This window comes from Paraburkholderia sp. 32 (assembly GCF_050435345.1).
GTDB classification, from domain to species: domain Bacteria; phylum Pseudomonadota; class Gammaproteobacteria; order Burkholderiales; family Burkholderiaceae; genus Paraburkholderia; species Paraburkholderia tuberum.
The window spans coordinates 458,678-574,020 of the sequence record NZ_JBNDKD010000002.1 but is presented as its reverse complement, the minus strand read 5'-3'; the positions used below and the strand labels follow the sequence as shown (position 1 = coordinate 574,020).

At 59.3% G+C, this 115,343-nt stretch carries 95 protein-coding genes and 12 pseudogenes (2 of these 107 running past the window's edge); 56 read left to right on the top strand and 51 right to left on the bottom strand.

Features of this window, described 5'->3' with window-relative positions; translation table 11 throughout:
- The 7 genes in view from OKW26_RS18000 to OKW26_RS17970 are tightly spaced (at most 54 nt apart) and all read left to right on the top strand, a layout consistent with a single transcriptional unit that may run on beyond the window.
- Positions 1-992, top strand: the 3' portion of a protein-coding gene (locus OKW26_RS18000; RefSeq protein ID WP_429354609.1) for a GcvT family protein. The gene continues 1,477 nt to the left of window position 1, outside the view; 992 of the gene's 2,469 nt are visible here — the last part of the coding sequence; its start codon lies beyond the left edge, outside the window; the stop codon is at positions 990-992.
- Between the two features lie 17 nt (positions 993-1,009).
- Entirely contained in the window at positions 1,010-3,049 is a 2,040-nt protein-coding gene (locus tag OKW26_RS17995; RefSeq protein WP_429354608.1) for an FAD-dependent oxidoreductase, read from the top strand.
- 45 nt (positions 3,050-3,094) lie between these two features.
- Positions 3,095-3,970 (top strand): formyltetrahydrofolate deformylase, encoded by an 876-nt coding sequence (gene purU, locus OKW26_RS17990; protein WP_429354607.1) that lies wholly within the window; start codon positions 3,095-3,097, stop codon positions 3,968-3,970.
- A gap of 33 nt (positions 3,971-4,003) precedes the next feature.
- Positions 4,004-4,894, top strand: a complete 891-nt coding sequence (gene folD / locus OKW26_RS17985; RefSeq protein WP_429354606.1) for a bifunctional methylenetetrahydrofolate dehydrogenase/methenyltetrahydrofolate cyclohydrolase FolD — start codon at positions 4,004-4,006, stop codon at positions 4,892-4,894.
- Positions 4,895-4,948: 54 nt separating this feature from the next.
- Positions 4,949-5,698: an electron transfer flavoprotein subunit beta/FixA family protein gene (locus OKW26_RS17980; protein ID WP_429354605.1), complete on the top strand. Its 750-nt coding sequence runs from the start codon at positions 4,949-4,951 to the stop codon at positions 5,696-5,698.
- A gap of 14 nt (positions 5,699-5,712) precedes the next feature.
- Positions 5,713-6,660: an electron transfer flavoprotein subunit alpha/FixB family protein gene (locus OKW26_RS17975; RefSeq protein WP_429354604.1), complete on the top strand. Its 948-nt coding sequence runs from the start codon at positions 5,713-5,715 to the stop codon at positions 6,658-6,660.
- Positions 6,661-6,674: 14 nt separating this feature from the next.
- A complete protein-coding gene (locus OKW26_RS17970; RefSeq protein WP_429354603.1) occupies positions 6,675-7,796 on the top strand; it encodes an aminomethyltransferase family protein in 1,122 nt (373 codons plus the stop codon).
- A gap of 321 nt (positions 7,797-8,117) precedes the next feature.
- Here the strand turns inward: OKW26_RS17970 and OKW26_RS17965 are convergent, their stop codons facing one another.
- The 4 genes from OKW26_RS17965 to OKW26_RS17950 all read right to left on the bottom strand — a co-directional run bounded on the left by OKW26_RS17965 (position 8,118) and on the right by OKW26_RS17950 (position 12,111).
- The gene (locus OKW26_RS17965; RefSeq protein ID WP_429354602.1) at positions 8,118-8,600 is read right to left on the bottom strand and encodes a hypothetical protein; all 483 of its coding nucleotides are present in this window, start codon (positions 8,598-8,600) and stop codon (positions 8,118-8,120) included.
- Positions 8,601-8,704: 104 nt separating this feature from the next.
- Positions 8,705-9,244, bottom strand: a complete 540-nt coding sequence (locus OKW26_RS17960; protein ID WP_429354601.1) for a TetR/AcrR family transcriptional regulator — start codon at positions 9,242-9,244, stop codon at positions 8,705-8,707.
- A 646-nt stretch (positions 9,245-9,890) separates the two neighbouring features.
- The gene (locus OKW26_RS17955; protein WP_429354600.1) at positions 9,891-11,111 is read right to left on the bottom strand and encodes an aromatic ring-hydroxylating oxygenase subunit alpha; all 1,221 of its coding nucleotides are present in this window, start codon (positions 11,109-11,111) and stop codon (positions 9,891-9,893) included.
- A gap of 58 nt (positions 11,112-11,169) precedes the next feature.
- Entirely contained in the window at positions 11,170-12,111 is a 942-nt protein-coding gene (locus OKW26_RS17950) for a PDR/VanB family oxidoreductase (RefSeq protein ID WP_429354599.1), read from the bottom strand.
- A 439-nt stretch (positions 12,112-12,550) separates the two neighbouring features.
- On the opposite strand from OKW26_RS17950, the gene OKW26_RS17945 reads away from it, so the two are divergent.
- The 3 genes from OKW26_RS17945 (at position 12,551) to OKW26_RS17935 (ending at position 15,141) form a co-directional block, all read left to right on the top strand.
- Complete coding sequence (locus OKW26_RS17945) at positions 12,551-14,224, top strand: electron transfer flavoprotein-ubiquinone oxidoreductase (protein ID WP_429354598.1); 1,674 nt, start codon at positions 12,551-12,553, stop codon at positions 14,222-14,224.
- Positions 14,225-14,560: 336 nt separating this feature from the next.
- Positions 14,561-14,845, top strand: a complete 285-nt coding sequence (locus tag OKW26_RS17940; protein ID WP_429354597.1) for a CopG family ribbon-helix-helix protein — start codon at positions 14,561-14,563, stop codon at positions 14,843-14,845.
- On the top strand, positions 14,833-15,141 hold the full coding sequence (locus OKW26_RS17935) for a type II toxin-antitoxin system RelE/ParE family toxin (protein WP_187639667.1): 309 nt from the start codon (positions 14,833-14,835) through the stop codon (positions 15,139-15,141). The genes OKW26_RS17940 and OKW26_RS17935 overlap by 13 nt, the downstream gene beginning before the upstream one ends.
- 316 nt (positions 15,142-15,457) lie before the next feature.
- Here the strand turns inward: OKW26_RS17935 and OKW26_RS17930 are convergent, their stop codons facing one another.
- The 3 genes from OKW26_RS17930 to OKW26_RS17920 form a co-directional block, all read right to left on the bottom strand.
- Entirely contained in the window at positions 15,458-16,663 is a 1,206-nt protein-coding gene (locus OKW26_RS17930; RefSeq protein ID WP_429353388.1) for an IS110 family transposase, read from the bottom strand.
- Positions 16,664-16,737: 74 nt separating this feature from the next.
- Entirely contained in the window at positions 16,738-17,190 is a 453-nt protein-coding gene (locus tag OKW26_RS17925; RefSeq protein ID WP_429354596.1) for a hypothetical protein, read from the bottom strand.
- Between the two features lie 56 nt (positions 17,191-17,246).
- Positions 17,247-17,624 carry a hypothetical protein gene (locus OKW26_RS17920; protein WP_429354595.1) on the bottom strand — a complete coding sequence of 126 codons (378 nt, stop codon included), beginning with the start codon at positions 17,622-17,624 and terminating at the stop codon, positions 17,247-17,249.
- Positions 17,625-17,843: 219 nt separating this feature from the next.
- Here OKW26_RS17920 and OKW26_RS17915 point away from each other — a divergent pair, with 219 nt between their 5' ends.
- Entirely contained in the window at positions 17,844-18,431 is a 588-nt protein-coding gene (locus OKW26_RS17915; RefSeq protein WP_429354594.1) for a DUF7713 domain-containing protein, read from the top strand.
- Between the two features lie 27 nt (positions 18,432-18,458).
- Here OKW26_RS17915 and OKW26_RS17910 read toward each other — a convergent pair whose 3' ends face one another.
- Together OKW26_RS17910 and OKW26_RS17905 are read right to left on the bottom strand one after the other, a co-directional pair.
- Complete coding sequence (locus tag OKW26_RS17910; protein ID WP_165576812.1) at positions 18,459-18,803, bottom strand: helix-turn-helix domain-containing protein; 345 nt, start codon at positions 18,801-18,803, stop codon at positions 18,459-18,461.
- Positions 18,800-19,093 carry a toxin-antitoxin system TumE family protein gene (locus tag OKW26_RS17905; protein WP_090812573.1) on the bottom strand — a complete coding sequence of 98 codons (294 nt, stop codon included), beginning with the start codon at positions 19,091-19,093 and terminating at the stop codon, positions 18,800-18,802. The genes OKW26_RS17910 and OKW26_RS17905 overlap by 4 nt, the downstream gene beginning before the upstream one ends.
- 337 nt (positions 19,094-19,430) lie before the next feature.
- Here OKW26_RS17905 and OKW26_RS17900 point away from each other — a divergent pair, with 337 nt between their 5' ends.
- Together OKW26_RS17900 and OKW26_RS17895 are read left to right on the top strand one after the other, a co-directional pair.
- A complete protein-coding gene (locus OKW26_RS17900) occupies positions 19,431-19,727 on the top strand; it encodes a hypothetical protein (RefSeq protein ID WP_429354593.1) in 297 nt (98 codons plus the stop codon).
- 173 nt (positions 19,728-19,900) lie between these two features.
- Positions 19,901-20,434, top strand: coding sequence for a hypothetical protein (locus tag OKW26_RS17895; protein WP_429354592.1), 534 nt, complete (start codon positions 19,901-19,903; stop codon positions 20,432-20,434).
- Positions 20,435-21,375: 941 nt separating this feature from the next.
- On the opposite strand, the gene OKW26_RS17890 is transcribed toward OKW26_RS17895, so the two are convergent.
- Positions 21,376-22,602 (bottom strand): tyrosine-type recombinase/integrase, encoded by a 1,227-nt coding sequence (locus OKW26_RS17890; protein WP_429354591.1) that lies wholly within the window; start codon positions 22,600-22,602, stop codon positions 21,376-21,378.
- Between the two features lie 84 nt (positions 22,603-22,686).
- On the opposite strand from OKW26_RS17890, the gene OKW26_RS17885 reads away from it, so the two are divergent.
- The gene (locus OKW26_RS17885) at positions 22,687-23,808 is read left to right on the top strand and encodes a DNA-binding protein (protein ID WP_429355250.1); all 1,122 of its coding nucleotides are present in this window, start codon (positions 22,687-22,689) and stop codon (positions 23,806-23,808) included.
- A 246-nt stretch (positions 23,809-24,054) separates the two neighbouring features.
- Here the strand turns inward: OKW26_RS17885 and OKW26_RS17880 are convergent, their stop codons facing one another.
- On the bottom strand, positions 24,055-25,227 hold the full coding sequence (locus tag OKW26_RS17880) for a hypothetical protein (protein WP_429354590.1): 1,173 nt from the start codon (positions 25,225-25,227) through the stop codon (positions 24,055-24,057).
- Between the two features lie 222 nt (positions 25,228-25,449).
- Here OKW26_RS17880 and OKW26_RS17875 point away from each other — a divergent pair.
- A protein-coding gene (locus tag OKW26_RS17875) for an IS3 family transposase (RefSeq protein ID WP_429354589.1) occupies positions 25,450-27,017 on the top strand; the annotation gives its coding sequence in 2 pieces (ribosomal slippage) (positions 25,450-25,888 and positions 25,888-27,017; 1,569 coding nt in all).
- A gap of 418 nt (positions 27,018-27,435) precedes the next feature.
- Positions 27,436-27,765, top strand: a complete 330-nt coding sequence (locus OKW26_RS17870; protein ID WP_429354588.1) for a hypothetical protein — start codon at positions 27,436-27,438, stop codon at positions 27,763-27,765.
- A 360-nt stretch (positions 27,766-28,125) separates the two neighbouring features.
- Here the strand turns inward: OKW26_RS17870 and OKW26_RS17865 are convergent, their stop codons facing one another.
- Together OKW26_RS17865 and OKW26_RS17860 are read right to left on the bottom strand one after the other, a co-directional pair.
- On the bottom strand, positions 28,126-28,686 hold the full coding sequence (locus OKW26_RS17865) for a hypothetical protein (RefSeq protein WP_429354587.1): 561 nt from the start codon (positions 28,684-28,686) through the stop codon (positions 28,126-28,128).
- Between the two features lie 163 nt (positions 28,687-28,849).
- A complete protein-coding gene (locus OKW26_RS17860; RefSeq protein ID WP_429354586.1) occupies positions 28,850-29,404 on the bottom strand; it encodes a hypothetical protein in 555 nt (184 codons plus the stop codon).
- Between the two features lie 303 nt (positions 29,405-29,707).
- Here OKW26_RS17860 and OKW26_RS17855 point away from each other — a divergent pair.
- Both OKW26_RS17855 and OKW26_RS17850 read left to right on the top strand, forming a co-directional pair.
- A pseudogene (locus OKW26_RS17855) lies at positions 29,708-30,072 on the top strand (integrase core domain-containing protein); the annotation flags it as partial.
- A gap of 853 nt (positions 30,073-30,925) precedes the next feature.
- Entirely contained in the window at positions 30,926-31,765 is an 840-nt protein-coding gene (locus tag OKW26_RS17850; protein WP_429354585.1) for a hypothetical protein, read from the top strand.
- A 208-nt stretch (positions 31,766-31,973) separates the two neighbouring features.
- Here OKW26_RS17850 and OKW26_RS17845 read toward each other — a convergent pair whose 3' ends face one another.
- Positions 31,974-32,420 (bottom strand): hypothetical protein, encoded by a 447-nt coding sequence (locus OKW26_RS17845; RefSeq protein ID WP_429354584.1) that lies wholly within the window; start codon positions 32,418-32,420, stop codon positions 31,974-31,976.
- Between the two features lie 568 nt (positions 32,421-32,988).
- Here OKW26_RS17845 and OKW26_RS17840 point away from each other — a divergent pair.
- Positions 32,989-33,981, top strand: coding sequence for an IS5 family transposase (locus tag OKW26_RS17840; RefSeq protein ID WP_090812378.1), 993 nt, complete (start codon positions 32,989-32,991; stop codon positions 33,979-33,981).
- A gap of 300 nt (positions 33,982-34,281) precedes the next feature.
- On the opposite strand, the gene OKW26_RS17835 is transcribed toward OKW26_RS17840, so the two are convergent.
- From OKW26_RS17835 to OKW26_RS17800, 8 genes are all read right to left on the bottom strand, one after another.
- Positions 34,282-35,961, bottom strand: a complete 1,680-nt coding sequence (locus OKW26_RS17835) for a hypothetical protein (RefSeq protein WP_429354583.1) — start codon at positions 35,959-35,961, stop codon at positions 34,282-34,284.
- Between the two features lie 579 nt (positions 35,962-36,540).
- Positions 36,541-37,713, bottom strand: coding sequence for a hypothetical protein (locus OKW26_RS17830; RefSeq protein WP_429354582.1), 1,173 nt, complete (start codon positions 37,711-37,713; stop codon positions 36,541-36,543).
- Between the two features lie 23 nt (positions 37,714-37,736).
- Entirely contained in the window at positions 37,737-41,435 is a 3,699-nt protein-coding gene (locus OKW26_RS17825) for an SbcC/MukB-like Walker B domain-containing protein (RefSeq protein ID WP_429354581.1), read from the bottom strand.
- The gene (locus tag OKW26_RS17820) at positions 41,432-42,175 is read right to left on the bottom strand and encodes a DUF4194 domain-containing protein (RefSeq protein WP_429354580.1); all 744 of its coding nucleotides are present in this window, start codon (positions 42,173-42,175) and stop codon (positions 41,432-41,434) included. The genes OKW26_RS17825 and OKW26_RS17820 overlap by 4 nt, the downstream gene beginning before the upstream one ends.
- A gap of 20 nt (positions 42,176-42,195) precedes the next feature.
- Positions 42,196-43,641 carry a Wadjet anti-phage system protein JetA family protein gene (locus OKW26_RS17815; RefSeq protein ID WP_429354579.1) on the bottom strand — a complete coding sequence of 482 codons (1,446 nt, stop codon included), beginning with the start codon at positions 43,639-43,641 and terminating at the stop codon, positions 42,196-42,198.
- A 247-nt stretch (positions 43,642-43,888) separates the two neighbouring features.
- Complete coding sequence (locus tag OKW26_RS17810; RefSeq protein WP_429354578.1) at positions 43,889-45,013, bottom strand: patatin-like phospholipase family protein; 1,125 nt, start codon at positions 45,011-45,013, stop codon at positions 43,889-43,891.
- A 19-nt stretch (positions 45,014-45,032) separates the two neighbouring features.
- A complete protein-coding gene (locus tag OKW26_RS17805) occupies positions 45,033-47,336 on the bottom strand; it encodes a ThiF family adenylyltransferase (protein WP_429354577.1) in 2,304 nt (767 codons plus the stop codon).
- Positions 47,337-48,473, bottom strand: coding sequence for a hypothetical protein (locus tag OKW26_RS17800; protein WP_429354576.1), 1,137 nt, complete (start codon positions 48,471-48,473; stop codon positions 47,337-47,339).
- Between the two features lie 299 nt (positions 48,474-48,772).
- On the opposite strand from OKW26_RS17800, the gene OKW26_RS17795 reads away from it, so the two are divergent.
- From OKW26_RS17795 to OKW26_RS17780, 4 genes are all read left to right on the top strand, one after another.
- Entirely contained in the window at positions 48,773-49,099 is a 327-nt protein-coding gene (locus tag OKW26_RS17795; protein ID WP_429354575.1) for a helix-turn-helix domain-containing protein, read from the top strand.
- Positions 49,096-49,932, top strand: coding sequence for an ImmA/IrrE family metallo-endopeptidase (locus OKW26_RS17790; RefSeq protein ID WP_429354574.1), 837 nt, complete (start codon positions 49,096-49,098; stop codon positions 49,930-49,932). Before OKW26_RS17795 ends, OKW26_RS17790 begins: the two co-directional genes overlap by 4 nt.
- A gap of 190 nt (positions 49,933-50,122) precedes the next feature.
- Positions 50,123-50,398, top strand: a complete 276-nt coding sequence (locus OKW26_RS17785) for a hypothetical protein (protein WP_429354573.1) — start codon at positions 50,123-50,125, stop codon at positions 50,396-50,398.
- Between the two features lie 239 nt (positions 50,399-50,637).
- Positions 50,638-51,105, top strand: coding sequence for a hypothetical protein (locus tag OKW26_RS17780; protein WP_429354572.1), 468 nt, complete (start codon positions 50,638-50,640; stop codon positions 51,103-51,105).
- Positions 51,106-51,488: 383 nt separating this feature from the next.
- Here OKW26_RS17780 and OKW26_RS17775 read toward each other — a convergent pair whose 3' ends face one another.
- A complete protein-coding gene (locus OKW26_RS17775) occupies positions 51,489-52,436 on the bottom strand; it encodes a UvrD-helicase domain-containing protein (RefSeq protein ID WP_429354571.1) in 948 nt (315 codons plus the stop codon).
- Between the two features lie 6 nt (positions 52,437-52,442).
- Here OKW26_RS17775 and OKW26_RS17770 point away from each other — a divergent pair, with 6 nt between their 5' ends.
- The 5 genes from OKW26_RS17770 (at position 52,443) to OKW26_RS17750 (ending at position 57,741) form a co-directional block, all read left to right on the top strand.
- Entirely contained in the window at positions 52,443-53,798 is a 1,356-nt protein-coding gene (locus OKW26_RS17770; protein ID WP_429354570.1) for an FAD-binding protein, read from the top strand.
- A gap of 292 nt (positions 53,799-54,090) precedes the next feature.
- Positions 54,091-54,927: an IclR family transcriptional regulator gene (locus OKW26_RS17765; RefSeq protein WP_429354569.1), complete on the top strand. Its 837-nt coding sequence runs from the start codon at positions 54,091-54,093 to the stop codon at positions 54,925-54,927.
- A 170-nt stretch (positions 54,928-55,097) separates the two neighbouring features.
- Positions 55,098-56,462 (top strand): MFS transporter, encoded by a 1,365-nt coding sequence (locus tag OKW26_RS17760; RefSeq protein WP_429354568.1) that lies wholly within the window; start codon positions 55,098-55,100, stop codon positions 56,460-56,462.
- A 30-nt stretch (positions 56,463-56,492) separates the two neighbouring features.
- A complete protein-coding gene (locus tag OKW26_RS17755; protein ID WP_429354567.1) occupies positions 56,493-57,149 on the top strand; it encodes a hypothetical protein in 657 nt (218 codons plus the stop codon).
- A gap of 109 nt (positions 57,150-57,258) precedes the next feature.
- Entirely contained in the window at positions 57,259-57,741 is a 483-nt protein-coding gene (locus OKW26_RS17750; RefSeq protein ID WP_429354566.1) for a hypothetical protein, read from the top strand.
- A 142-nt stretch (positions 57,742-57,883) separates the two neighbouring features.
- On the opposite strand, the gene OKW26_RS17745 is transcribed toward OKW26_RS17750, so the two are convergent.
- The gene (locus OKW26_RS17745; RefSeq protein WP_429354565.1) at positions 57,884-58,195 is read right to left on the bottom strand and encodes a hypothetical protein; all 312 of its coding nucleotides are present in this window, start codon (positions 58,193-58,195) and stop codon (positions 57,884-57,886) included.
- A 134-nt stretch (positions 58,196-58,329) separates the two neighbouring features.
- Between OKW26_RS17745 and OKW26_RS17740 the strand changes: the two genes are divergently transcribed.
- The 3 genes from OKW26_RS17740 to OKW26_RS17730 all read left to right on the top strand — a co-directional run bounded on the left by OKW26_RS17740 (position 58,330) and on the right by OKW26_RS17730 (position 61,456).
- The gene (locus tag OKW26_RS17740) at positions 58,330-59,595 is read left to right on the top strand and encodes an IS256 family transposase (protein WP_429354564.1); all 1,266 of its coding nucleotides are present in this window, start codon (positions 58,330-58,332) and stop codon (positions 59,593-59,595) included.
- 587 nt (positions 59,596-60,182) lie between these two features.
- Positions 60,183-60,734: a hypothetical protein gene (locus OKW26_RS17735; protein WP_429354563.1), complete on the top strand. Its 552-nt coding sequence runs from the start codon at positions 60,183-60,185 to the stop codon at positions 60,732-60,734.
- Positions 60,735-61,066: 332 nt separating this feature from the next.
- The gene (locus OKW26_RS17730) at positions 61,067-61,456 is read left to right on the top strand and encodes a hypothetical protein (RefSeq protein ID WP_429354562.1); all 390 of its coding nucleotides are present in this window, start codon (positions 61,067-61,069) and stop codon (positions 61,454-61,456) included.
- Positions 61,457-61,705: 249 nt separating this feature from the next.
- On the opposite strand, the gene OKW26_RS17725 is transcribed toward OKW26_RS17730, so the two are convergent.
- The 4 genes from OKW26_RS17725 to OKW26_RS17710 form a co-directional block, all read right to left on the bottom strand.
- Positions 61,706-62,023, bottom strand: a complete 318-nt coding sequence (locus OKW26_RS17725) for a hypothetical protein (RefSeq protein WP_429354561.1) — start codon at positions 62,021-62,023, stop codon at positions 61,706-61,708.
- Between the two features lie 489 nt (positions 62,024-62,512).
- Positions 62,513-62,941 (bottom strand): hypothetical protein, encoded by a 429-nt coding sequence (locus OKW26_RS17720; protein WP_429354560.1) that lies wholly within the window; start codon positions 62,939-62,941, stop codon positions 62,513-62,515.
- 99 nt (positions 62,942-63,040) lie between these two features.
- A complete protein-coding gene (locus OKW26_RS17715; RefSeq protein WP_429354559.1) occupies positions 63,041-63,616 on the bottom strand; it encodes a DUF7713 domain-containing protein in 576 nt (191 codons plus the stop codon).
- Between the two features lie 579 nt (positions 63,617-64,195).
- The gene (locus tag OKW26_RS17710) at positions 64,196-64,603 is read right to left on the bottom strand and encodes a DUF1016 N-terminal domain-containing protein (RefSeq protein ID WP_429354558.1); all 408 of its coding nucleotides are present in this window, start codon (positions 64,601-64,603) and stop codon (positions 64,196-64,198) included.
- On the opposite strand from OKW26_RS17710, the pseudogene OKW26_RS17705 reads away from it, so the two are divergent.
- A pseudogene (locus OKW26_RS17705) lies at positions 64,601-64,900 on the top strand (carbohydrate porin); the annotation flags it as partial. The gene OKW26_RS17710 and the pseudogene OKW26_RS17705 overlap by 3 nt on opposite strands.
- Positions 64,901-64,956: 56 nt before the next feature.
- On the opposite strand, the gene OKW26_RS17700 reads toward OKW26_RS17705, so the two are convergent.
- Entirely contained in the window at positions 64,957-65,679 is a 723-nt protein-coding gene (locus OKW26_RS17700; RefSeq protein ID WP_429354557.1) for an IS6 family transposase, read from the bottom strand.
- Positions 65,680-65,904: 225 nt separating this feature from the next.
- Here OKW26_RS17700 and OKW26_RS17695 point away from each other — a divergent pair, with 225 nt between their 5' ends.
- A complete protein-coding gene (locus tag OKW26_RS17695; protein ID WP_429354556.1) occupies positions 65,905-67,056 on the top strand; it encodes an IS110 family transposase in 1,152 nt (383 codons plus the stop codon).
- Positions 67,057-67,666: 610 nt separating this feature from the next.
- On the opposite strand, the gene OKW26_RS17690 is transcribed toward OKW26_RS17695, so the two are convergent.
- From OKW26_RS17690 to OKW26_RS17680, 3 genes are read right to left on the bottom strand one after another with little or no spacing between them, the layout of a single operon-like run.
- Positions 67,667-70,807: an efflux RND transporter permease subunit gene (locus tag OKW26_RS17690; RefSeq protein WP_429354555.1), complete on the bottom strand. Its 3,141-nt coding sequence runs from the start codon at positions 70,805-70,807 to the stop codon at positions 67,667-67,669.
- Positions 70,804-71,919, bottom strand: a complete 1,116-nt coding sequence (locus OKW26_RS17685) for an efflux RND transporter periplasmic adaptor subunit (RefSeq protein ID WP_429355249.1) — start codon at positions 71,917-71,919, stop codon at positions 70,804-70,806. The genes OKW26_RS17690 and OKW26_RS17685 overlap by 4 nt, the downstream gene beginning before the upstream one ends.
- Before the next feature lie 60 nt (positions 71,920-71,979).
- Positions 71,980-72,234 (bottom strand): DDE-type integrase/transposase/recombinase, encoded by a 255-nt coding sequence (locus tag OKW26_RS17680; protein ID WP_429355248.1) that lies wholly within the window; start codon positions 72,232-72,234, stop codon positions 71,980-71,982.
- Positions 72,235-72,843: 609 nt separating this feature from the next.
- On the opposite strand from OKW26_RS17680, the gene OKW26_RS17675 reads away from it, so the two are divergent.
- Positions 72,844-73,200, top strand: coding sequence for a response regulator transcription factor (locus OKW26_RS17675; protein WP_429354554.1), 357 nt, complete (start codon positions 72,844-72,846; stop codon positions 73,198-73,200).
- Between the two features lie 60 nt (positions 73,201-73,260).
- Here the strand turns inward: OKW26_RS17675 and OKW26_RS17670 are convergent, their stop codons facing one another.
- Positions 73,261-73,932: a response regulator transcription factor gene (locus tag OKW26_RS17670; protein WP_429354553.1), complete on the bottom strand. Its 672-nt coding sequence runs from the start codon at positions 73,930-73,932 to the stop codon at positions 73,261-73,263.
- 445 nt (positions 73,933-74,377) lie between these two features.
- On the opposite strand from OKW26_RS17670, the gene OKW26_RS17665 reads away from it, so the two are divergent.
- The 4 genes and pseudogenes from OKW26_RS17665 to OKW26_RS17650 form a co-directional block, all read left to right on the top strand.
- A complete protein-coding gene (locus OKW26_RS17665; RefSeq protein ID WP_429354552.1) occupies positions 74,378-74,878 on the top strand; it encodes a DUF3331 domain-containing protein in 501 nt (166 codons plus the stop codon).
- Between the two features lie 119 nt (positions 74,879-74,997).
- Positions 74,998-75,567 (top strand): annotated as a pseudogene (locus tag OKW26_RS17660) (IS6 family transposase); the annotation flags it as partial.
- Between the two features lie 542 nt (positions 75,568-76,109).
- Positions 76,110-77,756, top strand: a complete 1,647-nt coding sequence (ltrA, locus tag OKW26_RS17655; protein WP_429353536.1) for a group II intron reverse transcriptase/maturase — start codon at positions 76,110-76,112, stop codon at positions 77,754-77,756.
- Positions 77,757-77,849: 93 nt separating this feature from the next.
- A pseudogene (locus OKW26_RS17650) lies at positions 77,850-78,059 on the top strand (DDE-type integrase/transposase/recombinase); the annotation flags it as partial.
- A gap of 79 nt (positions 78,060-78,138) precedes the next feature.
- Here OKW26_RS17650 and OKW26_RS17645 read toward each other — a convergent pair.
- From OKW26_RS17645 to OKW26_RS17635, 3 genes and pseudogenes are all read right to left on the bottom strand, one after another.
- On the bottom strand, positions 78,139-79,113 hold the full coding sequence (locus OKW26_RS17645) for an IS5 family transposase (protein WP_429354551.1): 975 nt from the start codon (positions 79,111-79,113) through the stop codon (positions 78,139-78,141).
- A 507-nt stretch (positions 79,114-79,620) separates the two neighbouring features.
- Positions 79,621-79,749 (bottom strand): hypothetical protein, encoded by a 129-nt coding sequence (locus tag OKW26_RS17640; protein ID WP_429354550.1) that lies wholly within the window; start codon positions 79,747-79,749, stop codon positions 79,621-79,623.
- A gap of 78 nt (positions 79,750-79,827) precedes the next feature.
- A pseudogene (locus OKW26_RS17635) lies at positions 79,828-80,445 on the bottom strand (SOS response-associated peptidase family protein); the annotation flags it as partial.
- Between the two features lie 422 nt (positions 80,446-80,867).
- Between OKW26_RS17635 and OKW26_RS17630 the strand changes: the two are divergent.
- From OKW26_RS17630 to OKW26_RS17580, 11 genes are all read left to right on the top strand, one after another.
- Positions 80,868-81,068 (top strand): hypothetical protein, encoded by a 201-nt coding sequence (locus OKW26_RS17630; protein WP_429354549.1) that lies wholly within the window; start codon positions 80,868-80,870, stop codon positions 81,066-81,068.
- Positions 81,069-81,222: 154 nt separating this feature from the next.
- Positions 81,223-82,683: an efflux transporter outer membrane subunit gene (locus OKW26_RS17625; protein WP_429354548.1), complete on the top strand. Its 1,461-nt coding sequence runs from the start codon at positions 81,223-81,225 to the stop codon at positions 82,681-82,683.
- Positions 82,684-82,760: 77 nt separating this feature from the next.
- Positions 82,761-83,390, top strand: a complete 630-nt coding sequence (locus OKW26_RS17620; protein ID WP_429354547.1) for a TetR/AcrR family transcriptional regulator — start codon at positions 82,761-82,763, stop codon at positions 83,388-83,390.
- Between the two features lie 165 nt (positions 83,391-83,555).
- Positions 83,556-83,852, top strand: coding sequence for a DUF2471 family protein (locus OKW26_RS17615; RefSeq protein WP_429354546.1), 297 nt, complete (start codon positions 83,556-83,558; stop codon positions 83,850-83,852).
- A gap of 57 nt (positions 83,853-83,909) precedes the next feature.
- On the top strand, positions 83,910-84,032 hold the full coding sequence (locus tag OKW26_RS17610; protein ID WP_429354545.1) for a hypothetical protein: 123 nt from the start codon (positions 83,910-83,912) through the stop codon (positions 84,030-84,032).
- A gap of 296 nt (positions 84,033-84,328) precedes the next feature.
- On the top strand, positions 84,329-84,772 hold the full coding sequence (locus OKW26_RS17605; protein ID WP_429354544.1) for a hypothetical protein: 444 nt from the start codon (positions 84,329-84,331) through the stop codon (positions 84,770-84,772).
- A gap of 53 nt (positions 84,773-84,825) precedes the next feature.
- Positions 84,826-85,236 (top strand): IS66 family insertion sequence element accessory protein TnpA, encoded by a 411-nt coding sequence (gene tnpA, locus OKW26_RS17600; protein ID WP_429354543.1) that lies wholly within the window; start codon positions 84,826-84,828, stop codon positions 85,234-85,236.
- The gene (gene tnpB, locus OKW26_RS17595) at positions 85,230-85,577 is read left to right on the top strand and encodes an IS66 family insertion sequence element accessory protein TnpB (RefSeq protein WP_429354542.1); all 348 of its coding nucleotides are present in this window, start codon (positions 85,230-85,232) and stop codon (positions 85,575-85,577) included. The genes tnpA and tnpB overlap by 7 nt, the downstream gene beginning before the upstream one ends.
- A gap of 74 nt (positions 85,578-85,651) precedes the next feature.
- Positions 85,652-87,166 (top strand): IS66 family transposase, encoded by a 1,515-nt coding sequence (gene tnpC, locus OKW26_RS17590; RefSeq protein WP_429354541.1) that lies wholly within the window; start codon positions 85,652-85,654, stop codon positions 87,164-87,166.
- 14 nt (positions 87,167-87,180) lie between these two features.
- Positions 87,181-87,669 (top strand): hypothetical protein, encoded by a 489-nt coding sequence (locus OKW26_RS17585; protein ID WP_429354540.1) that lies wholly within the window; start codon positions 87,181-87,183, stop codon positions 87,667-87,669.
- 75 nt (positions 87,670-87,744) lie between these two features.
- The gene (locus OKW26_RS17580) at positions 87,745-88,068 is read left to right on the top strand and encodes a calcium-binding protein (protein ID WP_429354539.1); all 324 of its coding nucleotides are present in this window, start codon (positions 87,745-87,747) and stop codon (positions 88,066-88,068) included.
- A gap of 437 nt (positions 88,069-88,505) precedes the next feature.
- Here OKW26_RS17580 and OKW26_RS17575 read toward each other — a convergent pair whose 3' ends face one another.
- The 6 genes and pseudogenes from OKW26_RS17575 to OKW26_RS17550 all read right to left on the bottom strand — a co-directional run bounded on the left by OKW26_RS17575 (position 88,506) and on the right by OKW26_RS17550 (position 98,724).
- A complete protein-coding gene (locus OKW26_RS17575; protein ID WP_429354538.1) occupies positions 88,506-94,028 on the bottom strand; it encodes a trifunctional serine/threonine-protein kinase/ATP-binding protein/sensor histidine kinase in 5,523 nt (1,840 codons plus the stop codon).
- A gap of 560 nt (positions 94,029-94,588) precedes the next feature.
- Positions 94,589-95,008, bottom strand: a complete 420-nt coding sequence (locus tag OKW26_RS17570) for an AMP-binding enzyme (protein WP_429355247.1) — start codon at positions 95,006-95,008, stop codon at positions 94,589-94,591.
- Between the two features lie 135 nt (positions 95,009-95,143).
- Positions 95,144-96,263: pseudogene (locus OKW26_RS17565) on the bottom strand (AMP-binding protein); the annotation flags it as partial.
- Between the two features lie 394 nt (positions 96,264-96,657).
- Positions 96,658-97,275 (bottom strand): annotated as a pseudogene (locus OKW26_RS17560) (hydantoinase B/oxoprolinase family protein); the annotation flags it as partial.
- 57 nt (positions 97,276-97,332) lie between these two features.
- A pseudogene (locus OKW26_RS17555) lies at positions 97,333-97,512 on the bottom strand (DDE-type integrase/transposase/recombinase); the annotation flags it as partial.
- 120 nt (positions 97,513-97,632) lie between these two features.
- Complete coding sequence (locus OKW26_RS17550; RefSeq protein ID WP_429354537.1) at positions 97,633-98,724, bottom strand: group II intron reverse transcriptase; 1,092 nt, start codon at positions 98,722-98,724, stop codon at positions 97,633-97,635.
- A 41-nt stretch (positions 98,725-98,765) separates the two neighbouring features.
- Here OKW26_RS17550 and OKW26_RS17545 point away from each other — a divergent pair.
- The 3 genes and pseudogenes from OKW26_RS17545 to OKW26_RS17535 all read left to right on the top strand — a co-directional run.
- Positions 98,766-98,993: pseudogene (locus tag OKW26_RS17545) on the top strand (DUF5372 family protein); the annotation flags it as partial.
- Between the two features lie 43 nt (positions 98,994-99,036).
- Positions 99,037-99,201: a hypothetical protein gene (locus OKW26_RS17540; protein ID WP_244144848.1), complete on the top strand. Its 165-nt coding sequence runs from the start codon at positions 99,037-99,039 to the stop codon at positions 99,199-99,201.
- Positions 99,194-101,413 (top strand): recombinase family protein, encoded by a 2,220-nt coding sequence (locus OKW26_RS17535; protein WP_429354536.1) that lies wholly within the window; start codon positions 99,194-99,196, stop codon positions 101,411-101,413. Before OKW26_RS17540 ends, OKW26_RS17535 begins: the two co-directional genes overlap by 8 nt.
- Before the next feature lie 14 nt (positions 101,414-101,427).
- Here OKW26_RS17535 and OKW26_RS17530 read toward each other — a convergent pair whose 3' ends face one another.
- The 3 genes and pseudogenes from OKW26_RS17530 to OKW26_RS17520 all read right to left on the bottom strand — a co-directional run.
- On the bottom strand, positions 101,428-102,006 hold the full coding sequence (locus OKW26_RS17530; RefSeq protein WP_429354535.1) for a reverse transcriptase N-terminal domain-containing protein: 579 nt from the start codon (positions 102,004-102,006) through the stop codon (positions 101,428-101,430).
- Between the two features lie 670 nt (positions 102,007-102,676).
- The gene (locus tag OKW26_RS17525; protein WP_429354534.1) at positions 102,677-103,396 is read right to left on the bottom strand and encodes an IS6 family transposase; all 720 of its coding nucleotides are present in this window, start codon (positions 103,394-103,396) and stop codon (positions 102,677-102,679) included.
- A gap of 62 nt (positions 103,397-103,458) precedes the next feature.
- Positions 103,459-103,566 (bottom strand): annotated as a pseudogene (locus OKW26_RS17520) (LysR family transcriptional regulator); the annotation flags it as partial.
- Positions 103,567-103,608: 42 nt separating this feature from the next.
- Between OKW26_RS17520 and OKW26_RS17515 the strand changes: the two are divergent.
- Positions 103,609-103,776: a hypothetical protein gene (locus tag OKW26_RS17515; protein WP_429354533.1), complete on the top strand. Its 168-nt coding sequence runs from the start codon at positions 103,609-103,611 to the stop codon at positions 103,774-103,776.
- An 81-nt stretch (positions 103,777-103,857) separates the two neighbouring features.
- Positions 103,858-104,403 (top strand): MFS transporter, encoded by a 546-nt coding sequence (locus OKW26_RS17510; protein WP_429354532.1) that lies wholly within the window; start codon positions 103,858-103,860, stop codon positions 104,401-104,403.
- A 754-nt stretch (positions 104,404-105,157) separates the two neighbouring features.
- Here the strand turns inward: OKW26_RS17510 and OKW26_RS17505 are convergent.
- The 5 genes and pseudogenes from OKW26_RS17505 to OKW26_RS17485 all read right to left on the bottom strand — a co-directional run bounded on the left by OKW26_RS17505 (position 105,158) and on the right by OKW26_RS17485 (position 112,290).
- Positions 105,158-106,249 carry an NmrA family NAD(P)-binding protein gene (locus tag OKW26_RS17505; protein ID WP_429354531.1) on the bottom strand — a complete coding sequence of 364 codons (1,092 nt, stop codon included), beginning with the start codon at positions 106,247-106,249 and terminating at the stop codon, positions 105,158-105,160.
- Positions 106,250-106,491: 242 nt separating this feature from the next.
- Positions 106,492-107,298, bottom strand: coding sequence for an oxidoreductase (locus tag OKW26_RS17500; RefSeq protein WP_429354530.1), 807 nt, complete (start codon positions 107,296-107,298; stop codon positions 106,492-106,494).
- Positions 107,299-107,334: 36 nt separating this feature from the next.
- On the bottom strand, positions 107,335-110,475 hold the full coding sequence (locus OKW26_RS17495) for an efflux RND transporter permease subunit (RefSeq protein WP_429354529.1): 3,141 nt from the start codon (positions 110,473-110,475) through the stop codon (positions 107,335-107,337).
- Positions 110,472-111,588: pseudogene (locus tag OKW26_RS17490) on the bottom strand (efflux RND transporter periplasmic adaptor subunit). Before OKW26_RS17490 ends, OKW26_RS17495 begins: the two are co-directional and overlap by 4 nt.
- Positions 111,589-111,671: 83 nt before the next feature.
- Positions 111,672-112,290: pseudogene (locus tag OKW26_RS17485) on the bottom strand (TetR/AcrR family transcriptional regulator).
- Between the two features lie 77 nt (positions 112,291-112,367).
- On the opposite strand from OKW26_RS17485, the gene OKW26_RS17480 reads away from it, so the two are divergent.
- Entirely contained in the window at positions 112,368-113,828 is a 1,461-nt protein-coding gene (locus OKW26_RS17480) for an efflux transporter outer membrane subunit (protein WP_429354528.1), read from the top strand.
- Between the two features lie 184 nt (positions 113,829-114,012).
- Here OKW26_RS17480 and OKW26_RS17475 read toward each other — a convergent pair whose 3' ends face one another.
- A complete protein-coding gene (locus OKW26_RS17475; protein WP_429354527.1) occupies positions 114,013-114,897 on the bottom strand; it encodes a LysR substrate-binding domain-containing protein in 885 nt (294 codons plus the stop codon).
- 127 nt (positions 114,898-115,024) lie between these two features.
- Between OKW26_RS17475 and OKW26_RS17470 the strand changes: the two genes are divergently transcribed.
- A protein-coding gene (locus OKW26_RS17470) for an IS5 family transposase (protein ID WP_429354526.1) crosses the window boundary here: on the top strand, positions 115,025-115,343 show its 5' end (the start). 674 nt of this gene lie beyond the right edge of the window; the window shows 319 of its 993 coding nt (coding positions 1-319); it begins with the start codon at positions 115,025-115,027; the stop codon falls past the right edge of the window.

The following is a 115,343-nucleotide window of genomic DNA, read 5'->3' as shown; positions in this document are numbered from 1 at the left end:
GCAAGCTGCTCGTCAAGGGACGCGATTCGCTGAAGGCGCTGGAACACGGGTCCGCCAACCGTATTGACGTACCGGTGGGGCAGTCCGTCTATACGCATTGGCTGAACGACCGGGGCGGCATCGAGGCCGACATCACCATCACGCGCCTCGCCGAGCAAGAGTTTCTTGTTGTCACGGGGCACCCAAGCCAGGTCCGCGACCGCTGCTGGTTCGAAGCTCATGTGGACGCTTCGTGGAACGTTCAGATCCACGACGTCACGACAGCGTATGCGATGTTCTCGTTGAGCGGTCCGCGCTCCCGCGAGATCCTACAGCAGGTAACCGACGCCGATGTCTCCAATGCGGCATTCGCTTTCGGACAGGCGAGGTTAATGGACGTCGGACTGGCCCGCTGCTGGGTGTTGCGCCGTAGCTTCCTTGGAGAGCTGGGATACGAGTTCTATCCGACGAACGATGTCGCGAGGCACGTTTTCGGCGAACTAGTGAGCGCGGGCGAGTCGCGTGGCATGCGCCTTGGAGGGTTTCTGGCAATGAACCATTGTCGCCTCGAGAAGGGCTTTGTGCATTTCGGCCACGACATCGGCGAAGACGATACACCGCTGGAAGCGGGTCTGAGGTTCGCAGTCGCGTGGGACAAGGATGTGAACTTCATCGGGCGCAATGCGCTGGAACGCCAGCGTGACGCCGGGCCTCTCGAAGTGCGGCTGGTGAACCTCAAGGTGCGCGAAGCGAACCTTGACGATGGCCCGTATCTGTACCGTAACGAGCCTGTCTGGAAGGGCGACGAGCTGGTGGGCTATGTAACGTCCGGAGCGTGGGGTTTCCGGCTCAGCGGTTCGTTTGGCATGGCGTCCGTCAAACGTAAGGGCGGGGTCACCGCCGAGTGGCTGCGCGAGGGTGGATTCGAGGCGGAGGTAGCCGGCGTCCGTCATCCGGTAGATCTACAGTTTAGCGGCTACTACGACCCGAAAAGCGAGCGCATGCGCGGCTGACCCCTGAGGAACTCGAGATGGATGAACGATACAACGTGCTGTTTGAACCGGTGAAGATCGGCCCTGTCACGGCGAAAAACCGATTCTTTGCCGTCGCTCATAGCGCCGGAATGGGCTTTGCACAGCCCCATGCAACCGCGGCGCTTCGCGCGATGAAGGCGGAGGGCGGCTGGGCAGTTGTGTGTACCGGAGTCTGCGAGATCGATGAGACGTCGGACATGATGGGCCATCAGAACGATCGTCTTTGGGACGATCACGACGTCGCCTGTCATCGCCTGGCAACCGATGAAATCCACAAGCATGGCTCCCTCGCTGCAGTCGAACTGGCCCATCTCGGTCTCGGTGCCCGAAACCTGTACAGCCGTGTACCTGCATTGGGTCCGGGCAGTCTGAAATGTACCTCGTCATATGTGCCGACGCAGTCCATGCCCATGACAATTGCGGACATCCAGGCGTTTCGCGCCGCACATCGCCGCGCCGTCGGGCGAGCGGTGGCGGCTGGTTACGACATTGTCTATGTCTACGCCGCACACGACCGAGCACTCCCCCTCCATTTTCTGTCGGCCCGCTACAACAAACGCACGGACGAATATGGCGGCTCATTGGAGAACCGCATGCGTCTCTTGAAGGAGCTGATCGAAGATACGGTCGACGAAGTGAGGGGGCGTTGTGCCGTGGCGGTCCGCTTCGCGGTGCATGACTTCACTGGAGCGATATCCGCCAAGGAAGAAGGACGCGCGGTGATCGAGGCGCTCGGCGAGTTGCCGGATCTATGGGACGTGAATGTCAGTCCGTGGTCGTTCGACTCATCAACTGCCCGTTTCGCCGAAGAGGGCTTTCAGGACGAGTACATCGGCTTTGTTAAGGCGCTCACATCGAAGCCAGTGGTAGGCGTTGGCCGCTTTACGTCTCCTGATGCGATGGTGTCTCGCATCAGGCGCGGGCTCGTCGACTTCGTGGGTGCTGCTCGCCCCTCGATTGCCGATCCGTTCATTCCTGAAAAGGTGCGAACCGGGCGAATTGAAGAGATTCGCGAGTGCATTGGTTGTAATGTATGTGCGTCAACGGAAATGTACGGTGTGCCGATTCGCTGCACGCAGAACGCCACCATCGGCGAAGAGTGGCGCAAGGCCTGGCATCCGGAGCGGACGTCCAAGTTGCACGGTCAGCAAAGCGCGCTGATCGTAGGCGCTGGTCCTGCGGGACTTGAGGCAGCACTGACTCTGGCCCAACGGGGCGTAGAGGTGTCGATCGTTGATCGCGAGAGTCATCTCGGCGGACGGATCGAATGGGAGTCGAAGCTCCCTGGGGCGCAGACACTCGCACGGGTGCGCGATTATCGCATCTATCAGCTGGAGCGCATGAGCAATGTACAGATCTACCGGCACTCGCCGGTTGGTGTTGACGACATTCTGCAATTCGGCGCCCAGCGCATTGTGCTCGCGACGGGATCCCACTGGAGGACGGATGGCGTGGGGCCGGCGACACCGAATGGAATTACAGGGCTGGAGCATGTTCATATCCTGTCACCCGAAGCAGTTGTCGGCGGTGCTGCAATTGCGGGACCGGTTGTGGTGTACGACGACGATCACTATTACGTAGGGCATGCGGTTGCTGAGTGGTTGCGCGCCAAGGGCTATGACGTCACGCTTGTCACGCCTCTGGCCGATGTCTCCCAATGGTCGTACTACACGCTCGAGCTCAGGCGGATCGAGGAGCGTCTGGAGGATGCTGGAATTAGTTGTGTCACGAAGACGAAGGTCAAGGCGGGGCGTTCCGGCGCCTTACTCCTCGCCAGCGGAAGGAAGGAATCGAGCATTGCATGCGGCACATTCGTGCCCGTGACACTGCGCACCCCAGACCGAATGCTGATGGACGAACTGGCGGCTCGGCGCAGCGAATGGCAGAACGCGGGCGTCGAGTCTGTCGCCCTGATAGGGGACGCAATGGCGCCGGGAACGGTTGCCGCGGCGGTCTACGCGGGAGCGGCCTATGCCAGGGAGCTCGGAGAAGCGCGCCGCAGCGAGTCTTTTCTACGTGAGCGCGCGGTTCTTTAGCGCACGATACGGCACGATCCAGTTCTTGAACCTGTTGAGATAGACATGACATATACGACCAAGCTTCCAAACACCTACACACTGCGCGTGACGTGTCCGGCCACCACGGGGATCGTTGCTGCGATCAGTGGTTTCCTCGCCGAACATAACTATTACATTAACGAAATGTCGCAGTACGACGACGAGGAAGCGCAGCGCTTCTTCCTTCGCTGTGTTTTTCAGGTGAACGGTGAGATCACGGACGATGACCGTGACATGCTGGTTGGTTTCGAAATGCTGGCGGATCGCTTCACCATGGAGTGGTCGGTTCGGCGAACCGATCGTGCCCGGAGGGTCCTGTTGATGGTTTCCAAGTTTGATCACTGCCTTCGTGACCTGCTATACCGTTGGGAGGCAGGTGAGCTGAATATGGAAGTGGCCGCAATCGTATCGAATCACGAAACCCTCAAGCCGATCGCGGACAGGTACGGCCTGAGGTTCTTCTACATGCCCATAACGCCGGAGACGAAGTCGAAACAGGAAAATGCGCTGCGGGCGGTCATTTACGAAAAGAAGGTTGATCTGATCGTCCTGGCTCGCTACATGCAGATTCTGAGCGACGATATTGCCCGCGAATTGCATGGGAATTGCATCAATATTCATCATTCGTTCTTGCCCAGCTTCAAAGGCGGGTCGCCATATGCGCAGGCGCACAAACGCGGTGTCAAGCTGATCGGCGCCACGTCGCATTACGTCACCGGCGAGCTGGATGAAGGTCCAATCATCGAGCAGGACATTCGTCGCGTTGACCATCGCTACTCCGTCGCGGAGATGCAGGCGATGGGCCGGGACGTGGAATGTCAGGTGCTCTCCAGGGCATTGAAGATGCACCTGGAAGACCGTGTCTTCCTCGACGACAACAAGACGATCGTCTTCTCCTAAACACGATTTGGCCTCTAGCTATTGAGACGCGATATGTCCGCAAAAGTGATTGACGGCAAAGCCCTTTCCCGGACGATCCGGGAAAAGCTCGCTGGGCTCGTCGAAAAATTGAAACAGCAACACCAGATAACCCCTGGCCTTGCCGTCGTTCTGGTCGGGGACGATCCAGCCAGCGAGATTTATGTGCGCAACAAAGCCCGGCAGACCGTCGAGGTCGGCATGCAATCGTTCGAGCATAAATTGTTGCCGACTGTCAGCCAGAAAGAACTCCTTGACCTGATTGCAAGGCTCAACGCCGACCCGGCGGTGCACGGAATCCTGGTGCAGCTACCGCTGCCCGGTCACATCTCCGACAAGCAGGTGATCGAGAGCATTGCTCCCGCGAAAGACGTCGACGGATTTCATCCCGAGAATGTCGGGCGGATCGCGAGCGGAGAGGGCGGGATTGTTCCTTGCACCCCGATGGGTTCGATGATGCTGATACGTCACGCGCTGGGTGACATTGCCGGGATGAACGCCGTGGTTGTCGGTCGATCGAACATCGTAGGGAAGCCGATGGCGCAGTTGCTGTTGGCGCAGAACTGCACGGTTACGGTCGCACACTCCCGTACTCGGGATATTCCCGCGCTGGCGAGAACAGCGGACATCCTGGTGGCGGCCGTTGGGCGTCCTGAAATGATCAAGGGGGACTGGGTGAAACCTGGCGCCTGTGTCATCGACGTCGGGATCAACCGTGTTTTGAACATTGGCGGCGAGGGATACAGAGTTGTGGGTGATGTCGACTATCGCGAGGTGGCAGAAGTGGCCGCCTGCATCACACCGGTTCCCGGTGGCGTCGGACCGATGACAATCGCCTGCCTTCTCGCGAACACCTATCTGGCGACCTTGGCGATCCACGGCATCTCATCGGACGCAACTTTCTGAGAGCGAGCCCGTACACGATCGGGCATCTGGAATAAACAGTTATGGGATGGAACTATGAAGGTGATGGTCGCGGTCAAGCGAGTCTCGGACTCGAATGTCAAGGTACGAGTCCGTTCCGATGGACTTGGCGTTGACGTTAGCAACATCAAAATGTCGATGAACCCGTTCGACGAAATCGCGGTCGAAGGAGCGGTACGCCTGAAGGAAGCCGGCGTGGCGACCGAAGTGATCGCTGTGTCCGCGGGTGTCCTGCAGTCACAGGAGACCCTGCGCACGGCACTGGCGATCGGCGCGGACCGCGCGATCCTGATCGAATCAAATGAAGACCTGCAGCCGTTAGCGGTCGCAAAGCTGCTCAAGGCGCTGGTAAACAAGGAACAGCCTTCGTTGGTGATTTTAGGCAAGCAGGCGATCGACGACGATTCGAATCAGACTGGCCAGATGCTCGCCGCGCTGGCTAATCTGCCGCAAGCGACGTTTGCGTCGAAGGTTGTCGTGACAGACGGTAAAGCTACTGTGTCGCGCGAGGTGGACGGCGGCACGGAAACGTTGTCGCTGACGCTGCCGGCCGTGGTCACAACCGATCTGCGCCTGAACGAGCCGCGTTATGTCACGCTGCCCAACATCATGAAGGCAAAGAAGAAGCCGCTGCAAATCGTGAAGCCGGAAGACCTCGGAGTTGATATCACGCCGCGCCTGAAGACGCTGAAAGTGGTCGAGCCGCCGAAACGCGGCGCCGGTGTAAAGGTGCACGACGTGAAGACGCTGGTCGAGAAGCTGAAGACCGAAGCCAAGGTGCTGTAAGGGAGCGAAGGCAAATGACGATTCTGGTAATTGCGGAACACGATAGCGCGACGGTGAAGGCCGGGACGCTGAACACGATGGGGGCTGCCGCATTGATCTCCACTTTCCTCGACAAGGAAATTCACGTGCTGGTGGCCGGTCACAACGCGCAGGGCGCGGCCGACGCGGCTGCGAAGATCGCCGGCGTTTCGAAGGTGCTGCTCGCCGACGCGCTGCAACTGGAAGCTGGTCTTGCGGAAAACGTCGAAGCGACGGTGCTGAACATCGCAAAGAATTACACGCACATCCTCGCGCCCGCGACTGCTTACGGCAAGAACATCACGCCGCGTATCGCAGCCAAACTCGACGTCGCGCAGATCAGCGACATCACCGCAGTGGATTCTGCGGACACGTTCGAGCGCCCGATCTACGCGGGCAACGCGATCGCGACGGTGCAGTCTCAAGATTCGATCAAGGTCGTCACGGTGCGCATGACCGGTTTCGACGCGGTGGCAGCCGAGGGCGGCAGCGCTGCAATCGAGAAGATCCAAGCCGCGGCAGACAGTGGCATCTCGCGGTTCGTAAGCCGTGAAGTGACAAAGCTGGACCGCCCGGAACTGACCTCCGCGAAAATCATCGTCTCGGGTGGCCGGGGGCTGGGGGATGGCGAAAACTATACGAAGGTTCTCGAGCCGCTTGCGGACAAGCTGAACGCAGCGCTCGGCGCCTCGCGCGCGGCAGTCGATGCGGGCTTCGTGCCGAACGACTACCAGGTCGGCCAGACCGGCAAGATCGTCGCGCCGCAACTGTATGTGGCGGTCGGCATCTCGGGTGCGATTCAGCATCTGGCCGGGATGAAGGACTCGAAAGTCATCGTCGCGATCAACAAGGACCCGGAAGCGCCGATCTTCAGCGTCGCCGATTACGGACTGGTGGGGGATCTTTTTGAATTGACACCAGCGCTAGTAAATGAGCTTGGCTAACCCGCGGAGTAAAAATGCTTAAACACACACCGTATTATCACAAGTTGGTTGCGGCTGGAGCGAAGCTGCAGGATCGTGGCGGATTCGCCACGCCGAATTTCTTCTCGTCCGTCGCGGACGAGAACACGGCCGTGCGCGAGCGGGTCGGCATGTTCGATGTCTACTATCAGGTTGGCGTGGAGGTAAAAGGCAAGGATGCAGAGAAATTGCTGGAGAGAGCACTGGTCAATGACGTCAGGCGGATGCGCGACGGCGGCGTGATATACAGCTCCGTTTGCAATGAGAAGGGTGGGATCGTTGATGACTTGACCTGCTTCCGGTTTGACGGCAACAAGTTTTGGCTCTCGCCGACTCCGTCAAGGGTTTACGCAGTCGTCGAGGCGGTCAGCCGACTCATCGGTTCATTAAGTGTGACGGTAACTAACCTTGGTTACTCAAACGCCTATCTTTCGATACAGGGGCCCAACTCCCGCGAATTGTTGTCTGAGTTGACCGACGCCGACGTTTCGCGCGACGCGCTCAAGTACTTTTCGTTTAAGACGGGCAGTGTCGCTCAGGTGCCGGAGGCAATGATTTCGCGTACCGGGTACTCGGGCGAACTCGGCTACGAGCTTTTCTTCCCGGTCGAATACGCCGAGCATGTTTGGGATGCGGTCGCGGATGCAGGCACGAAATTTGACATCAGGCCCTGTGGGATGAAAACGATGCGTTCGCTGCGCATCGAGAAGTCGTATTTGCTGTATGGCCTTGATATCAATGAGAACACCGACCCCCTGTCAGCCGGATTGGGCTGGACGGTCAGGTTTGACGACCGGGATTTTGTCGGACGCTCCTCGCTCGATCTGTTAGCCTCGACGGGTGTCTCAAGTCAGCTGCGGTTGATCGACACAGGGTCGATCAATCCAATCCTACACGGTGAAAAGGTATTCCACAACGGAGAGGAGGTTGCGGTGGTGACCTCGGGTGATCCCGGTTTTCATCTCGGGAAGACCTTTGCTTTTGCATACCTTCCGACCGCGCTCGCAGTGGAAGGCACCGAGGTGGAGATCGGTCTTGCGGACGAAAGCGGGAAGGTCGCTGGCACCGTTTTGTCTCAGGCACCATATGATCCGATGCGGAGCCGGTTGACGTCGTGAGTTAGTGCGGTCCACAGTGCGAACTCAGAAAGTGTCCGTCTGACCACTCGCGATAAACTAGTTCAATTTATTTGAGCATTTGGTCTGTGCGGAACAACCAACGATTCCAGGGCGCCGCCATTGACCGGAAGATTCGCGAGTACTGTTTAGCGCAGTCTGCTCCCCATATAAGAGGACATCCGATAGCGCTTCACCTATTGCACGTTAGTCGCACGCCATAGACGCGTGCACACGCTCCGAGGTCGTGTGCCGCGCCTTCGACCAGCATGCCTACACGGCATGGACTCGTATCCAGCGCAATCAGCGCGATGCGATACATATTCAGCGGCGCGTAGGCGCGAATCGCAGGTATGTCAGAAGCTGCTCCACTGATTTATGCCCAAGGCCCGCGAGTTCCATAGTACAAAATGATAATAAAGCGTCCTCATGAGCGACTGCTGCAGCGAGTGCGCACATGGCTGTCAGCGCCCCACGATGCGCGATTTCGTGATAGATATCCCGGTAATACAAAACGTCGCTTCGGAAACAGGATATGAGCTCGGACCATGGCTGCGTCTTTAAATGCGCAGCCTTGCGCCGGCCCTCTAAAATCGCCTCGCTGGGGTCGGGCAGATAAATCTGGTGTGCAGTCAGGCACGAGCGCAGGCGGGCTTTCGTCTCATTCTCGACCTGAAGGATGATCGCGAGTTTGTATCTTTCGTCGAGGTCTTCAGCTTGCGCCAACATGGTATTGAAGAAGGCCTCGCCCTCTACTTCTCCTTGATGTAGGAAAAGAAGGTCGGCAGCTTGTTGATTCGAAAGCACGGGTAACTCCGCTATGACTCGACGATATGGCCATCGTGCCGCAGAGTACCCCTGACAAAAAATCCGTCAATCGGCTGATTTTTCGATGAGTCCGTTTTGATGCGTCAATCGACCAGCATGAGCAGCCTGCTCACGAAAGCGCGCTTCCGGATTTTACTGAACCCGGAAACGCCGAGCGCGTCTGCGAGCCACAGGCCATCAGTTGCCATGCGAATGACATCGGCAGTTGCTCGGTCGATGCCATCGTTTTTTGCTCGATTGCTCCAACGAGAGAGGGCGTCTTCGTATAGCTTCCGGACAGACGCGTCTCGGCCGAAATAGGCGACGACGAGCGCCGCCGAAGCAAGACTTTCCGCCTCCGTTGTTGGGTCAGTTTCGAATGTCGCACGGACGTACGCCCTGAGCCACCCTCCCGGCGTCCTGTCTTGTTCCGCCATTCTATCAACCGCAGCCTCGAAGTTTGCGAATGCAAACTCAAGGAGTTCGTGAACGAGTTGGTCTTTTGTCTTGAAATGGTAGAGCAGTCCACCCTTGCTCATGTTTGCAGTCGCTGCTACCTCCTCGAGCGTCAGAGCCGCCGCTCCTCGCTGCAAGACAAGAGTTTCGGCTGCGCGCAGTATTGAGTCTCGATTGTTGGGTCGCATCTGGTGGTGTCCCGTTGATTGCCGCTCGGAAGTATGCCGAATGATTCGCGGGGGATTTATATCACAAAGGCTTTTCCACATGTTCAAATAGTCGAGTCGACTGCGAACTTAACGTGCTGACTAACGCTTAAGCTTGAAACATGGCGGGCGTCGATACCCTCACGGGGCTTTCCGGTTCGCCATGTGTGAGCCACGACGACTTCGTCCAGGGGCGAGGCAGGAGGAGCGATGTTACTTTCTGATGACAACAAAGGCTGGGTACAGTTCGTGGCCGTCATCGACCGTTCAACCCGCGCACGGTGGGCTGGCGATGCAGCCGAACATCATGGTTGAACCGGTCACGGAGGCACTGCGCCTGGCGTGCTTCCGTCGCCGTCCTGAGGCCGCGGTAATCGTGCATGGCAGTATGGTATTAGCTGGTTTCGGAACGCGCTGACGACTCGCAAGGTGTGTTCGTCCAGTCGTCGCTTCCATTTTTCTTCATCGCGTCCGCACCAAAGTGATGGTGCAGTTAGTCGGACAGCGATAAGCCGCGGCTTGCCAGACTGATTATGGAAGATTATGTCGACAGCGATGGCCGCCATCGACATTCGAGCGGTTAGCCTGTACAGCGTGATCAAGCTTCAGGGTACTCACGCGGAAAATTCTAGTCTTCTCTGAGAATGTGCTCGTGATACCAGGCGCCGAACTCGGCGATTTTGCTCTCCTGCGCCGAATAGGGGCCTGGAGAGTAGGTTTGTGACTGGATTCCGGACTGATTGTTCTCGGTAATTGTCTTATCTTCAAGTATTGTTGTTTGCCACACGGCTTTGATCCGTTCGAGATCGTAGTCGGGACCTTCCTGGGCGTCGCTGGAGACCATCCATAAAACTTCGACGTCCGTTGAAAGTGGGCCTTTCGGATTAAAGCGAAATGCGATGGCGTGATCGCTGTTTGCGAGCACCACACTGATCGGGTTGAATATGCAGCCAGTCTGGGCCCCATCATATTCAGCATCCGAGATGATCAGAGGCGCGACTGGTTTTCCATCGAGCGACTCGGTCAAGTTGCCTCTGCCTATGGGGAGCCGCCCGGCCGACTGGAGGAATGGGGTGGAGGGGCCGTCAGCGAACATATCTGGCTGCCGTCCGGTCTGCTTTTCCGCTAACTCCCAAAGTGCGAAAGTCTTCATGTATTCGTCTGCCAGTCCATTGGACGATCCCGGGCCCGCGCCGAAAGCTAACATCTTCATGTCGTCGTGCACGGAGCAGTAAGTCGCGTGCGCTGGTTTGCAGTGGTAGCACTCGAAGAAATTCTCGACCACAAGTTTCCAGTTTGCCGCTGTTGGAAAGACCCGGCGCGCGGCGACCTTTGTTTGTTCAAGGTTATACCGAGCAAGCATAGGTTTAAACCGAGAAACAAACTGTTCAAACGACGGAGGCGAATCTTTTGACAGGTTGAGGAAGACAAATCCCTTGAAGATGCCAACGGCACAAGGGTTCAATCCGTGTTCCGCCATTGGAAAATCCGGCGGCATGAAACGCGCGGACTTAAGATTCCCTGCGAGATCGTAGCTCCACGCATGATAGGGGCACGTCAGCGACCTAACAGTTCCTTCTTTTTCGAGGCAAATTTTGGAGCCGCGATGACGACAGACGTTGAAGTGGGCACGTACAGATCCCTGCCGGTCACGGAGAACAATAATGCTTTCGCCGCCGAACTCGACCGTAAAATAGCTACCAGGCTCAGGGATTCTGCTTTCGTGGTCCACAAGGAGCCATTGAGTGCGTCCTAAGGACTGGACATCGTTTTTGAAAATCCCATCGTCACAATACATGTGTTGGGGTAGCGAGTATCCAGAGCGCCATTCGTCCGCAATCGCAGTCATTTCATTATCCGACATAATTCGCTTATCGTTTAGGGTGGTAAGTTTGAAGCTGCCGTTTTCACAAGTCCAAGGTGAGATGACCTTTGGCGCGGGAAACGCACGGGCACATCAGATGTTGTTCGTTTCGCTCTTCATCGGTGAGCACATCGTCAAGATGCACCACCTCACCGTTCAGAAATTTCGTCACGCAGGCCCCACAAACGCCTTCGAGGCAGCCGGTTGGGAGGAGAACACCTTTGGATTCGAGCGCTTGTATCAAGGTTTGATCCGATCTCACATTGATCGTCAGGCCGGTTCGAGCAAGTGTTAACTGAAAATCGTCCAAAGGATTCGAAGTCCAGGCGGCACCCTGGAATTTTTCCGAATAAACGGCAGCGGAAGGAAGATGATGTCGAGCCGCGGCTTCGACTGCTGCCATGAATGGCGACGGGCCACATGTGTAGATATGTTTTGCAGTTGAAGATGCGAGGAACACCTGGTCGAGAACACCGGGAACGGAATTTCGACTGACGTCAAGTTGAACTGCAAAGTTCTGCCCGAAGCACTCGACCCCGAGTTCCGCACGGAGATCGCTGAGGCCTTCCCGTCGTCCGAAGTGATGAAGCATAAACGGATCGCCTCGGCGCGTGAGTTCGTGGGCCATCGCGAGCAATGGAGTGATCCCGACCCCTCCTGAGATCAGAAGATGGGGCCCGTGATCGTCTTTCAGGCCAAATGCATTGCGGGGTTCACCGATGTCAAGTACGTCGCCCACCGAAACCTGATGCATGGATAAGGACCCCCCGCGCGAACAGGGGTCTTTTTTGACAAGTATGGAAAAACGCGCACGATCGGACGGATCGCCACAAAGGGAATATTGTCTGACCAAGCCGCTTGGCGTTGTAACGTCAATATGCGAGCCCGCCGTATAGGCTGGAAGCGGAGCCTGGGTCGTCGGTTGGAGGACGAAGAGCCGCATTTCGGCTCCAATGCTACTTGAGTGTCTAACTTCGATTTGCACGCTCAGCCTCGTAACTATACCGTCTGGACGGTATAGTTAGCTATTGTGTTCTCGCTGTCAATGGGGAAATTACCAGGATGGAGGGAGAAATCTCGGGAGTGGTGTGATCGACGTTGAGGTATCGCGGCCGCAACGACAGGCGTTTGGTCGCTGAAGCGGTGTTCCCGGCTCAGTTGCTCGAGCGCCGCTTCTTGTGGGCGGATCTGCTAGTTATGTCACAAGGATCAAGACGAATCAGACCGTTGCAGAACGCGACATGCACGTCGACTTCGTCACCATATTTTTTGCGGCGTCAGTTGTCGATCGCCGGGTAAGGCGTGGTTTTTAATCATCCATACGGTTGATTGAGGGAGAGGTCGGCAGCGGACACAATGACGTCTGCAAGCGGATTGCTTTTCGTTTGCTCGGATCATAAATCACGGCTTCTTTGCCAGGTATGATGACGCACTCCAACTTATTAGAGCAGTACGGTCCGCGCGAGTCGATCGAGTATGACGTCGTCATCGTCGGCGGCGGCCCTGCGGGCCTGTCGGCCGCCATTCGTCTGAAGCAGCGCGCTGCCGAACAAGGCGTCGAGCTTGGCGTGTGCGTGCTGGAAAAAGGCTCGGAGATCGGGGCGCATATCCTGTCGGGCGCCGTGATGGACCCGCGCGCGATCAACGAACTGATTCCGGACTGGAAGGAAAAAGGCGCGCCGCTGACGGTCGACGTGACCGAGGACCGTTTCCTGTTTCTGTCGGCAACGGGCGCGAAGAGCGTGCCGGTCTGGGCGCTGCCGGGTAACTTCAGGAACCACGGCAACTACGTGATCAGCCTCGCGAATGTCACGCGCTGGCTGGGTCAGCAGGCCGAGGCGCTGGGTGTCGAGATCTTCCCGGGCTTTCCGGCGGCCGAAGTGCTGTACAACGACGACGGCTCGGTCAAGGGCGTCGCGACCGGCAACCTCGGCATCGGCAAGGACGGCGAACCGACCGAAAACTTCCAGCTCGGCATGGAGCTGCACGCGAAGTACACGCTGTTCTGCGAAGGCGCGCGCGGCCACCTCGGCCGCCAGCTGAACGAGAAGTTCAAGCTGCGCGACGGCGTCGATCCGCAGGTGTACGGCATCGGTATCAAGGAGCTGTGGGAGATCGATCCCGCCAGGCACACGCCGGGTCTGGTGATGCATACGGCTGGCTGGCCGCTCGAAAACGACACCTACGGCGGCTCGTTCCTCTACCACATGGACAACAACCAGGTCGTGGTCGGCTTCGTGGTCGGCCTCGGCTATTCGAATCCGTATCTGTCGCCGTTCGAGGAATTCCAGCGCTACAAGACGCATCCGGCGATCCGCGCGATTCTCGAAGGCGGCAAGCGCGTGTCCTACGGCGCGCGCGCGATCACCGCGGGCGGCCTGATGTCGTTGCCGAAGCTGGTGTTCCCGGGCGGTGCGCTGGTCGGCGACGACGCGGGGTTTCTCAACGCGTCGCGCATCAAGGGTTCGCACGCCGCGATCAAGACCGGCATGCTCGCCGCCGATGCCGCGTTCGACGCCGTCCAGGCCGGCCGCCAGGCGGACGAGCTGAGCACGTACCCGGAAGCGTTCAAGACGTCGTGGCTCTACACCGAGCTGTATCGCGCGCGTAATTTCAAGCAGTGGATGAGCAAGGGTCTCTACCTCGGCACGCTGATGGTCGGTCTCGAGCAGAAGCTGCTCGGCGGCAACGTGCCGTGGACGCTGCATCATCAGCATTCCGATCACGAGATGCTGAAGCCGGCTTCGCAGTGCAAGCCGATCACGTATCCGAAACCGGACGGGCAGCTCACGTTCGACCGGTTGTCCTCGGTGTTCATCTCGAACACCAATCACGAAGAAAACCAGCCGGTGCACCTGACGCTGAAAGATCCGTCGGTGCCGGTGAACGTGAACTGGCAGACCTACGCGGGGCCGGAGTCACGCTTCTGCCCGGCGGGTGTCTACGAGTTCGTGAAGAACGAGCAAAACGAAGACCGCTTGCAGATCAATGCGCAGAACTGCGTGCACTGCAAGACCTGCGACATCAAGGACCCGACGCAGAATATCGTCTGGGTCACGCCTGAAGGTGGCGGTGGGCCGAACTATCCAGGCATGTAGTGAAGCTCCCGGGGAAAAAAGCTTCGTGGTTCTGCCGCGCCGATGGATGGTAGCGAAGCTTGGGCTGGTTGAATCGGTTTCGCCGGCGGCGGCGCCTGTCAGTCCGCTCCGCCGCCAAGCTCAGGCATAGTTTGGACGTGGTTTAGCGAGCCGATTTTCGCGCTTTCTACCCTGACTCCGACCGCATCTCCACGATGTGAATGTCCGGTTCTGACTAAGCCTCATGCGGATGCGACCCTTTTTTCTTGGTTCCCTCGCTTCAGTTTGGACGACTGCGTGCACTGGCAAACTTGAGAGAGTATGATGTAGCACAGATGTGACACATGAGAGGTCTCTATGTCTACCACCACGCTCCGCCTTCCGCCGGAACTCCGCGAGCGGATCTCGAGACTTGCTGAAGAATCGGGAACTACAGTCCACAGCTTCATGCTGGAGGCGATTGCCGAGAGGGTCACCAGCGAAGAACTGCGTCGCGAATTCCTCACTGAAGGTAACGATCGCCTCGCAAACATGCTGGAGAACGGCCTCGGGATTGAGTGGGCCGACATGCGCGACTATCTGGGCCAGCGGGCCGCAGGGCGCGATCCGGGAACACCGAAGGTCAAGCGATGGCGCGAATAGTTCTTGCGCCTGAAGTTCGCGATGATTTTGACCGGATCTTTGACTTCCTGTTTGAACACAACCCCGCGAGCGCCGCAAAACACATTGACGATATCGTTCGCGCGTTAGACATCCTTCAGACGAGTCCTCAAATTGGACGGCCTGTTAGTGGCCCCGGCGCAATGCGCGAGCTGGTCATTTCGAATGGAGCGCATGGTTATCTTGCGCTGTATCGTTTTGTGGCTGAGCTGGACGTTGTGCTGGTGGCCGCCATTCGCAGCCAGAGGGAGTTGCGGTATCGGCGTACCGGCAACTGAACGACAGGGACAGAAGGAGGCCTGGCCTCAGAAGTGGTGCCGGTAGAGCGGTAAATATGGGCGCCTGTGTGGGGCGCCCACCGATCCATGACCGCAATTGACATAAAAGAAATTAGCGAATATATGTAGTAATCCTTAATGTATGACTAACCAACGATGACTGGCGGACACGTCAACTGGGTTCGTACGTTGGGAACAAGAACCTCAGGTCGCGATGGCCAGGATCTTCAGGAGGGGCCCATCCTGGGCAAGGTGCTCTTAGAAGCTTTCACGCGTCGTCATAGTAGTCCTCGGGGGGGTGCCCCTATGTGATTCGTCAAGCATTAGGGGCGGATTTAGGTTGATATAGGGTGCCGTCCCGCAGCATGGCGAACAGCACGTCACAGCGTCGTCGGGCCAGAGCGATGAGCGCCTGATTGTGGCGCTTACCCTGCTGGACCTTGCGCGAGTAATAGTCTCTTGAGATTGGATCGCGCAGAGCTGCGAAGGCGGAGAGGAAGAGCGCTCTCTTGAGCACCTTGTTGCCCCGCCGGGATGGATGTTCGCCCCGTATCGACGAGCCCGAGCGCCGGGTGACCGGGGCGAGGCCGGCGTAGGCAGCCAGATGCGCGGCTGAGGCGAACGCCTTGTGAGCGACTTCAGTGAGGAGTCTGGCGGCAGTCCTGACGCCGACTCCCGGCATGCTGGTCAGGACCGGCCAAAGAGGGTGTGCTTGCACCAGACGCTCGACTTCGCTGGCAACCTCATCGCGCTGCTTGCGCAAGGACGCGAGTTGCTGTGCAAGACGCGGCATGACGATGGTTGCTGCCTGAGTACCGGGCACGATCACAGCCTGTTCGCGGAGCGCCTGAACGATCTCGGCCGCGAGGCTCTTGCCCATGCGAGGCGCGAGTTTGGTGAGGCGGTTGGCAAGCGTTTTCTCGCTGGTCGCGGCAAGTTCTGCGGGCGATGGATACCGCTCAAGCAGATCGAGCACGGCCGGATGGTCGAGGCGCGGCCCCAGAACGCGTTCCAGCGCTGGATGGATCTGGGTGAGCAAACCTCGAATGCGGTTGCTGGTCTGCGTGATCTGTGCCGCGAGATCGTCGTCGAAGCCGCACAGCATGGTGAGTTCGGCGAGCGGTTCGTCAACCAGTCGAAGTGAGCGCAGCGCATGTGGCATCGAGCGCGCGGCTTCAGCAATGATGGCGGCATCGCGAGCATCGGTCTTGGCTTCCCCTGCGTGCAGGTCAGCGATGCGGCGCATAGCCAGACCCGGTAGATACGCGACCAGGACTCCTTCATCACGGGCGACTGCCAGGGGCAATGCACCGACGGTGGCGGGCTGATCGACGACGAACAGGAGCTGGCCGTGCGTCTTGAGTTCGGTGATGACGGCGCGCAGCTTGGCCTCATCGTTGGGCAGTGCCTTGTTGTACAGGCGCTTTCCGGTCCGATCGAGGGCGACGGCGTGATGGTGGCCTTTGCCGACATCGACGCCGACGAATACATCGACAGAGCTATGTTGTTGGTTTTCTTGCATCGAAGGCTTTGCAGGTTGAACGGTTTGGCCTGCAACATCGGTGGCAAGTCTCGGCATCCACGTTACGGACGGCCTCAAGATATCCTGGCCGAGCCCCTATTAGCGATCACCAGCCACCCACCAGGCCCGGTGACAACACCCCCCGGATCATGACTGCGACTGGGGGCGAGAATCATGCCGGGCCTAGCTGGCCAAATCCTCGATTGTCGAGGAGTGAAGATAGTAACGGGGGCGCCTCGCGGTTTCGGCGCGTGCAGTGGCTTCGACATTTCTATGCCCATCATCTTCATGGCGTCCGTCAGCAGATCGGTCTGCAGCTTTAAATTGAGAATGTGCTCTTCGTAGTCGAACACGCCTCCCAAATCGCTGTGTATCGAGAGCACGTACCGGGCGACATGCAATGCGTGCAGAACCCTAGCTTCGTCGCTCGGCTGCCCGTCCTCTTCGAGGTCGATGGTCTTTTCAAGCCCGGGCGGCGGTGGGACGGAAACGACGTCGCTCGTCACCAGCTCGACGGCAGACGACACCAGGTGAATTTCCGGCTCGAGGAAACACCTCGCCCTCTGCGTGGCAGGTAATGCCGCTATGTTGCTGGAGCGTGCGCAGCGCGGCTTGCAGTGCATTCAGCACGAGACGATTGTCTGCTGCCTGCTGAACAGCGCGGCGAGGGGCAAGGGTCTGGCGTGTCGCGCAACTGAGGCGCCCTGAGTGCTGCCGCGACGATGTCGAACTTCGGCGTGTGGGCCAAGTCGACGATCCGATTGACGTCCTGCGGTCGGGTGTTGAGTCGTCGCGCCAGCTCCGACTGCGTCACCTCTTGCGCGATCATCTCGTTGGGCAGCAGCACCTTTGGTAACGCGCTGACGGGTCGGGTGGTCATTTCTTCTCCTACCTTCGGTTCCGATGGAGTGGGAACGGTCTGCTTGTTCTCCAAATACATCAACAGCGCGTCTGCAGCCATGACGCGCGCTTCCTCAAGCGTGCGCCTTTGGTGATCGCCTCTGGGATATCTCGGAACGACACCACGAACGAGCCGTCGTCGCGCCCAAAAACCGCGGGATACTGACCTGATTGCTTGAGCACCAGACGGCAGGAGAGGGCGCCCGTCGGCGAACAACACCGTGCCGGGAAAGGTGCGAAAATTACCGTCGAATCCATCAGGAGCCGAAGAGGAGCGTTGATGACCGGTAACACCTGTGTCCGGTGCGGAACAGTCACCCCACCGCACGACGTTGTCAGCGTTGCTTCGCCGGATGGCGGCTTCCGGTTGCTCTGTAGCCGCTGTTTTAACACTGAGATGGCGTATCTGGCGGACGTTCAAGCCTTCGAACATCCGGAGTTCACGTCCGTGCGTCTGCCCGATGCTGATGGCGTCGTACACGAGTTCCATTTCCGTAGCCTGCTGTTCGGTGACCAGCTTTCACTGGAGGCGTTCGAGCTCGCTTCGGGTGACGAGGACCGCGCAGGCTTCCGTTTCCAGCTTCTCGGTGATCCGCGGTCGGACCCGTTTGAGCTGTTGGGCGACCTGCTCCAGAAGATGAAGCGTGCCCTGGCAGTCAAACACCTGGTCGAGGATGCAGGCCATCTCGTGGTAGCCGAAACGACGGTTCGTGGACGAATCGAGTGGGACGGCAACGAGAACTACCGGCTGCCATGTGTGGTCATTGATGGCAGGCGGGTCGACTGGTCCGATTTTGGGGCGATGTTAATGGCGTTCGAAGGGTGGCAGTTCCGGATTGAACTGGTGGATCCGAGCGATGAGGCATGACCTCACGTATGGCCGTCCACGATTCGGTCACAAGGAAACCTCGGCGGTTACCGCGTCCCACGGCGCAGTCAGACGACCTTCTTCGCGCACGATAAGGCCAGCGTTCTCCAGGATCACCACGTCCTCGTAGACACGCTTGTAGTCCCGATCCAGCGCAGTTGCCAACGCCTTCACGCTTTCTGCGCCTTCGCGATGTAGGTGACGAAGCATCTCAAGGCGCTTCGGCGACAGCGCAGCCAGCATCTCCTCGAGCGACAGAAACGTCACGTGCCGCTCTTCGACATGCTCGCCTGCCTGCGCACGGTTGAATGCCGCCGCGAACCGACGACCCATATCCCGCGCGCCACCAACATGCACATTAAGTTTGTTCATGATTCACCTCGCTCACGTTCTACATCATCCAGAAAATCAGCCACCATCTGCTCGGGCGTCGAGAATGCGTACGGCTCTTCCCGGTCGCGGTAGTGCCGGTGATCGCCTTTGCCCCGTTCGTTGTCGTAGCCGATGATTCGCTGACCTGCACGACCATAAAACAGGCTGTACTTGAGGCCGTGCGGTCGTTCGCCGTCGCTCTCGGGTAATCGCCAGATGCGCATTTCGAGAATGGCTCCATCCGGGTAGATGGTTCGATCCTCGAACAGGAGTGTGGCTTTCTTCTTCATATGGCGCAGGATGCCATACGACGATTATGGCGTCAAGCGCCATAACAGGGCGCGGCTCTTCGGGGTTCCGAAATCGATGCAGCGGTCGCCACAGCGGATTGACTGAAGAAGTCCGCGAGAACGTCCGGCGCAGGATTGTGGCTTCAAGGTTAATGTGACGCTCGATGTAAACCCGCCAAAAGAAAACGCCCACGTTGTTCATGCAGGCGTTTCCGTGGCCCCGCTACCGCGCCCCCAATCAACGGTCTTCCCGTCCGTACTCCTTCGCGGCCGGCTTCCGCGCGGCTCCCATCCAGGATAGGACGCGCATAAAATCAGAGATACTTGCGAAGTGTGATTGCTGGCCAATCCATCCATCATCGTGCCGCAGCGGCGGTATGTGCTGAAGTGGACGATCGACGTGACATCGCGATCGAATGAGGGTCCGATGGTTCTGATTTTGCAACTGGCTGCTATGGAAAGAAAACTATCGCCATTGTGTAAAGGCGAGTCTCGCGAACGTCGATCCCATGTGCACGGCGCGCATGCGGCAGCGGCGACCGCGCCCGCGTTCCTCGCACTACGGCCGTTGCCGTCCGGCTACGACTTTGTGTGCACCACGACGCCGTGCCGGTCAACCGTCGGCAAAGGCTAAACTGAGCTGAATGATCTCAGAGTACGAAGGGCCCGGCTGCGTCTGGCCGGGAAACGGCTGATCGTCCGGATGCGGACGATCTCTGCAAGTGTGGTCTCGTTCATCTCTTCGACGAGAGCAGATTCCAGATTCGATGCTCTTGACTTGAACCGGAACTGTCCGAAGGACTGAGCATGTCCATGAAGCCTTCTGAATTTCACATTGGTCTCGAATTCACGTGCGGCCCGTTTTGGTGGCGCTGCACAGACACCGGTACGCGTACAGTGACCGCCATCCGGCTCGTCGAGGATGATCCAGTCTGGTACGAAGGTCCGCCGTACATGGTCAATGAAGTAGTTCTCGACGAGGCCGAACTGGAAGACGCGCATCGAAGCGAAGCCGAAAAGATTCGCGCGAGCATCGATGAGGCGCGCCTGCCAGGCCATCCCGGCTTTTCTCATGCGGCGCTATGCCGGATGATGGACGAGAAGCTCGACAGTGGTCCGTACCCGCACAAGCGTTTATTGCAGTTCGACCGCGTGCGAGCCGATGGCGAGATCCTGCATCCGTACGCCGCGCGTCGAGATGGACGAAGTGATGGTCGCTCCTGGATCATTAGGCTCTATCTACCGTTCACGAACGAATGGGCGGAGCTGGAGGAAAGCGGGTTTCGCGCGCTCACCCTGTCCACGCCGGCTGCCATCCGCAATCGAGCCAGGAAATTGTAAAAGGCGTAGTGAGATCGACTATGCCGTCTGAGCGGGCCAACGGATGAAACTACAGACGTGGCTGATCGGGCATCCGCCCAAACTTATGAATAAACTACATACAGAAAAATCGATAATTTATATTATGTCAAATGCAACTGCACATGGACGCACCGGAGATCGCCGCCGGACGTTAATGGTTTAAATTTGGTACTCATTCCTACTGTTCGCGTCCGTTTTCTCCTCCTAAACGGCGCCGATTGGCCAATTTAATCCATAATCGGCTTTCGGCTGCTATTGCGCGGACGGCGCACTCCACCTAAGCGCGGCCGTTTCCCCGACCGAGTCATTTTAGGCTTTCGGTCGTTATCGCTACGACGGCGTTTTCCAACTAGCCGCAGCCGATTGCAATTTACGCAGTCAAACACGTCGGCCATGGTTGAAGACCCGGCACTGCAATAGTCATCGCGAGCGCTTTTATCGTCGGGCCTCCGCGCCAGCCGCGCAACCGAGATGGATGACGCTCGCTACCGGTTCGGCCGTCTGCGAAATTTCAGCATGTGTCCCACGGGCGATTGCCGTTGCCTCCGATGTTTCGGCTGACGTATTCGGCAAGCAGCCTCTCGTCGTCAGGCGCCGGCGCGGAGTGAGAAGTTCGCAAATGGCAACGCCGAGTTGTTTCGATATTCGATCGAGGCTGTCGATTGACGGTTCGCCGCTAATCACGTCGAGAGAGTTCATACATTTCAAAAAGGGTCCGATCGAAGCGATCACCCAAGGCGTGATCCTCCGTCGCTCGAGTCCGGTAAAAACATCTGGTCGACGGTCGCCACGAGCCCGTTCCGTTCCACCTGTTGCTTCGTCGTCAGTCACTGGACGGCGAGATGCAGGGAGCTGTTTTGCATGCGCTCGGGCTGTCGTAATGGGCGAGCCGGACCTATAACGGAAACCCTCGTTATTAGTCAGCGCTCCGCTTGCCCTGCAGTAGGCTTCGGTTCTGCTTGCGCGGTTTCCCAGGCGACCCGATGCTTGCCGACTGTTTGGCGGTGGCGCTCATCATCTTCCGCGTGAAGATAGATGCTTGTCGTGTTCAGTGAAACGTGCCCCAGGTTGTCCCTGATTGCTCGAAGGTCGACGCCGCTGTCCGCCATACGGGAACCAGCGGTATGACGAAGCCAGTGTGCGGAGGCTCGCTCCAGCTCCGCTGCGCGGTCTGCGTATTCTGACCCGCGAGTTCGAAGCGATTCGGCCGCCCCCCTGAAAACGTGCTTGATTGCGTCGTGCACTGCCGACCGGGTCAGAGATCTCTTTTGGCCGCTCAGTGGAACCAGCAGCGGAGTACGTTCACCGGGCTGCGGCAGCGCGGGCATTCCGTTCACCTCGCGATAGCGGCTAAGCTCGCAGACAAGCTCGGCCGAGACGGGCACTAGGCGCTCCTTGTCGCCCTTCCCTAAAGTTTCAAGCCACCATTGCTCGTTCCCATCAGAATCGAAACGCCTGAAGAACTGCCCCATTTTTCCTGTCGCGACCTCCGAAATGCGCAGACCTTGAAGGTAAAAAAGCGTGAGCAGCCATCGGCTTCGGGCGTGAATGGTCCGTTGTCTCGGCGTCTCCGTGGGGAGCCGCGAGACGAATGCCTTCACGTCCTCCCATAGGGCGGCGGAAAGGTATCGCGTCACTCGGGGCTTCGTCTGCCTGCCCCCGTTTCGAAGCAGCGCAATGGGGTTCCCCCGCAGATACCCTGCGCTCACAAGCCAAGTGAACATCGTGTTGAGGATCACCATAGCCTGCCGCTGACTCGCGGCGGACAGCCCTCCGTTGAATGGGCGCCATCGCGAATCCGCACGCGCGAATTTGCTGCCAGTGATTGATACCCATTGGGCAGCGGGCTGCGGATCCAACAGAAAAGCCCGGTACCGCAACAAGTCCTCATGCGTTAGCGAGGACAGCGGCTTCCGCGCGTCGATGAGCGCCCACAGCAGCAGCCTTTCTGCCTCCTTTCGGTAACTCGCGAGCGTCGTTTTCTTGTCCGCAAAGTTCGCCAGCCACGCGCGCAGAGCATCAAGGTCGTTCGATGCCGAAATCTGCTTGTGAGTCGGGTCGGCGCGGTTCCAGCCATCGCTACCGTCCAGTTGGCTGGGTACGACCAGGGTTTCTACCGGCGCGACGCCGACGAGTGCTTTTGACACGGATGACTTCCAGGTAACGTCTCACGCGATTTTATAGGTATTTTCGAGTCGGCGGGCCGACATTATGCGGATAATGTCGTGTACATGGACCAAATGTGTTGTGAAGATAACACTATACATTGTATTATCTGTGAAATTGCCCCAAATCAGGAGAATGTTGTGGCCCTCGAAACTGACGTCGCGGAAGTTCGGCAGCGGCTGTCCGAAACACAGCAGATCTACCGCGAGGTCTGTGCACTGCTCTTCTTCCGGTATGGCGAGACACCGACTGCTAACCGGCTTTACCAGCTGGTTCGCAAAGGAAGCATGAGCGCACCGGCCAAAGCATTGCGCGACTTCTGGGCCGAGATGAGGGAAAAAACACGCGTTGATGTTGGGCAGCCGGATCTCCCGCGCGAAGTCGCCACGGCCGCCGGCGAACTGGCCGCCAACCTTTGGCGTCTGTCGATGGACGAGGCAAACGGCTCACTGGCCGCCTTTCGGCTTGACGCCGAGCGTGCGGTGCAGACTGCACAGCAACAGGTTCGTGAGGCCCAGGCGCGGAGCGACTCCGCCAGCAAGGCGCTGGACGAAGCAACTCTGACACTGAATACAGAGCGGCAACGAATCGCCGCGCTTGAGTCGCAACTGGCCGCCCAACAGGCGGCTAACGCGACGTTGCGGGAACAGCTTGCCGGCGCCCGTAGTGAGGCGAGCACCACCAATTCTGCCCTCGCCGACGCTCGTCGGGACTTTTCTGTCGAACTGGAAAAACTTCGGGAATCGGCGGCGCACAACGAACAGCGGCTTGCCGCAGCTGAGCGGCGAGCTCTTCTGGAAATCGAAACTGAGCGGACGGCTGCTTCGCGCGCCAGGAAGGAACTTCAGCAGGCGAATGAGCGCAACGGAGCATTGGAGGCCGCGCACCGGCTGGAGCGTGACGCGCTTCGTGACGAACTTGCTGGAACGAAAACGTTACTTGCTGCGTCGGAGTCGCGGCGGGGCGAGCTTGAGCAGCGGCTGGAGCAGAAAGACCGGGAACTGGCTCGCGCGATCGATACGGGAGCTGATCTGCGTCGACGGATTGAATCACTTTCCGGAAAGCTTGCGACGAGCCGGGATCACCTCCCCTCACTTGGTAGGCCGCCTCGGCGGCAGGCACAGTCTGCTCGTCCTGACGCACGAACTATCAAGTTTCCCGTAACGCCACTTCAAAGGAAGAGCTGACTGCTCGTTGCGTTGGCCGGTTCCAGTGATGCCGCCAGGCGGCCCGTTCTCTGATGAGAAGATGAAAGGAGGCGACATCCGATAGAAGTCATGGCCTTTTCCGTTCCTGAGGGGGCGCAAGCGCATGCCGCAAAACCTCTATCACCCGCTCGGAGCGGGTCATGCGGTGGCTGGCTACGCTCCATCAGTCCGCCGCGCAATGACAAAACATGGGCGGAATCTGCGGACGCCTATCTCCCCTGCTCCTCATAAATACCATTCTGCGAAGTTCTTGGGCTGAAACCCAAATTCGTGAGATTTGTTGCACGCCTCCATCAAAGCAAGGCGCCTTTGCATTTCAATCGCGCGACTAGCGATGGTCGAGCCGTACTGACCTATTGCCTGTCTCAGCAATTGCTCGTCCGGCTGTCCAGTGATTGCAGGGGAAATCACGGCTAAAACCTCGTCCGCGCTCGCTGCCCAAAGGGCCCTCGACTTCGGATAGAACGGCAGCAGCTCGACGCAGCGCTCCGCGACGCGATTTTTGGCGAGAAATTCAACAATCTCTGTCTTAAATTTTCCGCGCTCACTTGGGGACTCCGGCGCCCGCGCGAATTCGCTGTCGAACGCGTGCAGGATGCCCAAAACATCCTCATATCGGATATACCGCCAGAAGTGCCTGGAAACATGCTTAAAGGATTGTCTCGAGAAATGCGTGTCGTAGACGACCTCCATGGCAGACGCGACGACGAGGGAAGTGAGTTCCACACCCGCCGTACAGAATTCACGCAGGACATCGACCACGCTACTTACCAAAGATGCCTTCGAAAATTCTTGGAACGTATTCGAAAACACGCGCTGAAGTGGACGTGCGGTGTCGTCGAGACTGCTTAGGTCGACGGCGAAGACCCCTTGGACAATGCCATTGACGTACGATTCACGTAGCAAAATCTCCTCAATCGAAGTCCCCTTTTTACGGCGCTCGTCACAACGCGCCTCCGTTATCCCTCCATTCAACGTCTGCAGGATGGGTTCATCACATTGATACCGTAGAGATACGTAACGAGTTTCGCTCACAAAACCAATGATGCACTCACGGGCTTCGAGCCCCCAAAAGCAGCTTGAGATTTCCTCGGCCGGCAAAAGAACGACCCCGTCCCCAAGGGAAAGAACACACGCCGACTCGCCGGAAATCGTTTCATGCAATTCGACGCTCATACGGCCTGGGCCCTGAACAAGCAGGTCGAAGCTTTCTTCATCAACCTTTACCACAATCAGATTCTGTTCATCAATTACCCCACTCTTGTCGCGCGGCGAACGATTTCGGTCGATGATGCACACTGGTGCGCATGGGAACCACGGCTGCCGGAATAGCTCCACGATCTTCGGCACGGTGCTTCCTTGGCGCGCAGTAAATTCTTTGCTATGAATCGAGTTCATTTGTTTGTCCTATTGAGCTGGATAAATATTCAGAGACAGGCAATCTCCGAACTATGCGGCGACGTGATTGCGTCATCTGAATATCGTGTGTAGAACCCGTTTTTAGCCTTTCTTCTCAAATTTCTTATTTTTTTAAAAATCTATGACCGCCCGTTCCCCCCGCGTCACAATGGTTGTCGCCTGGATAAAATTGGAATCTGGGGGCGATAAAGAGAGAACAAGTTGGCGCGTTACGGAAAGACATTCAAGGACAGAGCAGTGGCGCGGTTGCTGCCGCCGGAGAGCGCATCAGTGGAAGAGGTTGCGCGAGAGATCGGTGTGGGCGCGCAGACGCTGGAGCGCTGGCGCAGTGATGCGCTGTCCAGGCCCGCTCGCGAGCGGGCATGGACAGCGGCCGCGCGTTTCGAAGCGGTGTTGAGCACGGCAGCGATGGACGAGACGGCCCGCAATGCGTGGTGCCGCGAGCATGGCGTGTATCCGCAGGAACTGGCGCAGTGGCGGCAAGCGGCCACGCAGGCGCTGGCCGAGCCCGAAGAGGCCCGTGCGAGTCCACAGCAGACGAAGCAGGACCAGCGTCGCATCAAGGAACTGGAACGCGAACTGCGGCGCAAGGAGAAAGCACTGGCCGAGGCAGCCGCATTGCTGGTTCTTTCAAAAAAACTCGGGGCGATCTTCAACACGGACAAGGGCGAGGACGAATGATCGGCCTCGAAGATCGCCAGTTCCTGGCCCGGGAAATCGATTCGGCAAGACTGGCTGGCGCACGGTTGCGCCTGGCCTGCGAGGTGGCCGGAATCGACGTGCGTACCCTGCAGCGCTGGAGGGCCCATCAGGGGCTCGTCACTGGCGACGCCAGGCCCGGCGCGATGCGCCTGCTGCCCGCGCACACCCTGAGCCCGGAGGAGCGGGAAAACGTGCTGCGCGTAGCCAGCGAGCCGCGCTTTGCCGACATGCCACCGGCGCGCATCGTGCCGATGCTGGCTGACGAAGGCGTGTATATCGCCAGCGAATCGACCTTTGCACGCGTGCTGCGCGAGCATGGGCAGATGACGCGCCGTGGTCGTGCCAGAACTCCTTCGAGCGGCCGGCCGCCGACCACGCACGTTGCAACCGCGCCGCGCCAGGTGTGGTGCTGGGACATGACCTATTTGCCGGCAACGGTCACAGGGCGATGGTTCCACCTGTACCTGATTCTGGACCTGTACAGCCGCAAGATTGTCGGCTGGGAGGTGCACGACAGCGACGCGGCCGAACACGCTGCTCATCTCGTACGTCGTACGGCGCTCTCCGAAGGCATTGCCGCCCTTGAGGCCCGGCCGGTGCTGCACGGCGATAACGGGGCGACGCTGAAGGCCACTACCGTGCTGGCGATGCTGCACTGGCTGGGCATCAAGCCGTCGTACTCGCGCCCCCGGGTCAGCGACGACAACGCCTATGCCGAGGCGCTGTTCCGAACCGCGAAGTACCGGCCGGAGTTTCCGGTCACAGGCTTCGAGGACCTGAACGCTGCTCGCACCTGGGCTGCCGGCTTCGTGCAGTGGTACAACTTCGAGCATCGTCATAGTGGCATCCGCTACGTGACGCCTGCGCAGCGTCACGCCGGTGACGATCGTGCGCTTCTCGCCGCTCGGCATGCACTGTACGAGAGGGCCCGCGAGCGCAATCCGGCCCGCTGGTCGCGCCACACGCGCAACTGGACACCGGTTGGTGCCGTGACGCTTAACCCCGAACGCGACTCAGTCGTCGAGATGGCGTCGATCAGCGCAAATAAACAGCCTCTGGCTGCATGAGTGAGGCGACAACTTGCTTGACGCGCGCCGCGTTCATGTCGGCAAGCTCTTCGAGGTGAGGTTAATAAATAGTTGGATATTTTGGCTGACGTATTGCTTTATCGGTTTCGCCCTCGTAGTCTTCTCGAAACAGGGCGCACCGCCCTGACCGTTAACCAATACTTTTTCGTCAATGCCAGTTGCACTCCCTAATCCCGATACCGGAACCACCGAGACCATCAGAGTTGGTCTTGAACATGCTGCGAGGCTTCTTGTGGACCTTTGCAGTCAAAATTCCGAATACCGCGACACCTAGGCCTAGGCAGAAGCAGCGACGTTTCTCGCATGGATACGCGACGACCATCCGTCGTTCGCGAAGCAGCTCGACGCGTCAGGCATCACCGAGCATTTTGCGCGCCGGCTTGGGAGGCTGTTATTCATGGCGGCGAGTCAACGACTCAGGGAGGGCTTCAAAGAAGCCGAACACACGTGGACCGCACAGCCTGCGGACACGGCGTTCGGCAGCGACTCCGTCCACGCAGCGTTGCGCCATGCGTTTCCGCGCTGGAGCAGCGAGGCAATTGAGGATTCAATTGACGACACGGCAATCCTGGTGAACAGCTGGAAATCGCTCTCCTTCGCTGAAAAGAAGGAAGTTGTGGAAGCCCAGTGGATAGCGTCAAGCAGGAAGTCCGGACCGGCCGTGCTGCTTGACGCTATCCAGCGCCGCATTCTTCCAGGAGTAGAATCGGAGAGGAAACGTCGTTAGCGGCGAATCGAATCATCGGAGACGCGAGATGTCTGATTTCAAACCGGATGAACGTCAGCGGCAGCTTGTAGAAAAGGCAGTCCGAAGCCATCGAAAGGCACAAGCGCGCGGGGAATATGCGCCGAGGCGACTGGTCGAGAAAATGGAGTCGCGAGGTAGGGATTGAACCCCAAAAACAAGCGGGTGACGCGAACGTAACGACCGGCACTGGGGATGAAGATACGAAGCGTCCGGGGCAAAAGTGACAGTAGCAGGTTGCCGCTATTCCGAGCGCATCCAGGCGTAGCGGAATATCGGGCCACGTAGCTAGGAATAAGCGGAGGGCGACGCCCTCCGCAGTTGAAGTCACGCTGTGAACCGTTACCTTGTCGTTTCAATGAGCCAGAAGGTCATCGCCTCAATCTGCACCGTTTCTGCATCCATGTCGACACCCATATGCGCCCGATAATCGGCCTCGTGCCTATGGCCGTCGGCGACCATCGCAGCGGCCGAGAACCACTCGTCAGTCTCCTCATCATAGGGATAGTGAGCGAAGACGACACAGTCCTCAAAAATCCAAAGCACGTTGAGCCGGCCGCCACGCAGCGGTTGCGCTTCGTTCAACGCGTCCGCATGGATGGCGACCTGTCCGTTGGCGACTAGCGCGCAAGTTACGGGCGACCCATCGGGACGTGTGCGAACCTGAGGCGTCACCGACGTTGCAGAATGCTCGACGGCCTCGGATGCGAATCCGGGAAGCGCGATTACGACGCATCGCTCGGTAGTGTCGACTGCCTGGCGGACGACATGGGAAACAGGGGCTACGTAAGCTGTCGGCGCCCCTTGAGCGTCGACATGCTGCCGGGTCGACTCAACGAACCCGGCGTTGATGCTAAATGCTAGAGTTTCGCCGTCGAGTGTACGGAATTGAAATTTTTGCATGGCGTGTCCTAGGTATTTTGCGAAGGGTGTGCGTCAAATGTGGCCTGACTGAACGTATAGCGACCGCGTAGCATCGTGCTCGCGCGTCATGACTACTTGTCACTTCTGAGAGCTCACCCTTCCGCAAAAACGAGTGAGGTTCGGTCTGCCTGCGTTACGTTGTTCAGCTGGCTAGGCTGGTCATCCTGTCGCGGATGTAACGCACAGCTTTCACGCCGTCGAGCTCGAGATATCTGAGGTGGGTCAACTCGCCTGCACCCTTGAGATGGTTGTGCAGCAGTTCGTAAACTTCGTCGTCGTCGTTTGACACTTGACCTTGCGGCAACGAAAGCAGCCACGCAGCACAATATTCGTCGAATTTTTTCGTGAGAATTGAGTTGACGAGGTCTTCGTGGAACGACCCGCATCCCCATTGCTCCCATGACTGGACCAAAGCGCTCATATACGCTGCGTTTTGATTCTGCAATTCAGCAACGAAGCGTTCGGCATCAACATGGAGCCAGAACCGCGTCGCCGGCGCATATGCTCGCTCAATGGCCTCAGTAAAATGGGCCGGCAACACCCTCAACGGATGAAGATGGAGCGGGATCGCGTGTTTTGCGAGTTCCGCCTCAGGAATCGCCTTTACGACCACCTCGGCAGTCGATGCCGTGGTCAACGCCAGGTCGGAGGGTTGCTCAAGTGTCGCGCCAGAAAAGTGGGGTTTCGCTTTTTTCATAATGGTATAAAACTCGTCGAAGTTTGACGGGGCAGTTCATCAACTTCGTTTCCGCAGTTAATCTCATGTCGTTGAATGGTGGTTAATTTAATGCATTGAATTCGAAAGAGTCAACGTATAAATTTTCCGACTTCTAATTACTAGCAGGTGAGTTTCCGTATGTTGCTGATATCGCTTAAATTTTCGTCGTTCGTATAAAACTTAATATCAAAATGGAAAAAAGTTTTGGCGCTGTATTGGTTTTAGATTTACGGCGAAAGGGAGACGACAATAACTGGGGTTGGATTAACGACCGCGCGGAAAACCGACAGCGAAATCGAGTGGCTCAGCGACAACGGTTCCTGCTACATTGCCGACGAGACGCTGACGTTCTCGCGGGCAATCGGCTTGAAGCCGGTAGAGAACGACAATTACCTTGGCCATCGTAATTGACAATCCACAAGCCGGTCACGACGCCCGTCAGAAGTCCGCAGAGCAACGGGATGGCCGAGAGTTTCGTCAAAACGATGAAGCGTGACTACGTTTCGTGGATGCCCAAGCCTGACGCCAGGACGGCGCTGCAAAACCTAGCCATCGCGTTCGACCACTACAACGAATCGCATCCGCACAGCGCCCTAAAATACCGCTCGCCACGCGAGTTTCGCCAGCGAGCAAATTCACCAACCTAAGCGTGACCACGTGTCCGGTCATGCAGGGGCGAGTCCAGTGAGTCTGTACTCAGGTCTTCTCCGCGAAAGCGGAGATTGGCGGTTCATGCGACTTCTCCGGAAATCGGAGCTTCGTCTTCTCCGCGAAAGCGGAGGTCGTAGTGTGGGGCCGACGAAACGCCGGCCCTTTTCGTTTGGCCAGCCGCCTCTTCTATGTGCCTTGGTCTTGGTTTGCGACGCGAGCGGCTTGGTCGTCGCTGTCCGGTGCAATCGACGCCAGTCATCAAAAAGTTGCGCCGATCCCTCATTTGATTCTTCCGATGCGGTAGTCGACGGATCCCCGCCCTCCAGGAGACCGTGGACCGTCTTGCCTTATAGCGCAAGCGTTGCTTCGCGCGGCATTGCCGCCCAAGTCATAAGCGAAGCGTCATGATCGAGACGCTTCTAGCATGGCACCGCATTGGGCCGATACGAGCCTGGACGACACCTTCCACATTTTGTGGCTCTTTGACGACGAAGTGCGCTTGTCGAACTATGACATCACAGATGATGTTCATGATCTATGCGCAATGCGAGAGCCATCGAAGACCACAATCCTCTAACTCAAGAGGAAGTATTGGCTTGGCAACGGGTCGCGGCCGAAGCCGGGTACTTGGGTGTATTCGATGTTCGAGACCTGCGCGAAGAGTAATGCAACTCTGACTCAAGAGGAGATAACGGTCTTCGGAAACGTTGCAGAATAAGCCGACCGCACCGGATTTTTCGATTACATTGGCCTGGACGACGGATAGCCACCCAGTCAAGTCTGGCCCCCTCCCCAACCCCGATATCAGCCATCTTTTACGCCGCGATATACGGGAGGCCGGATAAATAATTGGATATTTTTCCAAATCCATTGATTAAACGGCAAACAACATTTACGCTTCAAAACGATCTGCATTACGCGATATATTTTATTCCTGCCACGTCGATAGACATAGCGAGAAATATAAATAGTACGCGATGCGGCCCCTCCCTCATCGGTAGAAAAAATATGTCGGACGAAATTGAATATTTGACGGCTTACAACGATTACGCACCTCACGAGTTTCAGGCTACCTCTCTCAGTCAGCTCCGCAAACGTGCAAAACGGAGCATTCGCAGGACCTGCTATATCGTTCGGCCGGATTGCATCTTCACAGACCGTAGCGAATTGCGTGGTCATAGTATTGCAGTCATCCCGCTGCTGGATCGACAACGCGATAGTCTTGATACCCGTTGTCCAGATGTTCGCGTCGAAGCCCACAATGGCCCAGGTGGCCGACCCGTCAAATGCCTCATGCTTGCTGATGACGCGATTGCGTTGAACGTGCTTGTCCTGTACTACGCTGACGTCCCGCGCGAAGTTGATCTCCAGGTGCTTTGGCTGTCTGAAGATGGCGCTGTGCTATCAACGTACAGCGTCTCGGAAGATGAGCGCACGATGCTCCTGGTTGAACTAATGAACACTTTTGGTCCGTGTAAGGCAGCTCCGCAACCTTGTATCGGTCATCAGTTTAACGAGGTGGATTTTCTCACCAGAGTATTTGAGTTTCTTGACCTCACTGGGGAGACGGATTTAGGGCCCGAAACACTGCTCGTCACGAAAGGCCCATTCTCGCCAACGGCACCGTGCAAAGTGGCTCAAACAGGAAGTCGTCCGATCCTTCGCGACGCAGGCATACACATCTCGTAGACCGAGACCCTAGGCGCGCAGATAGATACCGTTGAGACGCATGCGCCTATCAATGAGTACATTGCGGCAACACGTTCGCAACCGATGTCGCCACATGGATATCGTAGAACGACCTCTACGACTGAACATCCGTTTGCCCTATTGTAGGCTGCTGCGTCCGCTGTTTTCCCGCGCCTTTTACCCAGCGTCTTGGCGCGAGAGAGCTCCTCTAGGCTCTTGCCCAGCCAAATTCTCGAATCACGAAGCCGGTCACATGTACAGCCAAGGCGGCGTCCTCCTCCGTCACATCACGAAGACCGTAGCGATGAACTTCATTGTGCTTGCCGCGAGGATGCAATCTGTTCACAATGTCCAGAGCCGAACAGAGGGTACGTGACTTGTCTGCACCGAGCACGTTCCGCACAGCGCTGATCACCTTTCCCAAATCCTTTTCCAATAGATGGGCGTCGCCCGTCTGTTGGTAAAGCCAGCGTGACGCCATAGCTGCGCAGGCGTTACGGCATTGGTCGACGACAGACGTTGGAATCTCTCGATATGCGACGTCCAATACGCGCTGAACGGCGGCCCGCACCGCCGGGATGCTCTCGGGGTGAATCTGGGTTTCATCCAGTTGCGGCAGAATTCCCAAGGCTGACTCTGCGCGCAGTATCACCATCACGTCGCCACTTACCGCACGCTCCACCTGCAGTACACGCCAAAGAGAGAAAGCTCCCGCAACTCCAATCGCGAGCTGTGCGCCCTCGCCCCGCCTTGGCAGGTTTACGAGCTCCTGACATTCCATGAAGAGATTAAGTTGCTTTACGATTCTCCCATCCGTTCTACCTTGTGCAATGTCAGTCACGAGAGACGAATGTGCATTGACAGTCCAAGGTTCCCAACTGCTCCCCCCTTGCTTTTGAAAAACGCGCCCCCTCCGTACACGGGAAACGGCGTCGAACGAGTCCTCACGAAAAATCCATGAGAACGGCACAACCTCGATGCTCGTCGGAAGCCTGTTGAGGTCATCCGGTGTTTTAAGCAAGGTGCACTGGGACAAAACGGGAGACGGGACGGCCAAGTAAGAGGCACTGTCGCGTCCCTCATAGACTAAGCCGGTATCTCGTTCAATTCCAAGTCTGGACATATCTCAAACCTAGGGAAGCGCTGATTTATTCAGCTCGGTGGTCATCGTTGGCGTAGCTGAGGACGTTATAGAAGGCAACTCACGGAACAGACTCACACTGATGAAGAGGCAGATCGGCTTCGCCGAAGCGGAAATTGCAGGCAAGAAGCGAGTGACGAGGCGCCAACGCTTCCTCGCCGAGATGGAGAAGGTCGTTCCGTGGCAGCGCTTGCTGTCGGCAATCGAGCCGCACTATCCGAAGGGCACGCGAGGCCGCCCGCCGATTGGCCTGGAGCGAATGCTGCGAATCTACTTCCTGCAACAGTGGTACGGGCTGTCGGACGAAGGACTGGAAGACGCGCTGTATGACAGCATCGCGCTGCGAGCCTTCGCCGGCATCGATCTGGCAGTTGAGAACGTGCCTGATGCGACCACGCTGTTGAAATTCCGGCGCCTGCTGATCGAACACGAACTGACACGGAAGTTGTTCGACGAGATTGGCATCTCGCTGTGCGAGCGTGGGCTGATGATGAAGGAAGGCACGCTGGTTGACGCAACGATCATTGAAGCGCCGCCGTCGACCAAGAACGCCGGGAAGAGTCGTGACCCGGAAATGCATCAGACGAAGAAGGGAAACGAATGGCACTTTGGAATGAAAGCCCACATTGGCGTCGATGCCGATTCGGGCCTGATCCACAGTGTGGTTGGCACATCGGCCAACGTGTCGGATGTATCGCAAGCGCATGCCCTGCTGCACGGACATGAAGAGCAGGCGTTCGCCGACGCGGGCTACATTGGCGTAGACAAGCGCGAGGAAATGGCGGGCAAGACCGTGAAGTGGCACGTCGCTGCCAAGCGGGGAAAGATCAAGGCGATGCAGGACGGGGCGCTGAAGAACCTGGTGATCGCGGTCGAGCGAACCAAGGCGCAGATCCGGTCGCGGGTTGAGCATCCATTCCATATCGTCAAGAACCTGTTTCACCATCGCAAGACGCGATACAAGGGCTTGGCCAAGAACACCGCGCAACTGTTCAGCCTGTTCGCTCTTGCGAATCTGGTGATTGCGCGAAATCTGTCGCGATCGGTCCATGGGAGCAATCCGTCATGCGTATAAAAAATGCGAGCAGGGAGCCTCGTTTGCGCGTCCAATTCACCGAGTTGAGCATCGATTCGCTTCGTCATCCGGAAAATTCGACGGCATCTCGTCTGCAACTTGGGCAGTTGGTCCATTGATCAGCGCTTCCCTAGGGTCGACGGCTAAACACTATACCAGGACCGATGTTCCGCTGGAACGAGTTTCAGCCTCGGAGGCTGCGCCCCGCTGTTAGGTCGCGAATGCCGCACCCGCGACACTACTTCTCGCGTAGGCAGCCCGGTGTAGTCCTGGAGGAGGACGGGTGCGCCGGTCAGCCCGTCATCTAACGGCGGCCGCCTCCTGAACCTGCCCGACCTCTGGATATTTTCTCGTTCTCTCCTCGACGTAGGCCTGAATCAACCGTTGCCCTTGCGGCAGCGGGGCATCTGCCTTCTCCACCGAACTTCCTTCGCTTTCGGCTCCGCCTTCGAAGCCGGTCGTCATGTCGTTCACGCATCTCACCACGGACGGCATCGCCAATGCGCCGTTCGGTAACCGCACGCTTTTTGCTGAACCTACCGGCCATTCGAACCAGTCTTCAGAAGAAATATCTAAGCTGGCCCAGTATCGTGGATGCAACTTATCTGCCGCACGCAAATCACTGAAGTGCTTGAATCGATATCGTACAAGCGTGCACCTGCTCTCAAAAACATACAGTACCGGAATAGATCGACGGAATCTAAAGAGTTGCGTCCATAGCGATTCACTCTCCACCCAGAACGAGAGGTTCAAGCAGAGCACAGTAGTACATTTGTCGGACCCTGCATGCAGAAAGAAGCGTTTGATGCCTGAGGGTTTTCCTAAGACACCTACGACGTCGAGCCATAGCTCCGAGAGTCGCACCACAAGAGCCTTTGTCTCATCGATTTGCTCGCGATAGCACATCGGGAGCATCGCCCTATCCACGACATGACAGGTCAGATGACTGGCCAGGTTCGCTCGAACATCTTGAATCAGGTCGTTCGATGCGTCCGAATGGAACACTTTAGCGGTGGCATCGTCCCTGTAGACCGCGCGACGCTGCACCATACGCCAAACATGCTCAGCAATTTGCTCGGCATCTTCTTCGCTGATCTCGCGCCTGTGAACCTTTACGGTCGCAACGATGATTTCCAGCGCACGCGAGAAGGACGCTTCACGGAGCAGGAGTTCTCGCACCGGAAGTCCCAGTCCATTCCAGACGTCCTCGACAATTTTCATCATCGAGAGGTGTTCAGCAACACCTTCGAAGTAGGCTACGCTCTGCCCGCGCGCTAGGAGTTCGTCCGCGACTGACGGAACATCCTCCTCTAGCCACGTGCCCAAGATGGATATATATACTTTGCTCCAGAAGTCGCATTCGTAGCCATCGTCAGAAGCAAGCAGTTCGCATCGCGCGTGGGCAAGCGCACTCGCCAATGCGTCGTTTGGACCCGGAGCCATCGCCACGACCGTCTCTACGCTGCTGAGACTCCGCGCTGTCCCGACAGAAACTTCTTTTGCCGGGACGGTATCTGCTGCTGGCAAGCAGGTGGTGATTGATGATGTCTGCACCTCTTGCACAAGACTACGCAGAACTAGAGTGAAGGTATCGCGGATGAAGTTGTCGACATAAGACCATTCGTCGTCGCTTTCGACTACGTAGAGCAGGTCGTCAATGCTTATGCATCTGTCATAGGTCTCAAAACCTGCCTGGTAGCCGTCCTCTGACAAGGTACGTGCCAGCCAGGTTTCTGCTGCCGAAAAAAGGGCAAAGCAATGCTGCAGGAGACGCATCAGTGCCGCAATATCCCCCTTGTCCCGTAACGCGTTCATCCGCCGAGGCTCCATCTTCTCAAGCGCCCAGAGAGTGACCTCCGGAGTGCAGACGAACGCATGATGACGAGCACTCGCGATACCCTCCGCCAAGAAACGAATCGCAGCGGCAAGCATCAGCTCAAGCTCGTTCAGGTTCGGTCCAGCAAGACGTTCGTTGTTCATTTTCGGCTCCTAATGTCAGATTAGATGGGGATTGCTGACATGTAGAAAACGAGTTTTATCCAACGCAGAAGGTACAGGCCCCGAAGCAAGAGTTGACGACGAAAGACGAGCATTTATGCCCGCGTTTTCATGTCAGTCCTTGCCGACGGGTGTTCGACTTGCCACCACCAAGGTTAGGGCAACGCTGAATAAGTACCTGATTTTCGCAAATGGCCACGTAGCGACAAGGCTTTGCGGGGAGCGAAAAGGACTTAATCAGCGTAGCCTTAGGAATCCGGCGACACCAAGCGCGGCAGCGAAGCTTGTCGTGAACTCATCTGGCTAGAGTAAGCGCACGGCTCGCGTCGGACGCTTCGAAGGCTTAGTCCACAGGTTGCAACGTCGTGTAACCAGCGGCGCCTTCTATCCAGCGTACCAGGCGAGATTGCTCGTCTGGACTCTTGCCCAACCAAATTCGCCGAATCACGAAACGTCGCATCTGCAGCTAGGCGGTGTGCTCCTCCGTCACATCGTGAAGACCGTAGCGGTGAGTTTCATTGTGCTTGCCGCAGGTATGCAGCCTGTTCACGAAGTCCAAGGCTAAATAGAGAGTGATTCCTCGCAGGCCGGAAAATCGGTGTGACCTGACACAACAAATGCTTCCTGATCGACGAAACGTCCTGTCCGGCTCATGAGCGGCATCAGCACGGCGTCCGAAAAGTCGCAGCCTGTAGTGATGCCACCGATTTGTCCATCCTTGTCTGCCATTTCGGGCAAATGGCCGCCCCCCAGACACAGGACTTGCGCCAGGTAATGGTATCCAGGTAGCCATGCGCCGGCTCCCGGAAACACGTCTCGTAGGCTTCTCAGGATACCCATGCCAGCAAAGTCCAGGTCGCCGAAAAAACTGACCGGAAAGTCTCTGTCGCCATACAGCCATCTAGAGAAGCGGTTACACACCGACGAGTCGTCAGATTCAGCTCGTGTTCGGAAGTAGATGGCTGAACCGCGGCGTGACCGTAAACGTCGAGCACTTCCCTTGAACCCAGACGCGAATACGAGGGCGGCACCACACCATCTAGGGTCGTTCTCGTCGGCCATTCGTTCGAAAGTCACAAGGTTTTCGACGAACACCACATGAGTAAAGTCGCGCGGGGCAGCGACCAGCAGTTGAACAGGACCTTCATAGAACTGCCCATCCTCGGCGCCCAACAATTTAAGCAACTCAACGCGGTTATCCAGCACTTTTGACCGAGCGTGAAAAACCAACGCTGAAAGCTCGCGAAGCGGTAGGCTAATCGTCGAGCCGCATAGCGCTGCCAGGCGCTTGATACAGGCCAACGCGTCGTCGTGAGACAGCCCTTGAAGTGCAGGTAGCGGATTTCGACTGAGGTACTCGATGAGCGCGTCGCGCCGACCAGCTAGCTCGGCATCCGGCACCCGGCGCAGAAAGGCTAGCAGTTGGCGATCCCACGTATCCTTGCGAGACTGGAAACTGGCCCACGATGCAAGCCCGGCGAAGTCAACAAGTTCAAGCATGGGGGTGCGCTCGAGAAATCCGGAAAATTCACGCTCCGGTGACAGGTGCAGCTTGATCCAGCCAGTACGTGCGAGCTCTTCAATTAATAGTTGATGGACTCTGATGGCCTCGCCATCATACAAGCGGAATAACTTCGGGACTGTCTTTTCGTCGAGTCGAAGCCGCACGTTCCGCTCGCCCACGGACCTGTCTGCTTTCAGAAGCAGCTTGTTGGCAATTTCGAGCAGAAACACGTGCGGTTGCGGTGAATTTGTATTCATGCGTTGGCCGGTCCCTCGGGCTGAATTCGGACAGTGGAATGCGAGCCGCTTTGGGCGACACGGGCCGACTCATAGGCTGCGCGTCCCGCCTCCCTCGCATCCTGAGCATGCGCAAGCCAGAGACGACGCATCGGCCCCTGCTTGTGTGTCTTCTCTTGCACTTCGCTTACGAACACCTCTTTGTCACCTTGCGCGGCAACAAGCTTCGAGAAAGTGAATTCCTTTTCAAATTCCGGCTTTACTGCTCCGGACTTTGAAGTCGGCATCGCAACAATCAGTTGCAGGCCGAGCGTCTGGGACAAGAACTGCAGGACGCCTCGTGAGCGAGACTCGTCCATCTTCGCAAACGCTTCGTCCGACAACATCAGCCGAAGGGCTGGCGCGCCCTTGCGATTGCGAGAAAAATGACCAAGTGCGTGAGCGAGGACCGCCGAACGAATTACGTAGAAAGGCGTTTCCAGTTCGCCCCCTGACCCTGTGCCCCACGTGGATAGTCGCGTCGTGCCAGCGCGATTATGCCGAATGATGTCGTATCGACGGTAGTTGCGATAGTCGGCCATCTCCTGCAATGCGCGCTCAGACGCACTTTGGTCGCTCGACAGCAGCATCACCCTTATACCAGCTGCGGTCTGTCGATGCTCCTCAGTCAACCGGGGCGATTCAAATATCGAGACCTTCTCTTTTTCAAGGTCGTCAACCAGGCGTTCGACTTCCTCGAAAAAGTCAAAATACCTTTTGAACTTCGGAATCCACACCCAATCGAGCTCGTACGTGTCATAGCCAAACTGGATGCCTCTAATTTCGCGACGAAGTCGTTCAAGTGTAATCTGCCCCTGCCGGATTTCGTCGCGCATCTTGAAGCAGAAGTTCGTCGTAAATACCGAGTTAAACTGGCTCTCGGCGCGCTTCAGACCGTCTACGTTTTCAGCGAGCCCAATGGCGCCCTGTCGCCGACTCTGATTTTCCGCATTCGCTAGGAGAGCAACTTGCGATTGGAGGACTGCCTCCAGTGCCTCTACTGTGCGTGGCGGGTCTTGATACAGAAAGCGCTCGTCATCAGTCCGCGCGCCTGACAGGTAGGTACTGGCGGCAGAATTCACCAAGCGGAGCTTATCCGGGAAGTTTCTCGCGGTCTCATCGGCCCGAAATCTAAGCCGGTCCGGGGCCTCAAGGTGCATTGCGCTCAAGGTGCGTGCTTCATCTATCAATTGCTGCTCAGTGGCAAGTGTGGGCGCACCCTTAACATATCGCGCTGCCCAGACCAGCGCGTTGACCACATCGCTTTGCAAGCCAGGCAGACGTTCGCGAAGTGAATGCTCATCCGTTTCGAGCTTGAGCAACGCCTCCCTGACCGACCCCTGCTTCATCATCGTCTCATCGGCCTGCGCTCGCGTCTCTTTGATCTGCCCTTCAATTTCTGCTCTCTTTGCCTCAAGCTCATCCAGAGACGAGGTATCAAGCGTCTCCAACTGGCCGGTCACATCGAGAAATCCCTGACGCGCGGTCGAAGTGGCGCGGGCTGAAGCTGAGACCATTTCCAGCTCGCCGCCTCTCAACCCTGCCTGTACCACTCGAATCGATTTACTGAGTTGACCGAGCTCCGTGAGCTCGTGGCCGATACGCGCGGATTCCGCTTCGCACCATTTCATCCTGCGCTTTCTCGACTCTTCCCCGAATGCGAGTTCATTTGCATCCAGACGACACGAGAACATGCCGTATCCGCGGCTGCCCAGGCCATCTTCCGTTAGCCCTTGCGACGTTCGCGCCAATTCTTCTTCAGAAGATACCTTCCTGACCCGCCCATATTGAGCAATGAGAAATGCCTTCGCCACAGGATGGGAGCATTCGAGTTCGTGGATGACCGCGCCGGAGTCAACCGTTCTAGTACGGCCGTCCTCGATGGCCTTGGTCCCCTGTACGACCTTCGGCGAACGACGTGGAAAACGACGCTTCACCAGCTTTGCGCACTGCGCTTCGTATCCCGCGTCAACAACAATCGCAAACCGGTCGTTGCCCATGTAGCCTTCAATCGCCTGCTGCCATTCACTACCAGGCACTTTGGGCTCGATCAGCTGAGAAAGGATATACGGTCGAGAATCGGGAACCGTCTGTTCGAGCAGGGCAATTGCCTGGTGCACATCCTGGTTTGCGGAAGAGCGTCCCCTCTGCAACAGGTCCAGTTCAACGTCTCTCTGCGTCTTCTGGTCGTCAAGCTGCGCCCGCAGAATTGATATCTCGTCGAGCGAATCGGATATTGCTGTCGCGATCGAATTGGCGTTTCGATGCAAGCTCGCGTTCAGTCGCCCGAGCATTTCATCGACTTTGACAAGATCAAGGCGACCATACATCGCATCGAAGTCGACCTCCACGATCGGCTTGGCCTGCAAAACGCCCTCGAGTCCGTCGTTCCAGATGTCTTTAAATTGCTTTGCAACCGGGCGTACGCGCTCAACCGCATCCTTCAGTTTCGGCGCCCGTGCGAGATCGGCGACAAGCAGCACACTGAGATATTCCCGTACGTCGTTCAACCGGCGGACTACCTCGATCATATGCGCCCATTCGCGCAGAAACTGTTCATGGAGCTGGTCCGCGCGCATTCTTAGCAGGACACGCTGTTGGCCCACCTCGCTCATGCGCAACTTCGCTTGAACGACCGCCAGTTGTTCTCGCAGGCGCTCCTCTTTCGCTCCGTAGTCACGCAACGCGAGCTGATCTGCATTAAACTGGGTGCGCTGGCGCTCGATATCCTTTGCGGTCCGCTCAAGACTTTGTTGCGTCGCTTCCTCTATGCCAATCGCATAGGCCATACGATTAACTACGAAGCTGCGGGCATCGGTGACCACTTGCTCGCTGGCTGAACGAAGATCGTCCAGGCGCTCGAGGTTCACCTTCAATCTTTCGGCCTCCCTTTTTAGCGAAGCCATCGACTGCATGAGCTCACGCATCTTCGACAGGTCCTTGGAGAAGTCACGCGGATCAAGAATCTCATCGCGAACTAGGTCGTTGACATTGCCTAGTTCCTTGTATGCCATCGCCCGCACAATTGCTCTGGCGGCGCGATACGCTTCCTGTTCGCTGAGTTGCACCTTGCCCATCATCGCGCCGTACAGATGGGTCAAGTAGCTTGTCTTGTCTTCATAACGTTGGACGATTTCCGGTCCCGCACGCAATTTCGATTGCAGGTGGAGGTACGTATCCTTCAGTGACGCGGTGACTGGATTGCCCGATTCGGCGTCGAGCGAAACGAGATGTGATAGCGCCAATGCGCGCCGGATGATAAAAAATACAGGGTTACGCGACAGTACCGCTTTCCCGCCTTCTTCATAGGCTTCGACACCGACCAGTGCAGTAATCGGTTGTTCAAGTTCACCCGCAGCCTCGCTGGCATCGAAGACGATCGCGACAAAACTGGTGGATTGAGGCCGAAGAAAAACCCCATCAGCGAGCTGACCCACGGCATACGCAGCCAAGGTTCGAGGCTCTTTCTGTCCCCTTCTACCCTGTGTCGACTCATCCTGCCCAACGTTAAACTGCACGAGATGGTGATGAGCCGCAGTAAGCACAGTCTGAATGGAGTCGAGCAGCGTCGACTTGCCGGATCCCGACTCGCCAGTCAGGAGCACCGTGTCAGTCATGTGCCACTCGCGGTTTTCGAGCGTGCCCCAGTTCCAGGTGATGAGCTTGGCGATTTTCAAAGCGATGCTCCGGTAAGTGGGTTGCTGACCTGCTCGTGGATCGCGATGTTGTCGCGAACGTTTTCTATATCGGGCTTCAACTCCTTGCCGTTCTCGACCCGATTCTTTTCCACAACTCCCAATGCGTCGCTTAGCGCTTCGTCGCTCACATAGCTCATAACGGGGCGAAGAATATTGAGCAACGTGTCCATGTTGCCAGCGCTGTCCGAATCGTTAAACTTGATAATGCGATGCTTGCGAAGGTCACGTAGCAGCGACACACGCTCTACCATTGATGTCGGCAATTGATGCGCCAACAGTGACACGACGGTCTGGGACAATTCCTCGAGACTGACCGTCAGGACCTGGTTTACCATCTCGCGCTTGCCTGTGAGCGCTTCCGTGTAGAGGAACCGAAGTGCAATCGAACACGCGACAAGATCTCGAGATAGGCGCGCTTTCAGACGCTTGACCCCGTCACCATCCGGCTCCGCCCCCTCGCCGGGCGGATAAAGACGAAAAAGGTTGGCGTCAACGTCATGCGTGAGAATGAAGTGCATTGATCCCGTGTACTCACGTAGCAACTGCTCACACTGAACGGCATCGTCGTAAAGGTCCGCGTCCGACCCGGAATAGTCTCGCCATAACACGCCGCTGGCGAGAAGTCGGCCCACCAGCTCGCCAAACCGGTCCGGCGTGACTGTCCCGTTACCCTCGCTCTTTAGACGCTCTTCGATATACTGCTGTACAGATATCAACATCGGTGCCTTCTCCAGGGAACTTAGGTGCCAGTCTTGGGTTGAACCTGTTCGTCAGCTGGCTGAACCTGAATTTCGAAGTTGTCTGCGATGAAATAGTCGGTCTCGAACACCGTTGGTAGCTTGCGCGCAAGCAGAAATTCACGGCCTTCTGTAGATCGAGCGGCACTTACGGCGTGCAATGCCACCATCACGTCGAGGGCTGAATCAAGCGGGAGGCTGTCGAGCGTCAGCCGGTCACCGTCGAGTTGGGGCAGCAGCTTTTCCAGGATTTGCCGCTCACTGAAGGCGAATGCTTCGGCCTCTGCTCTGCGCATCGCCGCCTCAACGCGACTTGCTTCGGAAATTTGCAGAGGTTGGACCTCCCTGCGATCAACACCGATTTCACGAGGCACCCAGCGCAGACCGGCTGCTGGCAGACGGACTTCCGAAGTACCCAGGCGATCAGCCAGGACGTCCAATAAGCGATCGCGCTCGTCCGACGCCCCATCTTTCAGCCATTGCATCGTCCGGCCCAACGGCGATTTCGCGCCATAGTCGAGCGAGAGAGCCTGGCGCAAAAGGCTGGTGAAACGCTTGACGTAGTTACCCATTTCCGCGCGAAGCATCGGCAATTTAAGGTTGCACGCGGCCTCAACCATGCCGTCCATCCGGTCGCATAGCCACAGCATCGGGCTGCGTCCCTGCACTTGCGCTTCCAGCCATCCTGCTCGTTGCAGAAGCGCGGAATCCACGCGTAACCGGTCTTCGTCTGGCAACGCACGTACCGATTCGAGGTAGTGAGCGATGTCGCCCCGGTGGCGCTCGGCAGAATCTGCTACGAGACGGACCGAGTATTCCTTTTCGAAGCGCTTCTCGATGAATTCGTTAAATTCCCCCCAAGCAAGCTTTTGCTCCAGGGCTTCGCGCGTTAGACTCTGAATGAGCGAGCGGAAGTAATCGATATCGTCCTGGAGGTCCTGTACAACCCGAGAGGAGAAGTCATAGCTATCAAGCAGCTCGTCTGGGTCGCGGTTCTGCAGAAAGGCGGCCAGCGCCTTCTTCGCGGAGCGCATGTTGCGCTGACGCGTTTTGGCACGCGAGTTGTCAAGGTTGGAGAACACCTCAGAGAATTCTTTACCCGAACGCGTCAACCTGAGCGTCGTCTTCAGGTCGATCGGATCCTTATAGTCTTCCAGCCATCCGTGTTCCTTCAGGTCGCGGACAAGCTCACTGGCGTATTGCCGCTCCTCTTCCGCAGAGACCATGTCCCTCCCTGCGAACATGCCTTTTCGCACTTCGGGCAGGGACAAGACGTTAAATACCTCGTTGACGACTATCTCACGTGTCAACGCCTCTGAGTAATCCGCGTTCGGGCCGTGTACGCGATCGTACAGATTCCGGAGAACGGCCGCGCAACACTCCCGGGTGGTCCACGTCAACGGGCGGAAAAACTGATCCCGTTTGCCCACAAAGAATTGGTTAGCCATCGTCTGTCCGCTCTTCCCAAGTCTGGCACAGCGTGTTGACTAAAACGACTCCTACTTCAGCCGCGGAGACATATCGGCCGTTTTCGTAAGGTATATCTAACGACCGGGTTGTGCAAGAGCCGGGATTGACAAATTACTCTGGTTAGTTCGCTGGACCACTAAAGGCAGATGAGGCCAAGGGCACACGGCGTCTCGCCCCTGTAAGAACGGAGTGGTGTGCGTCTGAATCAGGCGGTCTGACCGAAGGCTACTGCTTCCACAGTTCGTCATTCCATCTGGCCGTCTCGTGGCCGTGCCTTGCAATCAGATCAAACACATCTTCATCGAGGCGATTCAGACTCGTTGGCATGCTCGCCGCCTTCTGCGCCAAATCTTTGTTGAGCCATTGATGCTCGAGCAACGACCGCTCGCTTATGCGAGCCTTCCACTTTTCGAGCGCGGTCTCAGCTGCATCGCCAATCCGCAGGTATAGACCCGCGCCTGCATTTGCCTGGAAGAAGTTAGCGAGGCTCCGGACGCGCAGCGATCGCGTCTGTTCCATGGCGATGTCAGCAATGCGCCTGAAGCGACGCGGATTCAACGGGTGCGGTATGTTGGTGCGGTAGAGGGCCGCTCCCGCATCGGATACGATCAGTCGAGTAATTTGCTCGTCGCCGGAGTTCTTGAACTGCTGTTTGCCAACATCAAAAAGCGGCTCAAGTCCGAGGTTGTCGTAAATACCTCCGTCGTACAGATGCAGCCGCGCGTACGGCATCGCAAACGGCTTCTCGCCGTCGATAGCATTCCAGTGGTCACGCTTGACCCACTGAAAGTCTTTGCTCTGAATGGTGAGAGGGCCGATAAGGCCCGGAAACGCTGCCGAAACTGCAAGGGCGGATGCAAGGTTCAAATGGGAAACGGATGCGTAACCCGAATGATAGTCACCCATTCTGCCGCCCTTGAACCGAAAACGTACGCCGGTTTCACCGGTCGTTCCGTTGATAGACCAGACGGGCGCCTGCTTCAACTCCCCGATTGGCACGTCAATTTGCCAGACTTCCCTGATGGTCTGGTCAATGACGTTGGCGCGCGACAGCGCGTACCGCCAGTTTCGGGGATTTCCCAGCAAGCGGATCAGTGACGCACGCTGCAGTGAGGTTGTAGTCAACACCGTTCGCACGTCACGGAACACGTGTTCCCGATATGCAGTAGACGATGGCCATTCATACGCCGAACGACTCATGACAAGCCCGACGAAAAGGCTTCCACCTGAAACGGACGATATGTGAGTGACGTGCTCGAGTTGCCCCTGCTCCGCGCAATACTGCAGCACACCAGCATGGAATGCGGCGGCCCGTGCCCCGCCGCCCGATAGTGCAAGACCAAGCCTCATCGATTTAAATGCCCCGAAGTCAGGATTGTTTCAAGCTCGTAAGTATGGTGATATCAGATTCGCCAACGATGAGCATAACGCTAGGTAAGCCGTCATTCGCCATGACGACAGCCATGTGGTCGAGCAAGGCATAGTCGTCCGTGCTCGGTCGACTGGACATATGCTCGGGATGCGAGTGCCACTCTCCGACGTAGTCAACAATATTCGCGGTTCTGCGTCGGCATCGCCCAAGCGCTTCCTGCAAACCCTCGACACCGCGCGCGAAGCTGGTCTTTTCTTCTACGCTGTCCAAGGGGGCCGGCAATGCATCGACGAGGAAACACGTATTTCGCGGAAGATCCCAGTACCCAAGCAACACGCCACCGGTTTCGTTGGTAAGGCGTCTGCTACGCATCGTGCGCAGCTTCTTCAAAAGTCCCTCGTCCCACACGACTCGCCATCCGCCACTTTCGTGAAATAGCGATTTGGCCACAGGAACATCCGTAGCGACCAGGCTGCCGGCTGCATCGTCGAGCGACCAAACGGCCATACGTGCCTCGGGCGACGCAACACTCAACCGCAACTGCCTGGCGAGGATGGCAGCATGGAGGTTCACCAGTTCTGCTGGGATTACGGCCGAAACGTCGCGACACCCACCACCGACCCAAAGCTCGCCATGGTGGCCACAAAGATGCTGTGCTCCCCAGTCGCTTTCCAGAATGGCGCGGTAGTACTGCGGCTCCAGCGAAGAAAGTCGTAGGTTGCGTTCGCTGTCCTCGAGCAGGAGAACGGAACCGAGCCCCGAAGGCGTCAAAAACGTCGACGCAGATCGTGGAGTGCTTTCACGAGAAGAAAGGTCACGTGGCGCACCGAGAGAGGTCGTGGCATCGACCAGCAACGCCGCCGACTTCACTGCCTCTGTGACGTTGGCCGCCTTATCGGTCACCTTCGCGTGCAGTCCGGCGGTCGTGTCAATGCCGTCGGCGAAGTTGTCGCGCAGCAATCCGGCGACGGTATGCGCTTTGGACCGGCCGACTACATCGTATCGCGCCTGGTGTCTGACCGTATTGTGCGACTTCAGGGCATCGTCATCAATCAAGGTCCAGTTGCCCCACCCTGCACGCGACCACATATCAGCCAACGCACTGCCCAAGGCGCCGACACCAGCGAGCAGACCATTAAACTCTGCGCCTTGGTCTGACACGCCGGAAAACCGCCGGGCGTCCGCCTTCGTCGGAGCAAGCCGAACGTCCATCGGCTCCATCACGAAGTCACGCCACTGTTGCTGTGCAACTTCAGCCGCGCCGGCTGCTTGCGCGAGCTTCGCACTACTGTCGATGTAAGCAACGCCCCGCCGACCATCGATAAGAACTCCACAGGCAACACCCAAATCCGCAATGCCCGCTTTGACTCGAAATCCTTGAAGGTCGACTTGCTCAGTACCACTCGCTGAGGCGACTATGGGCATTCGGACAATGATGACAGTGCCTAGGCCAACGCTTTTGATTTCCAATCCGGCGTGCGGCGTGCGAGCTTCAATTGCGCGTTTCAGTTCCCCGATCATGCTCGAGCCACGCGCGGCTAGTTGGTCCTCGAAGTCCCCTAACGTGTTCGGATATTCGCTAATAGGGCGATGTTCGACTGGCGCGATGGAAATTGGCAATACCTCTGCGAAGAGATGACCTGGTTGCGCAGCCGACTTCCTGGGAGCGTACTGCCCGACTACGACCTCCACGGTGCCAGCGCCGGATTCAATTGCGCGAAGCGACAACACCTCGTCCGTCGACTGTAACCGCACGTGGAAATCCGGAGGCAAAACGACCTGCCATGGAGTGGCAAAGTACATCCGTTCTAACGGTTGATCGTTGCGATGCAACGTTCCGAGCGCAGTCTCCTTCAACCACCACGTCACGCGAGCAAGAAATCGCTGCGGCGTCCAGGCGCGCTCCACGACGCTCCACGGCTCAAAATATAGGCACAACGAGCGCGGCTCGTTGGGCACAACGTGGTTTTGATGCAGCGTCGCCGGAAAATCGGCGCGCATAGCACGGACGTCATATGGAACTTCTCTGCCCGGCCGATGTATCAGAAAAAGACGCTCGCGCGGTTGGACCCCCACGGAGTTCCGCGAGGGAACAGAGCCATCGCAGCAGTCGACTTCGATAGCCTCAGCGAATCGCTTCACCTCGCCTTCCTGCTCGCGTTCAAATGCCCGCAACGCGATCACTTCAAAAGCACTGTGCCTCTCACAGGCTGCCAGAAGACGCCGGGCCCCTTCCGTCTGAAGTTGCCCGGCGTCGATGCCTGGTAGCAGCTTGCCGAAATCAGCGAAGACGGTGCCCACTTAACCCGCCCGCGGTGCAGCAGCAGCCGTCGCAAGGCTCACGGCAGACGCCTTCGCGATATTGCAGGTGATGCCATAGGTATCAATCTGAAACTCGATCGGCTGTGGCCTGAAACCGTTGGGCTCCTCCATGGTGACAAGGAACCTTGCCCCGCCGATCTTGCGAAGATACGTTTGATAGCACTTCTTCGCCTGAATGTGCGGTGGCTGCACGTCCTCTCGAGCCGCGGGCGTGTCAGGAATCGGACAACTCGAACTGACGATGTACGCGCCAGGCCTGCCTTTCATCAGCAACTCCTTGACTCCTGGCTTCGGAACGGTCTCGAAATCGCCCTTCTCGTCGCTCAGCGCGTACGCGCTGCAGTGGTGCGGAATATTGAAAAGGTCCCACTCAAGCCGGTCCATATTGCCGTGAAACCTTGTGGTGGCGACAATATCCTCGAGCACGTTCCATGTGGAGTCGCCTACCGCGAGGTAGTCATAGCGCTGGCCACCTTTCTGGAAGCGGACGTTGAAAATCAGGGACGCCTCGTTGCGCAGATCATCGCCTTCATCGACATGCTTGATGAAGGGAGAATGACAAAAGAACTCGACGCCGTCCTCCGCAAGCGTATATTCAGGCACCAGTTGCCCGGCGTCCGTAATCAAGTGCTTACGCGACTCGAGCGTCAGGCCATTCTCTTCCAACCACCCTTTGAGCTTCTCCGGCTTGGAAAACACGCGGATGCCTTTGCCTTCGCGAAGGCGATAACGCGCTTCCTGCCGCCAGATAACGAACTCGGACGACTGATTGTCATTGGTGCCACATTCCAGAATCATCGCGGCAGGCACCCAGAGCGTATCAATCTTGATGCGCTTTTCTCCTTGATACTTCGCGGCGTGACGGAGCCAAAAGAACTCCGTGCTGTTTTCGAGGTGATCCTTGTCGCCGTGCGTGAACGCGACAACATTGAAGTAATCGCGCTCGGCCGCCTTCAGCTCATCGAGCAGGCACTTCTTCAGATTGATTTCGGGCCCCTCGCCGCTTTCCGTCTTGGAACGGTGACGGAAATCGAACAAAAGACGCTTCCCGTTTTCAAGGATGATCTGACTCGTATCGCCATTCCCTACCGGATAAAACCGTACACGCTGTGCCACTTGGAACTCCCGTCCGTGAGTGCAGCGCCGCACCGGGACACGAGCCAGTGGGAAGCTTGTTTGCGAGAACCACTACCAGAAGGCCGCTATTCGCCCAGATCCTGGATGACACGGATTGTGCGGCATGCGGCCCAATCATCAGACCCTTTTAATTCTGAGTCTTCGTGTGGATGAACCGGTCGAATCCGTAAGATACATCTAACGGGCCGCGTGTGCAACTGGTGACAACGAATCGGTTCGGATGTATCTTACTGTTGAGAATCAGAATTCCGCCAACCCAAAGCGCTGGAGATGTAGCCATGTCCCTTGGGGCAAAACTCAACACATTACGTCTGCGCAAGGCAGAGTCTTTACAAGCAACGGCGGACGCAGTCGGAATAACCAAGACACATATATGGGAGTTGGAGAAAGGCAAGAGCTCCAACCCAACAGCCGAACTGCTGGCTAGGCTGGCTGCTCACTTCGAAGTTACCGTCGACTTCCTTCTAGATGCCAAGCGAGACACGCCCTCAGAAAAGGACGAGGCTGCTGTGTTCTTCCGCGATCTACAACTTCTCTCAGACAAAGATCGAGCTACTGTCAAAGAGATGATCAGGCATTTCAAATCAAGCCAGGATGACAAATGACTAATCAGGTGACACTGGATCTGATGGAGCTTGACGGAAAGACCACGCCAGACGCTATTGCCGACGAAGTCTTCCGACAGAATCCGACAATGCAGTTCCCAGTCCCGCTTGAAGAGCTTTCTGAACTTGCCGGCATTGAATCAATCAAGGAGCTTGATAGTGATGGGTTCGCCGGGATGCTTGTTACCAACACGGAAAAATCCCGAGGTGCTATTTTCGTAAAAGCGGGCACGGACCCTCGCCGCCGTAGATTCACCGTTGGCCACGAACTAGGCCACTTCCTCCTTCCATGGCATAAGCAGGAACGCTTTGAGTGCAAGCCTGCGGACGTTGGCGTTTCATCGTCATCCGCAATGTCGACCGGAAGGATACCGACCATCGAAGTCGAGGCGAATGCGTTCGCGGCGGAGCTGCTCATGCCGCGCCGCCATTTCAAGCAGATATTGAACGCGAACGGGGAGCCGGAACTCGAACACGTCGTCGACTTGAGTTCAAAGTTTGACGTCAGCGTTGAGGCAACTATCTGGCGCTATAAGGCGCTTTCGGACTATCCGGTTGCATTCGTGTTTGCGCATAACGATATCGTGCGCTACTGGACCAAGGGACCCGAGTTTCCTTACTCGCTTTGCGTGAGAAAGGGGCATCGCTTGCCGCGGCGCGACGCGTCGAGTCCTCGAAGCCTCGAATGGGAACAGGTGCCTGCGAACCATTGGATGGAAGACAGGCAGCACCCTCCTCTACCGGAAACCATCCTGGAGCAAACGCTGCAGCAACTTGACGGATACAGTGTCACCTTGCTGTACGTTGATGAACTTCCGGAAGAAGACGAGTGAGGACCCCACAGCCTTATGCAAATCTAAAACGGAACATTCGCGATTCATCTTCGAGGTGCAGGAAATCAGCGTACTTGGTTTATAGGTCTACTTTCCGCATCTCCTGCAACTATGACCACCCCCTCAAGAGCAAATAAGTTTCGAACGCTGCAACGGTAGTATCTGCAAAATTTGTGTTTGAGATACAGACATGCAAGACGCGTTTAGAATTTCTGAGCCAGAGAAGTCTTCTATTGGCGACTTTCTTTCCTTCACTGTGTTCGACGACGAGCGCAAGCGCCCCGCTCGCATTACCGGTACTGCGCTAGCACTATTTGGCGGCGGAGACGACCGCATTGCGGTTTTTGAACGCAACGCCGAAAAGATTTGTCGCGCTGCGTATTTGATGAGCCGCAAGAATCCCGCATTGGACATTTTGATACTCGGCAGCGGCAGCTTTCCGCACGATGACATGAGTTCGGTCTAAAAATGGTGTCCATCGGGCAATTGTTGTCGATCAGCCTGCCGCCCGCGAGCCCGGAAGGAACTGCGCGAAAGGCTGCCGAGAAGGCGCGCACCGTGCTTGACTAAAAAGACTGCGGTTAGTGCGCGGGCACTGGATTGGCGCGGCCAACATGACGCTTCAGCCGCGAAACCCGTGCTAAATCGGAAGCACGAAGTTCACCGGTGTGCCCCCGCCGAGTCCGAACAGCGATATCGCGCTCATTGGAGAACTTCGTCGAGCAGCGCTTCGAAATCGAAGGTCGATTCCATGCCGGGTTGCGTGCCCTGTCGGTGAGGAAGGCTTCAGCGGTGCTACGGCCTACGTCAGGCAACGTTGGCGTGAACAACACAATCATGCACGGTGCTCTGGAGGACCTGCCATTCGGCGGCATCGGTCCGAGCGGAATGGGTGCTTATCATGGCATCGAGGGATTTCGGGCGATGAGTCACGCGGAAGGAGTGTTTGTCCAAGGGCGCTGGAGCGCGGCGCAGTTGCTCCATGCCCCTTTCTGGAAGCTAGCGAACTTCGCGCTTAATATGAACGTTACCAAGGCCGCCCAAGCGGCCCGCAGACGGAAAAACCAAGCCAGGATAGCGCAGGTCATGCTGCGCAGCTTCGCTGTGCGATGCCGCTGCAACGGCAGACGGTCGTCTTCGATTCAGCTACGCTGCGCTCATGTGTGCAGCTGAATCTCAGCGGCGCGCCGTTCCCATAGCGTCTTGAGGAGCGTTTGCTGGAAGCGCAGAAAATGCTGTTCGCCAATCAGTACTTCCGCGAAGATGCGACGGCTATCATTGAAGAGTGCTGAAAATCGAGGCGTACCCGTCCGCCAGCCCCCGCAGCACCATTGCGCACATAACTCGATCCACTGCATGAGGCGGCTTGAACGAGGGTATATTGCGTTCGCATCGGTGCGAAGCACAGGTATATTGAGCGTCCCCGCCACTCGAGATATCGCGTCACCCATATAGGCAGCGGGGTATAGAACAGCAATATTCCCGTAATTGCTTCCAGGATGTCGCGCTAGTGCTTCCCGTACCAGTGTACCCAAAAGATGCTCTGCCTGATTATCCTAGTCGCCCGCAAGTGGGTGTATATAAATCGTGCCCTGCGAAGCCCCCTCTGCTGCACGATAGTCACGCGCCTGCCCCAAGGCGTACCCCGAAGCCTCGACAATCCTGGTTCCACTGCGATAGTTCAATTCCAGCCTGACCGTTTCTACATCCTCGCGTTCGGACAGACTCTCCAACAGGTCGGGATGCGCGCCGGTAAATCCGTAGATCGACTGGTCGACATCGCCTACCGCGAAGAGACGCATGCCTGCGCAGAAGCAAAGCCCCAACACCATGCGGTGCAATGCGCGCCCTAAGTCCTGGTACTCGTCTACAACCAGGACCGGGTACTTCGCGAACAATGCGCGCTGAATCCAGGGGCATTCACGCAGCGCCCGGACGGCAAGCAAGGGCATATCATCGAAGTCGATTCTGCCCGCCCGGCGCAATTCATCTTCATACGTCTCGGCGACCGCAGCCAACTCAGGATCGCGGGTCTGCCATTCCTCGGAGTTCCGGTTGAGGATTGAGCGGCGGTACACGCTCATCTGCAGGCTCCAGTCGCGCCGACTCGCAACATTGACATTCAACCTGCGCAAGGCGCGCTCCAAAGCCGCCGATACCTCCCCTCGCGTCGCAACTTTGAAGTCAGCAGGCAATCCCAACTGGGCTACCTTCGCATAGGGCAATACGATCTGCGTAAGCGAAAACGAGTGCACCGTCCCGATGAACACGCGCCCACCAGCGGTGTCACCCAACGCGGCTAGGCGTGTTTCAAGCTCGCGTGCGCACTCGTTGTTATATGTGATGCAGGCAACGCCGCGCGGCTCCTGCACGTCTTCCGCAAGTATCCTTGCGAACTTGGTCGTCAGCGTCTTGGTCTTGCCACTGCCCGGGCCGCCAAGCACGACACAGTGGCCACGTGATTCATATGCAGCCCAAAGGCCGTCGCCACGCTGATCGAGCATACCGACGTGCAGTTGCGTGCCTTCGCTTATCACCCGGACTACTTGTCGGCGCTGCCGGGCTCCACCACGTCGGGGCGCGTGCTCGAGGCGTTGCCGTTCGACGGCCGCGAGCTCGGCGCCCAGTGTCAGCTGGCACGTCCGCCGATTCCCGAGTTCACGGTACTGGGCGGAATGATGGTCGATCGGATCGATATCGGTCATTTGCTCAAGCTCGGGCGCTCGTTCGAATCGTTCGGTCATTCGGTCCGACTCATCGGGCGCTACGCGATCGACCGGTTGGGCTATGCACGCGGCACGCGTCTCGTGATGGGCAATGCGCTCGTCGGGCGGCTGTTGCGATCGCTGCAACAGCGCGGCGTGACGATCTGGACCTCCGCGAAGGTCGAACGTCTTCTCGGCGATGAACGGCGCATCGACGGTGTGACCGTGACACGCAATGGGGAGCGCTACGATATCCAGGCGACATGTGGCGTGGTGCTCGGGACCGGCGGTTACAACGACAATCCGCAGCTACGCCACCGCTTCATTCCCACTTCGGTGGAACATACGCCGCGCGCGCGCACCGACGGCGGGCTGCAAAAGATGGCGCTGGCGCTCGGTGCGAAGATCAGCGAGATACCGGGCGCGTCCGCGTTCTGGGCGCCGGCTTCGGTGAGGAAGCGGCGGGACGAATCGACAGCGGTATTTCCCCATTTCGTGCTCGATCGTGCAAAGCCGGGCATGGTGCTCGTGAACAGGCATGGCACACGCTATCTGAATGAGAGTACGTCGTATCACCTCTTTGCGCGAAGCATGATCGACGCGACAAACGGCATTCCCGGCTTTCTGATCGCCGATCGCCGCGCGCTCGCGCGTTATGGCCTGCGCATGATTCGCCCGGGCGGCCATAGGCTGCGGCGCTTCATCGACGAGGGCTATCTCGTCGAGGCGCCTACGCTCGACGCGCTCGCCGCGCGCCTGGACATCGATGCGGCCAGCCTACGAGAAACTGTCGCGCGCATGAATGCGTTCGCGCAAAGTGGCATTGACGAAGACTTCGCGCGCGGCACGACCGCGTACGAGCGCAATCTTGGCGATCCCGGCGTCGCGCCCAATCCGACTCTCGGACCCATCGATCCTCCGCCTTTCTACCCGATTCGCCTGTATCCGGCCGATATCGGCGCGAGCACGGGAATCGCCGCAGATGCGCAAGCGCGCGTGCTTCGGGACGGTGATCCGCAACAACCGATCGACGGCCTATATGTCGCGGGCAACGACATGCAGTCGATCATGGGCGCGGCGTACCCCGTACCAGGCATCAATCTCGGTCCGGCGATCGTGTTCGCGTATCTGGCAGCGGAACACTGTGCTACACGTGCATGAAACCATCGACGGCACGTACTCGCTTCGGTCTTTGTTTAGACTGATTCAGGCGAATTGCGCCGTACGCCATCTATTCGTCCGACAAAACAAACGCCGCGCACGACCCTGTAGCCGATGACCTTCGGCGCCGACGCGCATGTTCGCGAAGAGATCGAACCCAAGTCGAACTAGGGATACCCCATCGTAAGTGGGAATAGCTTGCAAACTGGAAACTCTTTCCATAATATCGGATCCATGCTGACGAGCGAGGTGGCTCCGTAGCATATACAGAGTCGAATTCATCGAGGCTTTCATGAGCGCCGTTTTGCAACGCAGCTTCCGCATTCTCGAGGAACTATCCGCCGCACCGGAGGGTAAAACGCTCACAGAACTGGTTGGCGACCTCGGGCTACCGCTGAGTGCGACGCACCGTCTGCTGACCGACCTCATCGAAGAGGGGCTGGTACGCAAGAACGAGCGTAGCGGCGAATTCTCGCTCACGATGAAAATGCCATCGTTGGGACTGAGGTTTCTGAGCGCCGGCGGCGTCGTCGACATCGCGCAGCCGATCCTCGAACGACTCGCTGTGACGTCGGGCGAGTTGGTGCGCCTCGCGATTGTCGAGGACGAACAGTTGATCTACGTCGCCAAGGCCCAAGGCGCGAAGCAAGGGCTTCGTTACGATCCCGAAATGGGCCGTCCGGTCACGCTGTCGTGCAGCGCGGCCGGCATGATCTGGCTCGCCGGCAAATCGGAAGAAGACGTGATGCGGCTGGTCTCGCAGCAGGGCTTCGGCACGCCGGCGGAATTCGGCCCGCGCGCGCCGACCACGTTCAAGGCGCTGGTGCCGCTGATCGAGACGGCCGGCCGCAACGGTTACGCGACCACCCAGGACATGTTCCTGCCGGCCATGAGTTCGATGGCTACGACCGTGCCCGGCTCTAATGGCGAGGTGCGCGCGATCCTGATCATCGCTGGTCCGATGTCGCGTCTGACCGAAGAACGCATGCTGGCCCTCGTGCCGGCACTAAAAGCCACCTCACTGGAACTATCGGAAGCCAGCAGCGTGTCGCCGATGTTTAGACGTCCAATGGCGAAAGCTGCAACTTCAAACGGCAATCCGTCGCATTTGCGACACGACATTGCCTAAGCGCAATTGGTAGAGGCGTCCGGCAATACTTGAAGACGTCTTTCGTCGTTATACCCTCTCGTATTTATTTTATCTGTTTAGGTGTACCAAGGAATTCGGCGCCCTGTCACCAACGCCACCTTTCTGAGACATAGATCCACAAAACGCTTTATTGAAGTGAGGAGACCTCCATGCATTCATCCCCAACCGGTCGTTCGTCGATCGCGATGGCCAACCGGGCCGTCAGCGCCGCCACCCTGGGCACCGCGCTCGAATGGTTCGACTTCACGCTGTACGGCGCGGTCGCCGCGATGATTTTGCCACGGCTGTTCTTCCCGGCGCTGGACCCGACCAACGCGGTGCTGGCATCGCTGGCCACCTTCAGCGTCGGGCTGGCCGCGCGGCCGTTGGGCGCGATCATCTGCGGCCAGCTCGGCGACCGGCTCGGCCGGCGCAACCTGATGCTCGCGACCGTCTCCGTGATGGGCGTCACCTCCGTGTTGATGGGTCTGCTGCCGACGTACGCGCAAATCGGCGTGTACGCCCCGCTGCTGCTGGTGATTCTGCGGATCATCCAGGGCTTCGCGCTGGGTGGCGAGTCGACCGGCGGCCAACTGATGGCGCTCGAACACGCGCCGGCCGATCGCCGCGGCAAATACTCCGGCCTGATCGGGATGTGCGCGCCGCTCAGTCAGATAGTCGCGAATGCGGTGCTTCTGCTGCTATCCGCGACGATGAGCGCGGCCGCGTTCGAAAGCTACGGCTGGCGCATTCCGTTCGTCGCGAGCGTGGTGCTGGTGCTGGTCGGTCTCTACATCCGCATGCGGGTCAGCGAAACCCCCGCGTTCGTCGAGATGAAGCGCTCGGCGATCGCGACCAACAGCCGTCCGCTGCGCGACGCGTTTCGCCTGCACTACAAGACGATTCTGCGCATGATGCTGTTTTTCTGCGGCCCGACCGCGCTGTTCTATCTCGCAGTGGTGTTCACGCTCAGCTATCTGACCAACACGCTCGGCGTGCCGAAGCAGACCAGCTTCAGCTTGCTGATGATCGCCAACGCGTGCGCGATCGTCGGTTCGATCGTCGGTGGGCTCGCGAGCGACCGGATCGGCAGAAAGCGCGCGCTGCTGATCGCGTCGGCGGCGACGTTCGTCATCATGCTGTGCTATTTCCCGATGCTCGCGACCAGAAACTTTGCGGTGATGGCCATTGCGATGGGTCTGTTCATGGGCTTCACCCAGGTGCAGACCGGCATTCAGCCGGTCGCGTTCGCCGAGGTGTTCCCGACCAACGTGCGCTATTCCGGCTCGGCGCTCGCGTTCACCGGCGCGAGCCTGTTCGCCGGCGGCCCGATTCCGGTCGTCGCGACCTGGCTGATCAAACTGGGCAACGGTTCGCCGTGGGGACTGGTGGCGTTGTGCGGTGCGCTCAACATCCTGTCGTTCGCGATGATCGCGATCGGCCCAGAGACGGCGGGTATCGACATGAATCGTCTCGACAGCGTCGACGATCTGAGCGGCACGCACCATCATGCTGCGCGCAACGCGTCTATCTGAGCGCCCAAACATCACCTAGGAGAAGGAAGTATGAGCGAAAAGGCAAACGGCCTGCTTGCTATCTGGAGCACCGTCGCGAAGAATTTTGAAACGGACTATTTGCATTGGCTTACACGTGAACACGTATTCGAACGCGTTGGCGTCGAGGGGTTTCGTTCCGGCTGCGTCTATCGCCGCCGCGACAGCGCGCCTTCCGAATATCTAATGCTGTATGAGCTCGATGATGCATCGGTGATGTCCAGCTCGGCCTATCGGGCACGCCTCGATAATCCGACTGTCTGGACGCAACGGGTAATGCCACAGTTGCAACACTTCCGTCGAGGGGGCGGCACGGTATTCGCGCAAGCTGGGCATGCCGGCGCAGTCGGCTCTTTTGTAGCCGTGGCACGGCATCAGGAGTCTCGACCGATAGTGGCACAACAAACGCTCGATAAGGTCGCGTCCGTCGACAGAGTGAATCGCGTACGGGCCATGTCGGTCGCTTCGGAGGCGACTGCCATTTCAACACGCGAGAAGTCGATGCGCACCGGCGACGAAGGCGCATTCAGCGGGGCCCTCGTGATCGACGCGCTTGACCCTGCCGCGCTCGCGAGAGCAATTGCGACGTTTGCCGACATTCAACCGGAAATCGACCAGTTCGAAATGTACGAATTCGTGTTCTGCTTCAGCAAAACGGCTGCAGTATAGTCAGACGACGCAGGCTACAGTCGACGTGCAACGCTAAAGCCAAGGGGGAGCGGCACTCGATACCGCCCCCCTCCTCCGTCGTTTGTGCGGCCTGATAGGCAGTGAACGTGTGATTGATACTCAGTTGGCGATTTTCGACCGCGTCGAGCATCTTCATGCCGCCTCGATACTGAACGCTGACGTTGTTGATCTTGACGTTCTGCACCGGATGATCGACCAGACCTGCGATGATCATCGGGAAGCGCGGGTCCGCATCGACAACATTTACATTAGTGATTCGCACGTTCTTCAGACTGGCAAAGCCCACGTGGAGGCTGTTCGTACGGAGCTGCCCGACGGGCTGAGCTGGCTCGGCGGCCATGACCGTGCCTTCAGGCAACTCGACGCTGAGTTCGACTTGCTCCAGCCTGACCTGTCGATTCTCATTCGAATGGTGAATTCCATCGGCGGAGCGCTTTCTGCGATGAATCGCCGGCAATACTCTCACCATCTGCCAGCCGAAGTGATCACACGCCTTGAAGCCGTGGTCCGTGAGACATTTGGCGAAACCGCTTTGCGTACGGACACTCCGGTAAAACCGCCGTCTGCCTAACTACGCTTTGCGGTCGACGACCTGGAAGGCCGACAGTTACTACGGGGAAGTCTTGGGTGCGGCGCTCACGGACGCCGAGCAGCGTCTGCCAACCTTCCCCACGCCCAGATTTCTGCTCGCGCATAGACCTACCTCGAACGGCTCAGGTATCCCGTCGTTCAGGCAGATTCATACGCCGATAGTTAGTCGGTCCATTCGTGATCAACACAACACGCTCCGGATCGTGAGTGACGTCGGTATAACTCTCGTCGCGTGGCTCAAATGCATAGGGATAACGCACGCTGTATTGAGTGCCACCCTGACTTCCACGCTCGTGGGTCCACGCTTCCGCACGAATGATGACGTCGAGAACCTCATCGGCCTCCGACAGGTCGGCGTAATCGTCAAGAAACAGAACCACCCTATCCGGGTCAGCCCGTTGCAGGAGGGCAATCAATTCTCGCACCGTCATCATCTCCATCTCCCCTTAAGGAGATAAGCTCGAAAGTGGTGTACGGGGAGTTGAGGCGGGAAGTTGAAGGCGGTGGAGGTTTCAGCTGAGAATCTGATTGTCGAAGTCGGAAACCAGCAAACAACAAACCATCCACCATGAACAAGTTTACGGAAAAAGCGGTTGTCGGTCTATCGGAAGTCGGTCTGGGACTGGACGAGTTGGTGCGGCACGGAGCGCGGCAGGTGATCCAGCAGGCGATCGAAGCGGAGCTCGCAGCGCTGCTGGAGCGGTTCGAGAACGTCAAGACCATGCATGGGCAGCGCGCCGTGGTGCGCAATGGCTATTTGCCTGAGCGCGAGGTGTTGACGGCGGCCGGCCCGATTGCAGTGAAGGTTCCGAAGGTTCGCGATCGGTCAGGTTCAGGGGTGAAGTTCAATTCATCGATAGTACCGCCGTATGTGAGGAAGTCGCCCCGCGTGAGTGCCGCGCTGCCGTGGCTTTATCTGAAGGGCATTTCGACAGGCGATATGAGCGAGGCTCTGAGCGTGCTGTTGGGTGAGGACGCCAAGGGGCTGTCGGCTAATGTGGTGAGCCGCCTGAAGGCGCAGTGGGCGGACGAACATGCCAGCTGGGGCCGGCGTGATCTGTCGAAGTCGCGCTATGTTTATTGGTGGGTCGACGGCATTCACACCGGGCTGCGCAGCGAGAACTCGGACGGTCAATGCCTGCTGGTGATCATCGGCGTGAGGCCGGATGGACGCAAGGAGCGTGTGGCGATCGGTGACGGGTATCGCGAGTCGAAGGCGTCATGGCAGGAGTTGCTGCTCGACCTGAAATCGAGAGGCCTGCAGGCTGGTCCGCTGCTGGCCGTGGGCGATGGCGCGATGGGCTTCTGGGCCGCACTGGAGGAGGTGTTTCCTGCTACCCGAGGTCAGCGCTGCTGGTTCCACAAGATGGGCAACGTCCTGAACGCACTGCCGAAGTCGCAGCAAGGCAAAGCTAAAGCGGATCTGCAGGCTATCTGGATGGCCGCCACGCGCGCCGACGCGTATGCCGCATTTGATCGTTTCGTGACGGTCTACGCGGCGAAATATCCGAAGGCAACGGAAACGTTGAAGAAGGACCGGGAAAGTCTGCTGGCTTTTTACGATTTCCCGGCGGAACACTGGCAGCATCTGCGTACGACGAATGCAATCGAGTCGACGTTCGCGACGGTGCGCCACCGCACTACACGTACGCGCAACTGTGTGTCGCGACCGACCTTCCTGGGACTGGCATTCAAGCTGATCGAGGAGGCCGAGAAGACCTGGCGCCGCATCAACGGCCCCGAACAGATCAAGCTGTTGCTGGAGGGCATTGCCTTCAAGGACGGCGAACCGGTGCAAGACGATCGACCGGCTCAGCAGAAACTCGCCGCCTGACGTCGCTGGCTATCAACCGGCCATACACCAGACTTGACGATATCTCCCCCTTAAGCGTTCGGACGGCCACCCGAGATCTTTCCATCCCTGTGGAAATACCTAGTACCTGGTATCGCCCTAATAGAGCGCTCGACCCTTCTTCGGCCCACCTTCGACTGCAACCAGATTTCCCCGTCTGGCGACACTCCCGTCGGCGGCCGCGCGCGACGCCGTTTCGTGTCAGCCGCTTCCGACCGAATAGGAGCAAAACTCACTGAACTGTCTCGGCTACCGCGCCGCCCAACAGTTCGGGCGTCCCGTCTAATCGCACCCCAGATTATTTCCGCGCCTTTCAACGAGAATCTCGAACCAATATACCACCAAATCTTTTTTTCATTTTGACATTAAGTTTTATATCGACAACGAAAAACAAAACTGAATCAACAGCATGCGAAAACCCACTCAAGATAAATTACAAGCAGGACAATTTATACGTTGACTCCCGCGAATCCAATGTATTAAATTGCCGTTCATTCAATCCGTGAGATTCACATCGGCGACGAAGTCTATGGACTTACGGCTCAAACTTCGATGATTTTTATACCGCTATGAACAACCATAAATCCCATTCTTCCGACGCCGCACTGGAGCAATCCTTCGGGCCGGCGTTGGGCACTGCATCGACAACCCGACCTTTCGTAGAGCCCATTCCGGAGGCGCAACTCGCAAAAGAGGCCATCCCGCTCCACCTCCATCCGTCGCGGGTGTTGCCAAGCCATTTCACTGACGCCATTGAGCGAGCATATGCGCCGGCGTCGATTTTTTGGTTCCACGTTGACGCCGACCGGTTCGTTAATGAGCTGGAGAAACACAACTCAGCATATATGACCGCGCTCGCCTTGTCGTGGGAGAGCTGGGGATGTGGGTCGTTTCACGAAGACCTCGTCAACTCCATTCGCACGAAAAAATTCGACGAGTATTGTGCTACGTGGTTGCTTTCCTTGCCGCAAAGTCAAGTGTCAAACGACGACGACGTTTACGAACTGCTGCACAACCATCTTCGCAGCACAGGCGAATCGACGCACCTCAGGTACCTCGAGCTCGACGGCGTGAAAGCGGTTCACTATATCCGCGACAGAATGACCAGCATGGTCAGCTGAACAACGTATTGCAGGCAAAGCGAAGCTCACGCGATTTTGCGGAAGGTCGATTCTCAAGGTGACGAGCCGTCATCACGTGCGAGCACGCTGACATGCGGTCGCTATACGTTCGGTCAGGCCACTCTTGACGCTCACCTTTCGCAAAATACCTAGGACAAGTCATGCAGAAAATCGAATTGCACACTCCTGACGGTGACACTTTCCCAGTGAGCATCAACGCAGCATTCCTTGAGTCGACTCGGCAGCACGCGATCGGTCAGGGGAGCCCAACTGCTTACGTAGGTCCCGTTTCCCATGTCCTCCGAGAGCCAGTCGGCACTCACGAGCGATGCGTGGTAATCGTGCTCCCCGGACTCGCATCCGAGGCCATCGACCATTCTGCAACGTCGGTCACGCCACAGATTCGCACACGTCCCGGTGGGCCGCCCGTAGCCTGTGCGCTACTTGCCAATGGTCAGGTGGCCGTCCATGCAGACGCGCTGAACGAAGCGCAACCGCTGCATGCCGGGCGGCTCAATGTGCTTTGGATCTTTGAGGACAGCGCCGCCTTCGCTCACTATCCTTATGACGAGGAGACTGAGGAGTGGTTTTCGGCCGCTGCGATGGTCGCCGACGGACATCGGCACGAGACGGACTATGGCCCGGATACGGATGTCGACGTGAGAACAGAAACGGTGGTGATTGAGGCGATTAATTTCTGGCTCGTTGAAACGACAGGCTAATAGTTCACGACGTACTACTTTAACTGCGGAGGGCATCGTCCTCCGCTTCCTCCTACTTGCATGCGCACCAAATAGCTGCCCATACCATGGTCACTCGATTCCCGGAGACAGTCGACCAGTAATCCACCATGTTTTATGAGTCGCAAATGCAACAAGCTTTGCAGATTTAAATAAAATCTGCGACCTTTCTCCTACCCATTGAGAACCCAAAATGTCGTGCAATAGTGAATATCTGACGGCTTATAACGATTAACCGAGTTTCAGACTACCTCTCTCGATCAGCTCCGCGAGCGTGCGAAGCAAGGCACTCCTAAAACCTGCTATATTGTTCGGCCGGATTCCATCTTCACTAACCATACCGAATTGCGTGGGCATAAAATCGTAGTCGTCCCACTTCTGGGTTGGCAACGCGATAGTCTTGACACCGGTTGCCCCGACATTCACGTCGAACTTCACATCTGCCCAAATGGCCGATCCATCGAATGCCTGATGCTTGCTGATGAGGCAATTGCGTTGAGCGTGCTTGCCCTCTATCACGCTGACGTCCAGCGCAAAGAGGACCTCCACGTCCTCTGGCTATTTGACGATGAATCTCTGCTCTCAACGTATTACATCTCCGAACATGAGCAAACGATGTCCATGGTTGAAGTTATGCCCTGTTTCAACCCGCGCGAGGACGGCCGGCAACCCCGTATCGGTAAGCAGGTTGATGGAATGAGTTCGTTTACCGCCGTCTTCAATTTCCTTGACCTGACTGGGGAGACGGACCGCGAGCCAGAAACGCCGTGGCCCGCAAGCCCGCTCGCGTCATGCCTATCGACTCGAAACTGGACCGGTCCTATCCTTCAGGACGCAGGCCTGCTGCTCAGCCGTTGGAATAAAGGCCCTCTTCACGCGATACCACACCTCATGTGCTCTCGCTCCTGACGATGTGGAGTCGCGGCTTTTCGCATGGCCTGTAGCCGATCGCGCAACCCGGGGCTCGCGTCACCAGAACTTTCGCTTTTGACCAAAGGGGGCAGCGCGCCTGGTATTGCGAAATGCTGACAGCGCCCTTCACGTCTGAACAAGCTCAAGCCCGTTTTCGGCACACCATTGCCTCAACGCGTTTTCGACAGCATCGGCTTCAAACGAATACCAGCGCTCCAGAACACCTTCATGCTCGAGCAAATCCTTGAAACGCGCATAAGCCCCTTGCCGCCGGAAAAATCCTTCGACGCAGTCGTAACGCGCAGGCAACGCCTGCGCGACAAAGCGCAAGGCGAGACGTCTTCCGAGATCGAGCTCGTTCCTGTGCGGTATCGCGAGGTAGCGATTGGAAGTTTCAAGGTCGTCAGGAGTCTCCTCGTCGAGCACGTCACTGGAATCGGAAGTCCACCAGATCTTGCCCGTATCGAGCGAGACATACGCGCTATGCTCCATTGGCGCCGCGTAGCTGCCGAAGTCAAAGGCCATGGAAAGATCGTCGTGCCTGACTGCGACCATGATTCTCCTCCGATAGAGGTGTAACGTTCGGGCGACCCGGTTTGCAAACCGCCTCAGGGCCAGGGATGGCCGCCCGCCCCACCGAGTCGGCACCGCGACTCAAAGCTCCTCGCTCGGGTCAGCGATATCGAGCCGGAACTGCCATCCTTCCATGCTCATGAGCATTCGGCCAAGTTCGTTCCACGAGACCTCCTTGCCGTCGACCACCACGAGTGGCAGGTGTCCCTGCTGCGACTCGTCCCATTCGATACGCCCGCGCACCGTGCTGTCAATGATCCGGCGCTCATGAAAATCGATGTGCCTGACCGACAGCGCGCGACGAATCCTTTCGACGAGACGCCCGAGCAGCACAAACGCATCGCCGTCGGCCTCGCCGATCAGCTGGAACCGGTAGCCGGCGGGACGTTCTTCGCGAAGCTCAAATCCATCCAGAGCAATCCGGTCCCCGAGGAGGCGGAGCTGGAAATGGAACTGGTGGGCCTCCCCCTCGCAGTCGATCATCCGGATGGGGTCAAGCCGGACGTTCTCGAAATCGGTGAATCCAGTGGACTCGGCAATCCTGGCATTGAAGCACGACGTGCAGAGCACCTCATAGCTGCCATCGCCGGAGCCACAGTGGATGGTGTCCCAGGGCGGCGTCTGGTTGCCGCATTGTTCGCAACGCTCGTGTGCCATGTCGTGCCTGCCGTAACGGTCCTTCCTGCGATCGCCAGGATGTTGGATTGCGGTTGCCGTCTTCCACACTGTTGATCGCACATTGGCGGCAACATGCTGCCTGACGAAGCCGCAATGGGTTGCGCAGGAACTGGCGACCGGATGCCACTATTTTGACAGAGACTGTGTGCAGCGCCTAACTGGCGCCGCCCGTCTTGCGAAACCGGGAAGGCGACACGCAATTCATGATCGACACATTCGAAGAGGGCATTACTGGGCGGTGGCTCCCATGCGGAGGCGCTACAGGCCTGACACGCTGGTAGCTCGGCAGCCGAGCATCGCGCAAAACACAAAGGAATACGAACTAATCTTCGATCATTTCTTTTATGTCAAATCGTATCTTGCGTGAAACGGTAGGACGTGTCGTGCATGTGCCGGATCGGTGCAATTTTTGTGCATGGAGCAACGCTATGAATCGGTAGCGTCCGAACGGGGCCAGGCCTTTGTTCTGGTACCAGGAATCAACCGTTGCCTCGGTTCGACTCAATAGCCGGGCAGCCAGTCCCGGAGGGCCGGACCAACGATCTGCTGTGTTGTGTTTCAGCTCTTGAGGCAGGCGCGGCGTTCCTGCCGGCGACTTTCGATCTGCATCACGAGCACGTTCCGGGACCAGCGTATTCGAAAGATTTGGCGGCGCACCACTCGCGCGCTTTTGATGCCTTTAAGCTGATCCACCAACGTGACCACACGAGACCAGGGCAATTGTGTGACGGGGTATTGCACGAATTCCTCGCCAGGCCAGGCTTCGGCCAGCGTACGCATGTACTTCAGGTTTCGCGGCGAAAACCCGCGCATGTCCGGAAACGCCGCGCGGAGATCGGGCGCCAGCTGATCGACGACCTTTGCGCCCCGCCCTTGTCGCCGCTGCCGCTCGAGGATCTCGCGGCCTATCTGTGAGATATAGCGAGACCAGCTCCCGGCTGACGGACAACGCGGCGCGCTGCCCAAACCCCGAACGGCATCGAGGCCAATACCACTGCGAGACTATGGGAACTCTGGTCCCAGCAGTCCCTCCTCGTGGGCGTAGTGGATGTGAAAGTCGGGCAGCAGAGTCTCGACCAGGAATTCATGACGAGCCAGTATGGAGCCACGTTCATGAACGCGACGTTCGGCTGGCCGGTGCTGCCGTCCACCGACATGCCGGCGGGCGTCCCCGCCTATCCGCTGTCGTCACTCGGGGTGCGCGTGCGAGCCACCCCTGCGGATTCGTGGACAGTGCTGGCCGGCGTATTCGACGGCAATCCGGGGCTCTGTTGCAGTAAGCGTGACGAGGCGACAAATGTCGATATGGTCAGTATTGCTTATGAGGCAAGGGAGCAAAACATCTGGGAAGCAGACAACGGGGCTTTGCCTGTACATTTCATCTGTCCTTTGCTGATCATATGCATTACCTCGATGCCGCCGAGAATGATCCTCGCACAGTGAAAATCCTTGAACCCCAGCATCGGCCGGGTCCGGCGTTTGATAGCCCGATGGTCCTGTTCGACGATGTTGTTCAGGTACTTGATCTCGCGCACCTTGATCGGCGTCTCGCGATCGGCATTCACCGCATTCAACGCGGCCAGATTGGAGCCGCTTTTGTCGATGGTCACGGTTTCTGGCGCACCATTGCGGGCGATCGCTTTTTCAAAGAATCGCCAAGCGGCAACCTTGTCCCGCCTCGCCCTGAGCAGGAAGTCGACCGTGTCGCCCGCCTTGTCCACTGCCCGATAAAGATATTTCCACTCGCCCTTGATCTTGATATAGCTCTCGTCCATTCGCCAGCTTTTCCCTACCGGACGCTTGTGCTTGCGGAACGTCTTTTCGAATAGCGGCAATAGCTTCATTACCCAGCGGTACACCGTCGAATGATCAACCGCGATACCTCGCTCGTCCATCATCTCCTCAAGATTGCGCAAACTTAACGAATAGGCCACGTACCATCGTACGCACAGCAAAATCACTTCAAGCGGGTAGTGAAGCCGCTTCAGGACCTTCGCCAGGCACGGGGCAAGCGCAGATCGCGATGTCTTCGTCTTCTTCATCGAACAGCTCAAAAAATTTGCTGCTCAATTTTAACCTGGCCCCTTACTGCAACAGAACCATGTCGCGCAGGCTCAGTTGAAAGCGGAAATGCCAACGCACCGCGCAACTGATGACTGCAGCCGGAAAGCGGTGACCGTGATTAGATGCTATGGGAGGGCTGCGCAAGTAGGCCCGCTGGAGTAAAAACGGGATTCATATTCGTTTTCTCCAAAGGAGCACGCAAAATGGATGCGCCTGACTCAGCCCTTCGAGGGCAGAATACGACGGTAGTTGGCCGGCTGTACATGGCTTTTGAACTGGGCGATAAGAGCTGGAAGCTCTCACTGGGTGATGGCCACCGCGCGCCGAGCCGGTGTACGGTCGCCGCAGGTGATACCTCGGCGGTCCTCACCGCCATCGCGAACGCCAGGGTGCGTTGCCACCTCAGCGCCGACGCACCCGTCTACAGCTGTTATGAGGCTGGCCGCGACGGCTTCTGGCTGCACCGCTGGCTGGCTCAGCAGGGTATTGCCAATCTCGTGGTGGATTCGGCCAGTATCGAGGTGAACCGGCGCTCCCGTCGCGCGAAGACGGACCGCCTTGACAGCGACAAGCTCCTCTCGATGCTTATGCGTTATTACGCGGGCGAGCACCGGCTATGGGCCGTCGCGCGCATCCCCACGCCTGAGCAGGAAGACGACCGGCGCCTGCACCGGGAACTGGAGCGCCTGCGGCAGGAGCGTACCGCACACACCAACCGGATCCGCTCCTTGCTCGTGCTGCACAACCTTCGGGTCAGGTATGTCGGTGGCCGGATCTGGACTCACTGGTGGGCCCAGCAGTGCGAGCAACTGCCGCCCGGCCTGCGCGCCGAGATTGAACGCGAATGTGAGCGGCTTGCGCTTGTGCGCAAACAGATAAGCCTGCTGGAAGCACTGCAGGACCAGCAGGTGCGCAGCGGCTCGCACCCCGGCATGGCGTTGCTGGCACAGCTTGCGGGCATCGGCACAGGCAGCGCCTGGACCCTGATGAGGGAACTGTTTGGCTGGCGGCAGTTTCACAACCGTCGGGAAGTGGCCGGCTGCCTGGGCCTGACGCCCACGCCATATGCCAGCGGCACCAGTCAGGTCGAACTGGGTATCAGCAAGGCGGGCAACAAGCGATGCCGGTGGTTGATGGTCGAGCTCGCATGGAGCTGGTTACGCTTCCAGCCCAACAGCCAGCTTAGCCGCTGGTTCAACCAGCGGTTTGCCGGCACCGGCAAGCGACTGCGGCGCATCGGTATCGTGGCGCTCGCACGCCGTCTGGCGATTGCCCTGTGGCGCTATCTGGAACACGGTGAAATTCCCGACGGTGCGATACTCAAGCCACGTGATGTCAACATGGCGAACGCCTGAACGGCACAGGATGGCAGGCGGTGTTCAACGGTCAACGCGCCCGTAAATCGCTCGGGCTACCCATGCGGGTAGCCGTTTGGATTAGATGGGGCGCGTCGGTAACAGAGTGATCCAGCGCTTTGCGCATGCGGCATGAGGTGACCGGCCTGGTTGGCCGGCACGGATAGAAGATCGACCCGGCACTGGCCGGGTCCCCCAAGACACTCTGACCTGAATGACATGACATCGACATGTCAACTTGCAAAAGGGTATATGCCATCAGCCCAGCCTCTGTGCTCTCCGGTTGTCTACTGGCCGACCTGCGTCTGGTCGTAGCAGGCGACCCCGCAGGCCGGCCAGTAGACAACCGGCAGTCCCAGGAGATTTCCTTCACATAACAGAATTTTTCCATTCAGCAGGGCTTGACTTTCAATACCTCATAGAAGAAGAGGGATTTCGATTTCATCATCAGGCCTTATGCGAGCACTTCGGGAATGTGACAGCGCCCCAGCGAGGGCCGGAAAGCAACGGCGCAAGCTCGGCCTCACGACTTCACGACCTTCAAATTGCTGATGCGTCGCCGATTTCGCGGCTTGTTCAGCGTAGCCTTACGTGAATTGATGGTGTTTTTTTAACTGCCCGCGTCGAGCGCGTCCTGCAGCGTTTGCTCGGAAGGCTGCACCTGCTCATGCCGGCCTTTACGCATATCACCCGCGGTACCTGGCCGGATCCTGAACCAGATCGAATACATGGCCGGCAGGAAGACCAGGGTCAGGATCGTCCCGGCGAACGTACCGCCGATCAGCGTGTACGCGAGGGTTCCCCAGAACACCGAATGGGTCAGCGGGATGAACGCGAGGATCGCCGCCATGGCCGTCAGGATTACCGGTCTGGCACGCTGCACGGTGGCTTCGACGACCGCATGGAACGGATCCAGCCCCGCCTGCCCGTTCTGGTGAATCTGTCCGATCAGGATCAGCGTGTTGCGCATCAGGATGCCCGATAGCGCGATGAGACCGACCAGCGCATTGATGCCGAACGGCTGCCTGAACAGGATCAACGTCGGCACCACCCCGATCAGGCCCAGCGGGCTGGTCAGGAACACCATCACCATTGCGGAGATCGAACGCACCTGGAAGATGATGATGATGAGCGTAACCGCCAGCATGATCGGGAAGAGCGGCAACATGGCGGTCGTCGCTTTAGCCGATTCCTCGATGGAGCCCGCCTCTTCGATATGGTAGCCGGTCGGCAGCCGGGCGATGATGGGCTGAAGCTGCTTCGTGATCGCCGTCGATACGTCCGGCGGCTGAAGGTTGTCGGCAATGTCGCCCCGTACCGTGATCGTCGGCACGCGGTCCCGCCAGCGCATGACCGGCTCCTCCATGCGCACGTCGACCTTGCCCACCTGCGACAGCGGAATGCGTTGCCCGTTCGCGCCAGCCAGCGTGAAATCGCCGATCCGGGCCGGGTCGAGACGAACATCGCCGGCCGAACGCGCGATGACCTGCACGGTTCGAATATCTTCGCGCACGGCGGTGACCGGTACGCCGCTGAGCAGGAATTGCAGCTGCTGCGCCACGGCGCTGGAGGTCAGCCCCACCGCCTGCAATCGGTCCTGCTGCAACGTGAAATGCAGCGTGGGCGTGCGCGTGCCCCAGTCGGCGTTGACCGTACGCATCATCGGACTGGCCTCCATCCCCTGCTCAACTTCTCCCGCAATACCGCGTAGCTTGTCCGGGTCCGGGCCAGAGATACGGTAGGCGACCGGGTACGGTGAATACGGACCGAACACGAGTTGCGTGACCCGCACACGCGCTTGCGAAGCGAGACCGCCCGCGACTGCCTGACGCAGTCGCTGCTTCAATGCATCGCGCTCATCCTGACTGTCCGTGCGCACCACGATCTTGGCAAACGAGGGATCGGGCAATTCCGGCCCCATGGCCAGGTAAAAGCGCGGCGCACCCTGCCCGATGTAGGCGGTGACGATCCTGGCTTCCTTCTGTTTGGCCAGCCAGGCTTCCACCTTCGCCGTGGCGGCGCTGGTTTGCGAGATGGACGTGCCATAGGGCATCTGCACCTCGACCAGCACTTCGGGACGGTCGGAGATCGGGAAAAACTGTTTTTTGACCACGCCCATGCCGAGGATGGCCAGGACGAAGAGCCCCACGACCGAACCGGCGACCAGCCATTTGCGCGCGATCACGCGCGTGAGCAGCTGACGGAAGCGGTTGTAGCGCGGCGTGTCGTAGATCGCGTCGTGGCCGCCTTCGACCTTTTTGAAGTCGGGCAGCATCTTCACACCCAGGTAGGGCGTGAAGACCACGGCGACGACCCACGATGCGATCAGCGCGATCCCCACGATCCAGAACATGTTGCTGGTGTATTCGCCGGCCGTGGAGCGCGCGAAACCATTGGGCATGAAGCCGACGGCGGTCACCAGCGTGCCCGCCAGCATCGGCGCGGCCGTATGACTCCACGCGTAGGCGGAGGCGGCGATGCGGCCGTAGCCTTCCTCCATCTTTACCACCATCATCTCGATCGCGATGATCGCGTCGTCCACGAGCAGGCCGAGCGCGAGGATCAGCGATCCGAGCGTGATGCGATCGAAGTTCTTGCCGGTCGCGGCCATCACGACGAACACGACCGCCAGCGTCAACGGCACGGCCGCCGCAACCACCAGGCCCGCGCGCCAGCCCATGCTCACGAAGCTCACGAGCATGACCACCAGCAGAGCGACGAAAAACTTCACCATGAACTCGTCGACCGCCGAATGAATGTTGACGGCCTGATCGGTGACTTTGGTCAGGTTCATGCCCAGCGGCAGCCCGGCGTTGATTGCGCCGACCTCGCTGTCCAGCGCCTTGCCGAGATCAAGCCCGTTCCAGCCGTCGCGCATGACGATACCCAGCAGCAGTGCCGGTTCGCCGTTGTTGCGGATCATGAACGTTGCCGGATCTTCATAACCACGCGTAACGGTGGCAATGTCCGACAGCTTCAGCGTGCGGCCCTGCGCGACGACCGGCGTGTCGCGGATCTTCTGCAGGTTGTCAAAGGCACCGTCCAGGCGAATGAACACCTCCGGACCTTTGGTCTCCACGGAGCCGGCGGGCGTCAGGGCGTTCTGCCCATTGAGCGCGGCGAACACGTCCTGCGGGCTCACACCGAGCGTTGCCAGGCGCTCATGGGAGAACTGGACGTAGATGCGCTCGGCCTGCTCGCCGATGATGTTGACCTTCTTCACGCCCGGTACATGTAACAACCGCTGGCGCTGCGTCTCCGCGTCGCGCACCAGCAGGCGCTGCGGTTCGCCCCTGGCCTTGAGCGCAAACAGCGCGAAGGTGACATCCGAGTATTCGTCGTTGACCATCGGCCCGATCACGCCGGACGGCAGGTTGGCTGCTTCGTCGCCGATTTTTTTCCGGGCCTGGTAGAACTGTTCCTGTACTTCCGACGGCGGGGTGCTGTCGAGCAGGGTCAAGGTCGTGAAGGCGAGGCCTGGCCGTGTGTAGGTCTCGGTCCGGTCGTACCAGCGCAGCTCCTGCATGCGCTTTTCGATCTTCTCGGCGACCTGATCGTGCATTTCCTGCTCGGTCGCCCCGGGCCACGCGGTGATGATGGTCATCACCTTGACCGTGAACGCCGGGTCTTCCGCCCGGCCCAGCTTGAAGAACGAAACGAGCCCGGCCAGTGAAATCAGGCAGATCAGGAACAGGGTGATGGAGCGCTCGCGCACGGCGAGCGCCGACAGGTTGAAACGGCCTTCGCTCACGGACGGGCTCCCTCGGCCGTCATGGCGACGGCTTGACTTGTCACCCGGACCTGCTCGCCTTCGCGCAGCAGCTGCGCGCCGAGCGCGACGATCCGGTCGCCTTGCCTGATCTCACCGGCGACACGAGCACTATCGTCGTCCAGATGTTCGACAGTAACCGGCCGCCAGGCAACCTTGGCCGGCGCGCCGTTGATGACCCACACCCCCGGTCCCTTGCCCGCGTCAAACAGCGCGCCGATCGGCACCTGCAAACCGCCTTGCACCGCGGAACGCGCGTCCGGAATCTGGACCGTCACCGTGGCGCCCAGTGGGGCGTCGGCCAGCTCTCCCTGCAGCACATACCGCGCTTCAAAGGTCCGGGTACGCGGATCCGCCGTATCCGAAAGCTGGCGCAGCGTCGCCGGCACGCTCACACCGCCGTTGCCGAACAGCGTGGCCTGGGCGACCGAACCGATGGCGGGGCGCAGGGTTTCGGGTAGCTGGATGACAGCCTCGCGGCGCCCGGCGTGGGCCAGGCGCACCACGGGCTGTCCGGCGCTGACGACCTGGCCCGGTTCGGCCAGCGTTTCCATCACGACGCCATCGCCGTCCGCCACCAGCCCGGCATAGCCCGTCGCGTTGCGCGCAACGTCGGCGTCAGCCTCGGCCGCACTGAGCTGCGCTTTGGCGGCATCGGCCGCCGCCTTGACCTGGTCATAAGCCGATGCCGATATCGCGCCGGTGCCGCGCAGGTCGCGGTAGCGCTCTTCATCCTGCGCGGTCTGCTGCGCCCGTGCCCGCGCGGCGGTGACCGCGTCCTGCCGGGCCTGCGCGGCAAGCCTCAGATCGATCGGATCCAGGCGCATTAGCGGCTGACCACGCTTGACGGTTTGCCCGGCATCCACCAGCCGCTCGAGCACCTTGCCGGAGACGCGAAATCCCAGGTCGCTCTGCACGCGCGCGGCGACGGTTCCGGTAAACGAACGGGAAGCGGGGATCGCCGCCTGAGCGATGGCGGTGCGCACCAGGGGCGCTTCGGTGCGCGGATCGGACGGTGCTTTTGCGCCGCAGGCGGCTAGCGCAAGTGGCAGTGCACAGACGACTGTAGAGGTAGCAAGGCGACGTCGGAGCATGAAAGGGTTGTGTCGCGATAAGGCCGACGAGGCGAAAAATCTGACCATGGTAAGGATTCCTTACGCCATCGGCGAATAGAACTGGGCGGCGACGGTTTGCGCGACTCCGTCGTCCTTCATCTGCCCTTTTCTGATCATGTTCATCACTTCGATGCCTGACAGAATGATGCTGGCGCACCGGAAATTCTTGAAGCCCATCATCGGTTTGATGATGCGCTTGATGGCACGATGGTCCTGTTCGACAATGTTGTTCAGGTTCAACCTTCGCACGGGCATGCTGAGACGAGAATGCGCGTTCGAAAGCAATTTGCGAATTGCTGTCGACGCGTGAACAGCGTGCGACGCATTGCTTCCGACAGACGGGACGTGGGACCTGTCATAACTTCGAAGTAGTCACTCGTTAAGCCGCACCGCCTATGGTTGCCAAGATAGGACGAAAATTGGTATCGAATCCATTCTCCGAATGTTTCGACTTCTGCCAACCGTTGTTTGCCGCAGCTATACGCCGGTATCTCTCGCGCTACCGTAGGGCTGGAGGAGAGGTGCCGCAGGTGCAGGTTTCTTTCCCGGTCGCTACCGACGCAAGGTGGCGTCATGCGGCCCGATGGCATTTCCACGACACGACTGCTTGTTGATCAGCAACGGTGGCGTTTTGGGATTGAGAACAACGCGGCCCGCCCGGCATAGGGCGGCTACAACCTCGAACGAACAGAGGCGGCGTTTTGAGGATGGCGCGCACGCCAAGCCGCAATGTCGTGCCGAGCTTCGGGCTACTCATTCCGGAAGGGATAGCGGAACATACGCCGGTATAATGGACAGGTCGATGCTCGATGGTCTAGTTTGGACAGGGTAAGCTTAGGCAGACAACTCATGCCCTCGCGAAGTCCATCCAGCCAACAGCTGCCGACTCCCGTCATTGGGACGGTGTGGATCATCGACGACGACGAATCGTCGCGCCTCGCAATCGAAAGCCTTGTGCAGTCGATTGGCTATTCGACGCAGGTTTTTTCGCTGGCGGCCGACTACCTGGCGGCGCGCACCTCTCATCTGCGCACCGAGAATGGAGTTCTGATTTCCGACATCCGCATGCCCGGGATGTCAGGCCTGGAGTTGCTCGACCGTCTTGTCGCGCTGGGCGCGGCACCGCCGACAATCTTCGTGAGCGCGTTCCCCAGCGACGGGTTGCGTTTGCGGGTGCAGGCGAGCCCGGCTGTCGCGCTCCTCGACAAACCGGTGGACGCGGTAGCTCTGAAGCGGGAGCTTGCAAATATCCGGATCTGAATGGCGACGCGCAAGGCTGGAGCTGTGTCGACCTCTTCTGTCACGGTCCCCGGATAGCGCTCAGGGGCGCGGACGTCTCTGCTGGGGTCCGATGTCGAGTGCGGCGGCCTTGAACACGAGGTCCGCGAGCGAATGTGCCCCCATCTTCTTCATCAACTGGCCACGATGGATCTTCACGGTGATTTCGCTCACGTTTAGCTGGACGGCAATCTGCTTGTTCAGCAATCCGCTGACGACCAGCGCCAGGATGTCGCGCTCGCGCGGCGTGAGCGACTCATAGGCGGCGCGTAGAACATTTAGGCCAAGTTCCTTTTCGAGGCGCTGCGCATCTTTCGATATCGCCTCGGAGATCGCGTCGAGCAAGTCCTGGTCGCGGAAAGGCTTCGGGAAAAAATGGAACGCGCCGGCTTTCATTGCACGCACCGACATTTCCATGTCCCCGTGACCGGTCATAAAAAGCACCGGCATATGCAATCCCTCGCGTGCCATTACCTGCTGGAAGGCCAGCCCGCTTTCGCCTTTCAGCCTGACATCGAGGATGAGACAGCTAGGACAACCGGGTTTGCGAGAATCGAGGAATTCCCGGACGGAACCGAACGTCTCGACGCAATACCCCACTGATTCCAGCAAGTCACGCAACGCCAGACGCATGGACTCTTCGTCGTCCACAATGAAAACTGTGGAGCCGGGGATTCCGCTCGTGGACGGCGGCGCATGCCTATCGGTAGCCATAACAAGCTCCTTGAAGAGCGCCCGAAGGCTCAGACATTCCGCTTGCCGGAGGGGGACGCGTCGCGGCCGATCCGAGCAATGAGACGCTGAGAAGTATGACACGGCGTAGCCCAAGGTATGAGGTCAATGTCCAAACGCAGCTTTGCAGCCGCTCGCGGGGATCCGTATGCTGGAATCGACGTCTGGAAGTGTCGCACGAGTGGTTGAGCATAAAAACCGGACTGGCTTGCAACATATGGAGAGAAATATGTCGTTCGCATCGCAAGAGTGCTTCAGACCATATCTCTATGCCCGTGGCCAGGCGCGGCCCGCACGGCCCGGCCTGGCGCGCGCAATGGCGCGCAGCAGACGATGCAGAACAACCTTTGCGCCTGGCCGATGCATGCTTGGCATCACAAAGGCCGCGGCCAGCCGCTGTTACCGCCTGACGAGACGAGGACTGTGAATGATGGATAAGTCGCCAGCACGCCCGTCGCAGAAGAGAACGCGCGCGCTGCGCTTCGCCGCGTCCCAAAGTCCAGAAGCAATGCTAAACCGATCGCTTTCAAGGAGTTTCGACATGCTCGCAAACGCAAACGTGATGGATCCGTGGGGGCAGACCATCTGTCTGCTGGGGACGCCATCGCGCCTGTTGGCCGCTGTGGAAGGGGCCGATCAGCGCCGTCAGAAGGCGCACTGTGCCGACGGATGCTCTACCGCCGCGGTGACGCTGATGGACCGGCCGACGCCGTCGACGGCCACGATTGCCTGGCGCGATGCGACGCGCGGCTGTTTCGGCGACCAGATCTGGCGCATGGCGCGCGCGCGCATACCAGGCTTCTGCGCGATGAGCGGGCAAGCGATCAATCCCGGCGACGCCGTCTACAAGCCGACCTCACGCCCAACACCCATCAATGCGGAAGCGATGATCCTAGCCTGCGTGCTGCACGACGCGGCGACTCTCTGAACCGCGCACATCGTTTTGTGCCGCAGCGAACGATGCCTGCTGGAATGTGGGCAGCGCGGTTCTGTTGCAATAGCGGAGACTGGTATGCTGCGGGACCTTACAGAATGATGTGAACGACAATGAAAGCGCTGAGTACGGCGGTAGCCAAAGTGCTGAAGCGGTTGCACTATCCGCTCGAGATAATGTTGGTGTGCGTGCGTTGGTATGTGGCCTACCCGCTGAGCTTGCGCAATCTCGAGGAGATGATGGCCGAACCCGGGATCGCAGTCGATCATTCGACCGTGCACCGGTGGGCCATCAAGCTTCTGCCGGTGCTTAAAAAGGCGTTCCGCCGCTGCAAGCGCCCGGTCGGCAAGAGCTGGCGGATGGACGAAACCTATGTGAAGGTCCGGGGCACATGGAAGTATCTCTACCGCGCCGTCGACAAGGGCAACACGGTTGACTTCCTGCTGCGAGCCAGGCGGGACAAGGAAGCCGCCCGACGGTACTTCGAGAAGGCCATCGATCAGAATGGCGCGCCCGAAACCGTAACCATCGACAAGAGTGGTGCCAACCTGGCCGGACTGCACGCGATCAACGCAGAGCGCGAAACGCCCATCAAGATCCGCCAGGCCAAGTATCTCAACAATATCGTGGAAGTGCGACACGAAGTCGCTTACAGAAGTTGTTCACCCTTCTCGCCGTATAGAAGGAGTGAACCACCGGTGTCACCCGGTGAATCTAGGAGCCTGAATCAAGAGCGGCTCTGACAACGTAACGAAACGCTGCAAGGCGTGGGGTATCAATCGCGAGAGGCGTACCCTTCTGGCAGCCATAAGCCGGATGAGTGCCAGATAGTCGGTATGGTGAAAACATTTGAATCTGCAATAGGGTCGTTATGTTGAACGAGCGGAAATGGCTATCGCGCTCGAACCAAAACGGTACCGGAGGTGGGAACAGCGTCTTTCTATTACGCTTTCGTGATCCATATACCTCCCGGCCCAGAGCCGGCACCTAACCCGACGTACTTCCATAAGCGGAACGTGGGAACCCCGTATCGCTCCCTTCGGGGACAGCAGGCTGCGAGGTCTGCTCATGGCGGTGCGGGCACAGGATCGGGGAAAAAGCGAATGCCCGGCTGTAATGGACGGGATACGGGTTGCAACATCACCCGACGCGAAAGCGGGCAGACTTCCTCGTGGTCTCTCTTCACCAGAGAGCTTGCAGAACCATCTATACGGAAGGAAAGCAAATGAGTGCAGCAACACGGGCGCGTGCACCTTCTGGCGTGGCGTGGGACGGCATCAATTGGGCCGATGTTCAACGTCAGGTAAGAAGGCTGCAGTCGCGTATGGTGAAGGCTGTGCAGGCCGGTCGCCATAACAGGGTGAAAGCCCTGCAATGGCTGCTGACCCACTCGTTTAGCGGCCGTGCATTAGCCGTGAAACGGGTGACTGAAAACAAAGGCAGGAACACCCCCGGTGTGGACAAGGTAACGTGGAACACACCGGCGGCAAAGGCCAACGCGATTGCGTCGTTGAAGAGGCGGGGTTATTCGCCCCTTCCGCTTCGGAGGGTTTTTATTCTGAAGAAAAACGGCAAGACGAGGCCGCTCGGCATCCCCGTGATGAAATGTCGCGCCATGCAGGCGTTACATCTGCTGGCGCTGGAACCTGTTGCGGAAACCACCGCCGATCTGAACTCTTACGGGTTCCGGCCGGAACGCTCAACTGCTGACGCGGGAGGACAATGCTTCATCTCTCTGGCGAAAAAGGCGAGTGCGGAGTGGGTGCTGGAGGCCGACATCCAGGGCTGTTTCGACAAAATTTCCCACGACTGGATGCTCGCCAATATCCCTACGGACAAGGTGATCCTAAAGAAGTGGCTCAAAGCGGGCTACGTGTATCAAAACGAACTCTTCCCCACTGACGCCGGCACCCCGCAAGGGGGAATCATCTCACCGGTGGCAGCCAACATGACGCTTGATGGCCTCGAAGCGATGCTCGCGGAGAGATTCCCGCGAGCCCGGCAGAGAGGACTGAAAGTGAACATGGTGCGTTACGCGGACGATTTCGTTATCACCGGCCATTCGAAAGAGTGGCTGGAACATGAGGTCAGGCCGGCAGTAGCTGAATTTCTGGCGGAACGCGGGCTGGTCTTATCGCCAGAAAAGACCAGGATAACGCATATCAAGGACGGGTTTGATTTCCTCGGATGGAACATTCGCAAGTACAACGGCAAGCTCTTGATGAAACCGTCGAAAGCGAACGTCAAAGCACATCTTGACAAAGTCCGTGAAATCATCAAGGCCAACAGGACGGCTAAACAGGCGAACCTGATAAGGCTGCTCAATCCTGTCTTACGAGGATGGGCGAATTACCACAGCCATGTAGTCGCCAAGAAAGCCTTCAATCGGGTTGATCACGAGGTCTGGTCAATGCTATGGCGATGGGCGGCAAGACGGCACCCTAAAAAAGGCGCCCGATGGATAAAAATCAAATACTTCAAGGCCAAGGGTCTCCGGGACTGGGTCTTTGCCGCCACAGAAAAAGAAGAGGATGGCACAACGAGAGAGGTCACCTTGCTGAAGGCATCGGACACGCCAATAAAACGGCATGTCAAGATCAAGGCGGGTGCCAATCCGCACGACCCGCAATGGGCGCGGTACTTCGAATCCCGATGGGGCCAGAAGATGCTGAACTCCGCGCGAGGTCGCCGCAAGATGTACCGTGTCTGGTCAAGGCAAGACGGCATATGTCCCCACTGTCAGCAGCCCCTCACAATGAACATCCGCTGGGATGTCATGCACATTGTGAAGCGAACTGACGGCGGGACGGATGCAGCAAGCAACCTCCAGGTGCACCATCCCAATTGCCGTAGAACTCCGCAATACGCCTGAAAAAGCAGTTGCACCACCGGGTATTGACAGATGCCTTTGTAGAGGCTTGAGCCGTATGCTCCTAAAGGCGCACGTACGGTTCTTAGGGGGCCGTACCGCAGCAATGCGGTACGGCTACCCGACCAAGACCATCGGGCGATCAAGCGCCGTACCCGACCCATGTTGGGATTCAAGGATTTTCGTTGTGCCCGCATCTTGTTGAGCGGCATTGAACTCATGCATATGATCGCCAAGGGGCAGATGAAAGACGCAGGCAAACTCAAACCATCGGCCGACCGGCAATTCTACTCGCTGGCGATGTAAGCAATCCTCATCATATCGCTATCGTTCGCCCAAATCGCCTTACCGCGACGGAACCGGCTTTTCGCCCACGTTTCGCCCATTACGGGCGCATCTGTGGCGTAAATCGGTCTCGCGACAGGTAAAGATTCGCCAGCGCGAGCGAGACGAAGGCGCGATTGGCGTTCTTCGCCAGGCCGCGATAGCGCGCCTTTGTGAAACCCCACAACCGCTTGACCACGGCGAACACATGTTCGACGCGGGCGCGAATCTTCGACTTGTTGCGGTTCTTGCGGCGCGCCACCTCATCGACGCGGCCTTTGTGCCGCGTGCGTTTGTTCGTGAAGTCGCGGGCATTCGGGGCCTTGCCATGGATCAGCGCTTTCTGGCTTGCATACGCGCTGTCGCCATAAACTCGCTGCTCCTGCCCATGCAGAAGCTGTGGCAGCGGGTGTTTGTCGTGCACGTTGGCTGCCGTGACGACCGCGCTATGCGCCTGTCCGCTCTGGCTATCCACGCCGATGTGCAACTTCATGCCGAAATGCGACTGCTGGCCCTTGCGCGTCTGATGCATTTCGGGGTCCCGTGCTTTCTCCTTGTTCTTTGTCGAAGAAGGCGCGCCGATCAGCGTGGCATTCACAATCGTGCCGCTCTTGAGCTTTGCTCCGCGTGCCTGCAATACCCGGCCCACCTCGGCGAAGATCCGCTCGCCCAGCTTGTGCTCTTCCAGCAGGTGCCGGAACTTGAGCAGCGTCGTCGCGTCTGGAACCGTCTCACTGCCCGGGTCAATGCCCACAAAACGGCGCAGGCTGAGGCTGTCGTATAGCGCCTCTTCGCACGCAAGGTCGGCAAGGTTGAACCAATGCTGCACAAAATGAATCCGCAACATGCGCTCCAGCGAGATCGGCGGCCGACCGTTGCCGCGTTTCGGGTAATACGGCTCGACGATCACGCACAGTTCCGCCCACGGCACGAGCCTGTTCATTTCATCGAGAAACGCCTCGCGTCGCGTAGGTTTGCGCCGCGCTCCGAATCCCGAGCATTGATCGACCGCCATCGCCAGTGTCAGTTGCTTCATCGTTTTTGCTTTTACCGTTGCATGTCCACGCTATAACGCATGACAGCCATGAGTGGTGGACTTGATCAGCATTGCCTTAACTTAAACACGATTTTCTCTTGAATGATGCGGGAGACAAGACACGTAGCGGGAGCCGGGAGCAACGCGAGTGGTTGCGACAGCAGAGACCATCGAAAGCGCTCTGGTATTCCCTTGCTGCGGTGACTGGGCGGTTGGGGCCGTCGCATTGGAAGTCGGTGGGCTGGCGCCGGTCGCGGACGGTAACGCGGTCGAAACGAGGGATTCCGGGCGGTCGTGGTTGTCATCGGCAAATGCGGACGTGGCGCCCGTTGCAGCAATACGCGCAGCGGCAATAGCTTGGGGCTGCATATGTTCCTCCTGAGCGGGGCGAAATCGATAAGATTTGATTCCGAACGGTGACCATGCTGGAGAATGAAATCTGGACGAGCGGTGACGCAGAAATTACTTTTGAGCCATCTAAACGAACGTGAACCGCCCCGGGGCGGTTCAGAGTTCCAGGATTTTCGTGTTGTTGGAGCCGAAATAACCGACCTCACCGTTTTTGAGGTTTTGCTCAAGCTTCTGCCAATAGTAGAAAATATCCATGCGGTGCCTGCGTACTGAATCCTGGTTCATTGCGTCACTCAATTGACCTCGCCATGTTACTAAAAACCGCTGTCATCAAACAAAAAAGTGATGAACGAATACGCATTGCTATGCCGCCAAACGATGCTCATAGTACGGCCTCTGTCCCTGTCATCAAGTATCGCCAAATCCGACGCATCCGATTGAGCCAAGCATCAATGTTCGCAGGCTTTATGGAAACAATGCACCGGTCCTCGTGACCCGCCGCGGCTACCTCGGGCGGCGGTTCGTCCTCAACCGCCGCCAATGACAGCAAATCCGGTTCGCCAGGCGCGGACCAGCGCGACCACAAGCAAGCTACCAGCATATCGTGTGAAGGGTTCGGCATAAATTCCAGTACAACATTCTCATCCTTCTCACCCGGCGCAAGCTCGCGGCCTTCTATCGTGGGTCGACTAAGGTTCTCATAAAACTCGTTGACTATAAGAATGCCGTGAGAGTAACCGCCTTGCTATAAACGCGATGATATTGGAAGCGTTCCGGCAGGCCGAGCCGGACGCACAACCCGACGCGGAGAACTTGACGTTCGCTCGCGTCGTGAAGCGATTGTGGTTCGCAAGCCTGCGAGAACACTCATCAAGCTTGCCAAGTCCACTCGATTTTGTCGGTCGCGATGCGTTTGCTCCCAGTAGCGCCTCTTGTGGCCCTGCTTTGCAGGGACCGCTCGGCATCGGCCAGGCGGAGGCGTGCTTGTTCAGGTCTGCTCGGTGCATGGCTCGCAAGCGAGATTAGGCCAAACATCATAAATGGGCGGTGGTCGCGTCATTCGTGGTGACGGCCGTATGGATTCTCATCACAAACAAGCTCGACGACGCTGATGCGATCCCCACGACGCATCCAATTGGCGTCCGTGGGACCACGGTGCTGGCGTTCTCCGTTGTGGAAATAGGCGACAAGACACGAATCGTTACTCGGCGAACCGTATCCTGCCGGCGATTTTACGAGATATACGCGGGTATAAGTTCTCGATGCCAAGCACTATCAACGCGATACGTTGGAAGAATGGATTTTCCAACCCCCCGCGCGTACCGTTATTTCATGTCGGACGCGTTCCCGCTGCGCGCTCGCGACGCAGGGCTAGCACATCTGCTCAGCCGCGGGAGAACGACATGTTCAATTCGACTATGTACCGGCATGCGGGGGCACAGGAGATTGCCATGTTCATCTATTCGATACGTTATCGCGATATTTGCGGCCGCTGGTCGGTTGCCTTCGTACAGGCCGCTTCACAGTCCGACGCTGAGGCGATTGCAACCCGCCGTTATGGCGCTTTCCATTCCGCCAGCCGAGTCGGCTCACAGCAAGCATGACTAAGGCAGCGCAGATGCTGGACTTGAATCAGCTTCGGGGAGCATCAATGGAAGCTTTGAAGACAAAGGGAATTGAACTTCCACGCGTCGGATTTGGCACATTCCGCATGCCACGTGATGGCTGCCCGCCACCTGGAACCTTGCGAAGACGCTCATGCTACCCAAACCCATCCTTGCCGCGGTCATTGTCGCCAGCCTTTCGGCAGGCTGCGCTGTAGGCCCCGATTATGTCCGGCCCAATGTCGCCATGCCCGAGCAGTTCCAGGGCCAAGCCGCGGTGGATCACCGGCACGCCGCGGCCAGCGCCGACCTTGTCAACTGGTGGACGGGTTTCGGTGATCCGCAACTCACACGGTTCGTCACGCTCGCGCTGGAACAGAACCTGGACCTCGCGCAGGCCGCCGCTCGCGTCTCGCAGGCGCGCGCGGGACTTGGCGCGGCGAATGCCGCGCTGCTGCCGTCCGGCAATGTCAGCGGCCAGGCGGCGCGAGTCTACCAGTCGGTTGAAACGCCCTTGGGGCGAGTCCTGAATTCGACGCCCGGTTTCGATCGCTACGGCAATGATTACGAGGCCGATTTCAACGCGAGCTGGGAACTGGACGTGTTCGGAGGCCTGCGCCGCGGGCGGGAAGCGGCACTTGCCGAATACCAGGCTTCGGAAGCCGGTGCGGTGGCCACGCGCCTGGCAGTGGCGGCGCAGACTGCCGATATTTACATCACGATTCGTGGATTGCAGGCCCGTCTGAAGGTTGCCCGGCGGCAGGTGCAGACGCAGCAGGATCTGCTCTCGACCATCAACCTCCTGTATGGCAAAGGGTTGGCGGCCGACCTTCAGGTGAGCCAGGCTGAAGGTGCGCTGGCTCAGGTTCGGGCATCCGTGCCAGTGCTCGAGACGGGTCTCGACGCGGCCATGAACGCGCTGGATGTGATGCTGGGCTCACAGCCCGGCACGCATCGGGCCGAGCTGGCCGAAGCTGGCGACATCCCGGCCGCCCCGCAGATCGCGGCCACGGGAACACCGGGAGAGCTGCTCAGGCGCCGGCCCGACCTGATCGTGGCGGAGCGTCGCCTTGCTGCATCGAACGCGCGCATCGGCGTGGCCATCGCCGAGTATTACCCAAAGGTGTCGCTCAGTGGATTGATCGGCAGCGCCACCTCGGTGGCCAGCGGCAACCTGTTCAGTAGCGGCGCCAGTCAGGCCGCTGGCGTGCTGGGGCTGCGCTGGCGTCTGTTTGATTTCGGCCGCATCAATGCGCAGATCGGGCAGGCCAGGGGCCAGGAGGCCGAGATGCTCGCCGCGTATCGGCTGGCAGCACTGCACGCGACCGAGGATGTCGAGAATTCTTTCTCGGCACTCGTCAAGCGCGAGGAGCAGGCCGCGGTGCTCACCCAGGGAGTGGACTCGCTTGGACGTGCGCGAACGGCCTCGTTCGCCGCCTATCAAAAAGGTGTCGTCAGCCTGATCGAAGTCCTGCAGGCCGACGACAACCTGCTGCGCGCCTCCGATGAGCGGGTGCAGGCGCAAACGGAATCGGCACGCGCAGCCGTTGCTGCCTTCAAGGCGCTCGGTGGCGGATGGCAACCTCGCGAATCCGAAGCGGTCGCCATCAAATAGCAACCCTACGCAACCCAACGATTTGCCAGGAGCGTGGATTCTGGCCATCGTTCTTTGCCAGACGAGCGCTTTGCCGCATGCCACACAAACGAATGACGCGAGCAGAAAGCCGCGGGCGAACCCGGCGGCGCCTGCTCGACGCAGCAGCGTCGAGCATCGCCGAAAAAGGGTTTGCTGCGACTAGCGTGGAGGATATCGCAGCCCAGGCCGGCTATACCCGCGGCGCGTTTTACTCGAACTTCAGCAGCAAGAGCGATCTATTCATCGAACTGCTCCGTCTCGATCACCAGAACATGCAAGAAAACTTGCAGAAGCTGCGAGACGCCGCACCGTCCAGCGAAAACCTGCAAGAACAGCTCACCTTGTTATACGCGCAGTGCTATCGCGACGATAACAACTACATCGTCTGGGCTGAGGCACGTTTGCATGCCATGCGTGACGCGAAATTCCGGCAACATGTGAATGCCCTATGCCTGCAAAAGCGCGACATGATCGCGTACTTCATTGAGCAGTTATGCAAGCGCCTCAACATACAGTTGCCGGGCCCTTTCGCCGACCGCGCGCTCGCCGTTATCGCATTGATCGACGGCATCCTCTACTTCAACATGACGATGCCCAATGATCTGTCGAACGCTTCGGCCGAAGCGATTTTGAGCAACGTTTTTACAAAGATGTTCTGCAATGCACCAGTCCTGACTGAAACATAGTTTGATCTTGGGCCTCCTCCACAGATACCCGGTCAAGCGATTCAATCCATCAGTTGCTATCAGCCAAGTCTCCTGGTTGTCGCGCGCGCGGACGTGTCGCACATGCTTGGCGAGCTACCGACGGCGAGCCGCAATTTTCACTGAATTCAACGAGGAGTACTGTCGATGCCGAACTACAACGTCCTGTTTGATGCTCAGGCCGCCACCGAAGAAGTTGTGCCGCGCGTGGTTACACGGCACCGCTCGAAGGGCGTGCTGACCTGGAAGCTGCTTCATCAGATCGAGGAGGTACTGGCAGAAGTGTCGTCTCGCGGGCAATTCAGCGAGCGGCTTCTGCAGATGATCTGCGCCCCGGCAATCCTTCAATATCCGAATGACGAGCGCCCCGCCTCGTTCGAAGGCCATGACTTTGTGCCTATCGTCTTCGGCTCGCTGGAAACTGCGTGGCGGCAGGCTCACTAGACCGCAACGATCACGAAGGCGAGCGCGCTCGCGAATGGGTTGGCCCTGAGCGGTGGCGTGTCGCTGATCACGCGCGTGATGGGTTCAGACGCCAGCAAACCCCTTATCGCCGCTGCATACGGCGCCAAGCTCGCCAATACCGGCGACGTCAACAGCCTTGTCATCCTCAGCTGCCAGTGACGCACACCGCACCCGGCGCCGTGCCAAAAAGCCGTGACTGTCGGTAACTCTGCACTTGCGCAGGTGTCGTCTCTTCGCCCGTGACAGCGGCGACGCGACGCGCCGGTCTAACGACTGCTTTCCGACTGCGACAAGGCACACGCATCCAAGGATGGCTGCGTGGCCAGCCCGAATGCTTCGAAGACGATAGCCACCGCTCTGCGGCCGGGCTGTACCGACGTAATCATCTGCTGCCTGCCGCAGGCGGCCAGGAATCTGTCTTGCTCATCTCCCGAAGGGATCCACGGGAGAACGCCATGTGTTACGGAGAACCTGATGAGTTGCTTGAACTTGTGATCGGGAAGCGCGATCTTCCAAAAAACGATCTCGGTCACACGCCATTAGACGACTTCGAGCACTTTTGTGCCTATACCGGCTGTACTGAGCAGCAGCTCGGCCCGCGAGCCTTCGCGTTCGCGAGACTGGCATACGTAACCGCAGGATTGAGCCCCCGGGAGTACAAGCGCGCCGCGCTCGGCGCCGAACTTAAAGAGGCCTGCGCAAACATAGCCATGCTTCTTCGCGACCGCCCGCCCGGGAGCACTGCCGACATTACCGAGGACAGCGTGCTGTACTGGGACGGCGGTCGGTTGAATGGTGCGCACCTATCTGCCGAGGAACTGGGGGCCGTCGTGGATCCTTTCGAACTCGAGGACGTTTTGCCGGAACTCCAAGGTATCCGTCAGCGCATCCCGTCTTGAACGCACGTACGCGCGGTGCGAAGAGGTAGCCATCGTAACGACGGAGCAATGCGATGGAGAACACCACGGGAGAAACTGTATCGACGGGCACGCGGCGGCCTCGGCAGGGTGAGGCGTTCTGGCGAGAGATGGTCATGGCATGGAAAGGAAGCGGACTTGGCGAGCGTCACTTCTGCCGTGAGCAGGGACTTGCCGTCAGTACGTTCGATCTGTGGCGCAAGAAACTGTCGAACCTGGAGGATGAAACCGAGCGTCCGCTGGCGGTCACCCCTGACGCGGCGTTCGTCGTAGCCCATGCGGGCATCGGGGCGCCGCCAGCGGTGCCATCACCGACAGTGGACACGTCGTCTACGCGTGATCGGGTGACGCTGTCCCTCGCCGGCGTTCGCATCGAACTGACGGGCGCGCACGCCGAGCGCATCGTGCGCTTCGTGCTCGGGCAGCTTGGAGGTGCGCGTTGCTGATCGCCGCCGACGTTCGTGCCTACATCTGCCGTGATCCGGTCGACATGCGCAAGTCGATCGACACACTGTCGTATCTGGTCGAACCGCTTCTGGCCCAGAAGCCGGCCTCTGGCAATTTGTTCGTGTTCGTTGGTCGGGACCGCACGAAGGTCAAGTGCTTATATTGGGATCGCACCGGTTTCGCGCTCTGGTACAAGCGGCTTGAACACGGACATTTTCCATCACCGTCGTCACTCGCCCAACGTGGCTTCACGCTCGCTGAACTCAACGCCTGGCTCGAAGGCATCGAGATCCCGGCGCGCGAGCCGCATCGTGCCGTCGCAGTGACGCGCGTGAGCTGACTTTGCTCTCGCCTGCGTAGATACGACGCTGCGGCATCTTGTAAACGTCGCGCGAGTTGGGCATCATGATAGCCATGCCGCCCACCGCCATCACTGTCGCGGATTTGCCGGTCGAGCCCGATGCGCTGCAAGCCTTCGCGCTCGAACAGAACAGGCTGGCATGCGTGCTGTGGGAGCAGCTGGAAATCCTGCAGCACCAGATTGCCCAGGCGAACCGCGCGCGCTTCGGGGTCAGCTCCGAGCGGCTGGCGGCCCAGGCGGAACTATTCGATGCCGCTACGGAGTTACCGGTTCCGCCCGAGCCGGACGAGGTTCCGGTTGCGGGCCACACCCGCAAGGGACGTCCTGCCCTGCCGAAGGACCTGCCGCGCACGCGCATTGAATACGATCTGAGCGACGAACAGAAGGCGGCATTCGATTCACTCGAATGCATCGGCGAAGAGCGCAGCGAGACGCTGCACTACGAGCCATCCAGGCTCACCGTCATTGAGCATATCCGCTTCAGATACGCGGCGAAGAAGGATGGTGAGTCGACCATCGTGACGGCGAGCGCCCAGCCTTCACCGCTGCCGAAGAGCAATGCGAGCGCGAGCCTGCTGGCTAACATCCTGGTCAATACCTACGTCGATCATCTTCCCTTGAATCGCCAGGAGACGCGCTACGCGCGCCGTGGTGTGTACCTGCCCCGGGCAACGCTGTGTGAATGGAAGCTGGCGGCAGCCGAGCTGCTCGAAGTGCTGCTGCCGCCGCTACGGGCTCACCAGTTGCAGGCCCCGCGCATGCACGTGGACGACACAACGCTGCCGTTACTCGAGAAGGGTCGCACGGCGACGCGCACCGCACGATTATGGGGATACCTGGGCGCGGGGCAGCGCGAGGAGAACGGTGTCTGGGTTGACCACCCGCCGGCGGTCGTGTTCGAATTCGCTGAGTCGCGCTCCGGTTCGCATCCGCTGCGCTACCTGCAAAAGTACAAAGGCTATCTGCAGGCGGACGCATACAGTGGACATGGCGCACTCTACGAAACCGGAGATATCGTCGAGGTTGGATGTTGGGCCCATTGCCGCCGACGCTTCTTCGAAATCGCGAAGGCGCAAAGCAAACCGGGACTTGCGGCGCAGGCGCTGCAGTGGATCACGCAGTTGTATGCGATCGAGTCGCGGATCAAGGACCAGACGCCTGAGCTCAAATATGCGGCGCGGCAAACTGAGGCACTGCCGCTACTCGTGCTGTTCCGGCAATGGCTGGAAGGCAACGTCATCGGCTTGCCGGCTCAGGCGCCGCTTGCAAAGGCCTTCGGCTATGCGTTACGTCACTGGCCGGCGCTCGTTCGCTACACTGAGAGCGGTATCCTGCTGCCGGACAACAACGCCCTCGAGCGGCAAATCAGACCCATTGCCCTCGGAAGGGCGAACTGGCTCTTCGCGGGCTCCCCGCGCGGCGCCCGCGCGAGCGCCACGATGTATTCGTTGCTCGGCACGGCTCGCCTGAACGGTTTCGAGCCGTACGCGTGGCTCAAGGACACGCTCGAGAAGCTGCCATCGTATCCTGTCAATCGCGTGCACGAACTGTTGCCGCTCGCCCGTTAAACGCCATCACATTCATGGACATTCTCGACTCACTTCGGCAGGCGCCCAGCGCCGAACTCTATCGCCTTTATCTCGCCGTCGGAAAAATGCTCGACGATCCCCGACGCATCCTGGAAGTACGGCAGCGCCTGCACCTCGGCATGGCTATCAGTTATATCGCAGACAACCCCCTGGCCCCTCCATTGCAGGGAACCGTCGTTGAGCTTCGGCAAACACAGGCGGTCGTTCAGGACAATGCGAGCCGGCGCCGCTGGGCGCTACCGTACGCGGCGATCATTCCCGATAGCGCAGCCCCGATTCATCCTGAACCGGTACCGCCACCGCGCGCACAACGCGATGAGTTCCTCGTCGGCGACACCGTCGGTTTCACCGACAAACACCTGAGCGAGCGTGTCGGCACCATCGTCAGACTCAACTCGAAAACGGCCTCGATTGCCGTGACAGATTCCGAGGGTCACTGGCGCGTTTCCTACGGTCTGCTGCGGCGTATCGTCGATCTATAGCCCTATCAACTCTGGTCGGAAGACAACATCATCGCCAAGCCCAAGATCGACGCAAAACGTGAACATCGCATTGAGATGGAAGTGGTGGTCGACGCCTATACCGAGGAAGAGCGGGCGATGTCGTGGTACTGCTATCTGGAAGAGCAGCTCTCGTTTCCATTCGAGGCCGGCATTCGCCAGGCAATGGCCTCTTCACCACTGCACCCGGGTGAACACGTCTCGGTCACCGGACTCGCTCATGAAGACCTATGTCGGGTTGGCATCTTCGTCGGGGCCCGGTGGGGCCAACGTGACGTGGTGGCACCCCTGGCTAAGATCGTCCCGGTGAACAGCGATAAACCGACACGACTCGCCGTCGCTGACTGGCACTACTGGCACGATCAAGGTTACGCATTCTGACATCCAGAGAGCCGTCGCACTGTCGCAGCGGGATCTCGCTCACCTCGTCCTGATCTCTCGCGGCGTTGTTGGTCTCGTACTAAATTCCAACTTCTGACGGGTTATGCTGACGGATACGTGGAATCCTTTCTCTTTGCCGTGGAATCACGATTCACTTTGCAGTGGAATGGCTGTTCTCTTTGCGTGGAATACGCAGTCACAGATTGAAAGCTTGGCAAACCGGGGGCGTCCATGCATGTGCGTGGGGTGCTCAGTAATGGGCATCCCTACCGCAATCCTGGACCATCTTGAGACACTCGTAGGCGCGCCGCGGCAGACATTGCAACGTCGGCTTCGAGCCAGACAGCGGACGCTGGCCGATCGATTAAAGACCGCATCGCCGGCCTCAGCCGGCTCGCGGACCGCAACCGCCAGAAAATTGCTCGTGTTGCGTGCAATCACGATGAAAGTTCTGGATAAACCGGCACGGTGAACTGAAAGACCGCGCCGCGCGGCACGTTCGCACTCGCCCACAATCGGCCGCCGTGTGCTTCGATGATCGAACGGCAGATTGACAGTCCCATCCCCAAACCGGCGGACTTCGTGGTGTAGAACGGGGCGAAAACGTGTTCGGCGCTGTCCGCGGCAAAGCCCGGCCCCGAATCGCGCACCGCCACGAGCATGCAGCCAGCGTCGGCTGTCCCGGTGGTGACTATTAATTCGCGTGCGCCATCGCTGACGCCGCTCATCGCCTCGATCGCGTTGATGACCAGATTGAGGAGGACTTGCTGCAGTTGCACCCGGTCGCCTTCGATATGCGGCAAGCCCCCCGCGAGTTGCGTCTGCACCGAGGCGCCGCGCTTCGTTGCTTCGCCACGCGTGAGCTCGATCACCTCGCGGATCGCCTCGTTGAGGTCCATCCGTTCCTTCCGTGGTGGCGCCTTCCTGATCAGCTCACGAATCCGGCCGATGACGTCCCCCGCCCGATTGGCGTCCTTCACGATACGGCCGAGCCCCTGCCTGGCGTTCTCCACGTTGGGAGGCTGCGCGCTCAGCCAGCGCAGCGCTGCCTGGGCACTGGTGACCGTCGCCGCGATCGGCTGGTTGACCTCATGGGCGATCGAGGCCGTGAGCTGCCCCATAGTGGCCACGCGGTTCGCATGCGCCAGCTCCGTCTGCACTTCGCGGTAGCGCCGTTCGCTTTCGCCCGCTTCTTCCTCGGCCCGCTTGCGCTCGGTCAGATCGAGCACGAAAGCGACACCTTCCTTGCCACCTGCTTTGAATGTGGCCCCACCAACCATGACGGGTACACGGCTGCCGTCCTTCCTGGTGAACTCCTTCTCGTAGGCCTGTCCGCGCCCCGTTTCCCCGGCCTCTGCCAGGGCTCGTTCGTCGACTTCACGCCATTCCGGCGGCGTCAGATCCGTCCAGCGTACGCGACCCGAAACGAGATCCGCGCGCTCGTATTCCACCATGCGCAGAAATGCGTCATTGGCCTCGAGAATGTCACCACCGGCATTCCAGACGATGATCCCGATGATGTTGGCGTCGACGAGGCGCCGGATTTTGGCTTCGCGCTCGGCGAGATCGCGGTACAAACGGGCATTCTCCAGCGCAATCGCGGCCTGCGAGGCCACCAGCTTCAGCACGGCGATCCGGGCCGGACTGAACACGCGGACAGTCAGACTGTTTTCGAGGTAGAGCGCGCCGGTCAGCCTGGCCTGATTCATCAGGGGCAAGCAGAGAATCGAACGGGCACGATGCTCACGGATATAAGGATCGGTCGCAAACGGGGGCTCGGCCACGGCATCGTCGAGAATGACGCTCTCGCGAGTGCGCAGGACGTGGTAGAGGACCGACTCCGGCAGCATTGCCGCGCTCACCGGCACATCGCGCAGCTGCAACTGGGTCGCGTCGCCGCCGCTCGACGCTTCCGCTGCTATCCGTTGTTCGCCGCCGTCCGACAGAATCAACAGGCCGCGCTCGGCGCCCGCCTGCTCTGTGGCCGTGCGCATGAGCGTATCCAGCAGCTTCTCCAGCACTATCTCGCCCGAGACCGCCTGCGACACCTTGATGACCGTGGCGAGGTCGAGGTGCTCGACCGGCGTCGCGATCGTGCTTGTCGGGTCGGGCGCGGACTCTTCTGTCCTGAGGTGCGGATACCTCTCCTCGAGTTGTCGCACCTTGCCATCGGCGCCCCAACGCAGGTAGCCGTAGCGGGCGTCCTGCAAATACAGACGGGCAATCTTCTCAAGACCGCGCGCCGCGTAGAACCGCCCGGCGAGTTCGTTCGCGAGTGCCTCATTGTGGACAGAGCCGTTTGCCTGGGCCGAGTGGATGGCCTGCTCGTAGAGCTGCTCGGCATCAAGCCCGCGGCCTTCGATGCGGGCGATCTCGGCACCGACCAGCGCGGCGCGGTTCCCGAAATTCTCCGGGCAATTCTTCGCCCAGGCCTGCAGTTGCCTGTGATGCGCAGCCACAGCGTCGAGGTGCTGCGGCCGCTCGCCTGCCGGTCCGGAATCGCACCACGCGGCTTGGGCCAGCGCGCCGTAAAAATGATATTCGGCTTCCTCAAGGAGCGAGGATGAGGTCCAGAGCAGCGGTTGCGCCTTGGATGCGGCGTCCAGGGCGGTCGCGTAGTCGCCGGCGATATAGCGCGCCTGCAATTTCCGGATCCAGTACCAACACGCAGCGATCGCCAGGGCCGGGTTGCCGGATAAATGGCGTTCGAAATGAAGCTCATTGAACCGCCCGTCGTCAAGGCAGCCAAATTTCAGCGTCAAGCCCCGGAGCATCCGGATCAATGCGAGCTGCGCTGCGATGATGTCAATGACGAAGCCGAAGCGCGCCTTCTCGACGAACGCGAGGCCGTGTTCGGCTTCGCCTTGCACCTCCCGCAGCGGATCGCCGGCGAAGAGCAGGTCCGAGTTTAGAATGTTGCACGCAAAGGCTGCATACGTGAGGTCGCCGATCCGGTTCGCCGCGTCGAACACGCGGCGCAGCAGATCACGGCTAGTTCGCACGTGTTTCACCCAGGGCACGACGGAAGCCGCAAAGGAACAATAGGTGCTCGCCTCGAAGCGTTTGAGCCCGCGTCGTTCGACCAGCTCGTAGCCGAGCTGGCCGAACCGGAATCCGGCCTCGTAGTCGCTGAAACGCGGTCCGGCGATCCTGGCGAGCATGACATAGGCGACACATGAAGCATCGCAGTTGCCGACTTCGAGGCTGAGACTGACCGCCTTGCAGGTCGTCAGGGAAGCCAGGTTCGCGTCCGTATACACGGCCGGCGGCAAGACCTTACTCAGAACCTCGACGGTCGCGAAGGATGCCGCGTCTCGCATCGGCGGCAAATCGATGAGTTCCTCGATTGTCCGGCTCCCAAGCAGTGACCAGATGCGCTCGTATTCGCGTCGCACCTCCTCATCTTTCGGATGGGGCGACCACGCGATACCGACCTGCCGGAGGTAGTTGAGACAGACAGCGACCGCGCGGCCGGCCTGATCGAGGGCCATGCAGACATCAATGTGCAAGCACGCGACGATCGCTTGTTCGACCGTTGTCGTGGCACGAGTCGACAGCGCCGCCAATCGCTCGTCGGCGACCGATAACTGGCCGGTGAGGAATTCGCATTCGGCCCAATTCAGCTCCAGCGCAAAGATCAGCTCATGCCGTCGCGCCCAGCAATCCTCCGCCAACTGCGCCGCACCAGCGACGAGATAGGCGAGCGCCGCGGCGTAGGCAGTGGCCCCCTTGGCGCGCTTGCCTGCGATCAGGTTGAACTCGGCGAGTTGGTCCCGTTCCTCCTGGTCGGTGATCAGCGTGGCGCCGCGGTTGAGCTGACTGACGATGTCGAAGATCGCCTCCTCCCGCTTCTCGGGAGGTGTGTGCGCCGCGAGCAAGCGACCGATCCGGAGGTGGACCTCGGCGCGGGATGCTTCCGGGATCAGCGAAAAGGCGGCTTCCTGGACCCGGTCGTGGATGAATCTGTACGACCCTTCCAGGCGCTCGATCAGTTCCTCACGGACCGCCGGCCACAGCGCCGCATGCACCTGCTCCTCCGAAGTCCCGAGAACGATCGCAAGCATCGTGATCGCGGCGGTGTTGCCGAGGCAGGCCAGTAGCTGCAACGCCTGCTGCGTGTCGGCCGGCAGGCGGGTCACGTTGCCAACCATGAGGTCGACAACATTGTCGGTGTAACCCTTGGCGTAAATGCGATCGAGATTCCAGGACCAGCACGCCGCGTCATAATCGAAAGTGAGCAAATCCTCGTCCGCAAGTGCGTGCAGAAACTGAATCACGAAGAACGGGTTGCCGGCGGTCTTCTCATGCACCAGCTGCGCCAGCGGCGCGGCGCGGTCAGGTTCGCAGTGAAGGGCATCCGCGATCAGGTGCTCTATGTGCTCACGGGCAAGCGGCGCAAGCGCGATTTCGTCGATCTTCGCGCCTGCGTTTTTGATTGCTTCAAGCTTGCGCATCAGCGGATGCTGGGCATCGACCTCATTGTCCCGGTAAGCGCCGATCAGCATCAGGTGTTGCAGGTCCGACCGGGTCAGCAGATCCTCGAGCAGGTCGAGCGTCGCCGCGTCGAGCCATTGCAGATCGTCGAGAAAGAGCGCGAGCGGATGGTCCGGTCGGGCAAACACACCGATGAATCGGCGGAGCACCAGCTGGAAACGGCGTTGCGCCTGCTGCGGCTCAAGTTCCGGGACCGGCGGCGGGTCACCGATAATGAGCTTCAGTTCGGGGATGAGGTCGGTCATGAGCCGCGCATTCGGGTCCAGCGCCTCCAGAAACGCGCCGCGCCAGATCGCCAGCTCCGTGTCGCTCTTGCCGAGAAGAGGCCTTACGAGACTCTGAAACGCCTGCACCAGCGTCGAATAGGGAATGTCGCGCTTGTACTGGTCGAACTTGCCGGAGGCGAAGAGCCCGCGCGGTGGCACCAGCACCTTGTGCAGCTCATGGACGAGCGCGGATTTGCCGATCCCGGAATAGCCGGACACCAGTATCAACTCCGGGGCGCCGCCTTTGACGACGCGGTCGAAGGACGCGAGCAGGGTCTCGATCTCGCGCGCCCGCCCATACAGCTTCTCGGGAATCAGCAGCCGGTCGGGCGTGTCGTGTTCGCCCAGCGGGAAGTCATCGATGTGGTGCTGATGCTCCCAATCGGCCAGGCAGTGCTGCAGGTCGCGCTCGACCCCGGCCGCGGTCTGGTAGCGCGCCTCGGCCGTCTTGGCGAGCAGCTTCATGACGATCCGGGAGACCGGAACCGGGATCCTCTCCGACCGCTCGCTGGGCGGCACCGGCTTTCTGGCGATATGGCAGTGCACCCATTCCATGGGGTCGGCGGCCGTAAACGGCAGCGCGCCGGTGAGCATCTGATAGAGCGTGACGCCAAACGAATAGAGGTCGCTGCGCGAATCGATCGAGCGGTTCATCCGGCCGGTCTGCTCGGGCGCCATGTAGGCGAGCGTGCCGGCGATGGTCTCGGGCGGCGCGGGCGCCTGTCGTTCGCGCGGCAGCCGCGAGGCGATGCCGAAGCCGGTGAGCCGCGCCTGGCCGTCCGCGCAGTTCACCAGGATATGGGCCGGCTTGAGGTCCTTATGGACGAGGCCGCGCTGATGGAGCTTGCCAAGCGCCGCGGCGATGCCCACAGCGAGCCGCACCATACGTCCCACCTCCATGGGCGCGCCGAGCAACTGCGCGAGCGGCTCACCGCCCGGATCCTCGAGCACCAGCAGAGTCCGGCCGCCTTCGCGCACCAGTTCCAGTGGCCGCACTGCCCACCCGCCATCGAGTCCGTCCTTCAATCCGAATTCGTGCGCGAGGCGTTCGAGGATGCCGGGTGGTGGATGTTCGGCGGCGGGCCGCGCAATCAGGACGTTGTCGCCATCGCCATCGCCCGGGTGCCGCCCTCGAGAGAAGACGCGCTCGCCATCCTCCCACGCGATTTGGAGACTGTTACCCATCGGTGCCGGAACCATGTGTAGGGCTCATTTGTCGCGGCCCTGCCGTCGGGCTGGTGCCCGTCATTGGTCTAAATACCTTTCGTCCGCCTCAATTGGGCAGGGTGCGCTCGCAAAGCAATGTACAAGAGGGCATCTGCACGGTCAGTAACGCGTACAGCAGCAGGCATCTGCTGAGGATACACCTCGACGACTGCGGCGCCATCGGGATTTGGGCTGAGAGCCTGCGTTGAGGACCGTCATGTCCTGTGACGGTTTGGGCGCCGCACAATTGTTGCGAGATGGGCCACGCTGATAGCACCCGCATGAAGTCTGATGAAAGGGCGGAGGGCCACGAACCAAGAGCGCCTGTCTGGAGCGAACTTCCGCGGCAGGGTCCGGGTTGGCCTCGTCCAACACAATCCGCGACCGTAGGCAAAGGCCGAGAGCATGCCGGCAGCCGCGGGCACGGATGACCGTTGCGCCTCGGAAAGCTGCCGGTTACTTGATGAGGCGTCCAACGGCGGAAGTGGGTCGGCTACCGCCGGCTATACCAAATGGCGGTGAGGTGGCGGTCTCTTTGACAGCCTCCTTTTCGATTATTCCGCCGCAGGTTTCGACCCGCCGCCTACCATTGCGCGCTCGTCGGCAAGCGGACAGTTCTCAACTTCGAGCGCCGACGGCAGCAGGTGATCGCAGAACTGCTCGCGCAGCTTCAGTTTGTGCAGTTTTCCAACGGCCGTATGCGGCAATTCGTTGACGAAGACAACGTCATCGGGCATCCACCAGTTCGCGACCTTACCCTCGTAGAACGCGAGCAGTTCGTCGCGCGTGACCTCCGCGCCCTTGCGTTTGACGACGACGAGCAGCGGCCGCTGCAGCCACTTCGGATGGGCGCAGGCGATGCAGGCCGCCTCTGCGACGGCCGGATGCGCGATCGCGATGTTCTCGATTTCGATCGAACTGATCCACTCGCCTCCCGACTTGATCACATCCTTGCTGCGGTCGTTGATCCGCATGAAACCGTCCCGGTCGATCGTGGCCACGTCGCCAGTCGGAAACCAGCCGTCGACGAGCGGCGAGTCATCCTTCTGGAAATACCGCTTGATCACCCACGGACCGCGCGTGTGCAGTTCGCCGAACGCGACGCCGTCCCACGGCAGGTCGCGCCCATCGTCGCCGACGATCTTCATGTCCACGCCGTAGATCACGTGCCCCTGCTTTTCGCGCAGCCTGCGCTGCTCTTCCGGCGGCCGCTGTGATTGTTCCCAGCTGAGTTTTGCGAGCGTGCCGAGCGGTGACATCTCGGTCATGCCCCATCCGTGAATGGCTTCGACGCCGTATTCCTCGAAGGTGCGCAGCATCGCCGGCGGGCACGCGGACCCGCCGATCACCGCGCGTTGCAGTGACGACAACCGCACCCCCGCTTCCTTCATGTAGTTGAGCAGGCCAGACGGTTGGCACGCCGGCGGAATACGTGACGCGCTCCGCCTGCATCAGTTCGAACAGGGATTTACCGTCGAGATCCTTGCCCGGAAGGACGAGTCTCGCGCCCGTGAGCGGCGCGGCATGCGGCATGCCCCATGCATTCGCATGAAACATCGGCACGACGGGCAACACCGAGTCGCGCGCCGATAGACACATCGCATCCGGCAGCGCACCGGCGTACGCGTGCAGCACCGTGGAGCGATGCGAATACAGCGCTCCCTTTGGATTGCCTGTCGTGCCCGAGGTGTAACAAAGGTACGATGCCTGGCGCTCGTCGAGGAGCGGCCAGTCGAATGCGCCGTCGTGCGGCTTGAGAAACGTCTCATAGCTGATGAGCGGTATGGGCGTCTGCACCGCAGGCAGATGCGCGTCGTCGGCAAGCGCGATCCACCTATGCACGTTAGGACAGAGGGGCGCAAGGTAATCGATCAGCTGTGCGAACGTCGTATCGAACAGCACGTAGCTGTCATCGGCGTCGTTGATGATCCATGCGATCTGCTCGGGGAAGAGCCGGGGGTTGATGGTATGACAGACGGCCCCGAAGCCCGTCGTGCCGTAATAGGCTTCCAGATGGCGGTAACCGTTCCATGCCAGCGTGCCGATCCGTTCGCCCGGCTGCACATCCAGCGCGATATGCGCCTGCGCCAGTTGCTTCGCGCGCTTTTCGCAGTCACGATACGTGTAGCGATGCACGTCGCCTTCGATGCGCTTTGACACGATCTCGGTCGTGCCGAAGTGACGTGACGCATGGGCCAGCAGTGAGGAAACCGTCAGCGGCACGTCCATCATCTGTCCGAGCAGCGGTGTCGTCATAGCCGAGCCTCCCTGCTATTGCGAACTCGGAATCGCGTAAGAGTGCGAGAAATATCGGACACGGCGCCGGCCCGGTAGCCGAGCCTTCCGGCTATTCAACATAGTTGAGGCCTGCGAGTGTTGCAAATAGATAAGATGGATATTGCTAATTTCTCGCGTCTGTAGCACCCGCAATCCGCACACGGAGACTAGCCCCACGCGCATGTCAGACCGTAGCCGGCCAGCATCTGCCGTTCGCACTGGCGGCGCCCGGGACCCTCGAACGGCTGCTTTGCTCTCAGAGGCGCCCTACCCACGGCATGGCCGGTCAACCATGCCAGTGTGGCACGACGAGCCTAGGCTGGACGCAAGCCCCGCTGTACGGGAGTTAGACTTCCCCGAAACCGCCGCCCCCCGGCGTTTCCACCACGAACACATCTCCCGCCTCCATCTCGACGCTCGCGATATGACCTAAAGCGACGATCTGACCATCCGCGCGCTCGACGCGATTGCTGCCGCGTCTTCCCGCCCGTCCGCCACCCGCGCCGAAAGGCGCATGAATGCGGTTATTCGACAGAATCGACGCCGTCATCGGCGTGAGAAAGCGAATGCGCCGGATCGCACCGTTACCTCCGTGCCAGCGTCCCGCGCCACCCGATTCCGCGCGGATCATATGCGATTCGAGCCGCACCGGGTAGCGCCATTCGAGTACCTCGGGATCGGTCAGGCGCGAGTTGGTCATGTGTGTCTGCACAGCATCGACGCCGCTGAAACCGTTGCCCGCGCCGCTGCCGCCCGCAATCGTTTCGTAGTACTGGTAGCGGGCATCGCCGAAGGTGAAGTTGTTCATCGTCCCTTGGCTCGATGCCACGATACCGAGCGCGCCATACAGCGCATTGGTGATTGCGGACGACGTCTCCACGTTACCCGATACCACCGCCGCCGGATACACCGGATTGAGCATCGAGCGGTCGGGAACGGTCACCGACAGCGGCCTGAGGCAACCGGTTCTGTCGCAATAAGAAAAGTGCGTTTGAACAACGGCCGGAATGCTGAGGACTACTTATACTGCTAACGAGTAGAACTGCTCCGCGGGAGCCTGTCCGATGCCGCAGTCTTTCATCTGCCCCTTGCCGATCATATGCATAAGTTCAATGCCGCTTAACAAGATGCGCGCACAACGGAACGTCTTGAATCCTAACATGGGTCGGGTACGGCGCTTGATCGCCCGATGGTCTTGGTCGGGTAGCCGTACCGCATTGCTGCGGTACGGCCCCCTAAGAACCGTACGTGCGCCTTTAGGAGCATACGGCTCAAGCCTCTACAAAGGCATCTGTCAATACCCGGTGGTGCAACTGCTTTTTCAGGCGTATTGCGGAGTTCTACGGCAATTGGGATGGTGCACCTGGAGGTTGCTTGCTGCATCCGTCCCGCCGTCAGTTCGCTTCACAATGTGCATGACATCCCAGCGGATGTTCATTGTGAGGGGCTGCTGACAGTGGGGACATATGCCGTCTTGCCTTGACCAGACACGGTACATCTTGCGGCGACCTCGCGCGGAGTTCAGCATCTTCTGGCCCCATCGGGATTCGAAGTACCGCGCCCATTGCGGGTCGTGCGGATTGGCACCCGCCTTGATCTTGACATGCCGTTTTATTGGCGTGTCCGATGCCTTCAGCAAGGTGACCTCTCTCGTTGTGCCATCCTCTTCTTTTTCTGTGGCGGCAAAGACCCAGTCCCGGAGACCCTTGGCCTTGAAGTATTTGATTTTTATCCATCGGGCGCCTTTTTTAGGGTGCCGTCTTGCCGCCCATCGCCATAGCATTGACCAGACCTCGTGATCAACCCGATTGAAGGCTTTCTTGGCGACTACATGGCTGTGGTAATTCGCCCATCCTCGTAAGACAGGATTGAGCAGCCTTATCAGGTTCGCCTGTTTAGCCGTCCTGTTGGCCTTGATGATTTCACGGACTTTGTCAAGATGTGCTTTGACGTTCGCTTTCGACGGTTTCATCAAGAGCTTGCCGTTGTACTTGCGAATGTTCCATCCGAGGAAATCAAACCCGTCCTTGATATGCGTTATCCTGGTCTTTTCTGGCGATAAGACCAGCCCGCGTTCCGCCAGAAATTCAGCTACTGCCGGCCTGACCTCATGTTCCAGCCACTCTTTCGAATGGCCGGTGATAACGAAATCGTCCGCGTAACGCACCATGTTCACTTTCAGTCCTCTCTGCCGGGCTCGCGGGAATCTCTCCGCGAGCATCGCTTCGAGGCCATCAAGCGTCATGTTGGCTGCCACCGGTGAGATGATTCCCCCTTGCGGGGTGCCGGCGTCAGTGGGGAAGAGTTCGTTTTGATACACGTAGCCCGCTTTGAGCCACTTCTTTAGGATCACCTTGTCCGTAGGGATATTGGCGAGCATCCAGTCGTGGGAAATTTTGTCGAAGGAAGCCACGACAGACTACCCCATCCCACGACGTTCCTGAATCAGTCGTCATCACACGAGCTGGCCATCCGTTCGAAGGCCAGCGCCTACAGGTCATCAGCCGACGGCAACGCGCCGGCCGATTACACTTTCTGCTGATCCTGCCCGACGAGTCCCGCGGGCTTATTCCCATCGACTGGACCGACTTCCCAGCGTCCACAGCCAACGGCGTCACCATCGCCGCCGCTTCGCGAGCCGACGCCATCGGTTCACTCGCCGATCTTCTCCGCGCTCGCGCGATCATTGACGCTTTACTGCGCCAGACGGAACAGGAGAGCGACGATGCAACTGAACCTGCCCCTAGCGGACCTGCCGTCGGACGACGGCAGCCTATGGGAACAACTGGACCAAACGGCGCGCGACGCGGTGATCGACGCACTCGCTCGCGCAATCGCGAGGGTCGTGACGCAAAGCCGTCAGGGCCAGCGGGAGAACGATGATGAGTGAGGCCAGCAGCAAGATTAGTCCCAGTCATTTGCAGCGCACCGCGTTCGTCTACATTCGCCAGTCCAGCGCCAACCAGGTTGAGAACAACCGTGAATCGACGCAACGCCAGTACGCGCTCGCCCAGCGAGCCACCGCCCTCGGCTGGCCCGAGCAGCACGTCTGCGTAGTTGACGATGACCTGGGGCTTTCGGGGGCCACTACGGCAAGCCGCGGCGGCTTCGCACGCATGACTGCCGAAGTCGCACTCGGGCACGCCGGCATCATTCTCGGGCTCGAAGTGTCACGTCTGGCGCGCAACAATTCTGACTGGTACCGGTTGCTCGACCTTTGCACCATGACCGATACGCTTATCGGCGACGCCGACGGCGTGTACAACCCGGCGCTTTTCAACGATCGTCTGCTTCTCGGCCTGAAGGGCACGATGAGCGAGGCCGAACTGCATACCCTGCGTGCGCGTCTCGACGGTGGCATCCGGAACAAGGCTGCACGAGGCGAACTGCGACGAGGTCTGCCTACTGGAATGGTTTGGGGCGAGGCTGAAGGCGAGGTGCGACTGCATCCGGACGAAGCCGTTATCAGCGTGCTGCGTGCGGTGTTCGCCCGCTTTAGCGAGTTCGGCACAGCTCGCCGTGTCTGGCTATGGTTTCGCGCAGAGAACCTATCGTTCCCGCTGCAGCTCAACTACAGCACCCCTGAAGCGATCCGCTGGGTCGCACCGACCTACATCGCGATCTACAACGTGCTCACCAATCCGGTTTATGCTGGTGCCTACTGTTACGGCAAGAGCCGCAAAGAACGCTATGTCGACGAGCACGGTGTGCTCAAGACACGGATACGACGCCTGCCTCAGTCGCAGTGGTCCGTGCTCATCCGCGATCATCATGAAGGTTACATCGATTGGGCAACCTACGAGACCAATCAAATGCGTCTGGCTACCAATACCAAGCCCCGCCCCCACGAAGCCGGCGGCGCCGTGAGAGAAGGTACCGCCTTGCTGCAAGGTCTGGCAACATGTGGCCACTGCAGCCGCAAACTTGGAACTCACTATCGTGGAACCAACCAGACGCCTGGTTACCACTGCTCGAACAAAGGGATCGAGAATAGTCGCGGCGTCTACTGCCTTAACGTCGGCGGCCTGCAAATCGACGCGGCAGTTACTCAGGCCTTTCTCCATGCGGTTGAACCCGCAGGCCTTGAGGCTGCCGTACGCGCGGCTGAACGTCTCGAAGCTGATCATGATGCCGCGCTCGCGCAGTGGCGCCTGAGCGTTGAACGGGCGCAGTATGAAGCACAGCGTGCCGAGCGGCGATACCGTGCCGTGGATCCCGAGAACCGCCTCGTCGCACGCGGGCTCGAAGCGCAATGGGAGAAGCAGTTGTACGAACTCGAGCAGGCACAGCAGGAGCTTGCCCGTCGTGAACAACTTCGTCCGCGAACATTGAGTGCTCAGGAACGACACAACCTGCTCTCGCTCGGCCAGGATCTCCAGCGCTTATGGGAGGCGCCGAGCCTCGCCGTGCGCGACAGGAAGCAGTTGCTGCGCACGCTACTCGAGGAGGTTTCGATTACCGTCAATCGCGAACAATATCAGGCTCATCTGAAGCTGCGCTGGCGCGGCGGCAAGCTCACCGAATGCGATGTTGCACTACCTCGCTCGCGTCCTGCCACCATTCGCACCGACGAAGATACCCTGGCATTGGTACGTCGACTCGCGCAGCACTATCCCGATGCGACCATCGCAGGCATCCTCAACGCGCAAGGCCGTCTGAGCGCACAGGGCCTTCGTTTCAACCAGAACCTTGTTGGCAACCTGCGCCGTCACTGGAAGATTCCCTGCTTCGAACCACCGGCTGAACGGCCTGAAGGAGAACTGCTCAGCATTCGCCAGGCCGCCCGGGTACTGTGCACCGCACCGTCGACACTCCACCGCTGGGTCAACGCCGGCTTCATCGCTGGCGAGCATCCCACGACCGGCGCACCTTGGCGCATCCGCATCACGGAAGCGTTGCGTGGCCTCTTTGTTGATAGTACTCCTGATGGATACGTCGCCATGCAAGTCGCAACGCGACGACTTGGCGTTTCCCGTCAAACGGTGTTGCAGCGTGTAAAGCGCGGCGAACTCGACGCCGTACTGGTCCGTCGTGGACGAGCCAAAGGCTTACGTATCAAGGTCGTCAACGATCAGCCGGACTTCTTCGAACGCACTTCATGAACCAAGGGGCATTGCTATGAGAGATCCAAACAGCCCTGGATGTCGGCCTCCAGCACCCACTCCGCACTCGCCTTTTTCGCCAGAGAGATGAAGCATTGTCCTCCCGCGTCAGCAGTTGAGCGTTCCGGCCGGAACCCGTAAGAGTTCAGATCGGCGGTGGTTTCCGCAACAGGTTCCAGCGCCAGCAGATGTAACGCCTGCATGGCGCGACATTTCATCACGGGGATGCCGAGCGGCCTCGTCTTGCCGTTTTTCTTCAGAATAAAAACCCTCCGAAGCGGAAGGGGCGAATAACCCCGCCTCTTCAACGACGCAATCGCGTTGGCCTTTGCCGCCGGTGTGTTCCACGTTACCTTGTCCACACCGGGGGTGTTCCTGCCTTTGTTTTCAGTCACCCGTTTCACGGCTAATGCACGGCCGCTAAACGAGTGGGTCAGCAGCCATTGCAGGGCTTTCACCCTGTTATGGCGACCGGCCTGCACAGCCTTCACCATACGCGACTGCAGCCTTCTTACCTGACGTTGAACATCGGCCCAATTGATGCCGTCCCACGCCACGCCAGAAGGTGCACGCGCCCGTGTTGCTGCACTCATTTGCTTTCCTTCCGTATAGATGGTTCTGCAAGCTCTCTGGTGAAGAGAGACCACGAGGAAGTCTGCCCGCTTTCGCGTCGGGTGATGTTGCAACCCGTATCCCGTCCATTACAGCCGGGCATTCGCTTTTTCCCCGATCCTGTGCCCGCACCGCCATGAGCAGACCTCGCAGCCTGCTGTCCCCGAAGGGAGCGATACGGGGTTCCCACGTTCCGCTTATGGAAGTACGTCGGGTTAGGTGCCGGCTCTGGGCCGGGAGGTATATGGATCACGAAAGCGTAATAGAAAGACGCTGTTCCCACCTCCGGTACCGTTTTGGTTCGAGCGCGATAGCCATTTCCGCTCGTTCAACATAACGACCCTATTGCAGATTCAAATGTTTTCACCATACCGACTATCTGGCACTCATCCGGCTTATGGCTGCCAGAAGGGTACGCCTCTCGCGATTGATACCCCACGCCTTGCAGCGTTTCGTTACGTTGTCAGAGCCGCTCTTGATTCAGGCTCCTAGATTCACCGGGTGACACCGGTGGTTCACTCCTTCTATACGGCGAGAAGGGTGAACAACTTCTGTAAGCGACTTCGTGTCGCACTTCCACGATGTTGTTGAGATACTTGGTTATGGTGCAAATAGCGCGGGCGAGCGAGAAGACCGCCTTTCTTGGCTGCATTAACGAGCCGAAAGAACCGCCGTCCAAATCGAGGGCGCAGCAGTATCTTTGAGATGCGCGGCCGCGAGATCGAACTGACCTTTGCGAATGCGATGCATCAGCTCGATACCGGAGATTGTCACGGCCGCGTTTTGGAAGCGTTTGAACCCGAGCATCACGTTCACCCGCGATTTGATGTGGCGATGATCCTGCTCGATCAAATTGTTCAGGTACTTCGACGAGCGCACCGTCGTGTTCGCGGGCAGCAATTCGTCGGTCTTCATCTCGCGCACTGCGCGGTGAGAAGCCGCATAGCCATCCAACGTGATTGTTCGAGGAGCACGCCCCTGAAATCTGGTCGCCTTTGCGAAGAACGCCTTTGCTGCAGCGACATCGCGCCTGGCGCTGAGCCGGAAATCGACCGTCTTTCCAGCCCGGTCAACCGCGCGGTAAAGATAAGCCCATTTGCAACGGATCTTCACGTAGGTCTCGTCAACGCGCCACGACTGACCGGCTGTCGTCGCCCAGCGATTCCAGCGTTTGACGAACTCCGGCGTGAAATGCTTCACCCAGCGCATGATTGTAGTATGTGCCAGAGACAGACCGCGCTCGGCCATCATTTCAGCGAGGTCTCGAAAGCTGAGCTTGTAACGCAGGTACCAACGCACGCAAAGGACGATAATTTCGCGGTCGAAGTGGCGCCCGTTGAACGACTTGTCGATGTCTTTGAACTTGCCCATTGGCTCGTGCTCATCAAAAGCTCGAGCGTAACAGATCGACGCATTCCAAATGCACCACAACCGTCTGGCGATCCTACGATCGCGATCGTCATGTCCGGCGCAATGCGTACAGCGACCATGTCTTTGGCCACCTGGTCGCCAAGCCGCACGCCGATGTCATAGCGATCCGCGCGGTCGGTTCGCTGCAGGCCGGCTGGGCTGTCGGATACGGCGTGCTGTCGACGCTCATCTTCAGCACGCTCGAGCCGTCGCTCGCGTGGCGTGTACTCTTCGCGATCGGGCTTGTACCGACGCTGCTGGTCTTGTGGATCCGGCGCAAGGAGGCGTCAGCCTTCACGCAGGCTTGCCTCGCGCGCCCAGACGACACGCCGCGCGTATAGCCCGTCTTTGACCGCCCGATCTGTACGACGACGTTTAAGGCAGTCCTGCTGACGTTCGGGATTTATGGCGGCAACTACGTCATGATTACCTGGCCGCCAGCGTATCTGAAGCTCGTGCTGCATCTGTCGATCACGAACGTCGGCGGCTATCTCGCGATCAACATTCTCGGCTCGTTCGCCGGCGCTTTCCTGAACGGCTGGATGGCCGACCGTTTTGGACGGCGCCGCACCTTCGTCGTGATTGCCTGTCTTCAGGCAATGGCGGTTGCGATCTACACACTCGCGCCGCTGACGCTGCCTGTCACGCTGCTGCTCGGGTTCGTGCCCGGCACGCTGCAATCCGGCACCGCAGCGGGCACCGGCGCCTACCTGGCCGAACTGTTCCCGGACCCGGATCCGCGCATCGGCACAAGGGCTATGCGGCAATGCCGGCCGCGCGTCCGGCGTCGTGATGCCAGCCATCGTCGGCGTGGTCAGTGCAAAACCTGGACTTGGAAGCGCGATGGGTCTGTGCGCGTGCGTGTCCTACCTGCTGGTTGTGATGGCGGCGCTGTTGCTTCCGGAGACTCGTGGCAAAGACCTGTCCGACGTCACCGCCAGTGCGCACACGGATGTGGAGGAAGCTAACTGCGTTTGCACCCTGACGCGCAAGCTCCGCGGTAATGGGTGTGTCCGACGCCGTTCACCAGGCGTGTGCGAAGGTTCGGCGCGCGTGAATTGGCGCTTCGCCCTATTGCTTCCTGTGCGACGACGGTAGAGGGCAACTTGACGAGGAATTTGATCTTCACGACTACATCTGGCGCCACTGGCAGGGCGCGTTTTCGGCCTGGGCCGAGAAACCGGTATTCAGCATGCGGCCGCAAGTAAGGCTGTGGCTGACGGAATCGCCGCCACAGGATGCCGGTTAGGTCGGGTGCCGCCGATCGAAACCGGCGGTGTTCAGCCCCCTCACCGAAGTTTGCTGTCGGACCGGGTTCGGCCATCTTCAGCCGTTCGGATTCGCGCTCACGCGGTCGTTTGAACAGCTGCTCCGCTCAGATAACGGACCTTCGTGGGGGGACCGTGTCAGATGAGCACTCTCGTTATGTGCAGGGAGCGACTGATCATAGTCACCGAAAGCTATAAGAACTGCAGATCAGGTGCTCAGGGGATGAGCCTGCTCCAGGCATGTCGGATTCGTTCACGAAGGCGGTCGACGACTCGACCGTGCGCTCCCGGTAGTTTGACGCGCACGAGGCGACGGGAGCCGTGACGATCCGATCATCCGTCCCGATGAAAGTCACGACGATCTGCGGAGGCGCCCTGCGAGTTCGCTTCGAATACGTCCCCGAGAAGGCGCGCAGCCTGAACGATTATTGCAGGGCTAATTGCTAAATATTCCTTACAATTTGCCGCGCCTCTGGTCTTCACCAAGCTTCAGGATCGAATGCTTGTGCAAGTGCTCGGGCTGAATCCTCTCCCAGAGCCCCGCTCGGCCAGCCTCTCTCTCCAACTGCTCTTCTCTTCGCAACCACTGCTCGACGTTCCTGATCCTGTGCGGATGGATCTCGTCCAGCAAAGCATAGTCGCGCTTGATGATGTTATGCTTCCACTGGTTCCAGAACCCGGTGAAATTGTCCCGGAAGGTCATCGTACTCTTGTCGTTGGGGTCTGCGTTGTATCCCGCAGGCAGATCGGCGGCCGCCTTCAGCGGGCCACCGAAGTAGGCCTCGAGACTCGTATCGATATATCGGGCGGGATGCCCCGTTACCCGCTCGAACGCAGCGGCGAGATCAGCATACCTGACGTGCTCGATCGCAACCTCGAGATCCATGCCGCTGGCGCGTCCCGGGTTGTCGAACAACCAACGAACATAGTATCCGCAGTCTTCGATCGCGACGTGGACGACCGCGCCATCTCCAAGAGGCACTCTCCAGGTTACGATGCCGTCCTCCACGGTTGGTGTCATGGGTGTCTGGGACGAGAACGCCATCTCCATGTATGGGCCCGTGGTGAAGAGCGCCGCACCCATTCTGTCCTTGTTGTCTTGATTCTGGGATAAGATCCATTCGCCCATGCGGCCCTTGCCGTCATAGTGACCAGTACGGAACCTGGAATCGTACCCCGCCTTCTTCAGCGTATAGTCGAGGTTGCCGTACACGAAGAACTTGACCCCTTCCTCGAGAGCGATTTCGTAGCAGCGGATCGCCCAGTAGGTTTCCGCTTTCTCTCCTGTATTGAAGCCGTCGATGTTGATAAAGGCCCCATCGCATGCGCGAAAACCCTTCCGCAGATTAGCTTCGTCTGCGAACGAACCTTCCAGGATCGATACATTGCCGAGGTCGACGAGGGACTTCGCGCGAGCCGAGTTGGGATCTCGACTGAGAGCGAGAACGGAATATTTCCCATCGCTGACGAGGCCGCGAACGACGGGTAGGCCTTGTGCCCCCGTCGCCCCGATGACGAAAATTCTGGAAACATTCTGGGATGACATGGTCCGTTACTCCGTTGGTGAAATGATTCGCAGGGTACGCCCGCGCCGAACTGCACCCTCGGCGCGACCAGAGCCGCAGCGGCCTTGATGTCGGGCGAGGGCTCGATGTCGGGGATCGACAGGTCGTGCGTTAGTCGATGGTTGTATTGAGGGTCATGGGGTTGCCCTGATAACTGATACGCCTTTTTCAGAAACAGGGGCTCGTCGAACCTTGGCCGCAATGTGATGCGTGGACGAGCGCTTCAAGCAAGTCCGAATGTTTTCCTCAAGCTTGAATCGACCGGGCGGGAGGGCATAAAGCGCCGCAATTTGCTCAGCAGAGATGCCTCGCCCGCGGGCGTACGACGCATTCGCCAGCTGCCAAGCGCCGCTTCGACAATTGTCTTTGCCACGCCATCGGGCGCGGGGCCACCTTTGACACTGTTCACAGTTGCGCTTGATGCAAGGGCACGTTCGCGGTCATAGGCAGCGATTTTCGAGCTTGCCTGAGACGCGTTGACGTCCAGATTGGTCCTGGTAAAGGATGGCTCGACCAGCGTGACGCGTATGCCGAACTGGCGCACCTCATGATCCAGGGTTTCGGTCAGCCCCTCGACAGCATGCTTCGATGCCGAATAGAGGCCCATGTACGGGGCCGGGAGAAACCCGAGCACCGAACTGACATTGACGATCCTTCCACCGCGTTGTGCCCGCATGTGGGGGAGTACAGCCTGGGTCGTGCGAAGGATGCTGAAGACATTGGTGTCGAACAGAGACGAGGCCTCGGCAGTCGACGTTTCCTCGACCGCGCCAATCATGCTCGTTCCTGCGTTGTTGACAAGCACGTCGATTCGCCTGGCGCGATCGATGACGGACTGGATTCCAGCCTGGACCGAAGCATCGTCGCGAACATCCATCTCGACAAGCTCGACGCCCGGGATAGGCGCCGCTTTTGCGATGCTGCGCACGGTGCCAAATACGCGGCACCCCCGCCTGGCAAACTTCTCAGCGGCAGCGCGTCCGATACCCGATGACACGCCGGTAACAACGACAACAGTGGAATTCGACATGGCAGTTTCCTTCGATACGGTGAATTGATGGTGTTTTTAACTGCGCGCGTCGAGCGCGTCCTCCAGCGTTTGCTCGGAAGGCTGCGCCTGCTCATGCCGATCTTTACGCATATCACCCGCGGTACCTGGCCTGATCCTGAACCAGATCGAATACATGGCCGGCAGGAAGACCAGGGTCAGAATCGTCCCGGCGAACGTACCGCCGATCAGCGTGTACGCGAGGGTTCCCCAGAACACCGAATGGGTCAGCGGGATGAAAGCGAGGATCGCCGCCATGGCCGTCAGGATCACCGGTCTGGCACGTTGCACGGTGGCCTCGACGACCGCATGGAACGGATCCAGCCCCGCCTGCCCGTTCTGGTGGATCTGTCCGATCAGGATCAGCGTGTTGCGCATCAGGATGCCCGATAGCGCGATGAGACCGACCAGCGCATTGATGCCGAACGGCTGCCTGAACAGGATCAACGTCGGCACCACCCCGATCAGGCCCAGCGGGCTGGTCAGGAACACCATCACCATTGCGGAGATCGAACGCACCTGGAAGATGATGATGATGAGCGTAACCGCCAGCATGATCGGGAAGAGCGGCAACATGGCGGTCGTCGCTTTAGCCGATTCCTCGATGGAGCCCGCCTCTTCGATATGGTAGCCGGTCGGCAGCCGGGCGATGATGGGCTGAAGCTGCTTCGTGATCGCCGTCGATACGTCCGGCGGCTGAAGGTTGTCGGCAATGTCGCCCCGTACCGTGATCGTCGGCACGCGGTCCCGCCAGCGCATGACCGGCTCCTCCATGCGCACGTCGACCTTGCCCACCTGCGACAGCGGAATGCGTTGCCCGTTCGCGCCAGCCAGCGTGAAATCGCCGATCCGGGCCGGGTCGAGACGAACATCGCCGGCCGAACGCGCGATGACCTGCACGGTTCGAATATCTTCGCGCACGGCGGTGACCGGTACGCCGCTGAGCAGGAATTGCAGCTGCTGCGCCACGGCGCTGGAGGTCAGCCCCACCGCCTGCAATCGGTCCTGCTGCAACGTGAAATGCAGCGTGGGCGTGCGCGTGCCCCAGTCGGCGTTGACCGTACGCATCATCGGACTGGCCTCCATCCCCTGCTCAACTTCTCCCGCAATACCGCGTAGCTTGTCCGGGTCCGGGCCAGAGATACGGTAGGCGACCGGGTACGGCGAATATGGACCGAATACGAGTTGCGTAACCCGCACGCGCGCTTGCGAAGCGAGACCGCCCGCGACTGCCTGACGCAGTCGCTGCTTCAATGCATCGCGCTCATCCTGACTGTCCGTGCGCACCACGATCTTGGCAAACGAGGGATCGGGCAATTCCGGCCCCATGGCCAGGTAAAAGCGCGGCGCACCCTGCCCGATGTAGGCGGTGACGATCCTGGCTTCCTTCTGTTTGGCCAGCCACGCTTCCACCTTCGCCGTGGCGGCGCTGGTTTGGGAGATGGACGTGCCATAGGGCATCTGCACCTCGACCAGCACTTCGGGACGGTCGGAGATCGGGAAAAACTGTTTTTTGACCACGCCCATGCCGAGGATGGCCAGGACGAAGAGCCCCACGACCGAACCGGCGACCAGCCATTTGCGCGCGATAACGCGCGTGAGCAGTTGACGGAAGCGGTTGTAGCGCGGCGTGTCGTAGATCGCGTCGTGGCCGCCTTCGACCTTTTTGAAGTCGGGCAGCATCTTCACACCCAGGTAGGGCGTGAAGACCACGGCGACGACCCACGATGCGATCAGCGCGATCCCCACGATCCAGAACATGTTGCTGGTGTATTCGCCGGCCGTGGAGCGCGCGAAACCATTGGGCATGAAGCCGACGGCGGTCACCAGCGTGCCCGCCAGCATCGGCGCGGCCGTATGACTCCACGCGTAGGCGGAGGCGGCGATGCGGCCGTAGCCTTCCTCCATCTTTACCACCATCATCTCGATCGCGATGATCGCGTCGTCCACGAGCAGGCCGAGCGCGAGGATCAGCGATCCGAGCGTGATGCGATCGAAGTTCTTGCCGGTCGCGGCCATCACGACGAACACGACCGCCAGCGTCAACGGCACGGCCGCCGCAACCACCAGGCCCGCGCGCCAGCCCATGCTCACGAAGCTCACGAGCATGACCACCAGCAGAGCGACGAAAAACTTCACCATGAACTCGTCGACCGCCGAATGAATGTTGACGGCCTGATCGGTGACTTTGGTCAGGTTCATGCCCAGCGGCAGCCCGGCGTTGATTGCGCCGACCTCGCTGTCCAGCGCCTTGCCGAGATCAAGCCCGTTCCAGCCGTCGCGCATGACGATACCCAGCAGCAGTGCCGGTTCGCCGTTGTTGCGGATCATGAACGTTGCCGGATCTTCATAACCACGCGTAACGGTGGCAATGTCCGACAGCTTCAGCGTGCGGCCCTGCGCGACGACCGGCGTGTCGCGGATCTTCTGCAGGTTGTCAAAGGCACCGTCCAGGCGAATGAACACCTCCGGACCTTTGGTCTCCACGGAGCCGGCGGGCGTCAGGGCGTTCTGCCCATTGAGCGCGGCGAACACGTCCTGCGGGCTCACACCGAGCGTTGCCAGGCGCTCATGGGAGAACTGGACGTAGATGCGCTCGGCCTGCTCGCCGATGATGTTGACCTTCTTCACGCCCGGTACATGTAACAACCGCTGGCGCTGCGTCTCCGCGTCGCGCACCAGCAGGCGCTGCGGTTCGCCCCTGGCCTTGAGCGCAAACAGCGCGAAGGTGACATCCGAGTATTCGTCGTTGACCATCGGCCCGATCACGCCGGACGGCAGGTTGGCTGCTTCGTCGCCGATTTTTTTCCGGGCCTGGTAGAACTGTTCCTGTACTTCCGACGGCGGGGTGCTGTCGAGCAGGGTCAAGGTCGTGAAGGCGAGGCCTGGCCGTGTGTAGGTCTCGGTCCGGTCGTACCAGCGCAGCTCCTGCATGCGCTTTTCGATCTTCTCGGCGACCTGATCGTGCATTTCCTGCTCGGTCGCCCCGGGCCACGCGGTGATGATGGTCATCACCTTGACCGTGAACGCCGGGTCTTCCGCCCGGCCCAGCTTGAAGAACGAAACGAGCCCGGCCAGTGAAATCAGGCAGATCAGGAACAGGGTGATGGAGCGCTCGCGCACGGCGAGCGCCGACAGGTTGAAACGGCCTTCGCTCACGGACGGGCTCCCTCGGCCGTCATGGCGACGGCTTGACTTGTCACCCGGACCTGCTCGCCTTCGCGCAGCAGCTGCGCGCCGAGCGCGACGATCCGGTCGCCTTGCCTGATCTCACCGGCGACACGAGCACTATCGTCGTCCAGATGTTCGACAGTAACCGGCCGCCAGGCAACCTTGGCCGGCGCGCCGTTGATGACCCACACCCCCGGTCCCTTGCCCGCGTCAAACAGCGCGCCGATCGGCACCTGCAAACCGCCTTGCACCGCGGAACGCGCGTCCGGAATCTGGACCGTCACCGTGGCGCCCAGTGGGGCGTCGGCCAGCTCTCCCTGCAGCACATACCGCGCTTCAAAGGTCCGGGTACGCGGATCCGCCGTATCCGAAAGCTGGCGCAGCGTCGCCGGCACGCTCACACCGCCGTTGCCGAACAGCGTGGCCTGGGCGACCGAATCGATGGCGGGGCGCAGGGTTTCGGGTAGCTGGATGACAGCCTCGCGGCGCCCGGCGTGGGCCAGGCGCACCACGGGCTGTCCGGCGCTGACGACCTGGCCCGGTTCGGCCAGCGTTTCCATCACGACGCCATCGCCGTCCGCCAACAGTTCGGCATAACCCGTCGCGTTGCGCGCAACGTCGGCGTCAGCTTCGACCGCACTGAGCTGCGCCCGGGCGGCATCGGCAGCCGCCTTGGCCTGGTCGTAGGCCGACGCCGAGATCGCACCCGTGCCGCGCAGGTCGCGATAGCGCTCCTCATCCTGCGCGGTCTGCTGCGCCCGTGCTCGCGCGGCGGTGACCGCCTCCTGCCGGGCCTGCGCGGCAAGCTGGAGATCGATCGGGTCGAGGCGCATCAGCGGCTGACCGCGTTTGACGGTTTGGCCGGCATCCACCAGCCGTTCGAGCACCTTGCCCGAAACACGGAAACCCAGGTCGCTCTGCACGCGTGCCGCGACGGTCCCCGTAAACGAACGGGACGCGGGGACGGCGCGTTGAACGACGGCCATGCGCACCAATGGGGCCTCGGTGCGCGGATCGGGCGGCGCTTTTGGCGCCGCAGGCGACTAGCGCAAGTGGCAGTGCACAGACGACTGTAGAGGTAGCAAGGCGACGCCGGAACATGAAAGACCCATTGACGGAGTGATCGGGGCTTTCATTATGGTTCTAGTAACCAAAATAGTCAATGGTCACAATCGAAATTTCCGTCAAGGCGACAGACTGCGGAGCACGAGACTGGACAGTTGTGCAGGCGCGACCCTGGTGTAATCGAAGCTGTACTGCAGGAGCAATGGGTTGAGGTACGGGCGCATCACCAGATAGATCGCCATCGCGGTCTCATCGAGCGGCGTCTTGCGCTCGAAGTCCCCGCTCTGCCGGCCCGCCTGCAGGATGTCCTGGAGCAGCTTCTGGACGCGCGCTTCATACGCAAGCGCCGCCTGCCAGTTCTCCGTGGACGCAGACGCGGCAATCTCGTAGAGCTTGCGGTCCTGAAAAAACAGACGGAGGCTCGCTTCGGTGAAGACGCTGAACATCCGCCGCAGCTTCTCCGGTGTGCAGATCGGTCTGTGCGACGGCCGCCCTGACTTCGGTTTCGATCTCGTGCAGGCAGTTCGCGCAGATCATCTCGCCAATGGCCTGCTTGGATTCGAAGAACTTGTAGATGTAGGCCTTGGAAAAACCGACGGCCTTGGCGAGGTCTGAGACCGTCGTTTTCTCGTAGCCATACCGGCTGAAGTGCTCGGTGGCGGCGACAACGATCTGATCGCGTACCTCGTGGTCAGCGGGGCCGCGCGCCGGGATGGGGGAAGGGGTGGCTTTTTTCATGGGTAGAGCATACAGGAATGGACAACCAGTGACTATTTGGTATTATAGTCACAACCGGAACCCTTGCGAAGACGCTCATGCTACCCAAACCCATCCTTGCCGCGGTCATTGTCGCCAGCCTTTCGGCAGGCTGCGCTGTAGGCCCCGATTATGTCCGGCCCAATGTCGCCATGCCCGAGCAGTTCCAGGGCCAGGCGGCGGTGGATCACCGGCACGCCGCGGCCAGCGCCGACCTTGTCACGTGGTGGGCGGGTTTCGGTGATCCGCAACTCACACGATTCGTCACGCTCGCGCTGGAACAGAACCTCGACCTCGCGCAGGCCGCTGCTCGCGTCTCGCAGGCACGCGCGGGACTTGGCGCGGCGAATGCCGCGCTGCTGCCGTCCGGCAATGTCAGCGGGCAGGCGGCGCGAGTCTACCAGTCGGTTGAAACCCCCTTGGGGCGAGTCCTGAATTCGACGCCCGGTTTCGATCGCTACGGCAATGATTACGAGGCCGATTTCAACGCGAGCTGGGAACTGGATGTGTTTGGTGGCCTGCGTCGCGGGCGGGAAGCGGCACTTGCCGAATACCAGGCTTCGGAAGCCGGTGCGGTGGCCACGCGCCTGGCAGTGGCGGCGCAGACTGCCGATATTTACATCACGATTCGTGGATTGCAGGCCCGTCTGAAGGTTGCCCGGCGGCAGGTGCAGACGCAGCAGGATCTGCTCTCGACCATCAACCTCCTGTATGGCAAAGGATTGGCGGCCGACCTTCAGGTGAGCCAGGCTGAAGGTGCGCTGGCTCAGGTTCGGGCATCCGTGCCAGTGCTCGAGACGGGTCTCGACGCGGCCATGAACGCGCTGGATGTGATGCTGGGCTCACAGCCCGGCACGCATCGGGCCGAGCTGGCCGAAGCTGGCGACATCCCGGCCGCCCCGCAGATCGCGGCCACGGGAACACCGGGAGAGCTGCTCAGGCGCCGGCCCGACCTGATCGTGGCGGAGCGTCGCCTTGCTGCATCGAACGCGCGCATCGGCGTGGCCATCGCCGAGTATTACCCAAAGGTGTCGCTCAGTGGATTGATCGGCAGCGCCACCTCGGTGGCCAGCGGCAACCTGTTCAGTAGCGGCGCCAGTCAGGCCGCTGGCGTGCTGGGGCTGCGCTGGCGTCTGTTTGATTTCGGCCGCATCAATGCGCAGATCGGGCAGGCTAAGGGTCAGGAGGCGGAACAGTTGGCTGCGTATCGGCTCGCTGCGCTTCACGCGACCGAAGATGTCGAGAACTCGTTCTCGGCACTCGTCAAGCGCGAGGAGCAGGCCGCGGTGCTCACCCAGGGAGTGGATTCCCTTGGCCGTGCGCGAGCGGCCTCGTTCGCCGCCTATCAAAAAGGCGTCGTCAGCCTGATCGAAGTCCTGCAGGCCGACGACAACCTGCTACGCGCCTCCGATGAGCGGGTGCAGGCGCAAACGGAATCGGCACGCGCAGCCGTTGCTGCCTTCAAGGCACTCGGTGGTGGTTGGCAGCCCAGCGATCCTGAGGCCGAGGCAAGCCGGTAGAAACCGCAGATCTGATAGCAGGGGATGAGCATGGAACCTCGTCATCTTCGTTATTTCATGGCTGTCGCTGTCGCCGAAGAACTTCATTTCGCCCACGCCGCGAAGCGATTGCACTGCGCAAAAGTTGTCCGGAGGCGTTTCATCATCAAAATCGGAAGTGGAGGCCTCTTACTTCATCATGAAATCAGGGGCGATGCTGCTCGATCATGAAATCCACGAACGTACGGATATTGGCAGGAAGATGTTTTCGACTGGCGAAGGCCAGGTTCAGGCCTATATGTGGTAACTGATGCTCTGGAAGGATTCTCACGAGCTTTCCCTGCGCAATATCGGCTTCCACAAGATATGTCGGCATTACCGCCACGCCAATTCCTTCAAGAGCAAGCTGCCCCAGCATCTCGACGCTGTTTGCTCCAATTGAGTTTGCAGGGCGCATCTGCAGCCCCTCAGACTGTGCAATTGCCCAACGCGTCACGCTGATGTGGGCGCCTTCGTGGAGCAGCAGTTGAGTGCGGAGATCGGACGGTTCCAGTGGTAGCCCGTGCCGTTCTATATATTCCGGAGAGGCTACGACTGCTAGTTCGCACATCGACAATTTGCGCGTGACAACTGTGTTGCCAAGGTCCCAACCTTCCGGAACGATCGCAACGTCGATGCGAAGTTCAACGAGGTCGATAAGCTTGTCCGTCAGCGTTACGTGAGGTTTTATCTCGGGATAACGTGACACATAGGCCTTCAGTAGCGGGCCGAGCCTGTTATGACCAAATGAATGAGGGGCCGCAATTCGCAACGGACCTGCTGGTGCGGCCTGTTGATTGGCAACGAGAGATTCGATTTCGTCAATATCGGCGACGATTTGCCTTGCCCTCTCCAGAAAAATTTGTCCTGTCTCAGTGAGCGAGACGCGGCGGGTCGTCCGAAGGAACAGTTGCACGCCCAATCGGCTCTCAAGGGAGCCCACCAATCTTGTTGTCACAGCGCTGGAAACACCACGTGTGCTAGCCGCTCCAACGAAACTGCCGATCTCGGCTACTCTCACGAATGTGCGGATCGATTCAAGGTGGTCCATGGTCTTCGTTTTTGCTATGTGTCCTGAACCATTTGGCTAAGGAAACACTGATTAATAAAGCTCGGCGGTCATCGGTGACGTAGCCGAGGACGTTATAGAAGGCAGCTCACGGAACGGGCCCACGACGATGAAGAGGCAGATCGGCTTCGCGGAAGCGGAAATTGCAGGCAAGAAGCGCGTGACGAGGCGCCAACGCTTCCTGGCGGAGATGGAGAAGATTGTGCCGTGGCAACGCTTGCAGTCGGCAATCGAACCGCACTACCCGAAGGGCACGCGAGGCCGTCCGCCGATTGGCCTGGAGCGAATGTTGCGGATCTACTTCCTGCAACAGTGGTACGGTCTGTCGGACGAAGGGCTGGAAGACGCGCTGTATGGCAGCATCGCGGTGCGCGCCTTCGCAGGCATCGATCTGGCGGTCGAGAACGTGCCGGATGCGACTACGCTGT

What these genes read in the sequence shown, in the direction of transcription:
- OKW26_RS17995 (WP_429354608.1), top strand. Translation starts at nt 1,010, where the DNA reads ATGGATGAACGATACAACGTGCTGTTTGAACCGGTGAAGATCGGCCCT.
- purU (WP_429354607.1), top strand. Translation starts at nt 3,095, where the DNA reads ATGACATATACGACCAAGCTTCCAAACACCTACACACTGCGCGTGACG.
- folD (WP_429354606.1), top strand. Translation starts at nt 4,004, where the DNA reads ATGTCCGCAAAAGTGATTGACGGCAAAGCCCTTTCCCGGACGATCCGG.
- OKW26_RS17980 (WP_429354605.1), top strand. Translation starts at nt 4,949, where the DNA reads ATGAAGGTGATGGTCGCGGTCAAGCGAGTCTCGGACTCGAATGTCAAG.
- OKW26_RS17975 (WP_429354604.1), top strand. Translation starts at nt 5,713, where the DNA reads ATGACGATTCTGGTAATTGCGGAACACGATAGCGCGACGGTGAAGGCC.
- OKW26_RS17970 (WP_429354603.1), top strand. Translation starts at nt 6,675, where the DNA reads ATGCTTAAACACACACCGTATTATCACAAGTTGGTTGCGGCTGGAGCG.
- OKW26_RS17960 (WP_429354601.1), bottom strand. Translation starts at nt 9,244, where the DNA reads ATGCGACCCAACAATCGAGACTCAATACTGCGCGCAGCCGAAACTCTT.
- OKW26_RS17955 (WP_429354600.1), bottom strand. Translation starts at nt 11,111, where the DNA reads ATGACTGCGATTGCGGACGAATGGCGCTCTGGATACTCGCTACCCCAA.
- OKW26_RS17945 (WP_429354598.1), top strand. Translation starts at nt 12,551, where the DNA reads ATGACGCACTCCAACTTATTAGAGCAGTACGGTCCGCGCGAGTCGATC.
- OKW26_RS17940 (WP_429354597.1), top strand. Translation starts at nt 14,561, where the DNA reads ATGTCTACCACCACGCTCCGCCTTCCGCCGGAACTCCGCGAGCGGATC.
- OKW26_RS17935 (WP_187639667.1), top strand. Translation starts at nt 14,833, where the DNA reads ATGGCGCGAATAGTTCTTGCGCCTGAAGTTCGCGATGATTTTGACCGG.
- OKW26_RS17930 (WP_429353388.1), bottom strand. Translation starts at nt 16,663, where the DNA reads ATGCAAGAAAACCAACAACATAGCTCTGTCGATGTATTCGTCGGCGTC.
- OKW26_RS17920 (WP_429354595.1), bottom strand. Translation starts at nt 17,624, where the DNA reads ATGGCTGCAGACGCGCTGTTGATGTATTTGGAGAACAAGCAGACCGTT.
- OKW26_RS17915 (WP_429354594.1), top strand. Translation starts at nt 17,844, where the DNA reads ATGACCGGTAACACCTGTGTCCGGTGCGGAACAGTCACCCCACCGCAC.
- OKW26_RS17910 (WP_165576812.1), bottom strand. Translation starts at nt 18,803, where the DNA reads ATGAACAAACTTAATGTGCATGTTGGTGGCGCGCGGGATATGGGTCGT.
- OKW26_RS17905 (WP_090812573.1), bottom strand. Translation starts at nt 19,093, where the DNA reads ATGAAGAAGAAAGCCACACTCCTGTTCGAGGATCGAACCATCTACCCG.
- OKW26_RS17895 (WP_429354592.1), top strand. Translation starts at nt 19,901, where the DNA reads ATGTCCATGAAGCCTTCTGAATTTCACATTGGTCTCGAATTCACGTGC.
- OKW26_RS17885 (WP_429355250.1), top strand. Translation starts at nt 22,687, where the DNA reads ATGGACCAAATGTGTTGTGAAGATAACACTATACATTGTATTATCTGT.
- OKW26_RS17880 (WP_429354590.1), bottom strand. Translation starts at nt 25,227, where the DNA reads ATGAACTCGATTCATAGCAAAGAATTTACTGCGCGCCAAGGAAGCACC.
- OKW26_RS17870 (WP_429354588.1), top strand. Translation starts at nt 27,436, where the DNA reads ATGGCGGCGAGTCAACGACTCAGGGAGGGCTTCAAAGAAGCCGAACAC.
- OKW26_RS17865 (WP_429354587.1), bottom strand. Translation starts at nt 28,686, where the DNA reads ATGCAAAAATTTCAATTCCGTACACTCGACGGCGAAACTCTAGCATTT.
- OKW26_RS17860 (WP_429354586.1), bottom strand. Translation starts at nt 29,404, where the DNA reads ATGAAAAAAGCGAAACCCCACTTTTCTGGCGCGACACTTGAGCAACCC.
- OKW26_RS17845 (WP_429354584.1), bottom strand. Translation starts at nt 32,420, where the DNA reads ATGGTGATACTGCGCGCAGAGTCAGCCTTGGGAATTCTGCCGCAACTG.
- OKW26_RS17840 (WP_090812378.1), top strand. Translation starts at nt 32,989, where the DNA reads ATGAAGAGGCAGATCGGCTTCGCCGAAGCGGAAATTGCAGGCAAGAAG.
- OKW26_RS17835 (WP_429354583.1), bottom strand. Translation starts at nt 35,961, where the DNA reads ATGAACAACGAACGTCTTGCTGGACCGAACCTGAACGAGCTTGAGCTG.
- OKW26_RS17820 (WP_429354580.1), bottom strand. Translation starts at nt 42,175, where the DNA reads ATGTTGATATCTGTACAGCAGTATATCGAAGAGCGTCTAAAGAGCGAG.
- OKW26_RS17815 (WP_429354579.1), bottom strand. Translation starts at nt 43,641, where the DNA reads ATGGCTAACCAATTCTTTGTGGGCAAACGGGATCAGTTTTTCCGCCCG.
- OKW26_RS17810 (WP_429354578.1), bottom strand. Translation starts at nt 45,013, where the DNA reads ATGAGGCTTGGTCTTGCACTATCGGGCGGCGGGGCACGGGCCGCCGCA.
- OKW26_RS17795 (WP_429354575.1), top strand. Translation starts at nt 48,773, where the DNA reads ATGTCCCTTGGGGCAAAACTCAACACATTACGTCTGCGCAAGGCAGAG.
- OKW26_RS17790 (WP_429354574.1), top strand. Translation starts at nt 49,096, where the DNA reads ATGACTAATCAGGTGACACTGGATCTGATGGAGCTTGACGGAAAGACC.
- OKW26_RS17785 (WP_429354573.1), top strand. Translation starts at nt 50,123, where the DNA reads ATGCAAGACGCGTTTAGAATTTCTGAGCCAGAGAAGTCTTCTATTGGC.
- OKW26_RS17775 (WP_429354571.1), bottom strand. Translation starts at nt 52,436, where the DNA reads ATGCTCGATCAGCGTGGCGACGGCCTTTGGGCTGCATATGAATCACGT.
- OKW26_RS17765 (WP_429354569.1), top strand. Translation starts at nt 54,091, where the DNA reads ATGAGCGCCGTTTTGCAACGCAGCTTCCGCATTCTCGAGGAACTATCC.
- OKW26_RS17760 (WP_429354568.1), top strand. Translation starts at nt 55,098, where the DNA reads ATGCATTCATCCCCAACCGGTCGTTCGTCGATCGCGATGGCCAACCGG.
- OKW26_RS17755 (WP_429354567.1), top strand. Translation starts at nt 56,493, where the DNA reads ATGAGCGAAAAGGCAAACGGCCTGCTTGCTATCTGGAGCACCGTCGCG.
- OKW26_RS17745 (WP_429354565.1), bottom strand. Translation starts at nt 58,195, where the DNA reads ATGATGACGGTGCGAGAATTGATTGCCCTCCTGCAACGGGCTGACCCG.
- OKW26_RS17740 (WP_429354564.1), top strand. Translation starts at nt 58,330, where the DNA reads ATGAACAAGTTTACGGAAAAAGCGGTTGTCGGTCTATCGGAAGTCGGT.
- OKW26_RS17735 (WP_429354563.1), top strand. Translation starts at nt 60,183, where the DNA reads ATGAACAACCATAAATCCCATTCTTCCGACGCCGCACTGGAGCAATCC.
- OKW26_RS17720 (WP_429354560.1), bottom strand. Translation starts at nt 62,941, where the DNA reads ATGGTCGCAGTCAGGCACGACGATCTTTCCATGGCCTTTGACTTCGGC.
- OKW26_RS17715 (WP_429354559.1), bottom strand. Translation starts at nt 63,616, where the DNA reads ATGGCACACGAGCGTTGCGAACAATGCGGCAACCAGACGCCGCCCTGG.
- OKW26_RS17700 (WP_429354557.1), bottom strand. Translation starts at nt 65,679, where the DNA reads ATGAAGAAGACGAAGACATCGCGATCTGCGCTTGCCCCGTGCCTGGCG.
- OKW26_RS17695 (WP_429354556.1), top strand. Translation starts at nt 65,905, where the DNA reads ATGGATGCGCCTGACTCAGCCCTTCGAGGGCAGAATACGACGGTAGTT.
- OKW26_RS17685 (WP_429355249.1), bottom strand. Translation starts at nt 71,919, where the DNA reads ATGCTCCGACGTCGCCTTGCTACCTCTACAGTCGTCTGTGCACTGCCA.
- OKW26_RS17670 (WP_429354553.1), bottom strand. Translation starts at nt 73,932, where the DNA reads ATGGCTACCGATAGGCATGCGCCGCCGTCCACGAGCGGAATCCCCGGC.
- OKW26_RS17665 (WP_429354552.1), top strand. Translation starts at nt 74,378, where the DNA reads ATGATGGATAAGTCGCCAGCACGCCCGTCGCAGAAGAGAACGCGCGCG.
- ltrA (WP_429353536.1), top strand. Translation starts at nt 76,110, where the DNA reads ATGAGTGCAGCAACACGGGCGCGTGCACCTTCTGGCGTGGCGTGGGAC.
- OKW26_RS17645 (WP_429354551.1), bottom strand. Translation starts at nt 79,113, where the DNA reads ATGAAGCAACTGACACTGGCGATGGCGGTCGATCAATGCTCGGGATTC.
- OKW26_RS17640 (WP_429354550.1), bottom strand. Translation starts at nt 79,749, where the DNA reads ATGAACCAGGATTCAGTACGCAGGCACCGCATGGATATTTTCTACTAT.
- OKW26_RS17630 (WP_429354549.1), top strand. Translation starts at nt 80,868, where the DNA reads ATGTTCAATTCGACTATGTACCGGCATGCGGGGGCACAGGAGATTGCC.
- OKW26_RS17625 (WP_429354548.1), top strand. Translation starts at nt 81,223, where the DNA reads ATGCTACCCAAACCCATCCTTGCCGCGGTCATTGTCGCCAGCCTTTCG.
- OKW26_RS17620 (WP_429354547.1), top strand. Translation starts at nt 82,761, where the DNA reads ATGCCACACAAACGAATGACGCGAGCAGAAAGCCGCGGGCGAACCCGG.
- OKW26_RS17615 (WP_429354546.1), top strand. Translation starts at nt 83,556, where the DNA reads ATGCCGAACTACAACGTCCTGTTTGATGCTCAGGCCGCCACCGAAGAA.
- OKW26_RS17605 (WP_429354544.1), top strand. Translation starts at nt 84,329, where the DNA reads ATGTGTTACGGAGAACCTGATGAGTTGCTTGAACTTGTGATCGGGAAG.
- tnpA (WP_429354543.1), top strand. Translation starts at nt 84,826, where the DNA reads ATGGAGAACACCACGGGAGAAACTGTATCGACGGGCACGCGGCGGCCT.
- tnpC (WP_429354541.1), top strand. Translation starts at nt 85,652, where the DNA reads ATGCCGCCCACCGCCATCACTGTCGCGGATTTGCCGGTCGAGCCCGAT.
- OKW26_RS17585 (WP_429354540.1), top strand. Translation starts at nt 87,181, where the DNA reads ATGGACATTCTCGACTCACTTCGGCAGGCGCCCAGCGCCGAACTCTAT.
- OKW26_RS17580 (WP_429354539.1), top strand. Translation starts at nt 87,745, where the DNA reads ATGGAAGTGGTGGTCGACGCCTATACCGAGGAAGAGCGGGCGATGTCG.
- OKW26_RS17575 (WP_429354538.1), bottom strand. Translation starts at nt 94,028, where the DNA reads ATGGTTCCGGCACCGATGGGTAACAGTCTCCAAATCGCGTGGGAGGAT.
- OKW26_RS17570 (WP_429355247.1), bottom strand. Translation starts at nt 95,008, where the DNA reads ATGCGGATCAACGACCGCAGCAAGGATGTGATCAAGTCGGGAGGCGAG.
- OKW26_RS17540 (WP_244144848.1), top strand. Translation starts at nt 99,037, where the DNA reads ATGCAACTGAACCTGCCCCTAGCGGACCTGCCGTCGGACGACGGCAGC.
- OKW26_RS17535 (WP_429354536.1), top strand. Translation starts at nt 99,194, where the DNA reads ATGAGTGAGGCCAGCAGCAAGATTAGTCCCAGTCATTTGCAGCGCACC.
- OKW26_RS17530 (WP_429354535.1), bottom strand. Translation starts at nt 102,006, where the DNA reads ATGAGTGCAGCAACACGGGCGCGTGCACCTTCTGGCGTGGCGTGGGAC.
- OKW26_RS17525 (WP_429354534.1), bottom strand. Translation starts at nt 103,396, where the DNA reads ATGGGCAAGTTCAAAGACATCGACAAGTCGTTCAACGGGCGCCACTTC.
- OKW26_RS17510 (WP_429354532.1), top strand. Translation starts at nt 103,858, where the DNA reads ATGATTACCTGGCCGCCAGCGTATCTGAAGCTCGTGCTGCATCTGTCG.
- OKW26_RS17505 (WP_429354531.1), bottom strand. Translation starts at nt 106,249, where the DNA reads ATGTCATCCCAGAATGTTTCCAGAATTTTCGTCATCGGGGCGACGGGG.
- OKW26_RS17500 (WP_429354530.1), bottom strand. Translation starts at nt 107,298, where the DNA reads ATGTCGAATTCCACTGTTGTCGTTGTTACCGGCGTGTCATCGGGTATC.
- OKW26_RS17480 (WP_429354528.1), top strand. Translation starts at nt 112,368, where the DNA reads ATGCTACCCAAACCCATCCTTGCCGCGGTCATTGTCGCCAGCCTTTCG.
- OKW26_RS17475 (WP_429354527.1), bottom strand. Translation starts at nt 114,897, where the DNA reads ATGGACCACCTTGAATCGATCCGCACATTCGTGAGAGTAGCCGAGATC.